Below are 112,458 nucleotides of genomic sequence, written 5' to 3'. Positions count from 1 at the left end.
CGGCGGCGCGCGCGGCGGCGGCACGCGGACGGGCGCCGAGCGAATTGCCATCGAGATAGATCACGCCGGCAGGCAGCGCGAACTGCTCGCGCAGGCCGCGCAGGGGGTCGTCACGGTCGAGCGCGACGCAGTATTCACGGGTCAAATTCATGGGCTGGAAATCAGACGATTCTGAAAAAGGTCAGGCGAGGGCGCGCAGGATGGCGCGTACCGGGCTGGCATCGAGCGTGGCAAGGCGCAGCGGCAGGGCGATCAGTTCGTAATCACCCGCCGGCACGTCGTCGAGCACGATGCCTTCGAGAATGGCAAGCCGGTGGTCGCGCACGGCGTGGTGCGCGTCCATCGTCTTCGAGTCCTGGGGGTCTAGCGAGGGGGTGTCGATGCCGACCAGCTTCACGCCGTGGCGGGCCAGCAGCGCGATCGTCTCGGCGGCCACCGCGCAGAAGCCCGCATCCCACGTGCCCTGCGGCGCCGTGGCGTAGGTGCGCAGCAGCACGCGCGGCGGCGTGCCGGCCAGCGCGGCTTCCACGTGGCGCGGCAACACGTGCGGGCCGGCGCCGATGCAGTCGATCACGCGGCACGGGCCGAGGTAGGCGTCGAGCGGCACCGCCCCAATCGGCGCGCCACCGGCCACGTAGTGGAGCGGGGCATCCGCATGGGCGCCCGTATGGGGCGACATCGTCATCCGGCCGACATTGACCGGGCACTGGCCATCCATGACCCAGGCGGGGTCGTGCTGGAACGGAGTGTCGCCGGGCCACACCGGCGTGGCCGGTGAGACGGGTGGGGTGATGTCCCAAATACGGCGGGCATCGTGAAAATCGGGGGCGTGGGGCATGGGGGCGGCAGGGATCGTGAAGATCGTTGCGTCGATGACCGCATCATAGTCAAAAGCGCCCAGAAGAGGCTTGCGAAATGCCCCGTCCTGATGGGCATGTTTCGCATAGAATTGTGTGGATCGACCAAATATTCGCAGATTCTGCGACAAACACGGATATGACCCTCGACCCCATCGATTTGCGCATTCTCACCTGCCTGCAGGAGAACGGCCGCATCAGCAATCAGGATCTGGCCGACAAAGTGGCGTTATCTCCCTCCGCGTGCCTGCGGCGCGTGCGCTTGCTGGAGGAGCAGGGAGTGATTGGCGGCTATCGCGCGTGGTTCGATGCCGAGCGGCTGGGGCTGGAGATCGAGGCGATCGTGCAGGTGTCGATGCGCCACGACCTCGAAGGCTGGCACGACACCTTCAACGCGGCCGTGCAGGCGTGGCCGGAAGTGCTGACCGCCTATGTGATTACCGGCGACAGCAACTACATCCTGCGCGTGCAGGCGCGCAACCTGAAGCACTACTCGGACTTCATCGTCAACCGGCTCTACCGCACGCCGGGGGTGATGGACATCCGCTCGAACATTGTGCTCCAGCGGATCAAGACGGATGGCTCGCCGCTGGCGGCGTTGCATGCCGACCAGGGCGGGAAAGCGTAGAAACGGGAAGGGGACCGGCTTAGCGGTCCAGTGGCGAGACCGTGGAGAACTGGCCGCCCTGGAACACCAGCGGCTGGCCGCCGCAGTCCTGCAGGCCGCAGCGCTCCACTTCGCCGACGAAGATCACGTGGTCGCCTTCGTCGTAGCGGCTGCGGTTATGGCATTCGAACCAGGCCAGCGCGTTGGCGAGGATCGGCAGGCCGGTTTCGGAGAGGCGGTAGTCCACGCCGGCGAAGCGGTCGCCCTTGAGCGAGGCGAAGCGCTGGCATAGATCCATTTGCGACGCGCAGAGCACATTGATGATGTAGTGCGTGCCATCGCGGAACATCGGCAGGCTGTTGGCGCGGTTGGCCATGCTCCAGAGCACCAGCGGCGGGTCCAGCGAGACCGAGTTGAACGAGCTGGCTGTGATGCCGACGAACGGCGCGCCGTTGGCGTACGGATGCCCCGCCGCGCGCGTGGTGATGACGGTCACGCCGGTGGCGAACTGCGACAGCGTCCGCTTGAAATGCTGCGAATCGAAGTCGGGCGAGGCGGCCTTGCGGCCCGTGATGGGGTCGTCGTCCTCGGCAGGCATGCCCATGTCTCGGGCTCCACACAAATCCATGATTTTCATTGCATCGTCAGCCGGTACGCCTTGTACGGATGTCACCTTGCGCCGCGCGCAGGGGCGCGTCGGTGGGATTTCGTACAAAACGGGCCGGAATCGCGGCGGCCGAAACCCGGCGCCGATCGTCCCCCGATTGTAGCGGAGTCCGGACATTTGCCCGACGGTAGGGTCTTTCGCGCCGGCTGGCCCGATACGCGTTCAGAGCCGGTCCGCGATGGCCTCGGCCAGCCGCGCGATGCTCAGCGGCGCGCAGCCTTCGGCGTTGTTGCTGACGATCACGTAGGCCGGCTGGCCCGTGCGCAGCGTGCGCGCCACCACATCGGCAATGGCGTCGCGCGTCTCCGGGTCAGGTTCGACGATCTTGTCGAATGGACCGTAGGCCTTCTCGGCCATCGCATAGGAGCGGCCTTCGCGCAGCATCCAGCGCAGCACCAGCGGGCCGGGCGCGCCCTCGTCCATCAACGCCTGCGCGGCGGACTGGCGGGCCACGGGCGGCAGGCGGTCGCGCGCGGCGAGGCAGAAGCGCACGCCACGGTCCCGCAGCAGGCGGATGTAGCGCGGCGTGAGCAGGGCCGCGTCGCGGATCTCCACCGCGTAGCAGGCGTGCGGGGTCAGGGTGGGGTCCAGCGGCGGCAGCGCGGCCAGGAAGGCGTCCAGCCGGGCGAGGAAGGCGGGGCCGTCATCGCCCACGCCCGCCAGCGGCGACAGTTGGAACAGCAGCGGCCCGCAATGCTGGCCGAGCCCGCCTGTGGCCGGCACGATGCAGTCCCGGATCGCGATCTCGGGATTGAGGAAGCCCGCGTTCGGCAGCCGCCCGGCGCCATCGGGCCCGCGCAGCCAAGCATCGCAAACGCTGGCCGGCGCCTTGACGAGGAAGCGGAAGCCCTCGGGCACCTGTGCCGCATACTGCATATAGTCGGTCAGCGGGATCGGCCCGTAGAAGCCCCGGTCGATCCCCGCCGCGCGCAGCAGCGGATGCTGGCCGCAGGCGCGCAGCCCCTTGCGCGAGAGCAGGCTCTCGGTGTACTGGCCATCGTAGACCAGCCCGTGCCAGCCCGGATATGACCACGACGAGGTGCCGAAATGGAGGTTGGGCGGCAGCCGCTGGCCGAGCGCGACCAGCGCGGCGTCGGGCGTCCACGGCGCGACGACCTTGCCGGCGGGCTTCTTCTTGGGAAGTTCGCCAGCCGCAGGATCGGCGGCTGGCGAGGGTTCGGAGGAGGCGGGGAGCGGCGATGCGGGTGCATCGCCGAACAGGTCAAGCGTATCGTTCAATCGATTCAGACGGCATTGCCGATCGTGGCGTCATAGATATAGCGTCGCGACCAAGGCAGGGTGTCGGCCGGGCGGCGCGCCTTGTGGCACACCACCTGGTAGATCGACATCTGGTCGGTCGTGAACGCGTGGGCGGTACCGGCCAGGTAGATGCGCCAGATGCGGTATTTCTTCTCGCCGACCATCTTCCGGATCGTCTCGCCGTTGGCCTCGAAGTTGTTGGCCCAGTGGAACAGCGTCTGGGCGTAGTGCCGGCGCAGCAATTCTAGGTCGAAGCCCTCGAGCCCGCCCTGCTGCAGGGTCTGGAGCACCATGCCGATGTGCGGCAGCTCCCCCTGCGGGAACACGTAGCGATCCATGAAGCCCGAGCCGTCCATCGGCACCTCGCCGCTGTGCGGGTCGGTGGAGGTGATGCCGTGGTTCATGGCCACGCCGTCGTCCGCCAGCAAGTCGCGAATGCGGCCGAAATAGGCCGGCAGGTTGGCCTTGCCCACGTGCTCGAACATGCCGACGCTGGTAATGCGGTCGAACTTGCCGGCGGTGTCGCGGTAGTCCTGGAGGCGGATCTCGATGCGGTCAGACAGCCCCGCGGCGCGTACACGCTCGGTGGCGAGGTCGAACTGGTTCTGCGAGAGCGTGATGCCCACGCAGCGCGCGCCGAACTTCTGCGCGGCGCGCAGCACCAGCGCGCCCCAGCCGCAGCCGATATCAAGCAGGGTCTGGTCCGGCTGGAGCCGGATCTTGGTCAGGATGTGGTCGATCTTCTTCAGCTGCGCGGTGGCGAGGTCTTCATTGCCGTGCTCGAAGTACGCGCACGAATAGACCATGTTCGGATCGAGCCAGAGGCGGTAGAAGTCGTTCGAGACGTCGTAGTGATACTGGATCGACGCCTGGTCTTCCTGCTTGGTATGGGTGAAGTGCTCGGCCACACGGGCGAGGGCGCCGCCGGCACTGCGCGCGGCTGCGGCGGAGAAGCCGAAGGCGACGTTGATGATGTCGGCCAGGCGGCCTTCGAGGTCGATCTTCTCCTGGACATACGCCTCGCCGAGGTTGTCCAGGCTGGGTACCAGCAGCAGCGGCAGGGCGGTGGCCTCGCGTACCGTCAGGGTGACGTCGGGCTTCTCGAAATGGCCGAGCGGGTACTCTTTGCCATTCCAGAGCCGGAGCTTCACCGGCAGGTTGGCGTGCTCGCGCACGTCGGCGATCCAGCTGTCGAGCTGCTTGTCCAGGGCTTGTTTGAAAAACATGCGGCTTCCTCCCGAATTGGTTGCGGCACACCTCTCGTACGACCCTAAAACTTTACGCCAAAAGTTTGGATTGTGCAGTGCGCGTCCCCGGACGCCGCTGTCTGCCGCGTACTTGTCTGAACAGGCAGACAAGTACGCGGCGCGGGATTCAGGGCGACAGCCGCACGATATTCCAGCTGCCGTCGTCTTGCTTGCGATAGCCGATGCGGTCGTGCAGGCGCGACGGGCGGCCCTGCCAGAACTCGATCCAGGTGGGCGCCACGCGATAGCCGCCCCAGTGCGCAGGGCGCGGCGGGTTCTCGCCGAACTTGCTGCGGAAGTCGGCCTCGCGGGCTTCGAGCACGTCGCGGCCGGGCACCTCGCGGCTTTGCTCGGACGCCCACGCGCCCAGCCGGGAGCCAAGCGGGCGCGAGGCGTAATACGCGTCGCTCTCGGCCTCATCCACCTTTTCCACGATGCCTTCCACGCGCACCTGCCGCTCGAGCTGTACCCAGTGGAACAGCAGCGCCGCGCGCGGATTGGCCTGCAGGTCGAGCCCCTTGCGGCTCTCGTAGTTGGTGAAGAACGTGAAGCCGTTGGCGTCCATGCCCTTCAACAGCACGATGCGCGCGGACGGCTGGCCGTCGGCGTGAACCGTGGCGAGCGTCATGGCATTCGGCTCGGGCAGCTTGGCCTGGAGCGCCTCGTCGAACCAGGTCTGGAACTGGCGGATCGGGTCGGCGGCCACGTCGGATTCGGAAAGCGCGCTCAGCATGTAGTTGCGGCGCAGGTCGGCTAGTTGGGTCATGTCGCGATCACGAAGGAAGATGCACTTCGAGTATAGCGAATGCGCCGCGCAGCGCATTTGCGGTGTCGCAAATCGCCGCGCTTGTTTTAAGCTTTATTCGATCTCCGCCACCCGCGGCTTGCGGGACTGGTTGCGGGAGTAATAGCCCGCCATGCCCATCGCGCCCGCCATCGAGAGGAAGATCGGCAACATGCCGAGCGCCGTGCCGACCACACCGAAGGTCAGCGGCCACACCACCTGGCTGGTGTTGAGCACGGCCGAGCGCAGCCCAAGGGCCTCCCCGGCGCGGCCCGAGGGCGAGGCGGTATGGAGGATGTTCATCACATTGGGCTGTGCGCTGCCGAGCGCGAGGCCCAGCACGAAGGCCAGCCCGCACATCAGCCAGAATTCGGCGACGAAGGGGTAGACGAGGTAGGCCATGGCGCCCACCATTAGCGCGGTCCGAATGATCTTCCATTCAGACAAATGGCGCGATACCAGCGGCATGGCAATGCGGATGGCCAGCGTGGCGAGGGCGAACGCGCCGAGCACCCAGCCGATGGACGACGGCGACAGGCCGATGCGCGAGCCCTGGATCGGGATCAGGAACGCGTGCAGGTCCCACGCGGCCGAGAGCACCGCGCTGGCGATAAACACCGCGCGCAGTTCGGGATGCTGGAGCAGGTCCAGCGTGGAGCGGCGGCTGCCGTCCTCCACCGCGATCCGCCCGGCGTTGCCGCCCGTGGCCGGCAGGCGCGGCCGCACGTACTGGAGCCCGGCCTGGCCGAGCAGCGCCACCACCACCAGCACGCAGAACGCGGGCCGGAAGCCAGCGTGTTCGATGACATAACCCATCACCACCGGGCCGAGCGTGCCGGACACGGACAGCCCGAGCGCGTGATAGGTGTAGTTGCGCAGCCGCGTGTCGGGCGTGGAGACCTGCCCGATCAACAACTGCATGGCCACCTGGACCAGCATGAAGCCGACGCCGATCAGCGCGCACGCGACGTAGAGCGCGCCGATTTCCGGCCAGATCGCCGGCAGCAGCGTGCCGCCCACCACCATCAGCGAGCCCGCCGTCATCGGCAGGCGTGGGCCGATCTCGTCGATACGGCGCCCGGCGCGGATCGCCAGGAACATCGGCAGCAGCGCATAGAGCGCCATCAGCATGCCGAGCGTGACCGTGGAGGCTTTGAGCGAGATTGCAAACAGGGAAACGACGACGCGACTGGCGTTGAACGCCACGTGATTGCACACCGTCAGGGCGATCAGCCAGCTGATCGGCGGAACGGCGGCGTGAGGCAACGTCATGGGACGGGGCAGGTAGGGGGGAACTGCGTGGATCGCGCCGCCGGCAAGGTCTCCGTCCGGGTCGAAAAGTGCGCGAGAAAAAATAAGTGCGGCCGTGGCCGCACCTCACAAGGGCACCGTCACCGGACTGGAACCGGCAGCGACGACCGATGCATGCCATTCTGTTCAATGCTTTGCTTGTAAATGGCCGTTTAATTATGCGACCGTCCCGGGTCCGGACACAATGGTCATGTGGGGGGAAGTGCAAATCCGCAACACCCGGGGCCGATAGATACGGATCGGATGTTGCGGATTTCGTCGAATGACGAGGTGAGGAGGGCCTTATCCGCCCTGATAAAGCTGCGCGTCGTTGGACGGCTGCATCGGCTTCTGCTGGACCGATGGCGTGGGCTTGCGCGGCTCGGTCGGCGCCGGGCCCGGCTGGCCCTGCGCGGCGGCCGACTTCGACGGCGACTCGGGAATCGCCGGGCCGGCGGCCTGCTTGCCGGCGCCGCCGGTGGCCGGGTCCTGATAGCTCTTGCCCGGCGGTGGGGCGGTCGGGCGCTTCTTCAGCTCGGCCAGCAGGCGGGCGCACTGGCTTTCGTCGCCGCCGGGTGAGAGGTCCAGCAGGGGCACCACCAGCGCCACCGGCGCGGTCAGCGCCAGCGCCAGCGCGCCGCCCGCCCGCAGGGCCAGCACGGCGATGTTCGGGCTCACCGTTGGGTTCTTGAACGTGCCGCCCACATACAGCGGCGACCGCAGCGAGATGATCCGCAAGCCCTTGGAATCGGGATGGATGGTCAACGCCAGCCGCTCCTCGCCGAAGTCGATCGCGCCATCGGTGGTGATCACGGCGTCCTGGGTGTCGAGCACGAAGGTGCGGGCCCGGGCGATGCCGTCCTTGACCGCGAAGTCGCTCACGCCGCAGTTGATCTGCACGGGTTTGTCGCCGAACAGCTTGGAAACCACCACGCTGCCCACGTTCAGGCCGATGGCCTCCAGGATGAACTTGCTGACCGTGCCGTTTTCCACCAGCAGCTTGGCCTCGCCGTTCGACGAACCCATCAGCGCGGCGACCGAGTTGCCGGTGCCGGACAGCTTGGCGCTGCCATTCACCTCACCAACGCTGGCGCGCATCGAGTCCGCCTTCGGGAACAGTTGCTTGAGCTTCAGGTGGCGCGCGGTCATGTCGACCATGGCGCCCATCGGCTCGCGCTTGCCGTCCAGCCGGATCGTGGAGACGAGGTTGCCGCCGGCCACGCCGAAGTTGAGCGGGTCGAGCAGCAGCACGCCATCGGTCAGCCTCAGGTGGGTCTTCAGGTCGGTGATCGGCAGGTCTTCGTCGCGGACGATGCGCTTGCCGGTGAACGTCACGTCGGCGTCGATCTCATCCCAGCGCTCGGTGCGGAACGGCGCCACCGGCAGCGCCTTGTTGGCTGGCTGCTTGACCGGGCTCTCGGAGGCAGCCTGGCCGGGCTTGGCATCGGCGCCGATCAGCGGCGCGAGGTCGGCGAACAGCAGTTGCTTGGACACCAGCTCGCCAGACAGCAGCGGGCGCGGCGAGCGCTGGGCGAAGGTGAGCGTACCGCCCAGGTCGCTGCCGCCGACCTTGCCGGTGAAGTCCCGATACGTATAGGACGACGCCCCTTTCTTGAGCGTGGCCACAAGCCGGCCGCGCGTTTCATACGGTGGGGTGGAGGGCAGCACGATGCCGGTCAGCGCGTAGAGCTTGGCCATGTTGTCGCCGGACAGCATCAGGTTGACGTCGAGCGCGCCCAGGTGGGCCGGGTTGGTCAGCGTGCCTTCGATGACCGCGCGGGTGGCGCCCACGCGCACATCGGCCTGCACGGGATAGGGGGTGTTGACGTCGCGCAGGCTCAGTACCGTGCCGGCCTTGCCGCTGGCGTTGATGGTGGCCTGGTTGTAATGCCCGACTGCCTTCCAGCGGATGCCGTAGCGGCTGTCGGGCGCGGTGTCCTTGGTGTCTTTGGTGTCCTTCGCGTCCTTGCTGTCCTTGGCGATGGGGGCCGAGGCATCGACGGCCGATGCATCGGTCGGCGGCACCAGCGCGCCATCGCGGGCCTTGTCGTAGAGCGCCTGGTCGCCCACGGTGTCCAGCGTGGCCTGCATGTCGATCTTCTCGGCGGCATCGGCCAGTGCCAGATTGCCGCGCTGCAGCACGACCTCGCCAATATCGAGTTCCCAGCTCGACTTGCCGGTCTTGGGCCCGGTGTCGAAGGTCCAGTTGTTGCGCTTGTCGGCCAGCCGCTCGAGCCAGACGGCCGGGCTGTCCACGACGATGGTCGGCACGGCGATCTGGTGCGCCAGCAGCGGCAGCGGGCGCAGTATGAAGATGACCTCCCGCACGGTGGCCATATTGGGCGCTTTGGCCCAGTCGGGGTTGCCCACGGTAATGTCCCGGGCCGACAGACGCGGCCACGGCACCAGCGTGCGCCAGCCGGCCTCGCCCTGCGCGCGCTTCCAGGTGACGACGAGGTCGCCATTGATCGCAAACGGGCGGCCGATAGCCAGCGACACCTTGTCGTTGAGCCAGGGCTTGAGACGATTCCAATCGAAAGTCAGGATGACGATGACCAGGATCGCAATCAGGGCGAGCGGGGTGAACACGCTCCAGAGAATGATTTTTTGTCGGCGCGAGGCGGGCATGAGGTCGGACTCCTGTTGGCGCGCAGGGCCGGGCCGGCGTGGATAAGCCTGGCCTGCCATGCGGCGGATCAACCACTGCACATCCAATTTTAGGGGAGCGCGCCGCGCCGGCTTGTCGGCCTTGCGCTGACATTGCGGTCGCCGGACCGCCGATTTTTGGCGCCAGCCGGGCCGGCCGGGGTGACATAAAATAGCGAAATTCGCGATTTTTCCGCTTTGCGCGCTCCTCCCCCTGTCATGACCATTGCCGAGCTTTCCGGGCTGCCCGAGCCCCTGACCCACGAGACCCCCGAGGACGACGACTACCACCGGCGTTTCGGCGGCGTGGCGCGGCTATACGGGCCGGATGGCATGGCCCGGCTGGAGGCGGCCAGCGTCTGCGTGATCGGCATCGGCGGCGTGGGCAGCTGGGCGGCCGAGGCGCTGGCGCGCAACGCCGTGGGCCGCATCACGCTGATCGACCTCGACCACATCGCCCCGTCGAACACCAACCGCCAGATCCATGCGCTGGGCGATGCCTATGGCCGCGCCAAGGTGGAGGCGATGGGCGAGCGCATCGTGGCGATCAACCCGCGCTGCCGCGTCTCGCAGATCGACGATTTCGTGACTGAGGAGAACGTGGCCGAACTGCTGAGCGGCTTCGACTACGTGATCGACGCCATCGACGCCGTGAAGATCAAGACCGCCATCCTCGGCTGGACGCGGGGGTCGGGGCGTGGCGCGCGCATCCTCACGTGCGGCGGGGCAGGCGGGCAGCTCGATCCCACGCGGGTGCGGCTCGAGGATCTTTCCCGGACCGTGCAGGACCCGCTGCTGGCTAAGGTGCGCGGCAACCTGCGCCGCCAGCACGGCTTCCCGCGCAACCCGAAGCGGAAGTTCGGCATCCTGGCCGTGTATTCGGACGAGCCGGTGCGCTATCCGGAGCCTGAGCAGCAGGCTTGCGAGATCGACGAGGCCCCGCCCGCGCCGCGCGAGGCCCCGCAAGGGCTGGCCTGCGCCGGGTATGGCTCGTCGGTGGCGGTGACGGCGGTGTTCGGCTTCGTGGCGGCGTCGGCCGTGATCGGCGCGATTGTGGCCGGCAACGATGCCCGGCCGGCGACCGACGCAGCGGACGAGGATTGAGGACTGAGGATTGAGCGCTGAGCGCTAGCTCGCCAGGGTGCGCAGCAAGCCGTCCAGTGCGGCGGCGTCCGGGGCCAGGTTGTCGAAGAAGATCAGTTCGGGATACTCGGCGGGGTCCGGCATGAAGCGGCGTGTCCGATACGCCTCCCAGTGGGTGAGCTTGTAAGCATCGTTGGGATTACCGCGCCGGACGATGCGCGCGTGCGCCTCGTCCTCGGGCAGGTGCACCCAGACCACCTCCGTGCGCGTGCCGGCCGGCATGTGCAGCCAATCCGGATCGGTCAACTGGTGGGCGCGCACCTCGCGCGAGAGCGGCCCCACCACCAGCACGCTGATGCCGAGCATCAGGTTCTCGCGCGCGGTGTCGAGCAGGCCCTGGTATTCGGGGTCGCGCAGGTTATCCAGATAGGCTGGGCTGTCGCGGTCGTTCGGGTCGCCGGTGATGGCGCCCATCGCCGCCGCGCTGTAGCGCCCATAGAGCGTGTCCTTGTCGAGGATGCAGAACGGCTCGCCGGTGGCCTGCATCAGCGGGCCGATCAGCTTGTGGGACAGCGAGGTCTTGCCGGTGCCGGCGTGGCCGCAGAAGAAAATCAGTCTTGGCATGGCGGGAAGGGGCGCGTCGGCCACAGCGGGGGTGCGAACGGCAAGGATACCCCGCATCGGTCCGATAACGACTTGTAGATTTGCGGAAAATCAGATCGACGCGGCGGGAAATCGGTATCCTTGCCGCGTTACCGACTTGCTCCTTGCCCGCCACATGTCCGCCGCCGCACTCGACACGCAAGATCCCTATCAAGGACTGTCGTCCGAGGGCCTGCCCGAAGCGCTACGCCTCGGGGAGCCCGTGACCGACGCCACCCACGCCGAATTCCTCCAATTGCTCGATGCGGCCGCCCGCGCCGACGACGCCGGCTTCCTGGAAGCCTATGACGCGTGGATCGACCATACGCGCCATCACTTCGCGCAGGAAGAACAGTGGATGGAGGCGATGGGCTTCGGCCCGCGCCATTGCCATGCGGGCGAGCACCAGCAGGTGCTGGCCGTTGCGCAGGCCGTGCGCGACAAGGTGGCGGAGGAGGGGGTGGTGAGCCTGGGACGCCGGCTCGTGGGTGAGCTGTCCGGCTGGTTCGACCAGCACGTGAAGTCGATGGACGCCATGATGGTCGAACACATGCAGGCCAACGGCTTCACGCTGATCGAAGGCCCCCAGGACTGAAGCCAGGGGGCTCCTAGCTCAATTCAGCGCCGCGCTAAGCTGGCGGCGCCAGCGCGAGACCACGTCGGGCCGGCCGGCAAGCAGGTCGAACACCGACAGCATGGTCTTGCGTCCGATGTCTTCCTCGAAGCCGCGGTCGCGGCGCACGATTTCCAGCAGTTGTTCCAAGGCGGGCTCGTACTCGCGGCGCGCGATCAGCGCGTTCGCCAGGTCGAGCTTCGCGCCCAGATCGGCCGGATTGGCCTGCACGCGGGCGATCAGCGCGGAGGCGTCGGGCAGGTCGTCCACGTGCCGCAGCGCCTCCAACTGAGTCTGCACGGCGGCGTAGCCTTCTTCCTGCGGGGCGCGCGGCGATAGCCGGGAGAACTCGGCCTCGGCGGCGTCGACCTCGTTGTGATCGAGCAGGAAGCTGGTATAGGCCAGCCGTGCATCGTCGGCGCCCGGATCGAAGGCCAGCGCGGCCTGGAAGGCGGCGCGCGCCCCCTCGGCATCGCCAGCGGCCACCAGTTCGCGGGCCTCGTGCAGCGCCTGCTCGCCCGGGTTCGGGGTCAGGCGGTCCAGGAATTCACGCAGGCCCGACTCCGGCAGCACGCCGACGAACTGGTCTACGGCCTGCCCATCGGCAATCGCCACCACATGGGGAATGCTGCGCACGCCGAAGTGCGCGGCCAGCTCCTGGTTCTCGTCCACATTGACCTTGGCGAGCTTCCACTTGCCGCCGGATTCGGCTTCCAACTTCTCCAGCATCGGTCCGAGCGTGCGGCATGGGCCACACCAGGGCGCCCAGAAATCGACCAGCACGGGCACCTGCCGCGACAGTTCGATCACATCGGCCTCGAAATTCTGCAGGGTGACGTCGCTCATGTTCTGCCTTTCGGAATGGTGGAGGCCGGATAGCGGCCGGACCTCCCTATTGTGAGGGCGAAGCCGCGGAAAGCAACCTTTGGCCGACCCCGATCGGGAAAACCTCCGCTTGAAAATAGAACGGTCGTTCAGTTATATTGCCCCTCTGTTGACGAAACCAAAAAGCCGGTCGCAAAGACCCAGGAGACAAGATGACCACCACGCCCGCGCGCCCGCATTTCCAGTTCTGGCCGAAGCGTCTGCCCACGCAGATCGTGCTGCCCGAGACCTCGCTCTGGTACAACCTCGAAGTCTCCGCGCACCGCTACGCCGAGAAGCCGGCGATCCGCTACTTCGGCAATGCCATCACGTTCCGCACGCTGGAGGCGCAGGCCACGGCGCTGGCGGGCTGGCTCCAGCAGAAGGCCGGCGTGAAGAAGGGCGACCGCGTGCTGCTGTATATGCAGAACTGCCCGCAGTTCATCGTCAGCTACTACGCGATCCTGCGTGCCGACGCGGTGGTGGTGCCCGTCAACCCGATGAACCGTGCCGAGGAGTTCAAGCACTACGTGAGCGATGGCCAGGCGCGCGTGGCGATCTGCACGGCAGATCTCGCCGCCGGCGTGGCCCAGGCCAACGCCGAACTGCCGGCCGACCAGCAGCTCCAGCACGTGCTGGCCACGCAGTACGCGGACGCGCTGCCGGCCTCCTACGAACATCCCGAAGACGCGCCGCCCGCGTGGATCACCGCCGAGCATCCGCTGCCGGCAGGTGCCACGCCGTGGGCCGAGGCGCTCGGCGCCGGCCTGCAGCCGGGCCCGCACGCCGCCGGCCCGGACGACATGGCCGTGATGCCCTACACCTCGGGCACCACGGGCTTCCCCAAGGGCTGCATCCACACCCATCGCTCGGTCATGCATAACGTGATTGGCGGCGGCACGTGGTCGGGCAGTGGCGCGGAATCGGTGATCCTGTCGGTCCTGCCGCTGTTCCACGTGACCGGCATGCAGTACGGCATGAACGGGCCGATCTACAGCGGCGCCACCGTGGTCATGCTGCCGCGCTGGGACCGCGAAGTGGCCGGCCGCCTGATCTCGCGCTACCAGGTCACGCACTGGACCAACATCCCGACCATGGTGATCGACTTCCTGGGCAGCCCGAACCTGGCCGCCTTCGACATGACCAGCCTGCGCTACATCGGCGGCGGCGGCGCGGCCATGCCGCAGGCGGTGGCCGAGCGGCTCAAGGAACAGTTCGGCCTCAGCTACCTGGAGGGCTATGGCCTCTCCGAGACCATGGCGCCGACGCACAGCAACCCGGCCGAACGCGCCAAGCTCCAGTGCCTGGGCGTGCCGACCTTCAACACCGAGGCACGCGTGATCGACCCCGTCACGCTGCAGGAACTGCCGCCGAACGAAGTGGGCGAGATCATCGTGCGCGGCCCGCAGGTCTTCAAGGGTTACTGGGGCAAGCCCGATGCCACGCGCGACGCCTTCATCGAGTTCGAAGGCCGGACCTGGTTCCGCACCGGCGACCTGGGCCGCATGGACGATGACGGCTACTTCTTCATCACCGACCGCCTCAAGCGCATGATCAACGCGTCCGGCTTCAAGGTCTGGCCGGCCGAGGTGGAAAACCTGCTCTACAAGCATCCGGCCGTGCAGGAGGCGTGCATCATCGGCACGCGCGACGCCTATCGCGGCGAGACCGTGAAGGCCGTAGTGGTGCTGCGCACCGCCGCCAAGGGAAATACCACGCCGGAAGACATCATCGAATGGGCGAAGGAGAACATGGCCGCGTACAAGTATCCGCGCGTGGTCGAGTTCGTCGATGCATTGCCGAAGTCCGGCACCGGCAAGGTGATGTGGCGCCAGCTGCAGGAGAGCGAGAACGCGCGCACCGGCGCGTAATTCGCCTGCCGATCAGTGCCCGCGGGCGCGCATCAGCATCCTGACCATGGTCTTGTAGCCGCGCTCGCGGGCATGGCGGGTGGGCGTGACGCCTTCACGGTCGGCGAGGTTGGCGTCCGCGCCCGCATCGAGCAGCAGTTGCACCACTTCCTCGTAGCGCGCGCTGCCGTCGCCGAGCACCACGGCCTCGAGCAGCGCAGTCCAGCCGAGCTGGTTCACGTGGTCCACGCTGAGCCCGGCCTTCAGTAGCAATTTCACGATTTCGACATTGCCGTGCTGGCTCGCGGCGATCAGCGCCGTGCCGTCGTAGCGGTCGGTGCTGCGCGGGTCGGCGCCGTGTGACAGCGCCAGCCGCAAAATGTCGATCTGTCCCGTGGCAGCCGCCACCAGGAACGGGCTGTTCGACTCCCCATCCTTGCGATTCACATCGGCGCCGGCCATGATCAGCGTGCGCGCCACCTCGTTGCGCCGCATGTAGACGGCGGCCAGCAGCGCGCTGCGGCCGCGTTCGTCCACGGCCTGCATCGACGCCCCGGCAGCGAGTAGCCGATTGACGAGTTCCGAGTCGCCAATGCTGGCGGCGGTGATCAGGTTGCGGTCCAGCGCGGCCATGCCATCGCTGCGCGGTGGCAGGGCGGGGGAATCGACCGGACGCGGCGAGCGCGGCCCCTGCGCGAGCATGGAGCCGTTGCCGATGCCAGTCAGGGTGCGCGCCAGCGTCTGGCCGCCCTGGCCGGCGAGCAGGCCGCCGCCCATCAACAATCCCAACAACCCGAGCATTTCGGCGATGGCCTGGCGGCGGGGGCGGGTCTGGGAGCGCGTCATGGGGAGGGCGGCGAGGGCGCTGGGTGGCTCAGACGGTTTCGTGCGGCGCGTCGGCGGCGGCGATGCCGTCCGTGCCGTCGGCCTGCATGACGGGCGGCCGGTGGCGGTGCGGGTCGTCCCCGGCCGGGTGCGCGGCATCGGCGACGTCGCTGTCCTGCAGCAGGCGCCAGAGGCGGCCCAGGTAAGGATCGTCCACGCCGTTGGTGGCCAGGCCCAGCAGCGTCTGCTGGAGATATTCGCGCGCCGGGCCGTACAGGCCGCAGGCGTGGCGCAGGCAGTCCACCACGCGGTTATCGGGCAGGCGGCCCGCGTAGGCGGGATGTTCGCGGTTCATCACAAAGGCCAGCGCGCGGGCCTCCGGGGCGTCCGGGTCATTGTCGAGTTTCACGCGCAGCCAGCGCGGATGATAGGCGCCGGTCAGCATCTCGCGGCGCCAGAGCACGCGGAATTCCTGCTCGATCACATGGGCCGGGATGCGGAACACCATGCCGGTGCAGCAGCCGCCCCGGTCCAGGCCGAGCACGAGTCCGGGGTTGTCCCAGGTGCCGCGATTGATCCGGGAATAGAGGTAGAAGCCGCGATGGTAGCCATGCACGGTGGCCAGGCGCCGGTCCGTGTGGACCACCATCGGATTCCAGATCAGCGAGCCGTAGCCGAACAGCCAGACATCGCCGTGCATGGCATCGCCGTCAGGCCGGGCGGCCAGCGTGTCATGGAGCGATTGCTCGATATCGGCCTCAGGCAGCAGCGAGGACGCGACCGGGGTGCTGCACAGCGATGCGCGCAGCCTGTCCGCTTCGAGGTCCTGTCTGGTGATGGCCATGGATGCAAGGATAATCCAAAGCGTATTGATCCGTCGCAAGGAAGCCACAGACGGGGAGTGGGGTGTGTGTCACAGGCAACGGTTTGCCATGCGCCCGCCGGGCCGGCAAGTCTCTACAATGAGGGCCTGACTTCTTGGAGAACCGGTCATGGCGCGTACGCTTACCGTGGTGTTCGGCAGTGGCAAGGAATTCGATTTCACGCTTGGCGATGCCGAGCTGGCGGCCGTGACCGAGGAGGCCGCGTGGCGCTGGTTCGACCGCGAATATGCCGAACTGGACTGCCAGGCCTCGAGCCCGGTGGGCAAGGTGCTCGTCATCGACAAGATCTTGAACGTGGCCAAGTTCTCGGGCGAGAACCGTTTCAGTGGCAATGCCGAGTGGGCACAGGACTTCGCACGGCACGCCGGCCGGCTGCTGGACCGCGACAAGGTCCGCGTGGACGTGGGGAATGCGGCGATCGGGTTCTGAACCCTCGAGTTTCAGACCCCACGATGTAAAAACGGACGCCGAGGCGTCCGTTTTTATTGGGTCAGGTCAGGCCGAGGCTCAGACCGACAGCAGTTCCACTTCGAACAGCAGCGTGGCGTTCGGCGGAATCACGCCACCGGCGCCACGGGCACCGTAGCCCAGGTCGGCCGGGATCACCAGACGGCGCGTGCCGCCCACCTTCATGCCCTGCACGCCTTCGTCCCAGCCACGGATCACGTGGCCGGCGCCCAGCGGGAACACGAAGGGGTCGTTGCGGTCCTTGCTCGAATCGAACTTGCGGCCAGCCTGGTCGTTCTCGTACAGCCAGCCGGTGTAGTGCACGGTCACGTGCTGGCCTGCGCGGGCTTCGTCGCCAGCGCCGACAACGGTGTCTTCGAATTGCAGGCCGGAGGGAGTGGTTTGCATCGCAATCTTCCTGTTTTTGGTTGATGAAGCGTTATCTGGGGCTCGGGCGGCGACCCGCTCAGCCGGCGGCGCGCTGGAGCACGTCGAGCGTCAGCTGCACGTTGTGGTCGTCGTCGCTGACCCAGATCTCGGCGTCCTGGATGGTCACGGACAGGCGCATGGCGCGCTGCGCCATGCCGGCCAGTGCCTCCACGGCTTCCGACGGCACATTGTAAATGGTCACGTTGCGCAGCTTGCTGGCCTTGCCAGCCATGCCCTTCCACCATTCGCGCGCGCTGGCGCTCTGATAGGTATAGACGGTGACGCGGTCCGCGCGGGACGAGGCGCGCCGCAGCCGGGATTCGTCGGGCTGGCCGAGTTCCACCCAGTGGGCGATCTCGCCGGTCAGCGTCTTGTCCCAGAGGTCGGGTTCGTCGGGCTCGTCGAGGCCGCGCGTGAAGGTGAGGGACTCGGACGCCTCGCAGGCGAAGGCCAGCAGGCGCACCATCATCCGCGCGTCGTTCTCGGACGGATGCTGGGCGATGGTCAGCGTATGGCTGCCGTAGTAGGGCCGATCCATGTCCGATACGGACAGTTCGGCCTTGAAGATGGTGGACTTGAGCGCCATGGAATCACGGGAAATGCGGGCTCGCGCCGGCCACGGGATGCCATCCGGCACGGCGCGCGAAGGCCGCATCATACGTGATCCGCGTGGGCAGGCGATGGAAAACCATCGCCCGAAGGTGCGTTGGCGCTCGGAGCCCGGGCGGGCCTTCGCTCAGGACTTGCGCTTGTGGCTGACCCAGAAGCGCAGCACCGCCGACACCAGCACGAGCGCCAGGAACGCGGCGGCCGCCACCAGCGCGAGCCCGGCCTTGCTGTTGATCTGGCCTTCGAGCGCCACGCTGACCAGCAGCGTGCCGACCATGACGGCTAGCAGCGGCAGCAGCAGGGCGCCACGGCCATAGGTCTGGTAGGCCCAGAGCGGGAATTTGCGGACGGTTTGGGCAGGGACGCTGCAGGCCAGGCAGGCGCCGGCTGCGGCCAGGGACGCCGCAACGACGTCTCCGACGTGAATAGTGATCATCTCGACTCGCGAATCGCCGGATACGCTGGGGGCGGAACGCGGCAGGATGGGAACGGGCAAGGCGCTGATTTTACTGAAATTTTTCCCGGCAAAGGTGACGCGGGGTCGTCATCGGGCTCGATATCGGCGATCGATTTCCCCTATTCAGGATGGCGGCGCGCTGCCGTCCGCCCCGGGCTACTGCGCGGGCGTCGCTTCGACGGAAATGTGGAGCGTCACGGTATCGCCGACGTCGGGCAGGAACCGTGTCATGCCGAAGGCACTTCTGGGCAGGCTGGCGTGGAAATCTCCGCCGCAGACGTCCCGGCCCACGCCGAACAGCACCACGCGCCCGCAGCTGAAGCGGTCCGCCTCCAGCCGCAGCGGCCGGGTCACGCCCAGCAGCGACACCTGACCCTCCACGGCTACGAGCTTGCCGCCTTCCACGACGAACCGGTTGCCCTGGAAGCGCGCGACCGGAAAATTCTGGGCATCGAAGAATTGTGGCGAACGCAGCACGCCATCGAGGCTGCGATTGCCGGTGTCGACCGACTCGGTATCCACCGTGAAGTCGATTGACCCCGCCCCGGTGGCCGGGTCATAGACGATGCGGCCATCCAGCTTGTTGAAGCGGCCGCGCACCGTGGTGCGGTCGAAATGGCTCGCGCCGAAGTAGGCCGCGGTGTGGGTGGGATCGACGTTGTAGTTCACGGGCGCCGCCCAGGCCGGGAGGCTGGCACCTGCCAGGGCGCCAACGAGGGCAGCGATCAGCAGGGGCCGCATGTCAGTGGACGAACACCGGCAGCAGGAACAGCCCGATCACCGTCAGCAAGCCGATGGTCCAGCACAGCGTGCGCAGCGTGGCCCGGTCGGTCAGGTAGCAGACCGTATAGAGAATGCGGGCGACGACGAACACCACCGCCAGTTCGTCGATCCGAGCCTGCGGCGCGCTCATGTGCGTGGCAATCAACACGCCGGCCGCGAAGAACGGGAAGGCCTCGAAGTGGTTACGGTGGGCGAGGTCGGCGCGCCGCGCCCGCCCACTCTGCTTCTCCAGCCAGCCTCGCGGGTCGTGGTTATCGAAGCCGCCACGCCCGCCTGCCTTGGCGATGGCCACCGTCAGTACGGGCAGCAATCCCGCCACCAGCACACACCAGAACGCAATCGGCATATCGGTCCTTTGTGTCCCTTCGGTTCTCGGGTTCTATATCAGGCGGCCACCACCTTGATGCGCACGCCGGCCATGGTCACCACCTGCCCGGCGCGGATCTTGGCGGTCTTGCGCGACTCGGCCGCGCCATCCACCGAGACCTCGCCGGCCGCCACCAGCGCCTTGCCGGCGCCGCCGCTGTCACAGACGCCGGCCAGCTTCAGCAGGTCGTTCAGGGCGATGAACTCGCCCTCGAGCGGAAATTTGATCGTTTGTGTCGTCATCGTCACTTGCCCCAGCTATCTTTCAGGCCAACCGTGCGATTGAAGACGGGCTTGCCCGGCTGCGAATCGGTACGGTCTGCCACGAAGTAGCCGTGACGCTCGAACTGGAAGCGGTCTTCCGGCTTGGCGTCGCGCAGGCCCGGCTCCAGGTAGGCCTTGACCACCTTCTTGGAATCCGGGTTCAGCGCCTCGAGGAAGTTCTTGCCGCCGGCGTCGGGGTTCGGGTCGTTGAACAGGCGGTCGTACAGGCGCACTTCGGCTTCGACCGCATGCGGCGCGCTGACCCAGTGGATGTTGCCCTTGACCTTGACGCTGTCCGCGCCCGGCGTGCCGCTCTTGGTTTCCGGCAGGTAGTTCGCGTGCACGGCCACCACATTGCCGTCCGCGTCCTTGTCCACGCCCGTGCACTCGATCACGTAGCCGTAGCGCAGGCGCACCTTGTTACCCGGGAACAGCCGGAAGTAGCCCTTGGGCGGCGTCTCGGTAAAGTCGTCGCGCTCGATCCACAGTTCGCGCGAGATGGGGAACACGCGGCGGCCCAGTTCGGGCTGCTTGGGGTGCACCGGCGCCGAGCATTCCTCGGTCTGGCCTTCCGGGTAGTTGTCCAGGATCAGCTTGACCGGGTCGAGCACGCCCACGCTGCGCGGGGCGCGCGCGTCAAGGTCGTCGCGCACGGCGCCTTCCAGCGTGCTCATGTCGATCCAGCTATCGGCCTTCGACACGCCCACGCGGTCGCAGAACAGCTGGATCGATTCCGGCGTATAGCCCCGGCGGCGGATGCCGACGATGGTGGGCATGCGCGGATCGTCCCAGCCGTCCACGCGGTTTTCGTCCACCAGCTGCTTGAGCTTGCGCTTGCTGGTGATGGCGTAGGTCAGGTTCAGGCGCGCGAACTCGTACTGGTGCGGCAGCGGGTCGCGGAACACGCCGGCTTCGCGCAGGTGCTGGAGCACCCAGTCGTACAGCGGGCGGTTGTTCTCGAACTCCAGCGTGCACAGCGAATGCGTGATGTTCTCGATCGCGTCCGAGATGCAGTGCGTGAAGTCGTACATCGGGTAGATGCACCACGCATCGCCGGTACGGTGGTGATGGGCGTGGCGGATGCGGTAGAGCACCGGGTCGCGCAACACGATGTTCGGTGCGGTCATGTCGATCTTGGCGCGCAGTACGTGCTCGCCATCGCCGTACTTGCCGGCGCGCATGTCGCGGAACAGCGCGAGGTTCTCTTCCACCGTGCGGTCGCGGAACGGCGAGGGCTTGCCCGGCTCGGAGAAGTTGCCACGCGTGGCGGCGATCTGCTCGGCGGTCTGGCTGTCCACATAGGCGGCGCCGCGCTCGATCAGCGTTTCCGCAAAGGCGTACAGTTGCTCGAAGTAGTCGCTGGCGTAGTACAGGTGCGGCTTGCCGCCCGGCGCTTTGGCGTCCCACGAGAAGCCGAGCCAGTGCACGGCGTCGATGATCGAGTCGACGTACTCGGTGTCTTCCTTGACCGGATTGGTGTCATCGAAGCGCAGGTGGCACTGGCCGGCGTAGTCGCGCGCCAGGCCGAAGTTCACACAGATGCTCTTGGCGTGGCCGATGTGCAGGTAGCCGTTCGGCTCCGGCGGGAAGCGCGTGATGACCGGCGGCAGCGCGGCGCCCTGGGTGTCCGTCCGCCCGGCGTAGGTGCCCGCGGCCAGATCCTGGTCGATGATGCTGCGCAGGAAGTTCGAGGAGGCCGGGTTGTCGGTCTTGTCGGTAGGCTTGTTGTCTTGGCTCATGGTGGCGCCGCGTCGCACGCGGCCAATGGCATGGTGTGGGGCCCCGGGACGTGCTCCGGCTCCCCTTGTTCGGTGGAATGGCGGGATTTTACCGTGCCTGCGGGGCAACCCGGCGGTGCGCCGCTATTTTCAGAATCGGCTCACAGCGCGGTGGCCACAAGTGGTGCAGAATCCACGGCAGGTCATCGCATGCCGCCATCGTGGCATGAAAAGGTTGGGCCATGTTGCGGGAACACAACCCATGAACACTGCTTCCTCTCCTGATTCGTCCGTCCCGGCCATTTCGGCCGGTTCGTCAGCCTCGGCCACCTTGCCGGCGGACGCCCTGGCCGGTCTCTGGCACGGCGCCGGCCTGCCGCCCGAGGCGCTTGCGCACCTGGCGCTGACCGGTGCGGACCCCATCCTGCCATCGAGCTTCGCCGTGGGCACGGCGGCGCAGGCCAGCCTCGGGGCGTCCGCGCTGGCTGCGGCGGGGCTCTGGGCGCAGCGCACGGACCGCTGGCAGGACGTGGCGGTGGACATGCGCCACGCGCTGGCGGAATTCCGCAGCGAGCGCTACCTGCGCGTGAACGGCGGGCCGGCGCCCGAACTCTGGGACAAGATCGCCGGCCTGTACCCGTGTGGCGACGGGCGTTGGGTCCGGCTGCACACCAATTTCCCCCATCACCGCGACGGCGTGCTGCGCCTGCTCCAGTGCGCGCACACCAAGGACGCGGTGCGCGCGGCGCTGGGCCGATGGGAGGCCGAGGCGTTCGAGTCCGCCGCGTCGGACGCCGGGCTCGTGGTGGCCGCCATGCGGCCCTATGACACCTGGCGCGCGCACCCGCAGGCGCAGGCCATTGCCGGGCTGCCGCCGGTGACGATCGAGAAGATCGGCGAGGCGCCGCCCCAGCCCCTGCCGCCGCTGGCGGACCATGCCGAGATCAATGTCGATGCCCGCCCGCTGACCGGCGTGCGCGTGCTCGATTTCACGCGGATCATCGCCGGCCCGGTGGCGGGGCGCACGCTGGCCGCGCATGGCGCCGATGTGCTGCTGGTGACGGCCGCGCACCTGCCGGCCATCGCGCCGCTGGTGATCGACACCGGGCGCGGCAAGCGCTCCTGCCAGCTTGATCTGCGCGACCCGGACGACAAGCGCACGCTGCACAAGCTGCTGCATGGCGCCGATGTGGTGGTGCAGGGCTATCGCCCGGGCGGGCTGGCCGAACTGGGCGCCGGCCCGGAGGCCGCGGCGCGGGCGCGGCCCGGCATCGTCTATGTGTCGTTGTCGGCCTACGGGCACGTGGGGCCGTGGGCGGGCAAGCGCGGCTTCGATTCGCTCGTGCAGACGGCCACCGGCTTCAACGACGACGAGGCGCGGGCGGCTGGCAGTGCCGAGCCGAAGCCACTGCCGGCCCAGGTGCTCGACCACGCGGCTGGCTACCTGCTGGCCTTCGGCGCGATGGCCGCGCTGCACCGGCGCGCGGTGGAGGGCGGAAGCTGGCACGTGCGGGTGTCGCTGGCGCAGGTGGGGCAATGGCTGCGTGGGCTGGGCCGCGTGCCGGAGGGCTGGCGCGTGCCGGACCCGCATTTCGACGAGATGTCGGACCAGCTGGAGGTAGAGGAGTCGGGGTTTGGCGAGCTGACCGTGGTGCGCCATGCCGCCCGGCTGTCCGAGACGCCCGCGCACTGGGCGCTGCCCTCGGTGCCGCTCGGCACCCACGCGCCGGAGTGGCTGCGGCGTGGGTGAATTTTCTCCCCTCTCCCTTTGGGAGAGGGGAGCAAGACAACGGACCGTCAGTTCGCGCCGGTCAGCCTTGCCATCCAGTCGGCCATGTCCTGCTCGATGGCGGAGCCGGCGCGCTGGGCTTCCAGGATCCGGGCGCGGTCGGTGGCGGGGCGGTTCTGGCTTAGCTTGAACTTGCCTTCCACGCGCGTCGGCACCAGCCGCAGCCCGACGATGGCGCCTAGCATCTTCTGCTGGAAATCCTCGGGCAGGTCGCGCCACTGCTGGGCGTAGCCCGGCTCGTTGCGGCCGATCAGCCGCTTGAGCAGGGCATCCTTGTCAGTGGCGTCGTGGACCGTGGTGATCTCGCCGTAGACATGCACGGCCACGTAGTTCCAGGTCGGCACGGACAGCTTCTGTTCATAGAGCGACGGCGACACGTAGCCATGCGGTCCCTGGAACACGAGCAGCGCGCGCGGGGTCTGCTCGAGCCACTTCCAGTGCGGATTGGCACGTGCGACGTGCCCCTCGATGCGCCAGCCGCCCTCGGACGCCCGCTCCGCCACCACGGGCAGGTGCGTGGCGAACGGCAGGCCATCCGCATCGGTGCCGACCAGCGTGGCGAAGGCGTAGCGGCGCATGACCTCGTCGATCAGGTCAGGGTTGTCGCTGGCGAAGTGGGACGGCATGTACATGGCAGATTCTCTTTTTGTGGGGGTGGGGCAGGCCGTGAGTACCGGCTAGTACAGCGTCTTGCGCATGCGCTCGGGCAGTTCGCGGTCGTACGTGGCGCCGTCGATGGCGTTCTTGCTCAGTTCGGCGACCATGGTGCCCGTGCTCGGCAGGCGCTCGCGCGGAATCTGGGTCTCGGGCGACCACAGCGCCGAGCGCACGAGGGCGCGGGCGCATTGGAAGAATACCGAGCGGATCGAGATCACCAGCACCGTGGTCGGCGCCTTGCCGTCATGCACGCAGCGCGCGATCAGCGCGGGGTCGGTCGAGATCTTCGCCACGCCGCTTACACGCAGCGTTTCGTTGACGCCCGGCACCAGGAACAGCAGGCCCACGCGCGGGTCGTTGACGATATTGCGCAGGCTGTCGATGCGGTTGTTGCCGCGCCGGTCCGGCAGCAGCAGCGTGCGGTCGTCCAGCACCTGCACGAAGCCGGGCTGGTCCCCGCGTGGCGAGCAGTCGCCGCCGTGCGCGTTCATCGTGGACAGCAGGCAGAACGGCGAGGCATCCACGAAGGCGCGGTAGTGCGGGTGCAGGTAGTCGACTTCCTTGGCCAGCGAGGCGCCGGCCGGCTCCGCGTACAGCGTTTCGAGGTCGGCGAGCGCGGCAATGTCGTGTGAGGTCATGGCGGAGAGGGGGGGAGGCGGGGGATCGAATCTTGTCAGATCGTAATAGTGCCACGTCCGATCTCGACCACGCGGCCGCCCACGCGGATCGCGCCATCGGTGGTCACGGCGAGGTCCAGCCGGCAGCGGCGGTCGACCTGTTCGCCCTGATCCACCTCGTACGTGGCCGGCAGCGCGTGACCCGTGGCCAGCAGCCAGCCGCCGAGGTTGGCGCAGGCCGAGCCGGTGCCCGGGTCTTCGGCCACGCCGCCGCCCTGCTTGGTGAAGAAGTAGCGCACGAGCACCTTGCCGGGCTGCGTCGGGTCGAAGGCGAACACATAGGCGGTCTTGCGGCCCAGGCTGCTCTGCGGCCACTGGTCGAGCCGGCTGCTGTCGGGTGCGGCGCGGCGCACGGCGTCCGGCGTCTTCAGCGGCACCAGCAACTGGTCGGCGCCGGTATCCACCCACATCGGCGAGCCGGCCAGATCGTCGGCGGACAGGCCCAGCAGGGAGGCCATGTCGGCATCGGGCAGGCCAGCCGGTGCGGTGCGCGGGGCGCCCTCGTGCGGCGCGGTCAGGGTCCAGCGGTCGCCGGCGGCGGTCACCGGTACCAGGCCGGCCTTGAATTCGAGGGTGAGCGCATCCCCGGTTTTTGCGAGGTCGCGCACCACATGGGCCGTGCCCAGCGTCGGGTGACCGGCGAAACGCATCTCGTAGCCCGGGGTGAAGATCCGCACGGCCGCCGTCGCGCGCTCGGACGGCAGCACGAAGGTGGTCTCTGAGAGGTTGAATTGCAGCGCCAGCGCCTGCATCGTGGCGTCGTCCAGGCCGCGCGCGTCCTCGAACACACAGAGGGGATTGCCGCCAAGCGTGGTCTCGGCGAAGACGTTGACGATGCGGAAGGCGTAGGAGGCCATGGCGGGAACGGGCAGGAAATTGGACGAATTGCCAGTGTAGTGCGCACGGCGCGGCGCACCATGCACAGTTCCACGCGCCGCGAACAGAACAGTTGGCGCGCCGCCCGGCCGTCGGCCATGGAAAAAGGCGCCAGGGTTGCCCCTTGGCGCCTTGCAGGACGGCTACTGCGGTACGGCGGTACTGCGGTGCTTCTCTATATATATAGTGCGGTCGATCAGAAGCCCACGGCCTGGCCGTCGCGGCGACTGTCGCTGGCGGCCACGTAGCCCTGTTCGGCATCGTCGGACAGGCGCCAGATGAACTGGCCGGAGCCGAAGTCCATGTAGGGGTCGTTCACGGACTTGAGCTGGTGGCCACGATCCTTCAGGCCGGCCACGGTGGTCGGGTCCATCGTGCCTTCCACGTCGAGCGTGAAGTCACGGTTGACCTTCCAGCGCGGCGCGCAGCAGGCGGCCTGCGGTTGCTGGTCGTAGTCGAGCATGCGCACCACGGTCTGCACGTGGCCCTGCGGCTGCATGTCGCCGCCCATCACGCCGAAGCTCATCACCGGCTGGCCGTCCTTGGTCAGGAAGGCCGGGATGATGGTGTGGAACGGGCGCTTGCCGCCAGCCACCACGTTGGCGGACTTCGGATCCATCGAGAAACCCACGCCACGGTTCTGCAGGCTGATGCCGGTGTTCGGCACCACCACGCCCGAGCCGAAGCCCATGTAGTTCGACTGGATGAACGAGATCATCATGCCGTTCTCGTCGGCGGCGGTCAGGTAGATCGTGCCGCCGGTCTTCGGCATGCCAGGCGTGAACGGCGTGGCGCGCTGCATGTTGATCAGCTTGGCGCGGGACTTCAGGTAGGCCGGATCCAGCATCTGCTCGGGCGTGACTTCCATCGTGCGCGGGTCGGCCACGTAGCGGTAGAGGTCGGCGAAGGCCAGCTTCATCGCCTCGATCTGCAGATGCTGCGAGTCCACCGAGTCCACCGGCAGCGAGCCGACGTCGAACTGGTCGAGGATGCCCAGCGCGATCAGCGCGGCAATGCCCTGGCCGTTCGGCGGAATCTCGTGCACGTCGTAGCCGCGATAGGACTGGCTGATCGGCTTGACCCAGTCCGGGCGATAGTTGCGCAGGTCGTCCAGCGTCATCGCCGCGCCGCATTCCTTGCTGAAGGCGGCGATCTTCTCGGCGATCTCGCCTTCATAGTAGGCGCGGCCCTTGGTGGCGCCGATCTTGCGCAGGGTGTCGGCGGCGGCCTTGAAGACGAACTTCTCACCCACGTTCGGCGCGCGGCCATGCGGCATGAAGGTGTCGGCGAAGCCCGGCTGGGTCTTCAGGTCCGGCACGGCGGTGGCCCACTTGTGCGCTACCACGGGCGGCACGGCGTAGCCGCGCTCGGCGATCTCGATCGCCGGCTCCATCAGGTCTTCGAACGGCAGCTTGCCGAACTTCTCGTGCAGCGCGGCCCAGCCGGCCACCATGCCCGGCACGGTGACCGCATCCCAGCCGCGGATCGGGCGATTGGCGAGGCCGTTGCCGTCCACGCCGTACTTGTTCTTGAAGTACTCGGGGTTCCAGGCGGCCGGGGCCACGCCCGACGAGTTCAGGCCGTGGAGTTCCTTGCCGTCCCAGAGAATCGCGAAGGCGTCGCTGCCCAGGCCGCACGAGACCGGCTCCACCAGCGTGATGGCGGCGGCAGCGGCGATGGCCGCATCGACGGCATTGCCGCCCTTGAGCAGCATGCGCAGGCCGGCCTGCGCCGCCAGCGGGTGCGAGGTGGAGACCACGTTGCGCGCGAACAGCGGAATGCGCACGGTGGGGTATGGGTTGGTCCAGTTGAAGTTCTTCATGGTTGTCTCTCTCTTAGTCCACCTGAATCTTGCGATCCTTGATCAGCTTGCCCCAGCGGGCGCTGTCCTTCTTGACCATGGCCGCGAACTGCGCTGGCGTGCCGCCGACCGGTTCGGCGCCGAGCTTGCCCAGGCGGTCGCGCACGTCCTGCGACTGGATCGCCTTGTTGAACTCGGCGTTGAGCCGGGTGACCACGTCAGCCGGCAGCCCCTTGGGGCCGTAGATGCCGAACCACGTGTCCGACTCGAAGCCCGGCAGGCCCGATTCGCTGGCCGTCGGCAGGTCCGGCGCCAGCGGCGAGCGCTTGAGGCTGGTCACGGCCAGCGCCTTGAGCTTGCCGTCCTTCACGTGCGGCATGCCGGAGACGATGCTGTCGAACAGCACCTGCACCTTGTTCGAGATCAGATCCGGCACCGCCAGCGCCGTGCCGCGATACGGGATATGGGTGATGAACACGCCGGCCTGCGCCTTGAACGCCTCGGCGGTCAGGTGCACCACGGTGCCGTTGCCGCTGGAGGCGTAGTTCAGCTCGCCCGGATGCTTCTTGGCGTAGTCGATCAGCTCCTTCACATTCTTCACCGGGAGCTGGTTCGGCACCACCAGCACGTTGGTGGCCACGGCTACCTGGCCGATCGGCGTGAAGTCGGTCTCGGTGTTGTACGGCAGGTGCGTATTGATATAGGGGCCGATCGAGTGCGTGCTGGTCGTGGCGATCAGCAGCGTGTAGCCGTCGGCGGGGGCCTTGGCGGCCATGTCGGAGCCGATGGCGCCACCCGCGCCCGGACGGTTATCCACCACGATCTGCTGGCCCATGTTGGTGCCCACCTTCTGGGCGATCGCGCGCGCCAGCAGGTCGGTGGCGCCGCTGGCCGGGAACGGCACGATCAGCCGGATCGGCTTGGACGGATACGTATCCGCGTGCGACGGCGCGGCAACCAGGGTCAGGCTCGTGGTAAGGCCGATGCCGAGCAGGCGTAGCCAGGAAGTCATTCTTCTTCTCCGATGCGGATAACGGGCAGGCAGGCAGGAAAAACCGAGCCAAATCAAGGCTCGCCCATCATTATTCCGCGCGCCGAGTCACAATGAAAGCTAATATTCCTTTTGTGATCAACAAGAAAACCTTGTGAATCGACTCACATGAGTACCATCCGATTTCTCCGCACCTTCGTCGCCGTGGCCGAGCAGGGCTCGTTTGCCGCCGCCGCCGGCCGCGTGGCGCTGACGCAGGCGGCGGTCAGCCTGCAGATGCGCTCGCTCGAACAGGAACTGCGCCGTGAACTGTTCGACCGCAGCGGGCGGGTGGCCGTGCTGAACGCGGACGGCCGCGAACTGCTGCCGCAGGCGCGCCGGCTGCTGGCGCTGTACGAGGAAATGCGCCTGCCACAGGGGGGCGCCGAGGATATGGCGGGCGCCGTGGCGGTGGGGGCGGTAGTGTCGGTGATGGGCGGGCTGTCGCACGTGGTGGCGCGGCTCAAGCGGGCCTATCCGGCGCTGGACGTGCGGCTGGTCGGCGCCAAGTCCATCGATCTGGCCGAGCAGGTGGAAAGTGGCGAACTGGACGCCGCGTTCCTGGTGGAGGGCGCGGGCCGGCCCGCCGGCACGCTGCGCTGGACGCCGCTCTACCAGGAGCCGCTGGTGGCGATTGCCGCGCGCGGCAGCCCCGGCGAGACCGCGCGCGAGGCGCTGGCCGCCAATCCCTTCCTTCGGTTCGACCGGGGCCAGCGCACCGGCGCGCTGGTGGAGCGGGCGCTGCGGCGCGCGCACCTGCGCACCAACGAGTTCCTCGAACTGAATTCGATCGAGGCGCTGGTGGAACTGGTGCGGCAGGAGGTGGGGGTGACGGTGGTGCCGCTGCTGCGGCTGGCGCGCTGGCACGAGGATCCCGCGCTGCGCCTGCTGCCGCTGCAGGCGGGCGGCGAGCCCGTGGTGCGCACGCTCGGCATGCTTGAGCGGCGCGACCACGGCCGCGCCCATGTCACGGAGGCGATCCGGTCAGCCTGCGAGGCGCTGTTCGCCAGCTAGGCGTAGTGGGCGGCTATGGCCGGTCGGCGCCCGCGCGACGGGATGCCTGATGTGTCGATGGCTGCACATGTGCCGGGGTGGCTGCCATCCCGCGTGGGGATGACCCCGGCCGCCGCGGCGGCGCCGTCGCGGCCAGGATATGCCGTAGCGACAGCAGCATCCCGGCCAGGAACAGCAAGGTCCAGAGCGTGCCCGCCGCCTTGCCGGCCGGGGACAGCTCGACCAGCCGCATCGCGAAGAGGTCCGGGAAGCGCCGCGCGGCATCGGTCATGGCGGTCTTGGGGTCGTTGGTCTTGGGGAACACCAGCGGCTCGCCGGCCAGGCTCATCTGGATGCCGGTCCAGACGCCGATGTGCTGGTAGGGCAGGGCCGAGTTCTGCGGCCGCGCGCCGGGGAACTCGCCCACGATCACATGCCAGTTGATCAGCGTGGGCGCCAGGTTGAGCAGGAACGAGATGACCAGCAGCGGCACCGCCGTGCGCCGGGCGTGCTGCCACATCCATTGCAGCGCCGGGGCCGCCGCGAAGAACAGCACCGGCAGCAGCGGCACCATGTAGCGGGGGCCCCAGCCGAAATGCCCCCAGTTCTTCATGTGCGCGATCATCAGCAGGTAGCAGACCCCGGACGCCAGCGCCGCGTACAGCAGGTGCTTCTGGCGCGCGGGCAGCGTGTGGCGCATCTTGAATACGAACAGGGCCAGCAGCAGCACCGGCGCGAACAGGAACAGGCCCATGTTGGGGCTGGCCAGCAGGCCGAGCAGGCCGGTCAGCGGGTTGCCGTTGAGCGCGAGGCTGTCCGAGAGGTGCAGGTCGGCGGCGATGGCGGGGCGCAGGAACAGGCCGGTGCGGATGTGGTTGTAGTAGAAGGCGGGCAGCATGGTGATGCCGAGCGCCACCAGCAGCACCGCAAAGCCGGTCTTGTGGCGCGCGCGCTCCATCCACAGCAGCCAGAGCACGCCCATGCCGAAGAACGGCAGCAGTGAGTAGCGGAACGAGCAGGCCAGCCCGAGGGCCACGCCGGCGGCCACGAAGACCCACAGCGACGTGGGCGGCCGCAGCGCGCGGGCCATGAAGTACAGCCAGGCGCAGAGGCTGGCCGCAGCCGGGGTCACATCCCAGGCCGTCTTGGCGTAGGGCATGAAGGTCGTGCCGGCGTAGAACACCAGCGCCAGCCCGAAGGCCGCGCGGGCGGAGCAGAACTCGCGCATCAGCAGGAACATGAAGATCACGCCGAGCGTGTTGTACGCCGCGTAGACGAACGAGGTGATCAGCTTGCCATACGTGCGGCCAACGTAGCGGTCGCGTACCAGGTGGTAGGAGTCGATATCGTCGAGCGCCTCGTCGATCAGGGCGCCGGGCATCATCAGCAGCAGCGCGCCCACGTCGTGGGGTTCGTAGTAGAGGCCGTCAGGGCCCTTGTTCCAGTACGTCAGCAGGGGCGGATTGACCGGACTGCCGAGCTGCCCCGTGGCCGCCAGCAACTGCGCTGAACGGTATTGCTCGCCCGCGTCGCCGCTAGCCAGCCGTCCGCTGGACAGCAGCATGGCGAGGCTGAAGAAAAACACAATGACCAAGGCGGTGACCATCCCGGCGGGCGTCGTGGCAGACCCGTGGGACAACCCGTGCGGTCGATGGCTTGCGGTACGCATCATGGCAAGTCCTCTGGGCGCATGTAAGGGAGGGAATACACGCGCATGTTGCCGGGACGCCGGGGCACCTTATGTACGTTCCGACACCAATCGCACCATTGCCATTGCCGCCAACAATGACCATCGCGCATGCCGCATGGCCATTGGCGTTTCAGGAAGAAAGCGCATAAAAAAAGGGCGCCATAAGGCGCCCTGAGCTTGCGTTGTGTGGCCGGTACCCCCGGCCAGGGTAAGCCTTATTCTTCCTGGAACGCTTCTTCGCGCTTGGACTTGATCGACGGCATCGCCACGATCGCCACCAGGATCGCCGCGGCGATCAGCAGGCCCATCGACAGCGGGCGCGTCACGAACACGGTGAAGTCACCACGCGACAGCAGCAGCGAGCGGCGGAAGTTCTCTTCCATCATCGGTCCGAGCACGAAGCCGAGCAGCAGCGGCGCCGGTTCGCACTTGAGCTTGATGAACAGATAGCCGATCACGCCGAAGGCCGCGGTCTGGAACACGTCGAACGTGGTGTTCTGGACCGAGTACACGCCGATGCAGCAGAACGTCAGGATGGCCGGGTACAGGAAGCGGTACGGCACCTTGAGCAGCTTGACCCAGATACCGATCATCGGCAGGTTCAGGATGATCAGGATGAAGTTGCCGATCCACATCGAGGCGATCAGGCCCCAGAACAGCGCCGGGTTGCTGGTCATGACCTGCGGACCGGGCTGGATGTTGTGGATGGTCATCGCGCCTACCATCAGCGCCATCACGGCGTTGGGCGGAATGCCCAGCGTCAGCAGCGGGATGAAGGAGGTCTGTGCCGCGGCGTTGTTGGCCGATTCCGGACCCGCCACGCCTTCGATGGCGCCCTTGCCGAACTCATGCGCGTACTTCGAGGTCTTCTTCTCGAGCGAGTAGGCCGCGAACGAGGCCAGTGCCGCACCGCCGCCCGGGAGGATACCCAGCGCCGAACCCAGGGCCGTGCCACGCAGGATGGCCGGGATCATGCGCTTGAAGTCTTCCTTGGTCGGGAACAGGTTGGTCACATGATCCGTGAACGTCTCGCGGTGTTCCTTCTGCTCCAGGTTCGCGATGATTTCCGCGAAACCGAACACACCCATGGCCACCGACACGAAGTTCAGGCCGTCGGTCAGCTCGGGGACGTCGAACGAGAAGCGCGCCGCGCCCGAGTTCACGTCGGTACCGACCAGGCCCAGCAGCAGGCCCAGCACGATCATCGAGATGGCCTTTACCAGCGAGCCCGAAGCCAGTACCACGGCACCGATCAGGCCGAGCACCATCAGCGAGAAGTATTCGGCGGGACCGAACTTGAACGCCAGTTCCGACAGCGGGGCCGCGAAAGCAGCCAGGATCAGCGTGGCCACGCAACCAGCGAAGAACGAACCGAGACCGGCAGTGGCTAGCGCCACCCCGGCCCTGCCTCGCCTCGCCATCTGATAGCCATCGATGGTGGTCACCACCGACGACGATTCACCCGGCAGGTTCACCAGAATTGCCGTGGTGGAGCCACCGTACTGGGCGCCGTAGTAGATACCGGCCAGCATGATCAGCGCCGCCACCGGGGGCAGCGTGTAGGTCACCGGCAGCAGCATGGCGATCGTGGCCAGGGGCCCGAGGCCCGGCAGCACGCCGATCAGGGTCCCGAGAATACAGCCCGCGAAGGCGTATGCCAGGTTCTGGAAGGTCAGGGCGGTGGAGAAGCCCAGACCAAGGTTGGTCAACAGTTCCATTTCGGCCGTCTCCTCAGTTCGCCAGGAAAGCCGGCCACACCGGCATCTGCAGGTTGATGCCGTACACGAAGGCGCCCAGGCTGATCACCACGAGGATGATCGAGTTGAGGATAGCTCCCTTCCAGCTGAATTCATGGCTGGCCATCGAGGAGACCAGCACCAGTACGAGCACCGACAGCACCATGCCAAGCGGCTTGAGCAGCAGGCCGAACAACACCACGGCACCCAGGATCCACAGCAGGCTCTTGATATCCCAGCGGGCCAGCTGGTCTTCCTCGCCCTTGGACGACAACGATCCCCACAGGACTAGCGCGCCAAGTATGGCGAGCACGATGCCGAGCCAGAACGGGAAGTATCCCGGTCCCATCTTGGCGGCCGTTCCCATGGAATAGCCACGGGCGACGAAGGAAAAGCCGAATCCGACCAGGACAAACATCAGGCCGGAGGCAAAGTCCTTTTGGCTACGTATGCGCAAAATGATTCTCCTCGATATAAAGCTTGAAATCCGCGTGCGGTGATTGGTGTACGCATGTTGCGCACCGTCCCGAAGGGACAGCTCCCCCCAACCCCGTCACGAGCAGGGTGGAAGTTAAAAGCGCATCCTTTCAGCTACCTTTCATATGTCTGCAATCAGGGTCAACTTCAGGGTATCTCCCTACGCAGACGTCTGAAAGTCAGGCGAAAGTTGTCCGAAAGCCGAACGTAAGTCGTTGACAAGGCAAGGGAAATTGCGCGGAAGGGGTGTCGCGGCGAGGTGCCGCCGCCGGTACCGGGCGGGGCGGCGGGAGGGCGGCGGAGGGGCGTGCGCTATCATCGGTCGCACTCCCCCGGCCCAGCGTGGCGCAATGAAAGGAATCGATTGGAAAGTATCGACCATGCCATCCTGATCGGCGCCGTGGTGATGACGCTGGGCATCCTGCTCGGCGTGTTCTCGGCGCGCTTCGGCGTGCCGTTCCTGCTGGTGTTCCTGGCGGTCGGCATGCTGGCCGGCGTGGACGGGCCCGGCGGCATCCGCTTCGCCAATACCTGGCTCAGCTTCCTGGTGGGCAATATCGCGCTGGCCGTGATCCTGCTCGACGGGGGCCTGCGCACGCGCTTCGCCACCTTCCGCGTGGCGTTGCGGCCATCGCTGTCACTGGCGACGGTTGGGGTGGGGATTACGGCGGTGCTGGTCGGGCTGTTCGCGGCGTGGATGCTCGGCATCGACTGGAAGCTCGGCCTGCTGCTCGGCGCCATCGTCGGCTCCACGGACGCCGCGGCGGTGTTCTCGCTGCTCAACGGCAGCGGCATCCGGCTCAAGGAGCGGGTGGCGAGCGTGCTGGAGATCGAGTCGGGCATCAATGACCCCATGGCGATTTTCCTGACCCTGACGCTGATCGAATGGATCACGGCGCCGGACGGCCTGACCGCCAGCGCGCTGGCGTGGCGGCTGGTGGTGCAGTTCGGCGTGGGCGGGGTGCTCGGCGTGGTGCTGGGCCTGGGCGTGGCGCGGGTGATGGAGCGCATCCATGTGGCCGAGGGCCTCCAGGCCATCCTGGTCTGTGCGGCCGGCTGCATGGTCTTCGCGCTGGTCCAGTCGGCGCACGGCAGCGGCTTCCTGGCGGTCTACCTGACCGGGATGATCGTCGGCAATCGCGAACGGGCCGTGACCGACGACACCATGCGCGCCATGGACGGCATGGCGTGGCTGGCGCAATCGGTGATGTTCCTGCTGCTCGGCCTGCTGGTCACGCCGAGCCGGATCTGGGAGGTGGCGCTGCCGGCGGGCGCCGTGGCGCTGTTCCTGATGGTGGTGGCGCGGCCCGTGGCGGTGTGGATCGCGCTGCTGCCGTTCCGCTTCAATGGGCGCGAGAAGGGGTTCCTGGCGTGGATGGGCCTGCGCGGCGCGGTGCCGATCGTACTGTCGCTGTTCCCGCTGCTGAAGGGCATGGAGGACTCGGGGCTGCTATTCCGGGTGGCATTCGCCGTGGTGCTGTTCAGCCTGCTGTGCCAGGGCACGACAGTGGCGCTGGCGGCGCGGCTGGCCCGGGTGCTGCGGCCGGCGTACAACGACCCGGTCTCGCGGGAGCGCCTGCAGGGCACCCGCTCGCCGGCGCTGGAATTGATGCAGTTCTCCGTGGCGGCCAACGCGCCGGTGGTGGACCTCCGCGCCGACCAGCTCGAACTCCCTCCGCGCAGCCGCCTGATGACCGTGGCGCGCGACGGCGCGCTGGTGCCGCTGGAGCAGGTGGTGCTGCGCGCGGGCGATGCCGTCTCGGTACTGGCCCCCGGCGGGTCGGTGCCGCTGCTGTCGCGGCTGTTCCAGAGCGCGGCGCGCGCCCCGGCCTGGGCGCAGCTCTCGCACGATTTCCTGCTGTCCGGCGATGCCCTGCTGCGCGACGTGGCCGCCCTCTACGCCACCCGCCCCCTGACCGCCGACGAGGCGGCCCGGTCCCTGGAAGACGCGATGCTGGCGGTATTCCCCTCGCCCCCCGTGGAAGGCGACGCCCTGGAAATCGCCGGCCTCCGCCTGACCGTGACCCGCATGGAAGGCCCGAAGATCGTCCAGGTCGGCCTGCTCCTGCCACGCGGCCCGGCCACCGAGGACACGATCAAGGACAAGATGTGGCAGTTACGGCGCAAGGCGCCTTGACGGGTCGTCCGCCCCTCAATCCACCTTCGCCCCCGACACCTTCACCACCTGCCCGTACTTCTTCAGTTCGCGCTGGATCAGGGCGCCGAACTGCTCGGGGGTGGTGGGGGCCGGCTGGGCGCCGATGCGGGCCAGGCGGGCTTTCATATCGTCGGTCTTGAGGATGGCCACGATGTCGTGGTTGAGGCGGTCGACGATCTCGCGCGGGGTGCCGGCCGGGGCCAGGACGCCGAACCACGTCGAGATGTCGAACCCTTCCAGCCCGAGGCCCTTGCCGGCTTCGGCGATGGTCGGCAGTTCCGGGAACGCGGCGGCGCGGGCCGGCGTGGTCACGGCGAAGGCCTTGAGCTTGCCGGCCTTGATATTGGCCGATGCCGAGGCGAGGTTGTCGAAGATCAGGTCGGTCTGGCCCGACAGCACCGACAGCTGCGCCGGCGACGCCCCGTTGTACGGGATATGGACCATGCTGACGCGGGCCATGCTCTTGAACAGTTCGCCCGACAGGTGGCCGGCGCTGCCGTTGCCGCCCGAGGCGTAGTCGAGCTTGCCCGGATGCTTGCGCGCGTACTCCACGAGGTCACGCACCGTATTGATATGCAGCTCGGCGGCCTTGCCCGGGTGCATGACCAGCACGTTCGGCACGTCGGCGACCAGCGTGATCGGCGCGAAGTCCTTCACCGGGTCGTACGGCATCTTGGCGAACAGCGTGGGATTGATGGCGTGCGTGGCCACGGCGCCCATGACGATGGTGTAGCCGTCGGCCGGCTGCTTGGCGACGTAGTCCGCGCCGAGGTTGCCGCCCGCGCCGGGTTTGTTCTCGACGACGACCGGCTGGCCCAGGCTTTCGCGGAGCCGTTCGCCGATGGCGCGCGCCACGGTGTCCAGCGGGCCGCCGGCGGGGTAGGGCACCACGAACTTGATCGGCTTGGTCGGCCAGTTTGCCGGGGCCGGGGCAGCGGCATGGGCCGGCGTGGCCAGGGTGGCCGCCGCCAGCGTGGCGGCGGAGGCGGCCATCTTCGTGGCCGTCAGCAGGGTCTTCAGCATCTCAGGAGTCTTCAACGGATCGATGAAAAGGTCAGCGCGCGCCGATGCCGCGCGCCATCATCACGGCGCAGAGCGGCAGCAGGATGAACACATGGGCCTCGATCATGACCCAGCGGCGGGCGCGCTTGATCTCGTCCGGCATCGGCACGAAATCGGGCAGCTTGCGCGCCTGCTTGCGCCAGCGTGCGATGGCGAGCGTCGGCGGCAGCGAGCACAGGGCAATCAGCACGAACACGGTCATCTTGGCGTGGAACCACGGGTTGTGCAGGTAGAAATCCACGCCCTTGGCGCCGTAGAACAGCCGCAGCAGGCCGGTGGCGAGCACCACCATGGCCGACAGGAAGTAGAGCAGGTCGTACAGCGACAGCCGGCGCACGATGGCCGGCGTCATCCCGGGGCGCAGCACCACGGCCTCGGCCGCCAGCAGCGTGACCAGGAGGAAGATCGCCAGAAAATGGAAAAACGCCAGGAAGGCATCAGTCAGCATGCATGCTCCTAATTAGTCAGGGGACGCAAACAGAAAATCTCGCCTTCGGCTGCGGCCGGCGTGGCTCCCGAGTCGGGGTGAATCGGGGTCAGACCACGCCCTTCGCGCGCAGTGCGGCGATGTGCTCCGCACTGTAGCCGAGTGTCTCGCCCAGCACCACCTCCGTGTGCTCTCCGAGCAACGGGGGATGGCGCAGCGCCTCGGGCGGCGTGGCGCTCATCTTCATGGGGCTGCCCACCAGCTTGACCTCGCCGGCCGTCGGGTGCGGCAAATCGACGCGCAGGCCGCGCGCCAGCACCTGCTCGTTCTCGAAGACCTCGTCGAGCGTGTTGATCGGGCCGCAGGGCACGCCGGCGCGCTCCAGATCCAGGATCCACTGTTCGCGGGTGCGCGGCAGGATCATCTCGGCCAGGATCGGCACCAGCACGTCCCGGTGCGCCACGCGCTGCGGGTTGGTGGCGAAGCGCGGGTCGTCGGCCAGTTCCGGCCGGCCGCCGGCCGTCACGAACTTGCGGAACTGCCCGTCGTTGCCTACCGCGACGATGATCCAGCCGTCGGCGGCCTGGAAGGTCTGGTAGGGCACGATGTTCGGGTGGGCGTTGCCCCAGCGGCGCGGCGCCTCGCCGCTGGCGAGGTAGTTGGTATTCATGTTTGCCAGCATCGACACCTGCACGTCCAGCAGCGCCATGTCGATGTACTGGCCCTCGCCGGTCCGGTCGCGGTGGGCCAGGGCAGCCAGCACGGCGATGGTGGCGTACTGGCCGGTCATCAGGTCCGAAATGGCCACGCCGGCCTTCTGCGGGCCGCCGCCGGGCAGGTCGTCCCGCTCGCCGGTCAGGCTCATGAAGCCGCCCATGCCCTGGATGATGAAGTCGTAGCCGGGACGCTGGGCGTACGGGCCGGTCTGGCCGAAGCCGGTGACCGAGCAATAGATGATGTCCGGCTTCACCGCCTTGAGCGATTCGTAGTCGAGGCCATACTTCTTGAGTTGGCCGACCTTGTAGTTCTCGAGCACCACGTCGCTCTGGGCGGCGAGGTCGCGCACCAGCTGCTGGCCCTCGGGCGTGCTGATGTCGCAGGTTACCGAGCGCTTGTTGCGGTTGGCGGCCAGGTAGTAGGCGGCTTCGGCCGTGTCCCGGCCATCCTCGGTCTTGAGCCAGGGCGGACCCCATGTGCGCGTATCGTCACCTGCGCCGGGGCGCTCGATCTTGATCACGTCGGCGCCGAAGTCGGCGAGGTTCTGGGCGCACCATGGCCCGGCGAGGACGCGGGTCAGGTCGAGGACGCGGAGATGGCTCAAGGCTCCCATGGCAGTGGCGGCTCGGTAGATATAGTGGGGGAGCACTCTACCACCGGCCCGCCGCGCCGATGTACCCGCACGGGGCGGCGCCAGGCCAACGGTGGGCGATATTCGGCCATCGCCAGCCCGCCCGGTGCGCGCCGCCGGGCGGCCGCCCGCGAGAATGCCCCGGGAGGGGGCTTGCCCCGTATAATCAACGGTTTGCAAATCCAACCTGACTGACTGCGCCCTGCCACGATGCGGGATGCGCCCGATACAACATGAAAGTCTCCGACATTCGCAGCAAGTTCCTGCAGTACTTCGAGTCGAAGGGCCATTCCGTGGTCCGCTCGTCCAGCCTCGTGCCGGCGAACGACCCGACGCTGCTGTTCACCAATTCGGGCATGGTGCAGTTCAAGGACGTGTTCCTGGGCACCGACAAGCGTCCCTACTCGCGCGCTACATCGTCCCAGCGCTCCGTGCGCGCCGGCGGCAAGCACAACGACCTCGAAAATGTGGGCTATACGGCACGTCACCACACGTTCTTCGAGATGCTGGGCAATTTCTCGTTCGGCGACTACTTCAAGCGCGAAGCCATCCAGTACGCCTGGGAACTGCTGACCAAGACCTACCAGCTGCCGGCCGAGAAGCTCTGGGTCACGGTCTACGCCGAGGACGACGAGGCCTACGACATCTGGGCCAAGGAAGTCGGCGTGCCGGCCGAGCGCATCGTGCGCATCGGCGACAACAAGGGCGCGCGCTACGCCTCGGACAACTTCTGGCAGATGGCCGACACCGGCCCGTGCGGCCCGTGCTCGGAAATCTTCTATGACCACGGCGCCGATGTCTGGGGCGGCCCCCCGGGATCGCCCGAGGAAGACGGCGACCGCTACATCGAGATCTGGAACCTCGTGTTCATGCAGTTCAACCGCGACGAGCAGGGCAACATGACGCCGCTGCCCAAGCCGTGCGTGGACACCGGCATGGGCCTCGAGCGGATTGCCGCCGTGCTCCAGCACGTGCACAGCAACTACGAGATCGACCTGTTCCAGGCGCTGATCAAGGCCGCTGCGCGCGAGACCCATCTGGACGACCTGAACCAGAACTCGCTGAAGGTGATTGCCGACCATATCCGCGCGTGCTCGTTCCTGATCGTCGACGGCGTGATCCCGGGCAACGAAGGCCGCGGCTACGTGCTGCGCCGCATCGTGCGCCGCGCGATCCGCCACGGCTACAAGCTGGGCCAGAAGACGCCGTTCTTCCACAAGCTGGTGCCGGACCTGGTGGCGCAGATGGGCGAGGCCTATCCGGAGCTGGCCGAGGCGCAGTCGCGCGTGGTGGAAGTGCTGAGGGCCGAGGAAGAGCGCTTCTTCGAGACCATCGAGAACGGCATGACCATTCTCGACACCGCCGTGGCCGACCTCAAGGCCAAGGGCGGCAAGGTGCTTGACGGCGAACTGGCGTTCAAGCTGCACGATACCTTCGGCTTCCCGCTCGACCTGACGCAGGACGTGGCGCGCGAGCAGGAGATTGCGGTGGACGAACCCGCGTTCGACGCCGCCATGAACCGCCAGCGCGAGCAGGCCCGTGCGGCCGGCAAGTTCAAGATGGCCGCCGGCCTGGAGTACACGGGCGACAAGACCGTGTTCCACGGCTATGACGAACTGGGCTTCGAACGCGCCCGCGTGACGGCGCTGTACGTCGACGGCGCGTCCGTCGACACCATGCAGCCGGGCCAAACCGGCGTGGTGGTGCTGGACAACACCCCGTTCTACGCGGAGTCCGGCGGCCAGGCGGGCGACCAGGGCACGCTGGTGGCGGGTGCGGCCGTGTTCAACGTGGCCGACACGACCAAGGTGCAGGCCGATGTGTTCGGCCATCAGGGCACGCTGACCAACGGCCCGCTGAAGGTGGGTGACACCGTGGCGGCGCAGGTCGATGCCATCCGCCGTGCACGCACGGTACGTAACCACTCGGCGACCCACCTGATGCACAAGGCGCTGCGCGAGGTGCTGGGCACCCACGTGCAGCAGAAGGGCTCGCTGGTCGATGCCGACAAGACGCGTTTCGACTTCTCGCACAACGCGCCGCTGAGCGACGCCGAGATCCGTCAGGTCGAGGAAATCGTCAACGCCGAGATTTTGGCCAACGCGCCGACGCATGCCGAGATCATGCCGTTCGACGACGCGGTGAAGAGCGGCGCGATGGCGCTGTTCGGCGAGAAGTACGCGGACGATGTGCGCGTGCTGTCGATCGGCACCTCGAAGGAACTCTGCGGCGGCACGCACGTGACGCGCACCGGCGACATCGGCTTGTTCAAGATCGTGGTGGAAGCGGGCGTGGCAGCCGGGATTCGCCGCGTGGAAGCGATTACCGGCGACAACGCGCTGCATTACCTGCAGTCGCTCGACGCCCGCCTGAACGAAGCCGCCGCCGCGCTGCGCGCGCAGCCGTCGGAACTGGTGCCGCGTATCGGCCAGGTGCAGGAGCAGGTGCGGGCGCTCGAGAAGGAACTCGAGAAGCTCAAGAGCAAGCTCGCGGCATCGCAAGGCGACGAACTCGCCGAGCAGGCCATCGACATCAACGGCCTGAAGGTGCTGGCCGCCCAACTCGACGGCGCCGACGTGAAGACGCTGCGCGAGACCATGGACAAGCTCAAGGACAAGCTCAAGAGCGCGGCCATCGTGCTGGGGGCAGTGTCGGATGGGAAGGTTTCGCTGATTGCTGGTGTGACCGCCGATGCGACGGGCAAGGTCAAGGCTGGGGAGCTGGTGAACTTTGTGGCCCAGCAGGTGGGCGGCAAGGGCGGCGGCCGGCCGGATATGGCGCAGGCTGGGGGGACGGAGCCGGCGAATCTGCCGGCGGCGCTGGCAGGGGTGAAGGAGTGGGTGGCTGGTAAGGTTTGAGGGATTTACTAGCTGTTGAGAAGGGCGCTCTGGGGTTTGGGGCGCCCTTTTTGTTTTTGTTGCGCTCAACAGCCAACACCACAGAACCAAACCCAAAACCTACTTCATCAACCCCCTAACCAAATCCATCGGCAACGGAAACACAATAGTAGAACTCTTATCCCCAGCAATCTGCGTCAGCGTCTGGAGATACCGCAGTTGCATGGCCTCAGGCTGCTGCGCCAGCATCTGTGCCGCCTCCAGCAGTTTCACCGAAGCCTGCAATTCCCCTTCCGCGTGGATGATCTTGGCCCGCCGCTCGCGCTCGGCCTCCGCCTGGCGGGCGATGGCCCGGATCATGGTCTCGTTCAAATCCACATGCTTGATCTCGACATTGGACACCTTGATGCCCCACGCGTCGGTCTGGGCGTCGAGCACCTTCTGGATGTCGAGGTTGAGCTTCTCGCGCTCGGCTAGCATTTCGTCCAGTTCATGTTTGCCGAGCACGGACCGCAGCGTGGTCTGGGAGAGCTGGCTGGTGGCCTCGAGGAAGTTGGCCACCTGGATGATGGCCCGCTCGGGGTCCACGACCCGGAAATAGACCACCGCGTTGACCTTGACCGACACATTGTCGTGAGAGATCACGTCCTGTGGTGGCACGTCGAAGACGACCGTGCGCAGGTCCACGCGGACCATCTGCTGTATGCCGGGGATGAGCAGCACCAGCCCGGGCCCCTTGACGCCCCAGAATCGCCCGAGCATGAAGACAACCCCGCGTTCGTATTCGCGCAGCACGCGGATCGCGGCCACCACGAGCAATGCCAGCAGGAAGATCAGCCCACCAAAACTGAATCCGAATGCCATATCACGCTCCGTTGTGTTCCAGGGATGCGGCCATGTCGGCCACGACTTCCAGTACCAGCCCGCGCCGCCCGGTCACGCGTACCCGCTGGCCGCGCGCGAGCGGGCCGTCGCCATGAATTCGCCACTGTTCGCCGTGCACCATCGCCCAGCCGTCGGCGGGCGTATCGTCGATGACCGTGGCCAGGCTGCCGACCAGCGTGTCCGCGCCGCTGACCAGGGGGCGCTTGCGCGAGCGCATCAGCATCGCGGACATGCCGACCAGGAACAGCGCCGACACCCCGGCCAGCGCTGCGATCACCGTGAGCGGCACGCCGAAGCCGGGCACGTCGGTATCGATCAGCATGACCGCGCCAAACGCGAAGGCGACGATGCCGCCCACCCCGAGCGCGCCGAACGTCGGCAGGAAGAATTCGGCCACCATGCAGCCGATGCCCAGCGCGATCAGCGCCAGCCCCGCATAGTTGACGGGCAGCATTTGCAGCGCAAACAGGCCGATCAGCAGGCAGATGGCGCCGACGATGCCCGGCACGACCATGCCCGGCGTGGAGAACTCGAACATCAGCGCGTAGATGCCGATCATCATCAGGATCAGCGCCACGCTGGGTTCGGTGATGACGGCGAGCAGCCGCGCTCGCCAGTCCGGCGTGACCGTGACGATGGGCGCATCGTTGGTGTGCAGCACGCGCGATACGCCGGCCGCCTGCAGGCGCTTGCCATCGACCTGCCGCAGCAGTGCTGGCAGGTCCGGCGCGACGAGGTCGGCCACGTGCTGGGCCACTGCCTCGTCGGCGGAGAGGCTCACGGCCTCGCGCACCGCGCGCTCGGCCCAGTCGGCGTTGCGCTGGCGCAGCTGGGCCAGCCCGCGCAGGTAGGCGGAGGCATCGTGCATCTGCTTGCGTGCCATGGTGTCTTCGGTGCCGGGCGCGCTGGCTGGTGCACTGGCGGGGGAAGATCCGGGCGAGGCACCCGGCTTCGGGCCGCCGACACCGATGGCAACCGGACTCGCCGCGCCCACATTGGTCCCGGGCGCCATGGCGGCGATGTGGCTGGCATAGAGGATGTAGGTGCCGGCGCTCGCGGCCCGCGCGCCGCCCGGGTAGACGAAGGTCGCCACGGGTACGGGGGAGGCGAGGATGGCCTGGATGATGTCGCGCATGGCCACGTCGAGCCCGCCGGGCGTGTCCATCTCCAGCACGATCAACTGCGCGTTCTGCTTCTGCGCCTGCGCCATGCCGCGCGTGGCGAAGCTGGCGCTGGCTGGCCCGATGGCGCCCTTGATCGGGATGACATAGACGGGGGCCACGCCAGCCTTGGCGGCGGGCGTTGAAGCGCCTTGGGCGTAGACCATCGCGGGCAGGGCGAGGAGCATGGCCAGCCCCATCGCCATCCGGCAAACCAAAGATCGTAGCGGCGCGAAGACGAATGTCATGGCGGGGCGCGGCCCGCGAGTATGCCGTGGCAGCGCCACTTTCAGTGTAGGCGACCGGCCACATCTTGCACGCCGCAGCGCGGGCAAGGAATCCGAAGCGGAAGGGGTCAGGCAGCCTTTTGCGTGATGTCCGATACACCCGGCAGCATGTCGGCCAGCGCTGCCAGCGCCGCGCTGCCCATCGCCGGATGCCACGCCAGCACGGTGGTCACGTCCCCTTCGTCGCCGAGCGGGTGGATGCTGATCTGCGGCAGGTCGCGGTATAGCGTCAGCACCGAGCGCGGCATGATCGCCACGCCGATACCGGCCGCCGCGCAGGCGACGATGGCATGGTAGGAGCCCAGTTGGATCACCCGCCCCGCCGCGTGGCCGTCGCGATTGCACCACTGCTCGAAGCGCGTGCGGTAGTTGCAGCCGGCCTCGAACGCGAGCAGCGTGTGGCGCTCCAGGTCGGCGGCGGAGTGGATCGGCGCATGCTGCGCGCTGGCGATGATCACCAGTTCCTCGGTAAAGGCGGGCCGGGTGACCAGTTCGGCATCGCCGAGCGGCTCGGCGACGAAGGCGCAATCGACCTCGAAGCGGCGCAGGGCGTCCAGCGCCTGTCGGGTTGGCAGCGTCACGAGTTCCAGTTCGACGTCCGGCCACGCCTGGTGATAGCGCGCCAGTACCGTCGGCAGCCGGCTGGCCGCCGTGCTTTCCATCGACGCCACCCGCAGCCGCCCGTGCGGCCGCGCCGGCTGCACCGCGTGGCGAGCCTCGTCGGACAGTTGCAGGATGCGCCGCGCGTAGTCGAACAGCGTCTGCCCGGCCGGGGTGAGCACCATGCGCTTGCCGTCGCGCAGGAACAGCTCCACGCCGAGCGACTGCTCCAGTTGCCGGATGCGCGTGGTCACGTTCGACTGCACGCGGTGCAGCCGCGTGGCGGCGCGTGTGATGCCTCCGGCCTCCACCACGGTGCGGAAGATTTCGAGTGCGGCGAGATCCATGATCGGCTTCCTTCTTGAATTGAGATTGATGCTATCTCAATAATTCATTTTATGTGATGGATGAATGCGACTAGGATAGTCAGGAATCCCGCTGGCCGCCAGCCGAACCCGCCCCCCGATCATGTCTCTCGTGAATACCGATGTCTCCGCCGCCCGCGCGGCCCCGCAAACTGCCGGACCCTGGGCGGTGGCCATGGCTGGCTTCGTGTCGCTGGCGCTGGCGATGGGCATCGGTCGGTTCGCCTTCACGCCGCTGCTGCCGATGATGTTGCATGACGGCACCGTCACGCTGGCCGAGGGCGGGGCGCTGGCCACGCTGAACTACATCGGCTACCTGCTGGGGGCGCTGCTGTGCCTGTTCATCCGCCCCGATCCCGTGCGGATGGTGCGCGTGTCGCTGGTGCTCACCGTGGTGCTCACGCTGGCCATGGCGCTGCCGGGCGGCATGCCCGCGTGGCTGGCATGGCGCACGATTGCGGGCATCGCCAGCGCGCTGGTGATGGTCTACGCCACTGCGTGGTGCATGCAGCGACTGGCCGAACTGGGCCATCCCACGCTGGGCGGGCTGATGTTCTGCGGTCCCGGCGTGGGGATCGTCGTGACCGGGCTGTCGGCGTTCGGCATGGTCGGCGCGCACTGGCTGGCGAACTGGGGCTGGATCGCCTTCACGGTGCTCGGCGCGTTGATGCTGGCGCCGGTCTGGCGCGTGTTCGGCGCGCCGCCGCCGGCCCTGCAGGCGCGGGCCGGACAGCCGGGGAGTGCAGGGCATGCGGAGGCAGTCGCCCCGACACCCCGGCTGGACCTCGAAACCTGGGCCCTGACCGTGGCCTACGGCCTCGCCGGCTTCGGCTACATCATCACCGCGACCTTCCTGCCCGTGATCGCCCGCCAGGCCATGCCCGGCGCGGTCTGGGCGGACCTGTTCTGGCCGATCCTGGGCGCTGGCGTGGCCATTGGCGCCTTCCTGGCCACGCGCGTGGGCATGCATCACGACAACCGCCGGCTGGCGATGATCCTGTACGCGGTGCAGGCGGTTGGCGTGGCCGTGGCGGCATTCTGGCCGACCGTGCCGGGCTTCGCGCTGAGCAGCCTGCTCGTCGGCCTGCCGTTCACGGCGCTGGTGTCGTTCCTGATGCGCGAGGCGCGCCGGCTGTGGGGCAGCGCCGCCCCGAAGCTGATCGGGCTGATGACGGCCGCCTACGCGCTCGGGCAGATCGCCGGCCCGCCGCTGGCCACCACGCTGGTGGCGCGCACGGGCGGCTTTGCGGCATCCCTGGCCACCGCCGCCGCCGCGCTGCTGGTGGGGGCGGGCATCCTCGGCTGGATGGTCCGCGCCATGCCGTTGCGGGACGCTGCCGCCCCGCGCTGACTGCGCTACAGTTACGCCTGCGCCGCCTACTCGACCGGGACTGAACCCGCACGTGTCTGGAGCACGCCTCGCAGCAGGGCGGCCGCGGAGCGAATGTCCCCATGTCTTTTGCCTTGCAGCCCGCGCGTGCCGCGGGCCCGGCCGTTCCCGTCAGCGCCGAGGAGGCGCGCGTGCGCACCGACCTCGCCGCCGCCTACCGGCTGGCCGCGCTGGAGCGCTGGGACGACCTGATCTACACCCATATCTCGGCCACCGTGCCCGGTGAGCCGGACCACTTCCTGATCAACCCGTTCGGCTTCGCGTTCGACGAGATTCGCGCGTCGGACCTCGTCAAGATCAATGGCCGGGGCGAGGTGGTCGGCGAGACCGTGCACCCGGTCAACGTGACCGGCTTCGCCCTCCACGCCGCCGTGCACGCCGCGCGGGCCGATGCGCACTGCGTCATGCACCTGCACAACACCGCCGGCATCGCGGTCTCGGCGCAGGCGGACGGACTGCTGCCGCTGTCGCAGCACGCCATGCGCTTCCACGGCCGCATCGGCTATCACGACTACGAGGGCCTGGCGTTCACCCCGGCCGAAGGGGCCCGGCTCACGGTGTCGCTGGGCCAGCACCCGGCCATGCTGCTGCGCAACCACGGTACGCTGACGGTGGGCCGCACCGTGGCCGAGGCCTACGTGCTGATGGCCACCCTGATCAAGGCCTGCGAGATCCAGCTCGGCGCGCAGGCGGGCCGCGCCACAGTGCAGCCGCCGGCTGACGTGGCCGAGCGCACTTCGATGCAGCTGTACGACAACGGCGTCGTCGAGGGCGAGATGGAATGGCCCTCGCTGCTGCGCAAACTCGATAGAATCGATCCCTCTTACCGAGACTGAGTCTCGCAAAATCCCTAAAAACGGAGTCAGCAGCATGCCCACGTTTCACGTCGAGATGTTCGAAGGCCGCACGGTCGAGCAAAAGCGCAAGTTTGTCGAGGAAGTGACGCGCGTCACCTGCGAGACGCTGGGCTGCTCGGTGTCGGCAGTGGACATCATCATCACCGATATCAAGCGCGAGAACTGGGCCACCGGCGGCGCGCTCTGGATCGACAAGAAGTAAAGACCCGCCCATGCAGCACTTCGCCTCCGACAACTACGCCGGCTTCTGCCCGGAATCGCTGAAATACTTCCTCGAGGCCAACGCCAGCGGCCACGAGAAGGCCTATGGCGACGATTCCTGGACCCAGCAGGTCTGCGACCGCATCCGCAACCTGTTCCAGACCGACTGCGAGGTCTTCTTCGTCTTCAACGGGACGGCGGCCAACTCGCTGGCGCTGTCGTCGCTGTGCCAGTCGTACCACTCGGTGATCTGCCATGAACTGGCGCACATCGAGACGGACGAGTGCGGCGGGCCGGAGTTCTTCTCGAACGGCTCCAAGCTGCTCACGGCGCCCGGCGTCAACGGCAAGCTGACCGCCGATGCGGTGGAGGCGCTGGTCACGCGGCGCACCGACATCCACTATCCGAAGCCGCGCGTGGTCTCGCTCACGCAGTCGACGGAAGTCGGCACGGTCTACACGGTGGAGGAGGTGCGCGCCATTGCGGCCATCGCCAAGCGGCGGCAACTGCGCGTGCACATGGACGGCGCGCGCTTCGCCAATGCGGTGGCGGCGCTGGGCGTGCATCCGTCCGAGATCACCTGGCGGGCTGGCGTGGATGTGCTGTGCTTCGGCGGCACCAAGAACGGCCTGCCGGTGGGCGAGGCCGTGGTGTTCTTCGACCGCCGCCTGGCCGAGGACTTCGCCTACCGGGTGAAGCAGGCCGGGCAGTTGGCCTCGAAGATGCGCTTCATTTCCGCGCCGTGGCTGGGCATGCTCGAGAACGATGTCTGGCTGTCCAACGCCCGCCATGCCAACGCGATGGCGCAACTGTTGCACCAGCGCATCGTCGACATTCCCGGCGTGCGCATCATGTTCCCGACCGAATCGAACGCGGTCTTCGCCGAACTGCCGCTGCCGGCCATCGAGGCCTTGCGCGCCAAGGGCTGGCTGTTCTACACCTTCATCGGCGCGGGCGGTTGCCGGCTGATGTGTTCGTGGGACCTGCAACCCGAGACCGTGGAAGCGTTCGCCGCCGATATCCGCGCGGCCTGCGCCCTCTGAACCCCTGGAGCCCCCTCCGATGCAACCGTACCGTTTCTGCCCCCAATGCGGGGCGCCGCTGGAGCACTTGCCGATGTCCGGCCGCTATCGTCATGCCTGCGTGCAGGACGGCTGCGGCTTCGTGCACTGGAACAACCCGCTGCCGGTGCTGGCGGCGGTGGTCGAGTACGAGGACAAGCTGCTGCTGGCGCGCAACGCGGTATGGCCGGAGGGGATGTTCGCGCTGGTCACCGGCTTCATGGAGCGCGACGAGACGCCCGAGCTGGGCGTGGCGCGCGAACTTAAGGAGGAGACCAATCTCGACACGGAATCCGCGTCGCTGATCGGCGTCTACGAGTTCATGCGCAAGAACGAGCTGATCATCGCCTATCACGTGAAGGCGACGGGGCGCATCGAACTGTCCGAGGAACTGGCCGAATACAAGCTCGTGGCGCCCGAGAAGATGCGGATCTGGAACGCCGGCACCGGCTTTGCCGTGGCCGATTTCCTGGAGCGGCGCGGGCTGCCCGTGCGCTTCTTCGACCGCGCCTCGGGCGAGGACATCCCCGACCCGCGCCGGCCGACGGACTTCAGCCTTGTCGCCGCTTCGTTACAATACGGCATCGACCAAAAATAAGTGGGATGAGAGGAATGGACTTCCAGAAAGAAGTGGACGCGCGCGGCCTGAACTGCCCGCTGCCGATCCTGCGGACCAAGAAGGCGCTGGCGGACATGGCCAGCGGCGACGTGCTCAAGGTGCTGGCCACCGACCCGGGCGCCACGCGCGACTTCCAGGCCTTCGCCAAGCAGACCGGCAACGAGCTGCTGTCGCACGCCGAGGTGGACAAGGTGTTCGTGTTCTACATGAAGCGCCGCTAAGACCGCCTGGCCCCCGGCCATAAAAAAAGCCGCCTCGATCGAGGCGGCTTTTTCATGCCGGGGCGGAACGCTTATCCGCGCTGGGCCAGATAGGCGCTGAACTCGTCGCGCACTTCCGGGTGCTTCAGGGCGAACTCGACAGTGGCCTTCAGGTAGCCGAGCTTGCTGCCGCAGTCGTAGCGCACGCCGTTGTAGCGGTAGGCCAGCACCTGTTCCTGGTCGAGCATCGACTGGATGGCATCGGTCAGTTGGTACTCGCCGCCGGCACCCGGCTTCAGTTCACGGATGTGGTCGAAGATGCGCGGCGTGAGGATGTAGCGGCCCACCACGCCAAGGTTCGACGGGGCGTCCTCGGGGGCCGGCTTCTCGACGATGCCGGACATCTTGATCACGCGCTCGTCCCATTCGCGGCCTTCCACCACGCCGTAGGAGCGGCTTTGTTCCGGCGCGATCTCTTCCACGCCCAGGACCGAGCAGTTGTAGTGGTTATAGACGTCGACCATCTGCTTCATGATCGGCACGTCGCCGTCGAGCAAGTCGTCCGCCAGCATGACCGCGAACGGCGTGTCGCCGACCAGCTTGGCCGCGCACAGCACGGCGTGGCCCAGGCCCAGGGCCTCGGGCTGGCGCACGTAGTAGCACTCCACGTGCGCAGGCTTGATCGAACGCACCACATCGAGCAGGGCCTGCTTGTTCTTGGCCTCCAGCTCCATTTCCAGTTCGTACGCCTTGTCGAAATGGTCCTCGATGGCGCGCTTGGAGCGGCCCGTGACAAAGATCATTTCCGTGATGCCGGCGGCCATGGCTTCTTCCACGGCGTACTGGATCAGCGGTTTGTCCACCACTGGCAGCATTTCCTTGGGACTCGCCTTGGTCGCGGGGAGGAATCGGGTACCTAGCCCAGCGACCGGAAAGACGGCCTTGGTGACGCGGTTTTCCATTTCAGCTTTCCTTTTCAATCCGGTGTAACACCGTGCCGTACAGGGAGGGCGCCGTCTGTCCGGCTTCGTCCGACGCTGACGTAACAGTCACATGTCGTTACACATGAACGAGGCCGGATACCAGTCGAGTCGCAACTTTCGTGCCGGTGGCGCAGAAGTGGCGAACCCGTCAGGCGGGCAGACGCTGTAGTTGATCCTGGAGCTTGGCCAGCGTCTGTTCGAAATCCGACAAACGCTGTGTTTCCTGCGCCACAACCGCGGGCGGCGCCTTGGCCACGAAGGCTTCGTTGGTCAGCTTGCCCCGGCATTTGCCGATTTCATTGCTGATCCGGTCGATCTCCTTGCCCAGGCGCACGCGCTCGGCTGCGACGTCGATCTCGATCTTCAGCAGCAGGTGATTGCCGCCGACGATGGCCACCGGCGCCCCGGCGCCTTCCTTCTGGAGGGCGACCTCGTCTTCGAACACCTTCACCTCGGAAAGTTTCGCCAGCGCCTGGATTTGCGCCGCCGCCGCGTTCAGGAAGGTGCTGTCGCCGTGCGTGTAGAGCGGAATGCGCTGGGCCGGCGAGATGTTCATCTCGCCCCGCAGGTTGCGGCAGGCGTCCACCACGGCCTTGAGCTGGGCCACCCAGGCTTCGGCGGCTTCGTCGATCTTGGCGGCGGCCGGCAGCGGGTAGGCCTGCAGCGCGATGGTCTCGCTGCCATCACCCTTGGCGCGGCCGGCCAGCGGGGCCACCTTCTGCCAGAGTTCCTCGGTAATGAACGGGATGATCGGGTGCGCCAGGCGCAGTACCGTCTCCAGCACGCGCAGCAGCGTGCGGCGCGTGGCGCGTTGCTGGGCCTCGGTGCCGGTCTGGATCTGCACCTTGGCGAGTTCCAGGTACCAGTCGCAATACTCGTCCCAGACGAACTTGTAGATTGCGCTGGCGATATTGTCGAAACGGTATTCGTCGAAGCCCTTTTCGACTTCACCTTCCACGCGCTGGAGCAGCGAGACGATCCAGCGGTCTGCCTGCGAGAAGTGCAGGTAGCCGTCCGGGCCGCAGTCGTTGCTGCACGGGCCCATGCCGCAATCATGGCCCTCGGTGTTCATCAGCACGAAGCGGGTGGCGTTCCAGAGCTTGTTGCAGAAGTTGCGATAGCCCTCGCAACGGCCCGTGTCGAAGTTGATATTCCGGCCCAGCGTGGCCAGCGAGGCGAAGGTGAAGCGCAGGGCGTCCGCGCCGAACGCGGGAATGCCGTCCGGGAACTCCTTCTTCGTCTTCGATTCGATGCGCGGCGCGTCCTTCGGGCGGCGCAGGCCCGTGGTGCGCTTCTTGAGCAGCGGGGCCAGCTCGATGCCGTCGATCAGGTCCACCGGGTCGAGGGTGTTGCCCTCGGACTTGCTCATCTTCTTGCCTTCGGAGTCACGCACCAGGCCGTGCACGTACACGGTGTGGAACGGCACCTGGCCGGTGAAGTGCTTGGTCATCATGACCATGCGCGCCACCCAGAAGAAGATGATGTCGTAGCCCGTGACCAGCACCGACGACGGCAGGAAGTGCTCCAGTTCCGGCGTCTGCTCGGGCCAGCCGAGTGACGAGAACGGCACGAGCGCGGACGAGAACCACGTGTCGAGCACGTCTTCCTCGCGGCGCAGCGGGCCGGTGCTGCCGGCCGCCTGCGCCTTGGCGCGGGCGTCTTCCTCGGTGCGGGCGACGAAGCAGTTGCCGGCGTCGTCGTACCAGGCCGGGATCTGATGGCCCCACCAGAGCTGGCGGCTGATACACCAGTCCTGGATGTTGGCCAGCCACTGGTTGTACGTGCTGTTCCAGTTCTCGGGCACCAGCTTGATCTCGCCGCTCTGCACGGCGTCCAGCGCCACTTCGGCGATCGAGCGACCCGGATAGAACGTGCCCTCGGGGGCCGGCTTGCTCATGGCGACGAACCACTGGTCGGTCAGCATCGGCTCGATCACGCTGCTGGTGCGCTCGCTGCGCGGCACCATCAGCTTGTGCTTCTTGACCTCGCCCAGCAGGCCCTGTTCCTTCAGGTCGGCCACCATCTTGTCGCGGGCCTCGAAGCGGTCCATGCCGGCGTAGGCGGCCGGCGCGTCGGCGACGATCTTGGCGTCCAGCGTCAGGATCGAGAGCTGCGGCAGGTTGTGGCGCTGGCCCACCGCGTAGTCGTTGAAGTCATGGCCCGGCGTGACCTTGACCACGCCCGTGCCGAAGGCGCGGTCGACGTATTCATCGGCAATGACGGGGATCTGGCGATCGGTCAGCGGCAGGTGCACGAACTTGCCGATCAGGTGCGCGTAGCGCTCGTCCTCGGGGTGGACCATCACGGCGGTGTCGCCGAGCATGGTTTCCGGGCGCGTGGTGGCCACGGTCAGGTGCGTCAGGCCGTGCACGGCGTCCGGCTCGGCCAGCGGGTAGTGGATATGCCAGAGCGAGCCTTCCTCCTCCACGCTGTCCACTTCGAGGTCGGACACGGCCGTGCCCAGCACCGGGTCCCAGTTGACCAGGCGCTTGCCGCGATAGATCAGGCCCTGTTCGAACAGGCGGACGAATACCTCGGTCACGGCCTGCGACATCTCGGGCGACATCGTGAAGTACTCGCGCGTCCAGTCGATCGACGCCCCCATGCGGCGCACCTGGCGCGTGATGGTGGAGCCCGACTCCTCCTTCCACTCCCAGACCTTCTCGACGAACTTCTCGCGGCCGAGGTCATGGCGCGACACGCCCTGGGCTTCCAACTGGCGCTCCACCACGATCTGCGTGGCGATACCCGCGTGATCGGTACCCGGCACCCACAGCGTATTGGCGCCGCGCATGCGCGCGTGGCGCGTCAGGCCGTCCATGATGGTCTGGTTGAACGCGTGGCCCATGTGCAGCGTGCCGGTCACATTGGGCGGCGGCAGCTGGATGGCGAAATCGGGACGATTGGCGTCCATCGTGGGCTGGGCGATGCCGCGGCGCTCCCATTCGGGGCCCCATTTCTCCTCGATGGCGGCGGGTTCGAAGCTCTTGGCAAGGGACTGGTCTTGGGCGGTCATGCTGGGGATGTCGAGGTATGCGGGTCGGGGCTGGGCGGTGGGCGGACTGATCGAAATCCATCGAAACCAGTCGGCGCGCCACGGCGTCGGGCCGGGAAAACGTCAAATTATAGGGGAGGCGGGGGTGCCGGTGCGCATTTGCCGACGCCGACGGCTGCCGGGTGCCGCTGGCGGCCCCGGTCCCCCCGGTATAATTGCCGCCATTCCCCGGCCCCACGCGGCCAAAAGGCCCCTTCCCCGATGTCCAGCCTGCTTGCCAATCTCAACGCCGAACAACTCGCCGCCGTCACGTTGCCCGATGAACCGGCCCTGATCCTGGCGGGGGCGGGCAGCGGCAAGACCCGCGTGCTGACCACCCGCATCGCCTGGCTGATCCAGAACGGCCGGGTGTCGCCGGCCGGCGTGCTGGCCGTGACATTTACCAATAAGGCGGCCAAGGAGATGCAGACCCGCCTGTCGTCCATGCTGCCCATCAACACGCGCGGCATGTGGATCGGCACCTTCCACGGGCTCTGCAACCGGATGCTGCGCGCGCACTTCAAGGACGCCGGGCTGCCGCAGACCTTCTCGATCCTGGACACCCAGGACCAGCTTTCCGCGCTCAAGCGGCTGCTGAAATCGCTGAATGTCGATGACGAGAAGTATCCGGCCAAGAACGTCCAGTACTTCATCAACAACGCCAAGGAGCAGGGGCTGCGCCCCCGCGACGTGGAGGCGAACGACGATTTCAACCGTCGTTTCGTCGACCTGTACGCCGCCTACGACGAGCAGTGCCAGCGCGAAGGCGTGGTCGATTTCGCCGAGTTGCTACTGCGCTGCTACGAACTGCTGCGCTACAACGACGCCATCCGCCAGCACTACCAGCACCGCTTCCGCCACGTGCTGGTGGACGAGTTCCAGGACACCAACGTGCTCCAGTACCAGTGGCTCAAGCTGCTGGCCGGCTACGGCACGGGTAGCGCGGCAGCCGTGTTCGCCGTGGGCGATGACGACCAGAGCATCTACGCGTTCCGGGGTGCCAACGTCGGCAATATGCGCGACTTCGAGAGCGAATTCCGCGTGCGCCACCTGATCAAGCTGGAGCAGAACTACCGCTCGCATGGCCACATCCTCGATTCGGCCAACCACCTGATCGCCCACAACGCGCGGCGGCTGGGCAAGAACCTGCGCACGGACGCGGGCCACGGCGAGCTGGTGCGGGTGTTCCAGGCCGGCTCGGACGGGCAGGAGGCCTCGTGGATCGTCGAGGAGATCCGCGACCAGATCGCCCAGGGGATGTCGCGCTCCGAGATCGCCATCCTGTATCGCAGCAATGCGCAGTCGCGGGTGATCGAGCACGCGCTGTTCTCGTCCGGCATCGCCTATCGGGTGTATGGCGGCCTGCGCTTCTTCGAACGGGCCGAAGTGAAGCATGCGCTCGCTTATCTGCAGTTGATCGAAAACCCGCGCAACGACGCGGCGTTCGGGCGGGTGGTCAACTTCCCGACGCGCGGCATCGGGGCGCGTTCGCTGGAGCTGCTCCAGGACGCCGCGCGCCAGTACAACGTCTCGCTCTCCGAGGCCGTGGCCTACGTGCCGGGCAAGGCGGGCAGCACGATGGGCGCGTTTATCCGCCTGATCGAGCAGATGCGGGCCGAGACGCGGCGCATGACGCTGCCGGAGACGGTGGAGTATGTGATCAACACCAGCGGCCTGATCCAGCACTTCCAGAACGAGAAGGAAGGGCAGGACCGCATCGAGAACTTGCAGGAACTGGTCACCGCCGCGCAGGCTTTCGTGGTGGAAGAGGGCTATGGGCTCGACGCGCTGGCCAGCGTGCTGCCCGCCAACCGGATCGGCGACGCCGCGCCAGTGCTGGCCGATGGCGACCAGGTGCTCCAGGTGCTCGATCCCGAGCAGTTGCCGGTGGTGATGACGCCGCTCGTGGCCTTCCTGACCCATGCCTCGCTGGAGGCCGGCGACAACCAGGCCCAGGCTGGCCAGGACGCGGTGCAGATGATGACCGTGCACGCGGCCAAGGGCCTCGAATTCAACGTGGTGTTCATTACCGGGCTGGAAGAGGGCCTGTTCCCGCACGAGAACAGCGCGATGGAGGCCGATGGGCTCGAGGAGGAGCGCCGCCTGATGTACGTGGCGATTACCCGGGCGCGCGAGCGGCTCTATATGTCCTTCGCCCAGAGCCGCGTGCTGCACGGCCAGATGCGATATCACATCCGCTCGCGCTTCTTCGAGGAGTTGCCCGAGGCGTCGCTGAAGTGGATCACGCCGCCGGCACAGGCCTACGGTGCATACGGTGGCGGCGGCGGTGGTGGCGGCTATGGCCGCAACCGCCAGGGCGGCGGGGAGCGGGAAAGCGGCTGGGGCCGCGACTGGTTCAAGAAGCCCGAGGACGTGCCCTACAGCGGCACCCGGCCCACGGGCGGCATGGACACCGGCAAGAACTACGCCGAGGAAAAGCGCGCGGCCGACACCGGCTTCCGGGTCGGCCAGAACGTGTTCCACAACAAGTTCGGGGAAGGCAAGATCACGGCGCTGGAAGGCGAGGGCGCCGATGCGCGCGCCAATATCAACTTCAAGCGCCACGGCGCCAAGTGGCTGGCGCTGGCGGTGGCCAAGCTCGACACCATCGACTAAAGCCGGGCCCTGGCCGGGGGTAGCCCCGGCCAAGTGCCTAATACGTCATGGATTGACGTTCTGGGTGTCGGTGGCCTCGGCCGGCACGATGTTGAAGCAGCCGCGATAGGTGGCGTAGAACGAGCAGTACAGGATCGCCAGCATCAGCAGCGAGTACGGCGTGACCAGGAACGACAGCACCGTCTCCGCGCCGATCGCGGCGAAGATTACCTCCAGGAACAGCGGCAGCGCCACGATCAGGACGGCGAACAGGCCGGCGTAGGCGAAGAACGCGCCCCGGTTGCGCCAGCAGGCCGTCCAGCTGAAGAACAGCGCCTTCACCGGCGGCACGCCGTGCCAGGCAGTCAGCATCGGCGCGAACCAGAACAGCATCGCGATCGGCGTGTAGAGCGCTGCCCCGGTCAGCATGGCCAGGTAGAGCTGGCGCATCGCGTCCGGCGTGGGCTCCTCGCCCTTCAGCACCACCTGCGCCAGCGCGCCGATATCAACCAGCGACGTGGCGATCAGGCTCAGCAGGAACACCATCGCCGCGTAGATGCCGCCCAGCACGAACAGATGCCGCATGGCCTGCTTGCCATTGCTGCGGAACCCGGCCAGCAGCACGGTCGGTAGCACGCGCTTGCTCTGGATGACATCGCGGCAGGCCGTCATCACCCCCACGTTGATGCCCGGCGTGACCACCAGCAGCGCGATGATGCCGAACAGCGGCACGAAGATCGCGAGCTGCGCGGCAATCAGGTAGATGAACAGCAGCATCAGGAACGCGAGCGGGTTCTTGCGGAACAGCCAGATACCCTGGCGGAACCAGACGTAGCCTTCCTTGGCGGGAACTTCCAGTAGTTGCATGGCGAATCAGATCCAGGGGAGCGGTGCGGCGTCGTCGAGACGGCGGCGCAGGATGCGTTCGAAGTGGGTCGGATCGTGCGGCTGGAGCATGTCGGCCTCGCGCGGCAGGAAAAAGTCCCACAGACGCGATACCCAGAAGCGCAGCGCGCCCGCACGGAGCATGTCCTGCCAATGCGCGGCCTCGGTCGCCGTGAGCGGCCTCACCGCATGATAAGCCCGCAGCATGGCCTGCGCCCGGTCAACGTCCAGCGCGCCGGTGGGCAGGTCGATACACCAGTCGTTCACGGTCACGGCCAGGTCGAACAGCCACTTGTCGTTGCCGGCGAAGTAGAAATCGAAGAAACCGCCGAGTTGCGGCGCGCCGCTGGCGTCGGTGTCGAACAGGACGTTGTCGCGGAACAGGTCGCAGTGGCACGGGCCGCCGGCCAGCGCGGCGTAGTCGGCGCTGCCGAAGAACGCGGTCTGGTGGGCGATCTCGCCGGCCAGCAACTGGCGCTGGGCCGGGTCGAGGAACGGCAGGATCTCGGGCTCGGTCTGGCGCCACCAGGCCAGGCTGCGCAGGTTGGGCTGCTGGCGCGGATAGTCCTGCCCGGCCAGGTGCATGCGGGCCAGCATGGTGCCCACCTCGGCGCAGTGGCTGGCCTGCGGGGACAGTTGCGACGCCCCGGAGAGCCGCGTGACGATGGTCGCCGGCTTGCCCTTGAGCGCGCGCAGGATTTCCCCGTCGCGCGCGGCCACGGGCGCCGGCACGCTGATGCCGTGTCGGGCCAGATGGTCCATCAGGTGCAGGTAGTACGGCAGCTGCGCGAAGGTCAGCCGCTCGAAGATGGTCAGCACGTACTCGCGCGTGACGCCATCCTGCTCCATGGTCAGAAAGAAATTGCTGTTCTCGATCCCGGAAGCAATGCCGCGCAACGCGCGGACTTCGCCAAGGTCGTAGTCAAGCAGCCAGCGGGCGATCTCGTCCTGCGAGACCGTGGTGAATACGGCCATACTGTTTTATTGGTGCGAATCGGGCGCGGCAGGCCGGTCTGGACAAAAACCGTCCGCCGCCGCGGCATGACTGCCGGAGGGCCGGCGCGATCCGGTCGGGCGTTGCCGTCCGGCCGGGTCGTGGGTGAAAAGGGTCGTTGAGACGCTCAGAACTTCAGGTTGACCGACGGCACGCGGTTCACGTCATGGTCACGAATCTTGGGCGAGCTGTCTTCCGGCTTGCTCATCTCGTACTTCGTGCCCACGCCGGAGCGTACCTGGATATCGGTGGCCTGCCCCTTGTTCCGGTACTCGGTCACCTGGGTCCCATCGCGCTCACGCAGCACGAAACTCGGCTCGCGCGGCTGGTTGAGCTGGCTTTTCGACGCGGGCGCGATCGGCTGATTGTTGATCTGGTTCAGTTCTTGTTGTGTCAGCGCACTGCTTTCCGCGTTGCCCTGTGCGGCGGCCAGGGCCGGCACGAGTGCCAGCACGGTCGCGGCGAGCACGGCAGCCGGGTGCGAGGGGGAGGTCATCTGGGGCTCCTGTGCGTGCGGGCCGGCAGGCCCCGCCACGCGGATTGAGTCTGCGGCCCGGCGGCGCCGGACCTGGCAGACTGACAGGCTTCCATTCTAGCAATTCCTGCCGCCCACGGGCCGCTCTCGTGACCCCCGGGGCACCCCGGCACGTGCTGCCTGCGCCCCCTGGCTGGCCGGGGACGCCGCCAATGCCTTACAGATAGAACATTTCTTCCTTCGGCGGAATCGGGTGATCGCCGCCGCGCTTCTCGTAATAGTCATAGACCGCCTCCAGCACTTCATGGGGCTCGTCCACGATCTTCATCAGGTCGAGGTCGTGCTCGGCGATCAGGCCCATCGGCAGCAGCGTGAAGCGGAACCAGTCCAGCAGGCCCTTCCAGAACCGGCTGCCGTACATCACCACCGGCACCGAGCGCGACTTGCCGGTCTGCACCAGCGTGAGCACCTCGGCCAGCTCGTCCAGCGTGCCGAAGCCGCCGGGCATGACGATGAAGGCGTCCGAATTCTTCACGAAGGTGACCTTGCGCGTGAAGAAGTGGCGGAAGCGCATGGCGATGTCCTGGTACGGATTGCCCTGCTGCTCGTGCGGAAGCTCGATGTTCAGGCCGACGCTGGCGGACTTGCCGGCGTGCGCGCCCTTGTTCGCCGCTTCCATGATGCCGGGGCCGCCGCCGGAGATCACCGCGAAGCCGGCGTCCGAGAACAGCCGGGCAATCTCGATGGTCTTCTGGTAGTACGGCGAGTCCTCGCGCAGGCGCGCGCTGCCGTAGATCGAGACCGCCGGGCGGATCTCCGAGAGGTACTCGGTCGCCTCGATGAACTCTGCCATAATCGTGAACATTTGCCACGAGGCACGCGCCTTCTTCGCGGTGGCGCGGTCTTCATCCGCCAGCGCGCGCAGGCTCGGAATCATCTTGCGTGGGTTGGCACGCGCAGCTGCCGCCGCGGCAGCTGCATCCTGGGCTTCGGGCGATTTGCCCGCCGCCGCGGCATCGGCTTTCGCGGCGATGGCGGCGGCATGCGCCGAGGCCTTCTCGGGCGGCGGGTTCACGGTATCGCCGGAGATGTCGGAAACGTCCGTATCGGCCAGGGGGCCGGTCGCTGCGCCACCAGCAGGGGCGCCAGTCAATTTAGAGTCCATGGGAATGTCGGATAGTCAAAAAACGCTTTTGCTCGTCGATGGATCGAGCTACTTGTATCGCGCGTATCACGCTCTGCCGGACCTGAGGAATGGCGAAGGGCTGCCTACAGGGGCAATCTACGGCATGATCAACATGTTGCGCAAGCTGCGCAACGACTTCCCGGCAGAGTATATCGCTTGCGTGTTCGACGCCAAGGGCAAGACGTTCCGGGATGCGCTATACCCCGCATATAAGGAACATCGCCCGTCCATGCCCGAGGATCTGGCCAGGCAGATCGAGCCGATCCACGAGGCCGTGCGCGCGCTGGGCTGGCCGATCGTGGTGGTGGAAGGCGTGGAGGCCGACGACGTGATCGGCACACTGGCCTGCCAGGCCACGGCACAGGGCGTGCGTACCGTGGTATCCACGGGCGACAAGGACCTCGCGCAACTGGTGAACGACCACGTCACGCTGGTCAACACCATGAGCGGCGAAGTGCTCGATCCGCCCGGTGTGGTGGCCAAGTTCGGCGTGCCGCCGGAGCGGATCGTCGACTATCTCTCGCTGATTGGCGATGCGGTGGACAACGTGCCCGGCGTGCCCAAGGTGGGTCCGAAGACCGCCGTGAAATGGCTTGCCGAATACGGCACGCTCGACACCATCATGGCCGGTGCCGATGGCATCAAGGGCGTGGTGGGCGAGAACCTGCGCAACACGCTCGACTGGCTGCCGCGCGCCCGGGAGCTGGTCACGGTCAAGACCGACTGCGACCTCAGCGACGCCGTGGCGGACTTCCACGCGCTGCGCGAACTGGGCGAGGACAACGAGAAGCTGATCGCCTTCTTCTCGCGCTATGGTTTCAAGACCTGGCTGCGCGAGGCCACGGGCGAATCGCTGCCGAACGCCCGTGCCGCCGCCCGCTCGTCGCGTGCCGGCGCCGCGCCGGCGCCTTCGCCGCAGGGCGGGCTGTTCGATGGCCCGGCCGATGTGTCGACCGACCTGCCGGCACCCGACACCACCCCGGCCGAGATCCGCTACGAGACCGTGACCACCGAGGCTGCACTCGACGCCTGGATCGCCCGGATCGTCGACGCGCCGCTGACCGCCATCGACACGGAAACCACCTCGCTCGACCCGATGCAGGCCCAGTTGGTGGGCCTGTCGCTGTCGGTGGAGCCCGGCGAGGCCGCCTACATCCCGGTCGCCCATCGCGGCCCGGACGTGGCCGGCATGGATAACCACGGCCAGCTCTCGCGCGACTACGTGCTGGAGCGCCTGCGCCCGTGGCTGGAAGACCCGGCGCGGCCGAAGCTAGGCCAGCACCTGAAGTACGACTCGCACGTCTTCGCCAACCACGGCGTCAAGCTGCGCGGCATCGCCCAGGACACGATGCTGGAAAGCTACGTGCTGGCCTCGCACCGCAATCACGGCATGGACAGCCTGGCCGAGCGGTTGCTGAACCTGAAGACGCTGACCTACGAGGAAGTCTGCGGCAAGGGCGCCAGCCAGATCGGCTTCGACCAGATCGACCTCCAGCGCGCCACCGAGTACGCGGCCGAGGATGCCGACGTGACGCTGCGCCTCCATCGCAAGATGCATCCGCAGCTGGACGCGGCAGACGGGCTCAAGTACGTGTACGAGAATATCGAGATCCCGGTCTCGGTGGTGCTTCAGAAGATCGAGCGCAATGGCGTGCTGATCGATGCCGCGCGGCTTGGCGCGCAGAGCGCCGAACTCGGCCAGCGCATGATGGAGCTGGAAAAAGCCGCCTTCGAGGCCGCTGGCCAGCCGTTCAATCTCGGTTCGCCGAAGCAGATCGGCGAAATCCTGTTCACGCAGATGAAGCTGCCGGTGGTCAAGAAGACCGCCAGCGGGGCGCCGTCCACCGACGAAGAGGTGCTGCAGAAGCTGGCGGAGGACTATCCGCTGCCCAAGCTGCTGCTCGACTATCGGGGTCTGTCGAAGCTCAAGTCCACCTACACGGACAAGCTGCCGAAGATGGTCAACCCGCAGACCGGACGCGTGCACACGAGCTACGGCCAGGCCACGGCCGTGACGGGCCGGCTGGCCTCGACCGAGCCGAACCTGCAGAACATCCCGGTGCGGACCGAGGAAGGCCGGCGCATCCGCGAGGCGTTCATCGCCGCGCCGGGCAACGTGATCGTCTCCGCCGACTACTCGCAGATCGAGCTGCGCATCATGGCCCATATCTCGGGCGACGAGAACCTGCTGCGCGCGTTCGCCAACGGCGAGGACATCCACCGCGCCACGGCGGCCGAGATCTTCGGCGTGGAGCGCGAGGCGGTGTCCAGCGAGCAGCGCCGCTACGCCAAGGTCATCAACTTCGGTCTGATCTACGGCATGAGCGCGTTCGGGCTGGCCAGCAACCTCGGCATCGAGCGCGAAGCGGCCAAGCACTACATCGACCGCTACTTCATGCGCTACCCGGGTGTGGCCCACTACATGGAAGAGACGCGCCAGACCGCGCGCGAGCAGGGCTACGTGGAAACGGTGTTTGGCCGCCGCCTCTGGCTGCCCGACATCAACGGCGGCAACGGCCCGCGCCGCCAGGGCGCCGAGCGCGCCGCCATCAACGCGCCGATGCAGGGCACGGCGGCGGACCTGATCAAGCTGTCGATGATCGCCGTGCAGGACTGGCTCGAGCGCGACAACCTCGGCACGCGCCAGATCATGCAGGTGCACGATGAACTGGTCCTCGAAGTGCCGCAGGCCGAACTCGAGCTGGTGAAGACGCGCCTGCCCGAGCTGATGTGCTCCGTGGCGACGCTGCGCGTGCCATTGGTGGCCGAAGTGGGCAGCGGCAGCAACTGGGAAGAGGCGCATTGAAGGTGACGCCTCTCCTGCATGCGGATGCGTACAGGAGAGGCGTTGCGGTGAATGCGCGACATCATCGCGTGGAGGCTTGCCAGTTCTATTGCCGTGCAGCAAACTGGCAGCAACGAACATGATCCGCGCGACGCCACAACGACAACATAATCCTCGCCGACGCGGGTCGACACCGGTTTCCAAATAGAGAAGATCGGGTAGACCATGAGCACCACGGATGGCAGTACAACCGGTAGCGAAGTAGCGGCAGGCACGGCGGCACACATCGGTACGCAAGCCGATACACGGGGCGAGACATCGCCCAATCCATCGCCCACCCCATCGCCCACCCCATCGCACAACGCCCAGCGCGACGCGCTGCGCGCGACGCAGGCATCCACCCATCGGATCATCGTCGTTGGCGGCGGGGCCGGCGGGCTCGAACTCGTGACCCGGCTCGGCGACAAGCTGGGCAAACGCGGCCAGGCCCAGGTGGTGCTGGTGGACCGCTCGCCCACGCACATCTGGAAGCCGCTGCTGCACGAAGTCGCCGCCGGCAGCATGGATCCCAACACCCACCAGCTCGAGTACGTCGCGCAGGCGCGGTGGCACCACTTCGAGTTCCAGCAGGGCGAACTGACGGGCGTCGATCGGGCGCGCAAGGTCATCCAGGTGGCCGCGTGCGTCGATCTGGATGGCACGGAGCTGCTGCCCGCACGCGAACTCCCCTATGACACGCTGGTCCTGGCCATCGGCTGCGTCACGCATTTCTTCAACGTGCCCGGCGCGGCCGAGCATGCGATCGCGCTCGATACCGTCGAGCAGGCGGAGCGCTTCCGCCGCAAGCTGATTGCCGCGTGCGTGCGCGCCCAGAACGGGCGGGGTCGCACCGGCGAGGACGGCCGGCCGCGCGTGGACGTGGCGATCATCGGCGCCGGCGCCACGGGCGTGGAACTGTCCGCCGAGCTGCGCAACACCGCGCACGTGCTCAACGCCTACGGCCTGCACCAGTTGGACCCGCGCCGCGACGTGCGCATCCACGTGATCGAAGCCGGCCCGCGCATCCTGCCGGCGCTGTCCGAGCGCGTTTCCGCCGAGACCACCAAGCTGCTGCGCAAGCTCGACGTGGACGTGCTGACCGCCGAGCGCGTGACGCAGGTCACCGACGACGCCGTGCTCACCGCCAGCGACAAGCGCATCGACGCCGACCTGACGGTCTGGGCGGCCGGCATCACCGCGCCGGGTGTCCTCCGCACGCTCGGGCTGCCGGTCAGCAAGCAGGGCCAGATCGTGGTCGGTCCCACGCTGCAAACCGAGGCCGATCCGGACATCTTCGCGTTCGGCGACTGCGCCAGCTGCCCGTGGCCGGAGAAGCAGACCGCCGTGCCGCCGCGCGCGCAGGCGGCGCACCAGCAGGCCACCTTCCTCTATGACGCGATCCGCGCACGCATGGACGGCAAGCCGCTGCCGAAGTTCGGGTTCAAGGACTTCGGCTCGCTGGTGTCCCTGGGGCACTTCAGCGCGGTCGGCAGCCTGATGGGTGGGCTGATTGGTGGGTCGATGTTTATCGAGGGGCTGATGGCACGCTTCATGTACACCTCGCTGTACCGGATGCACGTGCTGGCGCTCCACGGCGCCATCGGCATGGGGCTCGATACGGTGACGCACTGGCTGCGCAGCAAGACCAGCCCGCGCGTAAAGCTGCACTGAGGCACTGAGGGGAGGAGGCGCACGGGGCGGCAAAGTGCGCTTAGAATCGCTGGCGTTGCGTGAGCATCGTATGCGTCACGCCAGCGAACCCAAGGAGCCCGCCCCATGCTGCAGCCTGAAGTGGAAAGCCTCGTCCCCGGCCAGACGTTCGATCGCCGGCGTTTCGTCAAGACCGCGCTGGGCTCCGCCTTTGCGGCGGCGGCCCTGCCGGTGGCGGCCGAAACCATCAAGACCAACTTCAATGGCCTGACCGCCGGCGAAGTGACCATCCCGTCCGGCGGCTTCAACATGCCCGCCTACCGTGCCCAGCCCGAAGGCAAGACCAACCTGCCCGTGGTGCTCGTGATCAGCGAGATCTTCGGGGTGCATGAACACATTGCAGACATTTGCCGACGCTTCGCCAAGCTCGGCTACCTGGCCATCGCGCCGGAACTGTTCGCGCGGCAGGGCGACCCGGGCAGCTTCGGCACGATCCAGGAATTGCAGACCAACGTCATCGCCAAGGTGCCGGACGCGCAGGTCATGGGCGACCTGGACGCCGCCAGCACCTGGGCCGGGGCCCATGGCGGCGACCTGAACCGGCTCGGCATCACCGGTTTCTGCTGGGGTGGACGCGTCACATGGCTCTACACCGCCCACAGCCCCCGGGTGAAGGCCGGCGTGGCCTGGTACGGCCAACTGGTGGGTGAGCCGACGCCGCTCAAGCCGCGCAGCGCGCTGGAGAGCGTCAACCAGCTCCACGCGCCCGTGCTGGGACTGTACGGCGGCAAGGACACCGGCATCACGCAGGAGCACGTCGCGAAGATGAAGGCCGCGCTGGCAGCATCGCCCGATGCCAATGCGAAGGCCTCGACCTTCGTGGTCTATCCCGAGGCCGGCCATGCCTTCAATGCCGATTACCGATCCAGCTACGTGGAAGCCGCCGCCAAGGATGGCTGGCAGCGCTGCCTCGCCTGGCTGAAGGCGAACAAGGTCGCCTGAGCCGGGGAGGGCGATTGACCCCGCGCTGAGTCGGACCATTGCGGACATTGCAAAGTCGGTGCGGACATACGTACAATGCGGCTTTCCAGTTTTTGCAACCTTGTTGCGTTAATCGGTATGCGGGCGGCCTGACCGTCGCATACCGGGCGCCGGGAGCCCATCATCCATTCCACGCTTCTGTACATCCTGCTGGCGGCGACCATTTCGGGCGTCGGGAGCATTCTCGGGGCGGCGCTGCTGTCGCTGACCGTGGCCTCGCGCGTGGTCGACCGCATGGTGAGCTTCTCGGTAGGGGTGCTGCTGGCCACGGCGCTGCTTCACTCGCTGCCCGAGGCGTTCGAGTCCGGCGCAGACCCGCGTGCGCTGTTCGGCACATTACTGGCTGGCCTGCTGGGCTTCTTCCTGCTGGAGAAGATCTCGCTGCTGCGCCACTCGCACCACCATGAGGGCGATGGGCACCACCATCATCACGGCCACGACCGCGAGGAAGCGGGCCGCAGCGGCCTGACCATCCTCGTCGGCGACACCTTCCACAACTTTGCCGATGGCATCGTGATTGCCGCTGCCTTCCTGGCCGATCCCAAGATCGGCGTGGTGACGGCGCTGGCGATTGCCGCGCATGAGATTCCGCAGGAAGTCGGCGATTTCATCGTGCTGCTCAACGCGGGGTTCTCGAAGGCGCGCGCCTTTGCATTCAACCTGTTGTCGAGCCTGGCGGCCGTGGTCGGCGGCGTGGTGGGATATTTCCTGCTGGACCAGCTGAGCGGCTGGATTCCGTACGTGCTCGTGATTGCATCGAGCAGCTTCGTCTACATCGCCGTGAGCGACCTGATGCCGCAGATGCAGCGCCGGCCGCGCCTCAAGGAATCGGCGGTGCAGGTGGTGCTGGTGGCGGCGGGCATCGCGGCGATCGTGTTCATCACGAACGGCGTGCGCGAGGAACACGACCACCACCGTGGGGCGAAGACGGAGGCGGCGTCGCGCTGACGCCGCTTCGCGCCTGGGGATTCAGGCCCCAGTCGCCACCGGCCGCTTCGGGTCGGCGCACCACTCGCTCCACGACCCCGGATAGAGCGCCGCGCCGGTCAGCCCGGCCACTTCCATCGCCAGCAGGTTGTGGCAGGCGGTCACGCCGGAGCCGCACTGCATCACCGTATCGGCCGGCGCCTTGCCGGCAAACACCTGGCCGAACTCCGCACGCAGCGTCTCCGCCGGCTTGAAATGGCCGTCCGCGGCGAGGTTGTCCTTGAAGAAGCGATTCACCGCACCGGGAATATGGCCGCCGACCGGGTCGAGCGTCTCGTTCTCGCCGCGGAAGCGGTCGGCGGCGCGGGCATCCACGACCAGCCGCGCGGGGCTGGCGAGATTGGCCAGCAGCGCCTCGGCATCGACGGTCGGGACCAGCGACGCCTTGCGCGACAGGTCGCCGCCAGTGCCTTTATCAGTGTCCGTATCGGGCTCCGGGGTTGCCCCGCGCTCGAGCGGCAGCCCAGCCGCCACCCAGGCATTCTTCCCGCCATCGAGCACCGTCACGGCCCCATGGCCAATCCAGCGCATCAGCCACCAGAGCCGGGCCGCGAACATGCCGCCCTGGGCGTCATAGGCCACGACCAGCGAACCATCGTTCACGCCAAGCGCCCGTAGCCGCGCGGCGAACAACTCCGCATCGGGCAGCGGATGCCGGCCGTTGAAGCCGGTCTTGGGCCCGGACAGTTCGTTATCGAGATGGAGGTAGTAGGCCCCCGGCAGGTGCCCCTGGTGATAGGCCTCGCGCCCGGCGGCCGGGTCGGCGAGATCGAACGAGCAGTCGAACAGCACGACATCGTGGGTGCCCTGACTAAGCAGTTGGTTCAGCTCGGTGGCGGTGATCAGTGGAGTCGGCATTGCGGTGAGCATGGGGTTTGGCGATGGCCTCCATGCTACACCGGGGGATCGATCAGTGCGGTTTCGCGCGTCGGCGGAGCTTGCGCCGGAGGAACAGGCCAAGTGCCGTCAGGACGGCCACCGGCGGGAACGAGAGGATCAGGTAGTAGTAGGTCGTCAACGACTCGATGCCCCTTGGCTGATAGTCCCTTGTCAGCCAGTCGATGAAACGGCCCACTGACTCAGGGTATTCAGGGAAATAGTCGGGATAGCGGCTCCATACGAGCCCATGGATATGCGTGGCGACGACCAGCCAGATCACCAGCAGGACTGCATTGCGGAGCCGACTCATCTGACGACCACTTTCCCGTAAGCGAGGAGCGTTGTTCTCGGGATCAAACGTTTTTTCGAGGCCGTCAGCAAATGACGTAGGACGTGAAAGTCATTAGCACGATCGATCGTGATGAAGCCCTTGCTGATGCCACGTCTACCTTTTGGGTGCAATCTGAAGTTGCCTCGACGAACTTCATTGCAGAACGTCCAATCGTCCATGCGGCCATCGTCGGCGTACAGCGCGAACCAATCCGTTTGGCGTTCGTACCATTCGTAAAACCACCCCAGTCGACCGCCAGATTCACGATCAAGGATGTAGTACGTGCCTGGTGGAATGGGGCCATGGTCCGGAATACAGATGCTCGTTCGCTTGTTGATGTGGGGAGCTAGGCCAGAAAAGGCAGGAAACTCGGCACTTCCTGCACGGAAGGCACTCATCGGCTGGTCGTTCAACACAAAACTGCGCTGCTGCATGGCAAGGCTCCGTCGTCGCGTTCAGACGGGAGACTCTATCCATTCATCATCCGACGGATCTGACCCGCATCAAGGCGGGTCGGCCTTTCGGCGTTCTGCTACACCTCAGGATGTACTTCCGCCTCCGCCGATTTCACCGGCGTGGCGGGGGTGGGATGTTTGTCGGTGTCGCGGGCGCGGGTGAGGGTGGTGGCGATGCCGCTGGCGATGATCAGCACCATGCCGAGCCACGAGATCCAGTTGAGCTTGTCGTCCCAGACCAGGATGCCCCAGAGGCTGGAGAACACGATGCCGGCGTATTGGAGGTTGGCGGTCAGCAGGGTGTTGCCGCGCTTGTAGGCGCGTGTCATCGAGGTTTGGCCCAGCGTGGCCAGGATGCCGATGGCGAGCAGCAGGCCGGCGCCGTGCCAGGTGTGGTGGCTGACGCCCGAGTAGAGCATCCAGACCAGCCCGCAGACCATGCCCACGCTCGAGAAGTAGAAGACGATGCGGCCCTCGGGCTCGCCGAGCTGGCCGAGCTGGCGCACCTCCACATAGGCCAGCGCCGTGAACACGCCAGAGATCAGTCCGATGAGGCCGCCGGTCAGCTGGTCCTTGCCGACCGACGGCTGCAGCAGGCACAGCACCCCGGCGAACGACAGCAGGATTGCGCCGATCAGCTTGCGGTCCGCGCCGCCCGCCGTGCCGGCCAGCGCCGCGCTGGCGCCCAGGATCAGGGCGATCCAGACCGGCGACATGTAGTTCAGCGTCATGGCCGTGGCCAGCGGCAGCAGCGTGATCGAGGTGAACCAGAGCAGCAGGGCGGTCACGCCGAACAGGCTGCGCTTGATGTGCGTGGCCATGTGCGGCGTGCGCACGGAGATGCCTTGCGAGCGCAGCATGATCCACATGATCGTCACGCCGATGATGCTGCGGTAGAAGACGATCTCGCCTGTGGTGTAGAACTCGGATGCCAGCTTGACGCCCACCCCCATCAAGGAAAAGGCGAAGGCGGCGAACAGCATCCAGAGCGATTGCATGGCGGGGGGCGAGAGAGGTGGAACGGCGGCCGGCCGGGCTTCGTGGTGGCCGGCGCAGCGCGGGAAAACCCCGATTCTAACAGTGGCCAGATGGCCACTCCAACGCAAAACGGACCGTTTTCACGGTCCGTTTCTGGCTGGCTACAGGGCTTGGGCGAATAGCGGGCGATAACCGACCACGGTGGTGGCCCGCCGGCGCCTCAGCCGGTGTACTGCATGGCTCCCCGATACCATTCGTGGAAGTGCTGCATGCCGTCTTCCATCGGCGACTGGTACGGACCGGTCTCGCTGACGCCGCGCTTCATCAGCGCCTGGCGGCCGGCGTCCATGCGCTCGGCGATCTCGTCGTCCTCGATGCACGTCTCCATATAGGCGGCGCGCTCGGCCTCGACGAACTCGCGCTCGAACAGCGCGATTTCCTCGGGGTAGTAGAACTCCACCACATTGCGGGTCTTGCGCGGACCCACCGGGTGCAGCGTCGAGATGACCAGCACGTTGGGGTACCACTCCACCATCACGTTGGGGTAGTAAGTCAGCCAGATCGCGCCGTGCTTGGGCAGCTTGCCGTTGTTGAAGCGCAACACCGCGTCGTGCCACTTTTGGTACGTCGGGCTACCCGGCCGCTTCAGGCCCTGGTGCAGGCCCACGGTCTGCACGCTGTGCCATTCGCCGAACTCCCAGGTCAGGTCGTCGCACGAGACAAAGCTGCCCAGTCCCGGGTGGAACGGCACGACGTGGTAGTCCTCCAGATAGACCTCGATGAAGGTCTTCCAGTTGTAGTCGCACTCGTGCACTTCCACGTGGTCGAGCATGTAGCCGTCGAAGTTCAGGTCCTCGGCCACCCCCATGCGCGCGAGGTCCGCGCGCACGTCGCGGGCGCCCTCGAACAGCAGGCCGTTCCAGTTCTGGAGCGGCGACCGGTTCAGGTGGACGCACGGCTGCTGCGCGAAATGCGGCGCGCCGAGCAGGTCACCCTTGAGGTCGTAGGTCCAGCGATGGAGCGGGCAGACGATGTTCTTGGCGTTGCCGCGGCCGTTCAGCATGATGGCCTGGCGGTGGCGGCAGACATTCGACAGCAGCTCGATACCTTCCGGATTGCGGACCAGCATGCGGCCCTCGTCCTCGGCGGCGAGCGTGTGGAAATCGCCCGTCTCCGGGACCATCAGCGTATGGCCGACGTATCCCGGGCCCTTCTTGAACAGCAGTTCCAGTTCTTGTTGATGCAGCGCCTCGTCAAAGTAGACATCCACGGGCAACTGCGAATCAGCCGGCGCCAGCTTGAGCGCGGTGCTGAGATTGGACATTATCCCCACTCCCTAGTAACAGGCGAAAGCAGTGAACAACCCAACCATCGAAATATGAGAAATCGATTTGGGAAACCCTGTCAGACGAGCCGGGCGCGGTCCGGTTCCCCGGCGGGACTGGCCGAAACTGAGTTCGGTGCAGGCGGGCACAGGGCGGGAGCGGCGTTACCACAAAGACACGCAAAAGCTGGCAACGGGCGGCCCTTGGCACGGCGTCGCCGATCTCGCTGACGAGGGCGGAATTGTACCCGAGCCGAAAAGTTAAGGGTCTGATTATTTTGCCTTTTTAGCGAAAAAGTCGACCCGGGTCGTCATGGAGGTGCCCTTTGGATCGCATTCGGAATGACGACCATAGCGCACAAGTCACTTCCATGAAATGGGGTGATCGATAGATAACATTTCGTGCGTGTACGCCACGTTGACGATACGTATCTGCGGCCAAGTCCGGGATTGGCGTAAAATCCCTAATTCCCCTGAACAAGGCCCGACATGCCAAAACCCACGACCACACCGGTCCAGCCTGACGACGCGCCCGCAGCCGGCGCGCAGCCAGCCTCTTACGAGGCCGCCATGGCGGAGCTGGAAACCCTAGTGGCCAGCATGGAAAGCGGCGAACTGCCCCTCGAGGCCTCTTTCACCGCGTACCGTCGCGGTGCCGAACTGGTGCGCTACTGCCAGCAGAGCCTGGAGCGGGTGGCGCAGCAGGTCAAAGTACTGGAGGGCGACGCGCTGAAGCCGCTGGCTGGCGAGTCCCGTCCCGATAACAACAGCAACGGCACAGATTTCGAATGAGCGATTTCGCTACCTGGATGCGGGCGCAGGGCGCCCGGACCGAGGCCGCCCTGGACTCGGCACTGCCGTCCACGGACACAATTCCACACACCTTGCACGAGGCCATGCGCTATGCTGTCCTCGGCGGTGGCAAGCGGGTACGCCCGCTGCTGGTACACGCGGCCGGTGAAGTGGCCGGTGCCACACCCGAGGCATGTGACGCGGCGGCCTGCGCGGTGGAGATGATCCACGCTTACTCGCTGGTCCACGACGACATGCCCTGCATGGACGATGACGACCTGCGGCGCGGGCGCCCCACAGTGCACAAGGCCTATGACGAGGCCACCGCGCTGCTCGTGGGTGACGCATTGCAGACCCAGGCGTTCATCCTGCTGGCCCGCACCCCGGCGCTGGCGCCCGAAGCGCGCCTGAAGCTGGTGGACGAGCTGGCCGTGGCCTCGGGCTCGGTCGGCATGGCCGGCGGGCAGGCCATCGACCTGCAGAACGTGGGCTTGGCGATGTCGCGCGACGCGCTGGAAGCCATGCACCGGATGAAGACCGGCGCCCTGCTGCGCGCGAGTGTGCGCATGGGAGCGTTGTGCGGAAGTATCGATCCCGCCGGCCTGGCCGCGCTGGACCGCTACGCGGCTGCCGTGGGATTGGCGTTCCAGGTGGTTGACGATATTCTGGACGTCACGGCCGATACGGCAACCCTCGGCAAGACCGCCGGCAAGGACGCCGCCAATGACAAGCCGACCTATGTGTCGCTGATGGGCCTCGATGCCGCGCGCGCGCTGGCTGCCCAGTTGCGCACCGATGCCCACGAGGCATTGGCGGGATTCGGCACCCGGGCAGGCCGGCTGGCCGAACTGGCCGACCTGATCGTGCTGCGCTCCAATTGAACTGACAAGCCGGACATAGAGAATCCGGCGGCCGAACGGACATCATGACCTACACGCTGCTCAACAAAATCGACGAACCCGCAGACCTGCGCAAGCTGGATCGACGCCAGCTCGACACGCTGGCTGACGAACTGCGCGCCTATGTGCTGGAATCGGTCTCCCAGACCGGCGGGCACCTGTCGTCCAACCTCGGCACGGTGGAGCTGACCATTGCGCTCCACTATGTGTTCGATACCCCGTCCGACCGCGTGGTCTGGGACGTGGGCCATCAGAGCTACCCTCACAAGATCCTGACCGGCCGCCGCGACCGCATGTCCACGCTGCGCCAGTACGGTGGCATCTCGGGCTTCCCGCGCCGCGCGGAGAGCGAGTTCGACACCTTTGGCACCGCCCACTCGTCCACCTCGATCTCGGCCGCGCTGGGCATGGCCCTGGGCGCCCGCACCAAGGGCGAGAAGCGCGTCGGCATCGCCGTGATCGGCGACGGCGCGATGACCGCCGGCATGGCCTTCGAAGCGATGAACAACGCCGGCGTCTACAAGGACCTGCCGCTGCTGGTGGTGCTGAACGACAACGACATGTCGATCTCGCCGCCGGTGGGCATGCTGAACCGCCACCTCGCGCGCCTGCTCTCCGGCCAGTTCTACGCGGCCACCAAGAAGGGCATCGAGCGCGTGCTGTCGGTGGCCCCGCCGGTGCTGGAATTCGCAAAACGGCTGGAAGAACATGCCAAGGGCATGGTCGTGCCGGCCACGCTGTTCGAGGAATTCGGCTTCGACTACATCGGCCCGATCGATGGTCACGACCTGAACTCGCTGGTGCCGACGCTGCAGAACATTCGCCAGCGCGCGCTGGAAGGCCACGGCCCGCAGTTCCTGCACGTGGTGACCAAGAAGGGCCAGGGCTACAAGCTGGCCGAGGCCGACCCGATCCTGTATCACGGCCCCGGCAAGTTCAATCCGGCCGAGGGCATCCGCCCGTCTGCCAAGCCGTCGCGCAAGACCTACACGCAGGTTTTCGGCGAATGGCTGTGCGACATGGCCGCCGCCGACAAGCGTGTGATCGGCGTGACGCCGGCCATGCGCGAGGGCTCGGGCATGGTCGAGTTCGAGAAGCGCTTCCCGGACCGCTACTACGACGTGGGCATCGCCGAGCAGCACGCGGTGACCTTTGCCGGTGGCCTGGCCTGCGAGGGACTGAAGCCGGTCGTGGCGATCTACTCGACCTTCCTGCAACGCGGCTATGACCAGCTGATCCACGACGTGGCGCTGCAGAACCTGCCCGTGGTGTTCGCGCTGGACCGCGCCGGCCTGGTGGGCGCCGATGGCGCCACGCACGCCGGTGCCTACGACATCGCCTACCTGCGCTGCATCCCCAACATGATGGTGATGACGCCGGCCGATGAGAACGAGTGCCGCCAGTTGCTGACCACGGCGTTCCAGCAGGATTGCCCGACCGCCGTGCGCTATCCGCGCGGCGCCGGCGCCGGCGTGGCTACCGAGGCCGCGCTGACCGCGCTGCCGGTAGGCAAGGGCGAGATGCGCCGCGAGGGCCATGCCCGCGCGGGCCAGCGCGTGGCGTTCCTGGCGTTCGGCTCGATGCTGCACCCGGCACTGGGCGCGGCCGAGGCACTGGACGCCTCCGTGGCCAACATGCGCTTCGTCAAGCCGCTGGACGTGGAGCTGGTGAAGTCGCTGGCCGCGAACCACGACTACCTCGTGACTGTGGAGGAGGGCAGCACGATGGGCGGCGCTGGCAGCGCGGTCCTGGAGGCGCTGGCCGAGGCTGGCATCGACATTCCGGTGCTGGTGCTGGGCCTGCCCGACAAGTTCATCGATCATGGCGATCCGGCGTTCCTGCTGTCGCAGTGCGGCCTCGACGCCGCCGGCATCGAGCGTTCGGTGCGCGAGCGTTTCGCCATCGCCGAGGCGCCCGTCAAGGTCGCCACGCCGCGCGTGGCCTGATCCGCACGGCAGTTCCAGGCAGTAAAAGCCGGCGCGGCCCATCCCGCGCCGGCTTCTTTTTTCACACTCGTTGCGCGGGGGATGACCGCCGCGACCGTAAAGGAAACCGTAGATGAACGACATCAATCCCGCCTTCGTCATGCCCGACGTGCAGTCGAGCGTGGACACCCGCCAGATCGTGATCCAGCGCGTGGGCGTCAAGGGCGTGCGCTATCCGCTCTCGCTGAAGACCCCGGCCGGCGTAGTGGCCACCGTGGGCACCTTCGATCTCGATGTACGCCTGCCGGCGGACCAGAAGGGCACGCATATGTCGCGCTTCGTGGCGCTGCTGGAGGACCACCGCGCCCCGCTCGACCTGGCCGCGTTCCGCACGCTGCTGGACGACATGCTGGTGCGCCTGGAAGCCGACGCCGGCCGCATCGAGGTCACGTTCCCGTATTTCATCTCGAAGACCGCGCCGGTGTCCGGCGTGGAATCGCTGATGGACTACGCGGTCACGCTGACGGGTGAGGTCCGCGACGGCCAATCGCGCCTGTGGTTGACCGCGCTGGTGCCGGTGACCAGCCTGTGCCCGTGCTCGAAGAAGATCTCGCAGTACGGCGCGCACAACCAGCGCTCGCATATCACGATGCGCGTGGAACTGGTCGGCGACCTGCCCGTGGAAGCGCTGGTGCGCATGGCCGAGGAAGAGGCGTCGTGCGAACTGTGGGGTCTGCTCAAGCGCCCGGACGAGAAGTTCGTGACCGAGCGCGCCTACGAGAACCCGAAGTTCGTCGAAGACCTCGTGCGAGACATCGCGATGCGGCTCAACGCCGATGCGCGGATCGTCGCGTACACGCTGGAAGCGGAGAATTTCGAGTCCATCCACAATCACAGCGCCTACGCCGTGATCGAGCACGACAAGCGGCAGCCCGCCTGAGCGCGTCGTCGCCAAGAAAAAAGCCACCCTCGGGTGGCTTTTTTACTCGTTGCACGGCGGATCAGAGGAGGTTCACCGCCGGCGTGCCTGCCAGCACCTCCGCCACCTTCATGCTGGCCGTAGCCGGCTGCCGATCGGACCTGGAGGATTCCCTCGACCTTAGGCCTCAGGCGGGCAGGCGGATGTCGGCCAGATCCCAGCGCGGCGTGACGCCGTAGTCGTAGCCGTGACGGGCCACCTGCGGCGCCGCCTGGAGCCGCATGGCGCCGGCAAACGCGATCATCGCACCGTTATCGGTGCAGAAGGCGAGGTCGGGGTAGTAGACGTCCACCTTGCGGCGGCGGCCCATCTCGTTCAGGCGCTCGCGCAGTTGCTGGTTGGCGCCCACGCCGCCGGCCACCACCAGGCGCTTGTGCCCGGTCTGCTTGAGCGCGGCGAACGACTTGGCCGAAAGCACGTCGACGATGGCATCGACAAAGGCGCGCGCGAGGTTGGCACGATCCTGCTCGCACGGATTCGAAAGCTTGCGGGTTTGTGTCAATACGGCGGTCTTGAGCCCCGCGAACGAGAAATCGAGATTGCCCGAATGGAGCATCGGCCGGGGCAGGTCGAACGCGCCCGGCGAGCCGAACGCGGCCATCCGCGACACTTCCGGGCCACCCGGATAGCCGAGGCCGAGCAGCTTGGCGGTCTTGTCAAAGGCTTCGCCGGCGGCATCGTCGAGGGTCTCGCCCAGCAGCGTGTAGTCGCCCACGCCCTTGACCTCCATCAACTGCGTATGGCCGCCCGAGACCAGCAGCGCGATGAACGGGAAGGGCGGCGGTGCGTCGGTCAGCAGCGGCGAGAGCAGGTGGCCTTCCAGATGATGGACGCCCACCATGGGCACGTTCAGCGCGAATCCGAGTGCGTTGGCGACGGAAGCCCCCACCAGCAGCGCGCCGGCGAGCCCCGGCCCCTGGGTGTAGGCGATGGCGTCGATGTCCTGGCGCGTGCGGCCGGCGTCGTCCAGCACCTGGCGCAGCAGGGGCAGCACGCGGCGGATATGGTCGCGCGAGGCCAGTTCGGGCACCACGCCGCCGTATTCGCGGTGCATGGCGATCTGCGAATGCAGCGCGTGCGCGAGCAGGCCGGCCTCGGTGTCATAGAGGGCCAGCCCGGTTTCATCGCAGGAGGATTCGATACCGAGGACGAGCATGGAAAACAGGAACGGCCAGTGCGATAAACGCTGAATTGGCGTCGATCGTGCCGGCAAGTGCGCATAAATAGGGAAGGACAGCAGGGTAGCACAGCGGCAGGCGGTGCGCCGGCGCGGCTTTTCGCTACAATCCACGCTTCTTGAAAGGCAGGTATGACAACAGGGGCGATGAAGGGCAAGGCCGAGCGGTTCGACGTGGCAGTGCTGGGCGCGGGTGCGGCCGGCATGATGTGTGCCGCCGTGGCCGGGCAGCGCGGGGCGCGTGTGGTGCTGATCGACCACGCGACGCGGCTCGCTGAGAAAATTCGCATCTCGGGCGGTGGCCGCTGCAATTTCACCAATCTCCAGGCCGGCCCGGCCAACTACCTGTCATCGAACCCGCATTTCTGCCGGTCGGCGCTGGCGCGCTACACCCCGCAGGACTTCCTGGCGCTGATGCGCCGGTATGACATCGGCTGGCATGAGAAACATCGCGGCCAGCTGTTCTGTAATGACAGCGCCGAGGACGTGATCCAGATGCTGCGCGCCGAATGTGACGCGGGCAGCGTGCACTGGCGCACCGGCTGCACCATCGAGGAGATTCGCCGCGAAGGCGATGACTATCTGCTGCTGACCACGCAGGGCACGGTCCGCGCCGGTGCGGTGGTCGTGGCGACGGGTGGTTTGTCGATCCCGAAGATCGGCGCCACGGATTTTGGCTATCGCATCGCCCGCCAGTTCGGGCTCAAGATGATCGATACGCGGCCCGCCCTGGTGCCGCTGACGTTCGATGGTCAGGCGTGGCAGCCCTTCGTGCCGCTTGCGGGAGTGTCGATGGAAGTCGACATCAGCACCGGCAGCGGCAAGGCGGCCGGCGCGTTCAAGGAAGATCTGCTGTGGACGCACCGCGGGCTGTCCGGCCCGGCCGTGCTGCAGATTTCCAGCTTCTGGCGCCCCGGCACGCCGATCGAGATCGATCTGTTCGATGGCGAGGATGCCGCCGACTGGCTGATCGGACATAAAAAGGGCAGCCGCAAGCATCTGGCGAACCTGCTCGGCGAACGCCTGCCGTCGCGGCTGGCCGACGCATGGTGCGCGGCGGCCGGCCTGCCAGGCGCCCAGCCGGTGGCGGACCTGCCGGACAAGGCGCTGCGCCAGCTTGGCGACGCGCTGAACCGCTGGCAACTGGTGCCCTCGGGCACCGAGGGCTACAAGAAGGCCGAAGTGACGATCGGCGGCGTGGACACGCGCGGGCTGTCCTCCGCCACGATGATGGCGCGCGAGGTGGACGGGCTCTACTTCATCGGCGAGGTGGTCGACGTGACCGGCTGGCTGGGCGGCTACAACTTCCAGTGGGCCTGGGCATCGGCCGTCGCGGCCGGCGAAGCAGTGGCGGAAGCATCACGTGGCGCGAGCGCTGTGGCGTAGCCGGCACGGTCCGTCCAGGCGGGGCCGATGCGCGTGCAGCGTCACAGGCCTTGCGCTACAATCGGCGCTCTCATCACGCTGGCAAGGGCTGGCAGCCGGCAGTCTCTTCTTTCCTTTTTGGCCAAATGACGACGATTCGCCTCAAAGAAAATGAACCGTTCGAAGTCGCGATGCGCCGCTTCAAGCGCACCATCGAGAAGAACGGGCTGATTACCGAACTGCGCGCGCGAGAGTTTTACGAGAAGCCGACCGCCGAGCGCAAGCGTAAGCGGGACGCCGCGGTGAAGCGCCATTACAAGCGCATCCGCAGCCAGACGCTGCCCAAGAAGCTCTACTGATCGCGCCTTGCGTCAGCTCCGAACCCGCTGCGGGCATGGCTCCGGCGGGTTTTTGCGTTAAGGTCCAATTATCGGTCCGGGCGACGCCGCGCTGGCGCGCGCCTGGTTGCTGTCCATCCATTCTTTCGGAAATCTGCCATGTCCCTCAAAGCCCGCATCAACGACGACATGAAGGCCGCCATGCGCGCCCGTGAATCCGAGCGGCTCGGCACCATCCGCCTGCTCATGGCCGCTATCAAGCAGCGCGAGGTAGATGATCGTGTGGAGCTGGATGACGCCGGCATCACCGCCGTCGTGGACAAGATGCTCAAGCAGCGCAAGGACTCCATCTCGCAGTTCGAGCAGGCCGGCCGTACCGACCTCGCTGACAAGGAGAAGGCCGAGGTGGAAGTGCTGACCGCCTATATGCCGGCCCAGCTGTCCGAGGCCGAAGTGGCTGCCGAAGTCCAGAAGGCCGTGACCGAGTCCGGCGCGGCCGGTCCGCAGGACATGGGCAAGGTCATGGGCTTGGTCAAGGCGCGCCTGGCAGGCCGCGCCGACATGACGGCCGTCTCGGCGCTGGTCAAGGCGGCGCTGACGGGCAAGTGATCGACTGGCAATCGGCAAATTCTGGATGTTGGCGTGGCGTTGGGCGAAGAAGCCGTCAGGTTGACGGGGCTTGGCGATGAAAGCCCGGTTTTTCGGGCGCCACGTTGCATCTGCACTACAATGATTCGATAGCCACCGGGCGACGTTCCGGTCACGCATTCACAGAAAAGCGGTCGCCAACGCGGCAGGCCGCCCTCCATCAGGACGGTCAGTCGGGTGATTCCGCAATCCTTTATTCAGGACCTGCTCAACCGTGTCGACATTGTCGATGTGGTGGGCAAGTATGTGCAGCTGAAGAAGGGCGGCGCCAATTTCATGGGCCTCTGCCCGTTCCATAACGAGAAATCCCCGTCGTTCACGGTGTCGCCGACGAAGCAGTTCTATCACTGCTTTGGCTGCGGCGCACATGGCTCGGCCATCGGCTTCCTGATGGAGTATTCGGGCCAGTCCTATCCCGATGCGGTGCGCGAGCTGGCGCAGTCCGTGGGGGTGACGGTGCCCGAGGAGCGCGACCGCCTGCCGCCGGCCCAGCGTGCCGAGCAGCAGGCCAAGACCGTGGCGTTGTCCGATGCCATGACGCGCGCCACCGAGTTCTATCGCAAGCAACTGCGCGGGGCGCCGCAGGCCATCCAGTACCTCAAGGGGCGGGGCCTGACCGGCGAGATCGCGGCGAATTTTGGCCTGGGCTACGCGCCGGACGACTGGCAGGGCCTGGAAGCCGTCTTCGGCAGCTACCGGGACGACAATGTGGCTGCCCCGTTGGTCGAGGGCGGGTTGCTGATCGAGTCGAGCGAGAAGCGCGATGCCGACGGCAAGCCGCGCCGCTATGACCGCTTCCGCGACCGCATCATGTTCCCCATCCGCAACACCAAGGGGAATGTGATCGGCTTTGGGGGCCGGGTGATGGGTCAGGGTGAGCCAAAATACCTGAACTCCCCGGAAACGCCGCTCTTCAGCAAGGGAACGGAGCTGTACGGCTTGTTCGAGGCCCGGCACGCCATCCGCGAAAATGGCTACGTGTTGGTGGTGGAAGGCTATATGGATGTGGTGGCGTTGGCCCAGTTGGGCTTCGCCAATGCCGTGGCCACGCTTGGCACCGCGTGCACGACCGTGCACGTGCAGAAGCTGTTGCGCCAGACCGACGCAGTGGTGTTCTCGTTCGATGGCGACTCTGCGGGCCGGCGCGCGGCGAGGCGGGCGTTGGAAGCGTGTTTGCCGCACGTTGCCGACAACAAGACGATCCGTTTCCTGTTTTTACCGTCAGAACACGATCCTGACAGCTATGTACGGGAAGAGGGCACCGATGCCTTCGCCCGGCAAGTGCAGACCGCGATGCCGCTGTCGCGCTTCCTGCTCCAGGTGGTCACCGAGGAACAGGACCTGCGCCAGCCCGAGGGCCGCGCCCGTGCCCAGTACGAGGCCAAGCCGCTGCTCCAGTCGATGCCGGCCGGCGGATTGCGCCTACAGATCGTGCGCGAACTTGCCGATGCTACCGGTACGACACCTGCCGAGATCGAGGCCGTGTGCGGATTGGGCAGCGATTCGTCGCGGGTGGGGCGTTTCGCCCAGCCCAGGCCGCGCGCGCGCCGTCAGGCGCCGACCGGGCTGGAGCAGCGCGTGATTCAGTTGCTGATGAGCTATCCGTCGCTCGCTGGGCGTCTCGATGCCGATACGCGGGCGCTGCTGCTAGACAGTACAAGGCCGGAGGCCGAAGTACTCGCTCACTTGGTGGATGCCTGTGATGGCCTCCAGGGGGCGGTGAACTTCGCGGCATTCAGCGAGCATCTGGCGCAAACGCCCTATGCCGAGGTCTACGCGGGAGCCCGGACGGCGGTGCTCAAGGAAGAAATCGAGGAAGAGCCGGCGACGATGGAATTCGACGGCGCCATCCACAAATTACTGGCGGAACCCCTGCAGCGCGAGTTGGAAGCGCTCCAAAAGGCAGTTTCGGCCGGTGGGGCCAGCGACGCGGAAAAAACCCGCATGGTCTGGCTGGTGGCCGAGGTGCAGCGGCGCCGCCAGCTTGGCTTGCGGCCCGCCACGGCCGATGGAGCCTGATCTGGCAGGGTGTTGAACAGGATGCAGTGGAAAGGTGAAATGGGGGCTTGAGTGCACAACGGTAGGTGTCCAGACGGGGATATCTGGCGCTTGTCCGGTGCTTAAGCCTTGATTTTTCAGGTGAAAACCTTACCTGAGTGGAAGCCGGGTGTTGGTGACGTGCTACAATGCCCGGTTTGGATTGCGAAATCTCTCTCCAGTACTGGCGAAAGTGAGCGTGCCAATGGCAAAGGCCAAAGCAACCGAAAGGGTAGCCGATAAGGCGCCCTCCAAAGCTCCCCAATCAGGGAGCGGCAAGGCGTCCGTGAATACAACGGCGGCGAAGACTTCGACCGCGACAGTCAGGACGACAACAGCCCGGTCTGCGCCAGCAAAGCCCGCGCACGGTGCAACTGCACCGGCAGGGACCACTTCCGCCAGGAATCGCATATCCGAAAAGACAAAGCCCTCGACTTCGGCACGCGAGAGCGGCGATAGCGCCAATACGAGCGGCATGCATGCCGCTTCTGCACCCGTGAAAGGCAAGAGTATCACCGTGGCGAAACAGCAGAATACCGAAGTCGAGAGCAAGCGTGCGGCAACGACGGCCAGCACCCGGAACGGAGCCGCCAAGACTGGCGCTGCCGCCGTGGCGCCAAAGGCCCGTGCCGCGACTCCCGCACCCGTTGCATCCGAGCCTCCCGCTGCCCCGGCCGTCAAGCCGGAGCCCAAGAAGCGTGGCCGCAAGCCCAAGGCCGAGATGCAGCAAGACGACAGCACCCCTGAAGACGTGACTGAAGAGTTTTACGAAAACGACGCGCCAGCGGCCGCCGCACCCGCCGCCACCGCTGCGCCCAAGACCGAGAAGCAGAAGGCCAAGGACCGCAAGGCCAAGGAAAAGGCGCTGCTCAAGGAGTTCGCCTCGACCCAGCAGGGCACCGAGGAGGAACTCGAGGTCCGCCGCCAGAAGCTCAAGGCGCTGATCAAGCTCGGTAAGTCGCGCGGCTACCTGACCTACGCGGAAATCAACGATCACCTGCCGGACGACATGGTCGATTCGGAAACGATCGACACGCTGGTCGCCACGCTGAACGACATCGGCATCGCCGTCTACGAGCAGGCGCCGGACGCCGAAACGCTGCTGCTCAACGACAACGCGCCGTCCGCCACGAGCGAGGAAGAGGCTGAGGAAGAGGCGGAAGCCGCACTTTCGACCGTCGATTCCGAATTCGGCCGCACCACCGACCCGGTCCGCATGTACATGCGCGAAATGGGCACGGTGGAGCTGCTGACGCGCGAGGGCGAAATCGAGATCGCCAAGCGGATCGAAGCGGGCCTGAAGGACATGGTCATGGCCATCTCGGCCTGCCCGGTCACGATTTCCGAGATCCTGGCGCACGCCGAGCGCGTGGCGAACGACGAGATCAAGATCGACGAGTTCGTCGATGGCCTGATCGACCCGAACGCCGACGACGTGGCGGTAGCAGCCCCGGCTGCGGCCGCAGCGGCAGCCGAGGAGGAAGATGTCGAGTCCGACGAGGAAAGCGACGGCGACGAGGAAGACGAGGACGACAGCGCTGCTGGCGGCGCGGCTTCCGCACGTCAACTGGAAGAACTGAAGCAGAACGCGCTGGAGAAATTCCGCGTGATCGCCGAGCAGTTCGACAAGATGCGCCGTGCCTTCGAGAAGGAAGGCTACAAGTCCAAACCGTACGTGAAGGCGCAGGAAGCGATCCAGGCCGAACTGATGGGCATCCGCTTCACCGCGCGTAACGTGGAGCGCCTGTGCGACACGCTGCGTGGCCAGGTGGATGAGGTGCGCAAGCTCGAACGCGCGATCCTGAACATCGTCGTGGACAAGTGCGGCATGCCGCGCTCGGACTTCGTCGCCCGCTTCCCGGGCAACGAGACGAACCTGGACTGGATCGAGACCGTGGTGGCCGACCACAAGGGCTACAGCACGATCGTCGAGCGTAACGTGCCGGCCGTGCACGAACTGCAGCAGAAGCTGATCGACCTGCAGGCGCGCGTGGTGCTGCCGCTGAAGGAGCTGAAGGACGTCAACCGCAAGATGTCCGAGGGCGAGAAGCGCGCCCGCGAGGCCAAGCGCGAGATGACCGAGGCCAACCTGCGTCTGGTGATCTCGATCGCCAAGAAGTACACGAACCGTGGCCTGCAGTTCCTGGATCTGATCCAGGAAGGCAACATCGGCCTGATGAAGGCGGTGGACAAGTTCGAATACCGTCGCGGCTACAAGTTCTCCACGTACGCCACGTGGTGGATCCGCCAGGCCATTACGCGTTCGATCGCGGATCAGGCACGCACGATCCGGATTCCGGTGCACATGATCGAAACGATCAACAAGATGAACCGGATTTCGCGTCAGATCCTGCAGGAAACGGGCAACGAGCCCGATCCGGCAACGCTGGCCGAAAAGATGGAGATGCCGGAGGACAAGATCCGCAAGATCATGAAGATCGCGAAGGAGCCGATCTCCATGGAAACGCCGATCGGTGACGACGACGACTCGCATCTGGGCGACTTCATCGAAGACACGAACACGCTGGCGCCGGCCGAGGCCGCGCTGCATGGTTCGATGCGCGACGTGGTGAAGGACGTGCTGGACAGCCTGACGCCGCGCGAGGCCAAGGTGCTGCGGATGCGTTTCGGCATCGAAATGAGCACGGACCACACGCTGGAAGAAGTGGGCAAGCAGTTCGACGTGACGCGTGAACGGATTCGCCAGATCGAGGCCAAGGCACTGCGCAAGCTGCGCCACCCGAGCCGCTCCGACAAGCTGAAGAGCTTCCTGGAAGGCAACTAAGCCCTCCAAGGGCCTCTAGCTCATGCCTGGTTAGAGCAGCGGACTCATAATCCGTTGGTGCCGTGTTCGACTCACGGGAGGCCCACCAACTTACGTGGTAGTAAAAAAGGGGTTACGGTTGATGCCGTAACCCCTTTTTTATTGCGGATGCAGCGCGCTATGGGTTCGAGGGCACCGGCGTCTCGTCAAATGTTGGCCCGCTGCGGAGCGTATCCAGCGTCCATTTTTTGCCGATTTTCAGCTTTTGCCAGGTTTCCTTCGGCTTTTGGGATTCCCCATCGCTGCGGATTGCGCGCTGCATGCCTGTCAGCAGATTCGTGCTAACGATGTCTTCCGCCCCCGAGGCGCGGTGGCGGTGATAGTACTCATAGCCGATCAGGCGCATGGCCGCGTCTTCGTAGCGGAACTTGTATTGGGTGGTGCTCATGCTCCAGCTGCCCGCACTCATCCACATCCTGAACTGGACATTGAGCAGGCCGCGCTGAATATCGATGCTGTCGAACGGATCGTCCGCCATTGGATTATCGTGGACGGGAATGAAGTTGTTGTTCTGCGTGAGTTTTCGGAAACCGCCAGCGGGGTTCGCCAAGGCGATGACCAGCATGCGCGGATTTTGGTCTACCTCTGGCTCGCCCAGTCCCTCGTTCTTCCATTGGTAAGCCTTGTCGGTACCTTGGAGGACGATGGCCAAATCAGGCTTCCCGTCGTGATTGAGGTCACCTTCGGCAGTGCCGAGCACCTTCCATCCGTTCGGTACAAAATCGGCCGCCGTTTTCCCGCCCGGCACAACCGACGGATAAACATACGGCGGAAACTCCTGCTCCCCGCAGCCAAAACTCACGGCTGGCGCTATGGCGGCGGCAATCAGGAGAAGCGTCTTCACATTGCTAAACGGCCTGGAGAGTGTCATCGCGCTCTGGGTGTGAATGGAAAGAACGCGGACGCTATCACGCCGCAAATGCGGCGCCTATCGCACAACTACGAAAGCGCGCCGCCGAGCCGCCAAACCACCCTTAACCCGCCACGGCCGGCAGCCGGAACGATGCCACCGTCGTGCGCAGCACCCCGGCCTGTTCCTCCAGCGCCTGCGCCGCCGAGGCGGCTTCTTCCACCAGTGCGGCGTTTTGCTGCGTGACCTGGTCCATCTGGGTCACGGCCAGACTGACTTGCTCGATGCCGGCGCTCTGTTCGGTCGATGCCGCGCTGATCTCGCCCATGATGTCCGTCACGCGGCGCACGGCCTGGACCACGTCGCTCATCGTCGCGCCGGCCTGGTCGACCTGGCGTGTGCCGGCTTCGACCTCGCTCACCGTTTCATTAATCAGCTGCACGATTTCCTTGGCGGCGGTAGCCGAGCGCTGCGCCAGCGCGCGCACCTCGCCCGCCACGACGGCGAAGCCGCGGCCCTGTTCACCGGCGCGCGCCGCTTCCACGGCGGCGTTGAGCGCCAGGATGTTGGTCTGGAAGGCGATGCCTTCGATCACTCCCGTAATATCGCCAATTTTGCGCGAGGCGAGCTGGATATCGCGCATGGTGTCCACCACCCGGCGCACGTCCTCGCCGCCGCGCGAGGCGGTGTCGGACGCCCGCGTGGCCAGCGCATTGGCCTGTCGCGCGTTGTCCGCGTTCTGCTTCACGATGGACGTCAGTTCTTCCATGCTGGCGGCGGTCTGCTCGAGCGCGCTCGCCTGTTCCTCGGTCCGTTGCGAGAGGTCGAGGTTGCCGGCGGCAATCTGCTGCGTGGCGCTGGCGATGGCATCGCTGCCGCCACGCATGGTCTGGATGGCGCTTACCAGGCCGCGCTGCATCTCCTGCAGGCCGCGCGTCAGGGCGCCCATCTCGTCCTCGCTGGTTACGCGGATGGTCTGGGTCAGGTTGCCCCGAGAAATTTCGCTGAAGTTCTCAAGCATGCGGCCCAGCGGCGCCGAGATCGCGCGTTGCAGGCCGACCGCACAACCCAGTGCGGCGATGATGCCCAGGCCGATGGCACCGGCCACCATCCATTGGAAGCGCTGCGCGCGGGCCGTGGCGTGCTCGTACATCGCCTTGGCCTGGTCGCTCTGGTTGCGCTCGAGGGCGTCCACGGCGGCGGTCAGTGCGACGAACAGCGGCGGAATCGTCACCATCACCGCCTTGTCGGCGCCGGCGGCGTCGTTGGCGCGCAGCGCGGCGATCAGCGGCTCCACGCCATCGCGCAGGAAGGTCGCCCGCTTGCCTTCCACCTCGGCGGTCAGGCGCCTTTCCTCTTCCGTTTTCGGAAGTGCCTGATATTTGCTCCACGCGGCCTCGGACTTCTGCCGATAGGTCAGCGCCTTCTCGATGGTGACCGGCACGTCGGCGGCATCCGGGTGGAACACGGCGCGATCCAGTGTGGTGCGGATCACGGCGGCGTTGAGCTGGGACTTGGCCACCAGCGCCGTGGAGGCCAGCTGGTTGGTGTAGATCTCGTGGATATCGGCGCGGGAATCGCGCATGCCCACCGCGCCGATGATGCCGATGACTGTGAGCAGGGTCCCAAGCAGGGCAAGCGCGGCGTTGAGACGTAGGCGGATGGAGAGCTTGTTGAACATGGCACGGCCAGGTTGATGACGATGACGCCTTTAACGGTCGCCAACCTGATCCGCTGAAGCCCCGATTGACAATGTCGACAAAGGTCGACAGGAATTCAGCAGCGCCCCACAAAACCGTTGGCATCCGTACGTGCCCAACGCATCATATGGGGATCGGAATTTCCCTATGACTGTCCTTCCACGGAGCGCAGAAACATGAGACTGATCGGTATGCTCGATTCCCCGTACGTGCGGCGCGCGGCCATCTCGCTGGCCTTGCTCGACGTGCCGTTCCGGCATGAATCGGTATCGGTGTTCAGCACCTTCGAGCAGTTCCGGGCGATCAATCCGGTGGTCAAGGCGCCTTCGCTGGTCTGCGACGACGGCACCGTGCTGATGGATTCCACGCTGATCATCGACTACGCGGAAGCGGTGGCACGGCGCAGTCTCATGCCGTCTGAGCTGGGCGCGCGCCAGCGGGCGCTGCGCAACATCGGCCTGGCGCTGGCCGCGTGCGAAAAGGCCGTGCAGGATGTCTACGAGCACAACCTGCGCCCGGCCGAGAAGCAGCACCAGCCCTGGCTGGACCGCGTGGACGGGCAGCTCGCTCGCGCCTATGCGCTGCTGGAACAGGAAATTTCAACCTGCGCCGTGCCGGCCGATGCCAGCACGCTGACCCAGGCGGACGTGACCACCGCTGTGGTCTGGACCTTCACCCAGGCGCTGCTGCCGGGAAAGGTGACGCCGGCGCAACATCCGTCGCTCGCGGCATTCACCGCCGCCTTAGAGCAATTCGACGTTTTCCGCAATTGGCCACACGCCTGAAGGTGCGCCCGTTCGGAGGTGCGATACCCCACCAATTTCCCCACAAATGGGTGATGTCGGCGGAGGGACCTTCGCGCAAGATAGTCCGGGGGCAACAGGATCCTTGCCCCGCTACCACTTCAGCCCCGCGACCTCCCCGGCCTGCGGGGCTCTTTCATTCCGGGGACCGGTTTCGGATGCTTCCTATCGGGCGCGCAGGATCGTCTCGATCTTCTCCGCCGCCGCGCGCAGTGGGGGCAAGTAGTGCGATTCCAGATAGGCCTGGTTGCGGCTGCCCAGCACCATGCTGAGCCCCAGGCCGGCCACGGTCTTGCCGGTCTGGTCGCGTAGCGGCACGGAGATCCCGGCGAAGCCATCGACCAGTTCACTGATCAGCGTGCAGAAGCCATCCGCTCGAACTTGTTCGAGCTTGCGCGCCAGCGCCGCCCGCGAGTCGATCGTGAACGGCGTCAGCTTGCGCAGTTCGGCGGATTCCAGATAGGTCACCAGCGCCGCGTCGTCCAGCCCCGCCAGCAGCACGCGGCCCAGCGAGTGGGCGTAGGCGGGCATGCGGCGGCCGATGGCCATGTCCACGCGCAGCATCTGGCTCGGCTCCTCGCGCGCCACCAGCACCACCGAGTCGCGGTCGAACATGCCGATCGAGCAGCTTTCGCCCGCCTCGGCACAGAGCGCCTGCAAATAGGGCCGGGCCAGTTGCGGCAGGTTCATCGAGGCAAAATAGGCATAGCCGAGGTCCATCACCTTGGGCGTCAGCGCAAAGTAACGGCCGTCCTGCGCCAGGTAGCCGTTGTGCTCGAGCGTCAGCAGCAGCCGGCGCGCGGCGGCGCGGGTCACGTCAAGTTGCTCGGCCACTTCCTGCATGGTCAGCCGTTCCACGCCGCTCGCGTACAGGCGCAGCAGCGCCAGCCCCTTGGTGAGCGAATCGAGCAGCTCGTCCTTTTTCGGGGCGTCGTGGGGAACGTCGTTGGCAGCGGTGGCGTCGGAGCGCGTCATGCGAGGGTCGGGAAGGGCCGATAAAGGGCCAGACGAAGGGGAAAGTCAGGGTTTGTCGGGATGCGGCGCACACTTGCGTCCGGGCGTCCGATCCGTATGATAGGCGTTTTGCGAACATTTGTTCGGGAATCGTGGGTCAGTAGAAACCACGACACAAGAAGAACCAGGAGACAGCAATGAAGGTGATCACCACCCGGCAGGCGGCCGAGCTTGTCCAGAGCGGCTGGACCGTGGCCAGCGCAGGCTTCGTGGGCGCTGGGCATGCCGAGGGCGTGACCGAGGCGCTGGAGTCGCGCTTCCTGCAGGACGGCCTGCCGCGAGACCTGACGCTGGTCTATTCGGCCGGCCAGGGCGACCGCGGCGCGCGCGGGGTGAATCACTTCGGCAATGCCGGCATGACCCGGACCATCGTCGGCGGTCACTGGCGCTCGGCCACGCGGCTGGCCACGCTTGCCATGAACGAGGACTGCGAGGGCTTCAACCTGCCGCAGGGCGTGCTGACCCACTTGTATCGGGCCATCGCCGGCGGCAAGCCGGGCGTGATGACGAAGGTCGGCCTCCATACCTTCGTCGATCCGCGCACCGCGCAGGATGCGCGCTACCACGGCGGCGCCATCAACCAGCGCGCGCACGACGCCATCGCGGCAGGCCGCGCCAACTGGGTCGAAGCGGTCGATTTCCGGGGCGACGAATACCTGTTCTATCCGAGCTTTCCGATTCATTGCGCGCTGATCCGCTGCACCGCCTCGGACACGCGCGGCAACCTGAGCACGCATCGCGAGGCGTTCCACCACGAGCTGCTGGCGATGGCGCAGGCCGCGCACAACTCGGGCGGCATCGTGATCGCGCAGGTGGAGTCGATCGTCGATTACCACGAGAACCTCCAGGCCATTCACGTGCCGGGCATCCTCGTCGATTACGTGGTGGTCAGCGAGGAGCCGGCGCACCATCAGATGACGTTCGCCGAGACCTATAACGCCGCCTATGTCACGCCGTGGCGCGGGGAGGCCGCTGCGGCGGCCGAAGCGGCCCGCGAGGCCGAGGCGCTGCCGGCCACCGCCGCGCCGCTCGACGCCCGCACCATCGTCCAGCGCCGCGCCGCGATGGAGATCGCGCGCCGCCAGCCGCGCGTGGTCAACCTCGGCGTGGGCATGCCCGCCGCCGTGGGCGCGCTCGCGCACCAGGCCGGGCTCGGCGGCTTCACGCTGACCGTGGAGGCGGGCCCCATCGGCGGCACGCCGGCGGATGGCCTGAGCTTCGGCGCCTCCGCCTACCCCGAGGCCGTGGTGGACCAGCCAGCCCAGTTCGATTTCTACGAGGGCGGCGGCATCGACCTGGCCATCCTCGGCCTGGCCGAACTCGACGGCCACGGCAACGTCAACGTGAGCAAGTTTGGCGAAGGCGAGGGCGCGCTGATCGCGGGCGTGGGCGGCTTTATCAACATCACCCAGAGCGCCCGCGCGCTGGTCTTCATGGGCACGCTGACGGCGGGCGGACTCGAGATCCGCGTCGAGGACGACCAGCTGCGCATCGTGCGCGAAGGCCGCGTCAAGAAGATCGTGCCCGAGGTGTCTCACCTGAGCTTCAACGGCCCGTACGTGGCCTCGCTCGGCGTGCCGGTGCTGTACGTGACCGAGCGCGCGGTGTTCGAGATGCGCGCCGACGCAAATGGCGAAGCGCGCCTGACGCTGGTGGAAATCGCCCCGGGCATGGACCTGCAGCGCGATGTGCTCGACCAATGCGCCACCCCCGTGGCCGTGGCCGATGACCTGCGCCAGATGGACCCGCGCCTGTTCCGCCCGGGCGTGATGACGCTCTGAATCTCGCGCGGTATCTATTAGTTAGTCAGTCGAAGAAGCAAGCCGGCCACGACCGGCCCATTGGAGGAAACACCGTGCATTACCAACGTCGTCGTTTTACGATTTCCGCGCTCGCGCTGTCCGTCGCCGCCACGCTGCCGCTGCTCGCCGCGCCCGCGCTGGCCCAGCAGGGCTACCCGGACAAGCCGATCCGCCTGATCGTGCCGTTCCCGGCCGGCGGCCCGACCGACACCGCCGCGCGCATCATCGGCCAGAAGATGGGCGAGAGCCTGAAGCAGACCGTGGTGATCGACAACCGCCCGGGCGCCTCGGGCACCATCGGCGCCGAGGCCGTGGCCAAGGCCGCGCCTGATGGCTACACGCTGCTGATGCTGGCCACGCCGACGCTGCTGGCCCCGCACCTGATTCCGCGCAAGAGCTACGACCTGTTCAAGGACCTCACGCCGGTGGGCGCGGCCTATGAGCTGCCGATCGTAATGGTGGTCAATCCGCAGTCGATGCCCGATGTGACCGACCTGCAGCAGTACATCGCCAAGGTCAAGGCCAAGCCCGGCGAGTTCAACTACACCAGCGCCGGTAATGGCAGCTTCGGCCATCTGTCGACGGAACTGCTGAAGAACCTCGGCCATTTCGACGTCCAGCACGTGCCGTACAAGGGCAGCGCGCCGGCGATTTCCGACCTGCTGGCCGGCCAGGTGCCGATGATGTTCGCGGACATGATCGCGGCGCTGCCGCACATCAAGGCCGGCAAGCTGCGGCCGATCGCGGTGGGCTCGGCCAAGCGCGTCAGCTTCACGCCCGATGTGAAGACGGTGGCGGAGCAGGGCTTCCCGGGCTTCGATGCGTCGTCGTGGGGCGGGCTGCTGGTGCCGGCCGGCACGCCGAAGGAGATCGTCGCCAAGCTCTCCGCTGAACTGAAGGCTGCGCTGGCCGATCCGACCGTCCAGCAGAAGATGCTGGGCGCCGGCACGGTGGCGTCCTACATGCCGCCCGATCAGCTCGCCACGCGCATGCGCAACGACTATGCGAAATGGGGCAAGGTGATCAAGGACAACAATATCAAGAGCGACTGAGGCTGGCCGTCGATTCAGACGGCCGTTTGGCGGTTCCTCGCCTATACCGGAGCGGAGCGGGGCGGGGGATGGGGCGGACCTTTGCCGATCAACATGTCGAACTTCGTTGATATTCCGGCCCTATCCTCCAACCCCTCTCCCTCCGGGAGCGGGGCGCCGCCAGTTGTTCAGCCCTGTGCCTGCAAGGTCTGCGCGTACTGCGACACGCCGTTCAGGTCGCGCAGATCCACGGTCAGCGCGCGCGAGGCCGGATCGATATTGATCTCGCCGAAAAACTGGAAACCGGCCAGCGGCGACAGGTTCTGCGCGGTCGGCGCCTTCTGAAACACCACGCGCGGCCCGAAGGTGTTGTCGAGCGGATTGGGACCGAAGCTGCCCGCGTTGAGCGGCCCCGCCACGAATTCCCAGAACGGATCGAAATCCCGGTAGACGGCCCGCTCGGGCGCGTAGTGGTGCGCGGCGCAGTAGTGCACGTCGGCGGTGATCCACACCACGTTCTTCAGGCCGGCCTGGCGCATCCGCGTCAGCAGCCGCGCGGTTTCCAGTTCGCGGCCCAGCGCCGGGCCGTCGCCATTGGCGATGGCCTCCCAGCGCGCGCGGCCCTGTGCATCCTTGCCATCGGGCACGCCGAGGCCGATCGGCATATCTGCTGCAATCACCTTCCACGTGGCGCGCGATGCCACCAGTTCCGCCATCAGCCATTCCAGCTGCGCGTTGCCGAGGAAAGGCGTGTCCTTGCCTTCCACGGTTTCGCGGTTGTAGCCGTTCGGGCCCCGGAAGCTGCGCATGTCGAGCACAAACACATCGAGCAGGGGGCCCTGGGCGATGCGGCGATGCACGCGCTCGTCCAGCCCCCGGCGGTGCCAGCGCATCGGCGCGTTCTCGAGGAAGGCACGCCGGCCGCGCGCCACCAGCACGCTGACGTCCTTCTCGGTGTAGCGCGCATCGCCGGACAGATCCTTCGACGCGGACCAGTTGTTGGTCACCTCGTGGTCATCCCACTGCCAGATCTGCGGCACCTGCCGGGCGAAGCGGCGCACGTTCTCGTCGAGCATGTTGTAGCGATGGCGGCCCCGGAATTCCTTCAGGGTCTCGGCCACCTTGCTGACTTCCTCGGTGACGACGTTCTTCCAGATCCGGCCGCCCTCGGCCTTCTGCTCGGCCTGGATGGGGCTGTCGGCGTAGATCGTGTCGCCGCTGTGAATAAAGAAGTCAGGGTTGCGCTGGCGCATGGCGTCGTAGATGCGCATGCCGCCCAGTTCCGGATTGATGCCCCAGCCCTGGCCGACCGTATCGCCGGACCAGACGAAGCGCACGGGGCGGTCGGCGGCCAGCGAGGGGGTGCGGAAGCTGCCGTCCAGCCACGGACCCAGTCCGCGCCGCTCGCGCGGGGTCTCGAACGCCACGCGCACGAAATACGGCTGGCCCGGCGCCAGGCCGGTCAGCAGCGTGCGGGCGGTGAGGTCGGTCTCGGCGCTGGCCAGCGGCCCGGAGAGGCGGGCGGCGTTGCGGAACGACGGGTCGGTGCTGTATTCGACGACCATCCGCGCCGGGCGGTCGGCGCGGGCCCAGACTACGAGGCCGTCATCCGAGGGATCGCCCAGCTGAATGCCTGCCGGCGCACTGGGCCGGGCCGAGGACACCACGGCCGGTGCGGCGATCAATGTGCCGCTTAGTGCACTCAAGCCGACACCCAGACCCAGAAAGCGGCTCGATGTGCGCAGGAAGCGCCGACGGGCCAGATCGGTCGGGGAGGGCGCAAGTTGTGGCGTATTCGGCATGAATGGGTCTGGAATCGGGGTCAGGTGGGCCGCTGTCGGCACATCGTCGGGCCAGTATCGTCGCCGCACCATGTGACACGGCGTTGACATGACATCTGGCGATACTCACGATGCACCGGGCACTGATGGTAGAATCCAAGTCTTTGATTTTCTGGGCAATTGCCGATCGTGACCCAACGCCCCGCGTTGGCGCAGCCCGGCATGCCTTTCTCGAGACGCGTGTCAGTTGGCGCGGGCCTCGCCCGCCAGACACCGAAACCATGACGATGACGACCACCCCAGACCAGACCCCAGCCGCAGAGCAAACGTTCGAAAGCTTCGGGCTGGATTCGCGCATCCTGCGCGCCTTGACCGAACAGGGCTACACCACGCCGACGCCGATCCAGGCGCAGGCCATTCCGGTGGTCCTCCTCGGCAAGGACGTGATGGGCGCCGCGCAGACCGGCACCGGCAAGACGGCAGGCTTCGCGCTGCCGATCATCCAGAGCCTGCTGCCGATGTCGAACGCGAGTGCCTCGCCCGCGCGCCACCCGGTGCGTGCGCTGATGCTGACGCCGACGCGCGAACTGGCCGATCAGGTCTACGACAACGTGGCGCGCTACGCCAAGCATACCGACCTGCGCAGCACCGTGGTCTTCGGCGGCGTAGACATGAACCCGCAGACCGATGCGCTGCGCCGTGGCGTGGAAATCCTCGTCGCCACGCCGGGCCGCCTGCTGGACCACGTGCAGCAGAAGTCGGTGAACCTGTCGCAGGTGCAGATGCTGGTGCTGGACGAAGCCGACCGCATGCTCGACATGGGCTTCCTGCCGGACCTGCAGCGCATCATCAACCTGCTGCCGGCCCAGCGCCAGACGCTGCTGTTCTCGGCCACGTTCTCGCCGGAAATCAAGCGGCTGGCCTCGAGCTACCTGAAGCAGCCGGTGACGATCGAAGTGGCGCGCAGCAACTCGACCAACGAGAACGTGCGCCAGATGGTCTACCGCGTGGAAGACGGCCACAAGCAGGCCGCCGTGGTGCACCTGCTCAAGCAGCGCGCGTCGGAAACCGATTCGCGCCAGTGCATCGTGTTCGTCAACAGCAAGATCGGCTGCTCGCGCCTGGCGCGTCACCTGGAGCGCGAGGGCATCAACGCCGCCGCCATCCACGGCGACAAGACCCAGACCGAACGCATGCAGACGCTGGAAGGCTTCAAGACCGGCACGATCGACGCCCTGGTGGCTACCGACGTGGCCGCCCGTGGCCTGGACATCCCGGCCATGCCGTGCGTGATCAACTTCGACCTGCCGTACAGCGCGGAAGACTATGTGCACCGCATCGGCCGTACGGGCCGGGCTGGCGCCAGCGGCGATGCGCTCTCGATCTACGTGCAGGGCGGCGATGACCGCCTGCTGGCCGATATCGAGAAACTGATCAAGCGCAGCATTCCGCGCGGCGAGCTGAATGGCTTCGACCCGACCGGCGAGCGTGCGCGCACAGAGGAAACGGACCGTCGTCGCCAGCGTGCCGATGTGCGCCGCACCCGTGACAACGGCGGTGAAGCGGCGGCGGAGGCGGAAGCCGTGCCGGGCCGTCGTCGCCGCACCGAAAGCGGTGGCCGTCAGGCGTTCCGTCCGTCGGACGATCCGTTCTTCTCGCGCCCGTACGAGCCGTCGAACCATCACGCCAACGCGCAGCCGGCCGACGAGCAACTGGCTGCCGCGCTGAGCCGTGGCCGCCCGGCGCCGAAGCGTCCCGTGGCCGCGCTGCTGGGCGGCGCGCCGCGCAAGTCGTAACAGACTGCCCGGGCAACAAAAAATGGCACCTTCGGGTGCCATTTTTGTTTGGTGCGCGAGGTTCTGAAGAGCGCCCGGTCAGCGCTGCATCACCGCCCACTGCCCGGTTGCCGCCGCCAGCCAGCCCGGCACGCTAGTCTCGCCATTGGCGATGCCGAGATGCGTCCCGGCCATGCGCAGCGCTTCCAGCGGCGCGGCCGTGTCGATGGCCTGCGCGCCGCTCTGCTTACTGAGTTTCTCGCCATCGGCATTCACCACCACGGGCACGTGCAGGTAGGACGGCGTGGGCAGGCCCAGCAGATGTTGCAGATGGATCTGGCGCGGCGTGGAGTCGAGGAGGTCGGACCCGCGCACGATATGGGTGATGCCTTGCGCGGCGTCGTCGACCACGACGGCGAGCTGGTAGGCCCACAGGCCGTCCGCGCGGCGCAGGACGAAATCGCCGAGTTCCGTTTCCAGGTCCTGGCACTGGCGACCCTGCCAGCGGTCGTCGAAACAGATCATGGCGGCCGGGCCGTCCGGCACGCGCACCCGCCACGCGCGTGGCAGCTTGCCGTGCAGGCCGTTGCGGCAGGTGCCGGGGTAGCCGAGCGTCTGGTGGCGCTCGCGCACATGGATCAGCGAGTCGGCGATCTCCTTGCGCGAGCAGCCGCAGGGGTAGAGCTGGCCGCTGGCGTCGAGGCGGCGCAGCGCGTCGCCGTACAGCGACTCGCGGCGGCTCTGCCATTCGGGCGCCTCGTCGGCGTGCAGCCCGAGCCGTTCCAGGGTCTGCAGGATGTCGAAATCGGCGCCCTTCACGCAGCGCGGATAGTCGATGTCCTCGATGCGGACCAGCCAGTCGCCACCATGGGCGCGGGCGTCGAGCCAGCTGGCCAGCGCCGTGACCAGCGAGCCCAGGTGCAACGGGCCGGTGGGCGAGGGCGCAAAGCGCCCGCGATAGCGGGGCATCGGCAACTCCCTCAGGCCGGCTGGCTGGCTGGCGGCGGCTGCATCAGCGCCTGCGCAAGGCGGGGGTCTTCGAGCTTGCTGGTCCACCATTGCAGCGCCTTGCCGCGCGAGCTGGTGCGCCACGCCACCTTGAAATTGCCGGGCGCGCGCACTTCCACGGTCTCACGGGCCAGCAGCACGCCGCTTTCGATATGGGGCGCGGCCATCGGGGCCGGCAGCCAGCCGCAGCCGAGGCCACGGATCTGCGCCTCGAGCTTGTCACGCATGGTCGGCACCACCAGGACATCCTGCCCGGCCAGCACGCCGTGCGTACGCGCCGGCAGGTTGCGCGAGGTATCGCCCACGGCCACGATGCGGTGCTTGGCGATCTGCATCGTCGTCAGCGGTCCTTCCTCGGTGGCCAGCGGATGGTGCGAGGCCACCGCGAACACGAACGGCACCGACCCGAGCGGCCGCACCTGGAAGCCCTGCGTGCTGGGCGCCTCGTAGGCCCCGCCGATGACCAGATCGACCCGGTTGCTGACCAGCGCATCCCAGGCGCCGCCTAGCACTTCCTTCGAAAAGCGCAGCCGCGTGGCGGTGTTCTCGGCATAGAAATCCTGGATCACCGGCAGCAGCGCGCGAAAGTTGACGAGGTCGTCCAGGGCGATGCTGAGGTTGGCCTCCCAGCCCGTGGCGAGGCGCTTGACGCGCCGCGCGAGGTCGTCGGCCGCGTGGAGCAGGTGGCGGCCTTCGTCCAGCAGGGCGCGGCCCGCCGGGGTCAGTTCGGCGCGGTGACGGCGGCGGTCGAACAGCAGGACGTCCAGATCCTCTTCCAGCTTTCGGACCACATAGGTCAGCGCCGAGGGCACCTTGCCCATTTCGTGGGCGGCGGCGGCAAAGCTGCCCTTGCGCTCGATGGCGTCCAGGACTTCGAGGGATTCGAGGGAGAGTGGCATGTTCAGAAAATCTGAATGAATTCTTCTAACTGGGTGCCCGCCAATATACGCCGACTCCCCTAAACTGCCTAGCATCGAAACGCCGCTGACCCAAGCCAGTCCAATTGTGACAGGCAATTTTGGGAACCTCGGAGGCCACAAGGAGGGCCATCAAAATGATTGAAATCCGTAAGTCAGACGAACGCGGTTATGCGGACCATGGCTGGCTCAAGTCGTATCACAGCTTTTCCTTCGCAGATTACTACGACCCGCGTCATGTTCAGTTCGGGCCGCTGCGTGTGATCAATGAGGATCGCGTGGCGCCGGGCATGGGCTTTGGCACGCACGGCCACCGGGACATGGAAATCATCAGTTATGTGCTCGATGGCGAACTTGCGCACAAGGACAGCATCGGCAATGGCAGCGTGATCCGCCCGGGCGATGTGCAGCGAATGAGCGCCGGTACCGGCGTGCGGCACTCGGAATACAACCACGCCGCGCACGACACCACGCACTTCCTGCAGATCTGGGTGATTCCTGCCGAGAACGGCATTGAGCCGGGCTACGAGGAGCGCAATTTCCCGGTCGAGGAAAAGCGCGGCAAGCTGCGCCTCGTCGTCAGCCCGGATGGTGCTGAGGGCTCGGTGGTGATCCATCAGGACGCGCGGCTCTACGCCGGGTTGTTCGATGGGGACGAGGCCGCCACGCTGGCCATCGCCCCGGGCCGCCGTGCCTATGTGCACGTGGCGCGCGGTGCGATCACGGTCAACGGCCAGGCGCTCGGGGCCGGCGATGCTGCGAAGCTCGAAGCGGTCGAGGCCATCACCCTGACCCAAGGCAGCAAGGCCGAAGTGCTGGTCTTCGACCTGCCCTGAACGCGACGTTAGCCTGTCGTCGTCCGCCCGCCGGTGCCCCCGGCGGGCTTTTTCATGGATGCGTTTAACACCTGCTTACAGGTCTTTCCCATTGACGGTGCGGCGTGACGCTATGCTATCGTCTGGCTATACCGCAATGCGACCGGACCGGCACTTCGCCGTCGCGCCAACGTCCGTCGCCACCGTCACGCGATGACCTTTGTTTCCATTCTTCTGGCGCTGATCGCCGAACAGTTCCGAGCCTTGGGCCGGAATAACCCTATTTACGACATCGTGCGCGTACTGGGGGAGCGGGCCGAACACGCCTTCGACACGGGCCGCCCGCGCGATGCCGCGCTGGCCTGGCTGACCGCGGTGCTGCCGCTCACGCTGGCTGCCGTGCTGGTCCACTACCTGCTGGCGTCGATCAGCGTGGCGCTGACCTTGGCCTGGAACGTCCTGCTGCTCTATCTGACCCTCGGCTTCCGCCAGTTCAGCCACTTCTTCACCGATATCCACGAGGCGCTGAATCGCGACGACCCGCATACCGCGCGCACGCTGCTGCACGAGTGGACCGGGTTGGACACGGTCGACATGCCGGTCAGCGAGATCGTGCGTCACACGCTTGAGGCGGCCATCATCGCCGTCCATCGCCATGTATTTGGGGTGTTTTTCTGGTTTCTGGTGCCGATTGGCCCGGGTGGTGTCGTGCTGTACCGCACCGCCGAGTTCCTGAGCCGGCAGTGGAACCAGCCGTCGAACGAGCGCAGCCCGGCGCTGGGGCGTTTTGCCTCGCAGGCGTTCTATGTGCTGGACTGGGTACCTTCGCGGCTGACGGCGATCGGGTTTGCCATCGTCGGCAATTTCGAGGATGCCGTGTACGCGTGGCGCAACCACGCGCGCAAGTGGAATGATGCGATCAACGGCATCCTGCTCGCCAGCGGCGGCGGGGCGCTCGGCGTGCGGCTTGGCGCGCCGCTGGCCGAGGACGACTCCAGCGTGATGCTGCGCACGAGTCTGGCCGGTGTGGACTACGCGCCGGGCATGGAAGACACCGCCGAGCCGGTGCCGCCCGAGTACGGCGCCGACCCCGGCGTGCGCACGCTGCAATCGGCGGTGGGGCTGGTCTGGCGCGCGGTCATCCTGTGGATGCTGTTGCTGGCGATGGTGTCGCTAGCGCTCTGGGTGGGCTGACCGCAGCCTTCGACCAAGATCCACCAAGAAGAAACGCCACGATCGTGGCGTTTTTTTATTCCCTTGGTTTTCCCGATTACTCCCGATGCGCCCCGCAGCGCCAGAACGACGCAAACTGCGCCTCGTGCCATTCCGCGCAGCCCGTGCATTGCCAGCGTGGCCCTGGCGGCGGGTTGGCGGCGGCGTTGAGCACGGCCCAGGCGTCGGCTTCTGCCGCATCGTCGAGAATCCAGACCTGCGGCGCGCTCTCCTGGAACGGGATGTCCCCGGCCGCACCGCCCAGCCACGTGTTGCGGACCTCGGCGCGAATGCCCGCCGCCCGCAGCACGTTCTCGCAGTGCGCGGCATGAACCAGCGATGTGGACCGCAATAGCAGCTTCATCGGGCTACTCCACGGTTACCACGGCTTCTGCTGCCGGGACTCGTGCAGCAGCTGCGTGTACAGCTGATGGCGGCGCTCGGAGATCTCGCCGCCGTCGATGGCCGCCAGCACGCCGCAGCCGGGCTCGTTGATGTGATGGCAGTTATAGAACCGGCATTCGGTGAGCCTGGGCCGGAACTCGGGGAACGCGCGCTCCAGCATGCCTTCGCTGAGGTGGTGGAGGCCGAATTCCTGGAAGCCCGGCGAGTCGATCAGGTAGCCGGGCCGGCCTTCGACCGTGCCCCAGTCGGCCGGCAGGTGATAGAGCCGGGTGAACGTAGTGGTGTGCTTGCCGGAATCGAGCTTGGCCGAAATTTCACGCGTCTGCGCTTCCACGCCGGGAATCAGCAGGTTCAGCAGCGACGACTTGCCCATGCCCGACTGGCCGATCAGGATGCTCGACACCCCGGCCGTGCGCGGCTGGAGTGTCGCCAACGCCTCTTCCGGGCGGCCATGGACGGACAGCTCGACGGTGTCGTAGCCCAGGTCCTGGTAGAGCTTCAGGCGCCGCCGGGCGTCGTCCAGCCGTGCGGTCAGGTCGGTCTTGTTCAGGATGACGAGGGGACGAATCGCCAGCGCCTCCGCCGACACCAGCGCGCGGCCCAGCAGATCCTCGGAAAAACTCGGCTCCGTGGCCAGCACGATGACCACCTGGTCGATATTGGCGGCCAGCATCTTGGACTTGAACTGGTCCGAGCGATGCAGCAGGTTCTTGCGTGGCGAGACGGCGGTGATCACGCACTGGTCCGCCGCGGCCATCTCCACGGCCACGTGGTCGCCCACGGCGCAGTCGCTCTTCTTGCCGCGCGGGAACGCGTGGATCCGCGATCCGTCGCCCAACTCCACCACATAGTGGCGGCCATGGGCGGCGATGATCAGTGCGGTCTCGGAAGCTTGGCCGGTGCCCTTGCCGGCGTTGTGATGGCGCGCGTGACGGTTCATGCGTGCGCCAGCAGGCGGTCGATCCGCTGCGCCGCCGGCGGGTGCGAATAGTAGAACGCGCTATAGATGGGGTCGGGCGTCAGCGTGGACGCGTTGTCCTTGTACAGCTTGACCAGCGCGGACACGAGGTGACCGGCATTGGTCTGATGGGCCGCGAACTCGTCGGCCTCGAACTCGTGCTTGCGCGACGACTGGCTGGCCAGCGGCCCGAGCACGAAGGTGAACACCGGCAGCGCCAGGAAGAACAGCACCAGCGCCAGCGCGTGGTTGCTGGTGCCGAAGTTCGGCAGCACCCCCAGCCCCGTGTAGAACCACGCCCGCGTGGACAGCCAGCCCAGCAGCGCCAGGAACACCAGCGAGAGCGCGAAGGTCACAGCAATCATCTTGGCCACGTGGCGGCGCTTGAAGTGACCCAGCTCGTGCGCCAGCACGGCTTCCACTTCCTCGCCGTCCAGGCGGGAGAGCAGGGTGTCGAAGAAGACGATGCGCTTGGCCGCGCCGAAGCCGGTGAAGTAGGCGTTGCCGTGCGCGCTGCGCTTGCTGCCATCCATGACGAACAGGCCCTTGCTGGCAAAGCCGCACTTGCGCAGCAGCGCCTCGATGCGCTGGCGCAGGCCCTCGTCGGCCAGCGGCTCGAACTTGTTGAAGAGCGGGGCGATGAAGGTCGGCACGATCACCTGCAGCAGCAGGCTGAAGGCCATCCACAGCAGCCAGGTCCAGACCCACCAGTAGGTGCCGGCGCGCTCCATCAGCCACAACACGGCCAGCAGCAGCGGCAGGCCCAGCACGCAGGCGACCAGCGTCATCTTGGCGAGGTCGAGCAGCCACAGGCCGAACGTCATCTTGTTGAAGCCGAAGCGCTGCTCGATGCCGAACTGGCCATATAGCGAAAACGGCAGGTCGACCAGGCCGCCGATCAGCGCCACGCTGGCAATCAGCGCCACGCCGTACAGGTAGCCGCCGCCGTCGAACACACCGAGCCAGAAGTGGTTCAGCGCGTGCAGCCCGCCCAGCATGGTGAAGCCGATCAGCACGGCGGCGCCGGCCAGCACCTCCAGCATCGACAGCCGCGTGCGGGCGATGGTGTAGTCGGCGGCCTTCTGGTGGGCGGAGAGCGTGATGGTGTCGGCGAAGCGGGCCGGCACGGCGCCGCGATGGCGGCCGACATGGCGCACCTGGCGCGCGGCCAGCCAGAGCTTGGTCAGCACCATGACGACCAGCGCGGCCAGGAAAATCAACGTGAACATCGGCAAGGCCATAGTAGTTTCGCGAAAGTCGCTCGGTGAGACTGCCGACCGGCGGCGAGGGTACGCAGCCGGGCAATTGTGGCGGATATGCGAGAATTATAAATTGTTCGCGCCGGACGCCTGTCCGGCCGGTTTTCTTCCTGTCCCCAATATCGAGCCGTACCCAGATGACTAGCCCAGCCGCCACCTCCGTCAAAAGTGAAAACAACCTCATCTGGTTGGATATGGAAATGACCGGCCTGCAGCCGGATTCCGACCGGATTATCGAGGTTGCCGTGGTGGTGACCGACTCCGAACTCAATATCCTGGCCGAAGGGCCGGTGCTGGTGATCCATCAGGCCGACGCCGTGCTCGACGGCATGGACAACTGGAACAAGGGCACGCACGGCCGCTCGGGCCTGATCGACAAGGTCAAGGCGTCCACGCTCACCGAGGCGCAGGCCGAAGCCGAACTGCTGGCGTTCCTGAAGCGCTGGGTGCCGGCCGGCAAGTCGCCGATGTGCGGCAATTCGATCTGCCAGGACCGCCGCTTCATGGCGCGTTACATGCCGAAGCTGGAATCGTTCTTCCACTACCGGAACCTCGATGTTTCCACGCTGAAGGAACTCTGCAAGCGCTGGGAGCCGGCCATCCACAAGGGTTTCGCCAAGCGCCAGCTGCACACGGCGCTGGCCGATATCCTGGAGTCGGTGGAGGAACTGCGCTACTACCGCACGCACTTTATCAAGGCGTCCACGCCGGCCGCCACGGAAACCCCGGCGGCGCCCGCTGCGCCCACCGCCCCGGCAGCCTAAGACAGAACAAGAACCCCGCGGGCCGGCCAGTCCTTCCGCTTGACGGGGAGGGGCCCCGGCTACGCCGCCCCTTCCGCCATGTTCACCCGTATCGTTTCGATCATTACGCCGGTCATCCTGATCATCCTGGTCGGATGGCTCTACGGCCGGCGCGCCCACCCAGACATGACCGGCATCAACCGCGCCACGCTCGACGTGATCGCGCCGCTGCTGGTGGTCTCGGCCTTCGTCAGCAAGGATTTCGTGCTGGCGGACCAGTTGGCGCTGCTTGGCTGCGCGGTGGCGGTGGTGATCGGCTCCGGCATCCTTGCGTGGATCGTCGCCCGGCTGATCAAGGCCGATCCGCGCACCTTCGTGCCGCCGATGATGTTCAACAACAGCGGCAACATGGGCCTGCCGCTGTCGGTCTTCGCGTTCGGCCCGGCCGGGCTGGCGCCGGCGGTGGCGCTGTTCGCGGCGTCGAATCTGATGCACTTTACGCTGGGGCTCAAGATCGTCAACCGGCATGCCTCGCTGACGCAGATCGCCCGCAACCCGATGGTGCTGGCCACCGTGGCCGGCGTGGCGCTGTCGCTGGCGCGGCCGTGGTTCACGCTGCCCGAGCCGGTTTTCGAGTCGATCAAGCTGCTGGGCGATGCCACGGTGCCGCTGATGCTGTTCGCGCTCGGCGTGCGGATGAAGGACGTCAGCCTGCGGAACTGGGGGATGGGGTTGCTGGGCGCGGCGGTGTGCCCGCTGGTGGGCATTGCGGTGGCGTTGCCGCTGGCGCTGTGGGTCCCGCTGACCGATCTCCAGCGCGGGCTGCTGTTCGTCTTCGCGGCCCTGCCGCCGGCGGTGCTCAACTTCCTGGTGGCCGACCATTTCCGGCAAGAGCCGGATCAGGTGGCCTCCATCGTGCTGCTCGGCAACATCGGGGCCGTGGTGTTCGTGCCCATCGGGCTCTACCTCGGCCTGAAGTAGCCGTTCTCTCTAAATATCTAGTCAGGACTTCGCGCGGATGGCGTGCTTCGGGCGCCACGCCTTGACCACGGCCTCGTCGGTTTCCACGTAGGGGCCGCCGATCAGGTCGATGCAATATGGCACCGCCGCGAACACGCCCTGGACCACGGACTTGCCGTCGGCATCGCGCAGACCTTCCAGCGTCTCGCGGATGGCGCGCGGCTGGCCGGGCAGGTTGATGATCAGCGCAGCACGGCCCGGCGTCTCGCGGATCACGGCCACTTGGCGCGACAGGATCGCGGTCGGCACGAAATGCAGGCTGACCTGCCGCATCTGCTCGCCAAATCCCGGCATTTCCTTGGTACCGACCGCCAGAGTTGCCTCCGGCGTCACATCGCGCCGGGCCGGGCCGGTGCCGCCCGTGGTCAGCACGAGGTCGCAGCCCACCACATCCACCAGGTCGATCAGCGTGCGCGAGATCAGCGCCTGCTCGTCCGGAATCAGCCGTTCCACGCCTTGCCACGGCGAGGTCAGGGTGCGGCCGAACCAGTCCCGCAGGGCGGGGATGCCCTCGTCCTGGTAGGTGCCGGACGACGCCCGGTCAGAAATCGACACGAAACCGACGATCAGCTCGTCGGGATGCTTACGCACGGCGGGGGAACTGGGCTGGGTGGTCAGGGGAGAGGTCATGCCTCGGGCTCCTGTGCGGGCGGGGTGGCGGCGTCGGCTGCGGCGCCAGTGGCGGCATCCTTCTCTTCCAGCGCGGTCTTCACGGCCTGGAACAGCTCGCGGAAGTACTTGGGCGGCTTGCTCATTTCGCGCTCCTTGCGGGCATTGCGGATGATATTGCGCACGGCCTGCACGTCCACGGTGGGGTGCTCGCCGAGGAACTTGGTCAGCATCGCGTCGTCGGCCAGCAGCAGTTCGCGCCAGCGTTCGATCAGGTGCAGCCGGGCCGTCTCGGCCTTGCTTGTGCCCTTGAAGCCTTCCAGCGCGGCGCGGATGGCGTCGAGTTCGTCGTCGTCCAGCCCGCGCATGACCTTGCCGACGAACTGCATCTGGCGGCGCTTGCCTTCGTGGCTGTTGATCTTGCGGGCGGCGTGGATGGCGTCCGCCAGCGACTCAGGCATCGGCACGCGCGCCAGGCGGTCCTTGGCCAGGGCTTCGAGCTCGACGCCCAGGTCTTGCAGCGCGGTCATGTCGCGCTTGCGCTGCGACTTGCTCTTGGGCAGGTCGTCGTCCGGCTCGGGGGCAAAGCCACCGGGGAAACGGGAATTGGAGGGGCTACGGGTATTTCGCGTCATAGCCGGCATTTTATCTTGCTATGATTCCCGTTTGGACTTTTGATCACGCTTGCCCACATGGACCACCGCATGGACCAGATTGCCGACAAAACCTCGCATTTCACCTATTCCCAGGACCAGCTCAAGGCCATGGCGGCCGATGTGCTGCGCGTGGCACGCGAGCTTGGGGCGACCGACGCCGCTACCGAGATCTCGGAGGGCAGCGGCCTGTCGGTGACGGTGCGCAAGGGCCAGGTGGAGACGATCGAGCAGAACCGCGACAAGGTGGTTGGCGTTACGGTGATGATCGGCCAGCGGCGCGGCAACGCCAGCACGTCCGATTTCTCGCCGGCGGCGCTGCGCGCCACGGCCGAGGCCGCCTACAACATCGCCCGCTTCACCGCCGAGGACGATTGCGCCGGGCTGGCCGAGGAAGACCTGCTCGAGAAGAATCCGCAGAACCTGGACCTGTTCCACCCGTGGACGGTGGACGCCGAGGGCGCCATCGACATCGCCCGTCGCGCCGAAGCGGCCGCGTTCGCGGTCTCGCCGAAAATCCGCAACAGCGACGGCGCGAGCGTTTCCGCGCAGCATTCGCAATTCGTGCTGGCCACCTCGCGCGGTTTCTCCGGCGGCTACCCGTATTCCCGCCATTTCATCTCGTGCGCGCCCATCGCCGGCTCGGGTGGCGGCATGCAGCGCGACGACTGGTATTCGTCCAAGCGCTCCCCGCTGACGCTGGCCGCGCCCGAGGACATCGGCCGCTACGCCGCCGAGCGTGCGCTGGCTCGCCTGAATGCCCGCAAGCTGACCACGCGCAAGTGCCCGGTGCTGTTCGAAGCGCCGCTGGCCGCTGGCCTGCTCGGCGCGTTCGTCCAGGCGGTGTCCGGTGGCGCGCTGTATCGTAAATCGACGTTTTTGTACGACACGCTGGGCAAGGCCGTGTTCGGTCCGGACATCCAGATCCATGAAACGCCGCACGTGCCGGGCGCGATGGGCAGCGCCCCGTTCGACGAGGAAGGCGTGCGCACGCGCGAGCGCGACGTGGTGCGCGACGGTGTGGTGGAAGGCTATTTCCTCTCCACCTACTCGGCGCGCAAGCTGGGCATGAAGACCACCGGCAACGCCGGCGGCTCGCACAACCTGAAGCTGACCAGCACCCTGACCCAGCCGGGCGACGACTTCGCCGGCATGCTGAAGAAGATGGGCACCGGCCTGCTGGTGACGGAGTTGATGGGGCAGGGCGTGAACTACGTGACGGGCGACTACTCGCGCGGCGCGTCGGGCTACTGGGTGGAAAACGGCGTGATCCAGTATCCGGTGGAAGAAATCACGATTGCCGGCAGCATGGTCGAGATGTTCAAGCAAATCGTGGCCATCGGCGCGGACTCGCTGGTGCGTGGCACCAAGGAAACCGGCTCGATCCTGATCGAACAGATGACGATCGCCGGGAACTGACCGGCTGGGGCCTGGGGCTGGATCGCCCAACGAAAAACGGCAGGGTTTGAACCCTGCCGTTTTTTTTTGCAGCCTCGGCTTACTCTTCGCCGGAAGGCGGCCGTTCGTACGTCACGAACGCGTAGTCGAACTGGTTGGCCTCGGAGTGATGCGTCTCGCGGGTCAGTTCGATCCAGCGGGTCCGGTCCACGGCCGGGAAGAACGCGTCGCCGGGTACGTCGGCGTCGATCTCGGTAACGATCAGCCGGTCCGCGCTGGGCAGCGCCTCGGCGTAGAGCTGCGCGCCGCCGATCAGGAAGACCTGCTCCACGCCCACGCAGAGCCGCTGGGCGTCTTCGAGCGATGCCACCACCTCGGCGCCTTCCAGCTTCAGGTCCCGGTTCCGGCTCACCACGATATTGCGGCGCCCCGGCAGCGGTCGGCCGATGGAATCCCACGTCTTGCGGCCCATGACGACCGGCGCGCCCATCGTCGTACGCTTGAAATGCTGGAGGTCTTCCGGCAGGCGCCACGGCAGCGTGTTGTCGCGGCCGATGGTGCCGTTGCGTGCCCGGGCGACGATCAGGGTCAGCAGCGTCATACGGCCACCGGCGCCTTGATCGCGGGGTGCGATTCATAGCCCACCAGCGCGAAATCCTCGTACTTGTAGTCGAAGATGCTGTCCGGCTTGCGCTGGATCTGGAGCGTCGGCAGCTTCATCGGCGCGCGCGCGAGCTGGGTTTCCACCTGCTCGAAATGATTGTTGTAGATGTGGCAGTCGCCGCCGGTCCAGACGAAGTCGCCCACGGCCAGGCCGGCCTGCTGCGCGATCATGTGCGTCAGCAGCGCGTAGCTGGCGATGTTGAACGGCACGCCGAGGAAGATGTCGGCGCTGCGCTGGTAGAGCTGGCAGGACAGCTTGCCGTCGGCCACGTAGAACTGGAAGAACGCGTGGCAGGGCGGTAGCTTCATCTGCGGGATCTCGCCGACGTTCCAGGCCGAGACGATCAGGCGGCGCGAGTCCGGGTTGTTGCGGATCTGCTGCATCAGGTCGGCGATCTGGTCCACGTGGCGGCCGTCCGGCGTCGGCCAGGCGCGCCACTGGTAGCCGTAGATCGGGCCGAGTTCGCCGTTCTGGTCGGCCCACTCGTCCCAGATCGTCACGCCGTGTTCCTTCAGGTAGGCGATGTTGGTCGAGCCCTGGAGGAACCACAGCAGTTCGTGGATGATGGACTTCAGGTGCAGCTTCTTGGTGGTGACCACCGGGAAGCCCTCGTTCAGGTCGAAGCGCATCTGGTAGCCGAACACCGAGCGGGTGCCCGTGCCGGTGCGGTCGGCCTTGTCGGTGCCATGCTCGTAAACATGGCGCATGAAGTCGAGATACTGTTTCATCGGCTTGGAAGCGAGGGCGGGGAGAAAGTGATGTCGGCGCCCGGGGGCGCCCGAGCGGGGATTTTACCCGCAAAGCAAAAGACCGCCCGGAGGCGGTCTTTTGCTGCGCCGCGGCAGGGGGCTGCCGCGCGCCGGGGTCTGACTGGTGTCAGTGGCTTTCGGCCGGGGTAGTGCGCACGCGACGCTTCTGCGTCAGGTAGCCCGCGCCCAGCACGCCGCCGATGATCAGCACATAGAGGCCAAGCTGCACGATCGAATGCGTCTCGAAGTACGTCTTGATCAGCGGCTCCTTGACGATCATGTGCACAGCCGTGAAGGCCAGCACGCCGGCGCCCAGGTAGATGATGATCGGGAAGCGCGACATCAGCTTCAGCACCAGCGTCGAGCCCCAGACCACGATCGGGATGCTGATCAGCAGGCCCAGCACCACCAGCAGGAAGCTGCCGTGCGCGGCGCCGGCTACGGCCAGCACGTTGTCCACGCCCATCACCGCGTCGGCGATGATGATGGTCTTCATCGCGCCCACCAGCGTGGTCGCGCCGCCGCCGTGCTCGTCGCCATCTTCCTCGGCGGCCAGCAGCTTGTAGGCAATCCAGACCAGCGCCAGGCCACCCACCAGCATCAGGCCAGGGATCTTGAGCAGCCAGACCACGCCGATGGTCATGGCCGAACGGACCACTACGGCGCCGACGGTACCCCAGACAATGGCCTTCTTCTGCAGATGCGGCGGCAGGTTGCGCGCCGCCAGGGCGATCACGATGGCATTGTCCCCGGCCAGCACCAGGTCAATGACGACGATGGACAGCAGCGCCGTCAGAAACTGCATCGTGAACAAATCGGTGAACCACTCCATGAACTCTCCTCGGGTACGAACGAATAGCTGCAAGCCAATTTGGCCCGCAAGGGTTTTTGTTCACCTGAGATCACGAAGCACGGGAGTTGGAAACGCCTTTGCAACGTGAAACCAGGTTGCAAAGGTCTTGCTCGACACACAGACGCGGAATGCGCGGCAGGGTCAGCACAACCGGAGACGGGTCGCGTCTCGGAATGACGATTGTGCTAAGGGCAATGGCCCCCAAGCTACTCCCCTTTGAAGGGACGCGTCCGCAGATACTGCATGAGCGGTCGCGCTGGGCGGGATTATAAGCGAAATGCGAGGAAAAATGTTGTGCAGCCTACATGCCATTTGAATGTATCTAACATGAGGCTTTTGGGTGGAGATTTCGACATTGTCAGCGGATGTAAGTCGATGCAAGGCATCCTGCACGCATATCGATATGCACCTATCCTATTGGGACTGGCTTCGGCCGGTGCGCGTCAGACTGCACAGGCGCGGACTCCGATGACGGTCGCCTGGCGCTAGCCATGGCGGTTTTGAGGGATTCACGTAGTGCCCCATCGACAACAAGGAAGCGTCATGCCGGCTGTTACGACACCACTGAACCCAACTCGACCTCTCTCCAAAGCCAATCACAACCACCACGCCCCCGCCCCCACACTCGCGCCCGAGCCATCCCCGGTCATCGTCAATGGCAATGGCCATGCCCCGGCGGCGCTCCAGCCCGAATTCGTCCAGCAGTACCACGAGGACAGCGGCGCCCTGCGCGCCGAGATCGTCGCTGGCCTGACCCGGCATCCGGCCAGCATCAGTCCGAAGTTTTTCTACGATGTGCTCGGTTCCCGGCTGTTCGAGGCGATTACCGACCTGCCCGAGTACTACCCCACGCGCACCGAAGCATCGATCTTCGCCACCTCGGCGCCCGCCATTGCGGCGCGCGCCGGCAGCGGCTGCGTGCTGATCGACCTCGGTGCGGGCAACTGCGAGAAGGCCGCGCGGCTGTTCCCCAGCCTCCAGCCAGCGCAGTACGTGGCGCTCGATATTTCCGTGGAGTTCCTGCGCGGCACGCTGACCGGCCTGCAACAGCAGAATCCGCATATTCCGATGCTGGGCCTGGGCGCGGACCTCTGCGGCCCGCTCGACCTGCCCAGCGGCGTCCGGCGCGGGCGGCGGCTGTTCTTCTATCCCGGCTCCAGCATCGGCAACTTCGCCCCGATCGAGGCGCTCGCGCTGCTCCAGCGCCTGCGCGCGGCGGCCGGGCGCGGCGACGGCGTGCTGATCGGCGTGGATCTTTTCAAGGATTCTGCGACGCTGGTGTCGGCCTATGACGACGCCCTCGGCGTGACCGCCGCGTTCAATCGCAACGTGCTGCGCAACCTGAACCGCATCGTTGGCAGCGACTTCGCGCTCGACGACTGGCGCCATGCGGCCAGCTTCGACGCCCGGTCCTCGCGCGTGCAGATGCATCTGGAGGCCACGCGCGACGTAACCGTGCGCTGGGCCGACGGCGAGCGGCGCTTCGCGGCCGGGGAGCAGATCCATACGGAGGATTCCTATAAGTATCGTCCGGAGGACTTCTCGATCCTGCTCGAGTCGGCCGGCTTCACCGATCCGGTGTGCTGGACCGACCCGAACGGCTGGTTCGCGGTGTTCCACGCGCGCGGCTGACCGTCGCGGCCGGGTCCGCGACAGAAGCCGCAGCCCAAGCAGGGGATTGAATGCCCGGGAAGGGCCATCGTCGCGCCAGTGTCATAATGCGCGCAGCCGGTGGCCCCGGCATCCCTTTTACCTTCTGTCACGGATCTGTCGATGAGCGGCTTCTCCATGCTTCCCGATCTTCACTTCACTGGCGGCAAGGCGACATGGGCTGACGCGCGCCGGCTGCCGCGCGAAGGGCTGGCGCAGGCGCTGGTGGAGTCGCGCAATCGCACGCTGGCGTGGCTGGCGGCCTTCGGCCAGACCCGCAAGGGCTGGATGGTCACGCGCCAGTACGACTGCAATCCGCCGCTGTGGACCCTCGGTCACATCGCCTGGCATGCCGAATGGTGGTGCCTGCGCGGCGTGCGCCACCTCGAGCGGGGTGGGGTGCGGCTGCCGGTGGCCAGTGAGCCGTCGCTGCTCGACGGCGCCGATGAATGGTTCGACCCGGACCGCATCGGCCCGGACGAGCGCTGGGAAATCGTGCTGCCCGATGTCGCACGCGTGAAGCAGTACGCCACGCAGGTGCTGGACGGCCTGCTGCGCCGCATCGCGCTGTTGCCCGACGACGAAGATGTCACGCTCTATCCGTTTCGCCGGGCGCTGTTCCATGAGGATGCCCAGGGCGAGACCATCGCCGCGCTGCTTCAGGCGCTGGGCATGGCGCCGGCCGAGCCGGCTGCCGTGGGCCCGTCGATCTCCGTCTCGCACAACGGCACGCTGCACTTCCCGGGCGGCCGCTTCACGCAGGGCTGGCATGACCCGGACGGCCTCGCGCTGCCGGACGAGCTGCCGGCCCAGCAGACCTATGTGCCCGCGTTCGATATGGACGGCGCGCTGGTCACCAATGCGCAATTCCTGGAATTTGTCGAAGACCACGGCTACGAGCACCCGTCGTGGTGGTCGGCGGCGGGGCGGCAATGGCTGATGACGCAGGAGCGCTCGGCGCCGCGTTACTGGTCGCGCCACTTGGTCACCCGGGCGTGGATGGTGTCGCGCTTCGGCGCGGAGCGCACGCTCAATCCCGACGAGCCGGTGCGCCACGTCACGCTGTTCGAGGCGCAGGCATGGTGCGTCTGGGCCGGCCGGCGGCTGCCGCAGGAAGTGGAGTGGGAGCTGGCAGCCACGCAGAATCGTGGCCTGCAATGGGGCGCGCTGCGCGAGTGGACGGCCACACCCTACGAGCCCTACGCGGGCTTTGTGGCGCAGCCGGCTGACCTGGAGCTGGTGGGACGCTTCGGCACGCACCAGGCCGTGCGCGGCGTCTCGTTCGCGAGCCCGGCGCGCCAGCGCCATACCCGGGCGCGCACGGCGCTGCTGCCCGAGGACGATGTCTCCTTCGTCGGCTTCAGGTCCTGCGCGGTGTAGGCCCCGACGTCGATTCCATCGCACGCAGGCAATAAAAAACGGCACCCGAGGGTGCCGTTCTTCATGGATCGTAGCGACCGGTCACCCGGTCACCCGATCAACGCTCGTAGCGCGAGCGGGTGTTGCCGTTGCGCTGGCCGCCGAAGCCGCCGCGATCGCCGAAGCCGCGGTTGCCGTCGCGCGGAGCGCCGCCTTCACGGTTGCCGCCGAAGCCGCCACGGTTCGCGCCTTCGCGGTTACCGAAACCTTCGCGGTTGCCGAAGCTGCGGTCGCCGAACGAGCGCTCGCCGCCGAAGCTGCGTTGCTGCTCGCCGCCGAACGGACGCTGTTGCGGCTGGCCACGGTCGCCGAAGCCACGGTTGCCGTCGCGCGGTGCCGCCGCAGCGCCTTCACGGTTGCCGAAGCCTTCGCGATTACCAAAGCCTTCACGGTTGCCGAAGCCGCCGCGGTCGCCGAAGCCACGGCTTTCGCCGCCGCCGAACTTGCGGTCGCCGAAGCTGCGCTCGCCGCCGGTGCCGCCATTGCCGCGGTAGCCACCGCCGCTACCGCTGTTGCCGCCGCGATAACCGCCGCCGGTGCCACTGTTACCACGGTAGCCGCCGCCGCTGCCGCCCGGCTTGCCGCCGAAGTTCGAACGCGGCTTGGGCTGGCGACGCGGCTCGAGGCCTTCGATCACCGACGCGTCGATGCGGTGGTTGGTGAAGCGCTCGATGCGCTTCCACTGGAACATGTCGCCATGGTTCACGAGGTTGATCGCGATACCCGAGCGGCCGGCACGGCCGGTACGGCCGATACGGTGAACGTAGTCTTCCGCCTGCTTGGGCAGGTCGAAGTTCACCACGTGGGTGATGTCGGGCACGTCGATACCGCGTGCGGCCACATCGGTCGCCACCAGCACGCGGATGTTGCCGCGGCGCAGGGCGGTCAGCGTGCGGTTACGCGCACCCTGGGTCATGTCGCCATGCAGGGCGCCGGCCGAGAAACCGGTGTCCGAAAGACGTTCGGCCAGCGAATCGGCATCGCGCTTGGTCGCCGTGAAGACGATGGCTTGCTTGAGCGAGGCGTCGCGCAGCAGGTGATCCAGCAGGCGCTCCTTGTGCGACATGTCGTCGGTGAAGTGCAGGCGCTGCTCGATGTTGCTCTGGTCGGCGCGGACGGCGGCGATCTCGATACGCTGCGGGTCGCGCAGCTGGCGCGAGGCCAGTTGGGCGATGCGGGCGTCGAGCGTGGCCGAGAACATCAGCGTCTGGCGCGTGGACGGCGTGGCCGCGACGATGGCGTCGATGTCATCGGCAAAGCCCATGTCCAGCATGCGGTCGGCTTCGTCGAAGACGAGCATGTCGAGTGCGGACAGGTCGATACGGCCGGCTTCGATGTGATCGAGCAGGCGGCCCGGCGTGGCCACGAGGATGTCAGGCATCTTCGACAGCATGGCCAGCTGCTTCGGGTAGGGCATGCCGCCCAGGATGCTGGCGCAGACGATGCGGCGCAGATGGCGGCCGTACTTGGCGGCAGCCTCGGTCACCTGCAGGGCCAGTTCACGCGTCGGCGTGAGCACCAGCAGCGACGGCTGGGCCGGCGACGGACGGGGGCGCTTGCCCTTCATGCGCTTGACGGGTTCGTCGCTGCGCGGACGATTCGGGGCCGCCTTCTCGCTGATGCGCTGGATGGCGGGCAGCATGAACGCGGCGGTCTTGCCCGAGCCGGTCTGGCTCGAGACCAGCAGGTCACGGCCGGCCAGGAACTGGGGAATGGCCTGGGCCTGCACCGGCGTCGGCGTGAGGTAGTTCAGTTCGGAGAGGGCGCGCAGGATGGCTTCGTCCAGACCGAGCTTGGCAAAGCCGTTTTCGGCGATGTCGACGGGTTGGGCTGCCTGGGCGGGTGCTGCGGACGCTTCGGGCGCGTCACCGGCGGTCAGCATGGCGTCGAGCTTGTCGAGCGGGCTGATGTCGGCGGGCGTGGCGGATGCGTCGGTGGCGGAGGCAAAAGATTGCTCCGCACGGAAATCGTGCTGGGTCATGTCGTGCTTATTAAATATGCATGGCACCCCCGCGGTCATGCGCAAAGGGGTGGGCGCAGTGCAAAGTCTTAAAAAAGGCTTCGGCGCCAATCGGTAGGCCGTTCGACAGACTCAGCTGGCAACACGGCGGCAGGCAGGGTGGGCGGCTGGTTTTTTAAATAAACCGGCTACTAATCCCTGGCAGGCAAACAGCGCAGGCAAACAGGCTGTTCATCAGGATCGGAGACGAGGCGACGTCTGGTGAGCGGTGCGTTCTGGCCAACACCTGTCACGGAACATCTGGAGGACAGAGGCGGGGTGCAGAGCTTGGGAGGTAGCGGGTGCGCCATGGCAGGATTGCCGGGCGCTTTGCGGAACTCACAGTGCGAAACTCACGGCGCGCAGTATAGCAGAACAATTAAATTTTTGTTGCAGTGCGAAACGTAACGAGATGTGTCGCGCACATCTGGATCACGGCAATCATCCGGCGCCACTTGCGAATGCGTCTCGCTTGAAAGCGGGGGCGTCCTGCCTATACTCAGAGCGCGAGCAATCCATGCCCGCATGGGGCGGACACCCATCGTTCCCGATGATTCGCCTTCGGCAAGGTTAGCTTGCCGCTCGCCCCCGGCATTGCGGTCATTGATGCCACTGCCAGGTTTTCTTCGACTATCCGGGTGGTCCGGATGGACGTCCGCGTCATGGGCGGAACCATGGGAAAACATGCTTGGCACAGGAATGACCGGAATTCGCCGGCGACGTTGACCCAGGTGGTCCGGGCCCGTCCGCAACCAAAGCCCGCCAGTTGTCTGGCGGGCTTTTCTTTGCAGCGACTGCCTTGCTTTGTCTGCCGGGGCGTATCGCGCCTATTTGCGCGACAGCTTCCCGGTCACCCGTTCCTGCCCTGCATGCTGTCCGGACGCTTCGGGCTGGCCCGGGAAGCCTTCCGGATACTGGATCAGGCGCGCCTGCGCACGTCGGTGGGCCTGCCAGTGGCGGCCGCCTCCGGTGCGGGCACCGCCCGTGATGGCGGTCATGGCCTCGCGGTCGAGGTCCATGTTCTCCGTCAAATCCTTGATGACGATTACTGCCATGGCGTTCTCCAGCTTTTGGGCCTGGCCATGGCCGGTCTGTTTGGGGCCGGCCGGGCGGCGCCGGGGCAGGCGCGGGCCCGATTCAGTATAGGCCAGCGGTGCCGCCGTGGCGGCACCGCCACTGGAGGGTGGCCGGTCAGGCCGCCGCCCAGTTGCCGCCCCACTGCGACGGGTTGACGCCGAGCTTGATGTTGCCCAGGTCCACGCCGACCAGCGTGTTGTTGTTGAACGCAGCCACGTTCACCTGCTGCAGCTGCTGCACGCTTTGGTTGATGTTGATGTTCACGTTGGCCAGCGGGCCCATGTTGCCGGCCTTGGCGAGCCAGCTATTGCCGC

At 66.7% G+C, this 112,458-nt stretch carries 103 protein-coding genes and 1 tRNA gene (2 of these 104 cut by a window edge); 41 read left to right on the top strand and 63 right to left on the bottom strand.

The genetic code is table 11. The features are described from left to right. Both kynU and kynB read right to left on the bottom strand, forming a co-directional pair. A protein-coding gene (gene kynU / locus BM115_RS03155) for a kynureninase (RefSeq protein WP_092290482.1) crosses the window boundary here: on the bottom strand, window positions 1–151 show its 5' portion. The gene continues 1,103 nt to the left of window position 1, outside the view; 151 of the gene's 1,254 nt are visible here — the first part of the coding sequence; it begins with the start codon at window positions 149–151; its stop codon lies beyond the left edge, outside the window. A gap of 30 nt (window positions 152–181) precedes the next feature. Continuing rightward, window positions 182–838, bottom strand: coding sequence for an arylformamidase (kynB, locus tag BM115_RS03150; protein WP_092290480.1), 657 nt, complete (start codon window positions 836–838; stop codon window positions 182–184). A 158-nt stretch (window positions 839–996) separates the two neighbouring features. Between kynB and BM115_RS03145 the strand changes: the two genes are divergently transcribed. After that, window positions 997–1,485, top strand: a complete 489-nt coding sequence (locus tag BM115_RS03145; protein WP_092290478.1) for an Lrp/AsnC family transcriptional regulator — start codon at window positions 997–999, stop codon at window positions 1,483–1,485. Window positions 1,486–1,504: 19 nt separating this feature from the next. On the opposite strand, the gene BM115_RS03140 is transcribed toward BM115_RS03145, so the two are convergent. The 6 genes from BM115_RS03140 to BM115_RS03115 all read right to left on the bottom strand — a co-directional run bounded on the left by BM115_RS03140 (window position 1,505) and on the right by BM115_RS03115 (window position 9,340). Next, window positions 1,505–2,068, bottom strand: a complete 564-nt coding sequence (locus BM115_RS03140; RefSeq protein WP_092290476.1) for a flavin reductase family protein — start codon at window positions 2,066–2,068, stop codon at window positions 1,505–1,507. A 225-nt stretch (window positions 2,069–2,293) separates the two neighbouring features. Continuing rightward, a complete protein-coding gene (locus BM115_RS03135; protein WP_092290474.1) occupies window positions 2,294–3,370 on the bottom strand; it encodes a DUF72 domain-containing protein in 1,077 nt (358 codons plus the stop codon). Between the two features lie 5 nt (window positions 3,371–3,375). Beyond that, window positions 3,376–4,617: an SAM-dependent methyltransferase gene (locus tag BM115_RS03130; RefSeq protein WP_092290472.1), complete on the bottom strand. Its 1,242-nt coding sequence runs from the start codon at window positions 4,615–4,617 to the stop codon at window positions 3,376–3,378. A 148-nt stretch (window positions 4,618–4,765) separates the two neighbouring features. After that, the gene (pdxH, locus tag BM115_RS03125) at window positions 4,766–5,404 is read right to left on the bottom strand and encodes a pyridoxamine 5'-phosphate oxidase (protein WP_092290875.1); all 639 of its coding nucleotides are present in this window, start codon (window positions 5,402–5,404) and stop codon (window positions 4,766–4,768) included. A gap of 93 nt (window positions 5,405–5,497) precedes the next feature. After that, complete coding sequence (locus BM115_RS03120; protein ID WP_092290470.1) at window positions 5,498–6,694, bottom strand: MFS transporter; 1,197 nt, start codon at window positions 6,692–6,694, stop codon at window positions 5,498–5,500. 321 nt (window positions 6,695–7,015) lie between these two features. Continuing rightward, entirely contained in the window at window positions 7,016–9,340 is a 2,325-nt protein-coding gene (locus BM115_RS03115; RefSeq protein WP_092290467.1) for an AsmA family protein, read from the bottom strand. 237 nt (window positions 9,341–9,577) lie between these two features. Between BM115_RS03115 and BM115_RS03110 the strand changes: the two genes are divergently transcribed. Then, window positions 9,578–10,462: a tRNA threonylcarbamoyladenosine dehydratase gene (locus BM115_RS03110; protein ID WP_092290465.1), complete on the top strand. Its 885-nt coding sequence runs from the start codon at window positions 9,578–9,580 to the stop codon at window positions 10,460–10,462. Window positions 10,463–10,486: 24 nt separating this feature from the next. Here the strand turns inward: BM115_RS03110 and BM115_RS03105 are convergent, their stop codons facing one another. Next, entirely contained in the window at window positions 10,487–11,065 is a 579-nt protein-coding gene (locus tag BM115_RS03105) for a P-loop nucleotide/nucleoside kinase family protein (RefSeq protein WP_092290463.1), read from the bottom strand. Between the two features lie 154 nt (window positions 11,066–11,219). Here BM115_RS03105 and BM115_RS03100 point away from each other — a divergent pair, with 154 nt between their 5' ends. After that, the gene (locus tag BM115_RS03100; RefSeq protein WP_092290461.1) at window positions 11,220–11,678 is read left to right on the top strand and encodes a bacteriohemerythrin; all 459 of its coding nucleotides are present in this window, start codon (window positions 11,220–11,222) and stop codon (window positions 11,676–11,678) included. A gap of 18 nt (window positions 11,679–11,696) precedes the next feature. On the opposite strand, the gene trxA is transcribed toward BM115_RS03100, so the two are convergent. Next, on the bottom strand, window positions 11,697–12,542 hold the full coding sequence (gene trxA, locus BM115_RS03095) for a thioredoxin (RefSeq protein ID WP_092290459.1): 846 nt from the start codon (window positions 12,540–12,542) through the stop codon (window positions 11,697–11,699). Between the two features lie 191 nt (window positions 12,543–12,733). On the opposite strand from trxA, the gene BM115_RS03090 reads away from it, so the two are divergent. Beyond that, window positions 12,734–14,431 carry a long-chain fatty acid--CoA ligase gene (locus BM115_RS03090; protein WP_092290457.1) on the top strand — a complete coding sequence of 566 codons (1,698 nt, stop codon included), beginning with the start codon at window positions 12,734–12,736 and terminating at the stop codon, window positions 14,429–14,431. A 12-nt stretch (window positions 14,432–14,443) separates the two neighbouring features. Here BM115_RS03090 and BM115_RS03085 read toward each other — a convergent pair whose 3' ends face one another. Together BM115_RS03085 and BM115_RS03080 are read right to left on the bottom strand one after the other, a co-directional pair. Continuing rightward, on the bottom strand, window positions 14,444–15,256 hold the full coding sequence (locus BM115_RS03085) for an ankyrin repeat domain-containing protein (protein WP_092290455.1): 813 nt from the start codon (window positions 15,254–15,256) through the stop codon (window positions 14,444–14,446). Between the two features lie 28 nt (window positions 15,257–15,284). Next, window positions 15,285–16,079, bottom strand: a complete 795-nt coding sequence (locus BM115_RS03080; protein ID WP_092290452.1) for a gamma-glutamylcyclotransferase — start codon at window positions 16,077–16,079, stop codon at window positions 15,285–15,287. Window positions 16,080–16,227: 148 nt separating this feature from the next. Here BM115_RS03080 and BM115_RS03075 point away from each other — a divergent pair, with 148 nt between their 5' ends. Then, window positions 16,228–16,548 carry a hypothetical protein gene (locus tag BM115_RS03075; RefSeq protein WP_092290450.1) on the top strand — a complete coding sequence of 107 codons (321 nt, stop codon included), beginning with the start codon at window positions 16,228–16,230 and terminating at the stop codon, window positions 16,546–16,548. A 78-nt stretch (window positions 16,549–16,626) separates the two neighbouring features. Here the strand turns inward: BM115_RS03075 and BM115_RS03070 are convergent, their stop codons facing one another. The 7 genes from BM115_RS03070 to BM115_RS03040 form a co-directional block, all read right to left on the bottom strand. Continuing rightward, complete coding sequence (locus tag BM115_RS03070; protein ID WP_092290448.1) at window positions 16,627–16,974, bottom strand: FKBP-type peptidyl-prolyl cis-trans isomerase; 348 nt, start codon at window positions 16,972–16,974, stop codon at window positions 16,627–16,629. Between the two features lie 58 nt (window positions 16,975–17,032). Beyond that, window positions 17,033–17,581 carry a YaeQ family protein gene (locus BM115_RS03065; protein WP_092290873.1) on the bottom strand — a complete coding sequence of 183 codons (549 nt, stop codon included), beginning with the start codon at window positions 17,579–17,581 and terminating at the stop codon, window positions 17,033–17,035. Between the two features lie 150 nt (window positions 17,582–17,731). Continuing rightward, window positions 17,732–18,040, bottom strand: a complete 309-nt coding sequence (locus BM115_RS03060; RefSeq protein ID WP_092290446.1) for a hypothetical protein — start codon at window positions 18,038–18,040, stop codon at window positions 17,732–17,734. A 177-nt stretch (window positions 18,041–18,217) separates the two neighbouring features. Next, window positions 18,218–18,802, bottom strand: coding sequence for a YceI family protein (locus tag BM115_RS03055; protein ID WP_092290444.1), 585 nt, complete (start codon window positions 18,800–18,802; stop codon window positions 18,218–18,220). Window position 18,803: 1 nt separating this feature from the next. Beyond that, window positions 18,804–19,190 carry an MAPEG family protein gene (locus BM115_RS03050; protein ID WP_092290442.1) on the bottom strand — a complete coding sequence of 129 codons (387 nt, stop codon included), beginning with the start codon at window positions 19,188–19,190 and terminating at the stop codon, window positions 18,804–18,806. Window positions 19,191–19,228: 38 nt separating this feature from the next. Continuing rightward, on the bottom strand, window positions 19,229–19,453 hold the full coding sequence (locus BM115_RS03045; protein WP_092290440.1) for an RNA-binding S4 domain-containing protein: 225 nt from the start codon (window positions 19,451–19,453) through the stop codon (window positions 19,229–19,231). 2 nt (window positions 19,454–19,455) lie between these two features. After that, on the bottom strand, window positions 19,456–21,213 hold the full coding sequence (locus BM115_RS03040; RefSeq protein WP_092290438.1) for a glutamine--tRNA ligase/YqeY domain fusion protein: 1,758 nt from the start codon (window positions 21,211–21,213) through the stop codon (window positions 19,456–19,458). Between the two features lie 241 nt (window positions 21,214–21,454). On the opposite strand from BM115_RS03040, the gene BM115_RS03035 reads away from it, so the two are divergent. Beyond that, entirely contained in the window at window positions 21,455–22,942 is a 1,488-nt protein-coding gene (locus BM115_RS03035; protein ID WP_092290436.1) for a CoA transferase, read from the top strand. Between the two features lie 47 nt (window positions 22,943–22,989). On the opposite strand, the gene BM115_RS03030 is transcribed toward BM115_RS03035, so the two are convergent. From BM115_RS03030 to BM115_RS03010, 5 genes are all read right to left on the bottom strand, one after another. Next, the gene (locus BM115_RS03030; protein WP_092290434.1) at window positions 22,990–23,613 is read right to left on the bottom strand and encodes an FMN-binding negative transcriptional regulator; all 624 of its coding nucleotides are present in this window, start codon (window positions 23,611–23,613) and stop codon (window positions 22,990–22,992) included. 45 nt (window positions 23,614–23,658) lie between these two features. Next, complete coding sequence (locus BM115_RS03025; protein WP_092290432.1) at window positions 23,659–24,276, bottom strand: pyridoxamine 5'-phosphate oxidase family protein; 618 nt, start codon at window positions 24,274–24,276, stop codon at window positions 23,659–23,661. 35 nt (window positions 24,277–24,311) lie between these two features. Then, a complete protein-coding gene (locus tag BM115_RS03020; RefSeq protein WP_092290430.1) occupies window positions 24,312–25,172 on the bottom strand; it encodes a PhzF family phenazine biosynthesis protein in 861 nt (286 codons plus the stop codon). Window positions 25,173–25,387: 215 nt separating this feature from the next. Further along, window positions 25,388–27,013: a gamma-glutamyltransferase gene (ggt, locus tag BM115_RS03015; RefSeq protein ID WP_092290428.1), complete on the bottom strand. Its 1,626-nt coding sequence runs from the start codon at window positions 27,011–27,013 to the stop codon at window positions 25,388–25,390. A 13-nt stretch (window positions 27,014–27,026) separates the two neighbouring features. Then, window positions 27,027–28,004, bottom strand: coding sequence for a Bug family tripartite tricarboxylate transporter substrate binding protein (locus BM115_RS03010; protein WP_092290426.1), 978 nt, complete (start codon window positions 28,002–28,004; stop codon window positions 27,027–27,029). Window positions 28,005–28,151: 147 nt separating this feature from the next. On the opposite strand from BM115_RS03010, the gene BM115_RS03005 reads away from it, so the two are divergent. Next, window positions 28,152–29,036, top strand: coding sequence for a LysR substrate-binding domain-containing protein (locus tag BM115_RS03005; protein WP_092290424.1), 885 nt, complete (start codon window positions 28,152–28,154; stop codon window positions 29,034–29,036). Window positions 29,037–29,049: 13 nt separating this feature from the next. Here BM115_RS03005 and BM115_RS03000 read toward each other — a convergent pair whose 3' ends face one another. The 3 genes from BM115_RS03000 to BM115_RS02990 form a co-directional block, all read right to left on the bottom strand. Then, window positions 29,050–30,609, bottom strand: a complete 1,560-nt coding sequence (locus BM115_RS03000) for a hypothetical protein (protein ID WP_143093845.1) — start codon at window positions 30,607–30,609, stop codon at window positions 29,050–29,052. Between the two features lie 311 nt (window positions 30,610–30,920). Further along, the gene (locus tag BM115_RS02995) at window positions 30,921–32,423 is read right to left on the bottom strand and encodes a tripartite tricarboxylate transporter permease (RefSeq protein ID WP_092290420.1); all 1,503 of its coding nucleotides are present in this window, start codon (window positions 32,421–32,423) and stop codon (window positions 30,921–30,923) included. 13 nt (window positions 32,424–32,436) lie between these two features. Beyond that, entirely contained in the window at window positions 32,437–32,898 is a 462-nt protein-coding gene (locus BM115_RS02990; protein ID WP_092290418.1) for a tripartite tricarboxylate transporter TctB family protein, read from the bottom strand. Window positions 32,899–33,282: 384 nt separating this feature from the next. On the opposite strand from BM115_RS02990, the gene BM115_RS02985 reads away from it, so the two are divergent. Continuing rightward, window positions 33,283–35,055, top strand: a complete 1,773-nt coding sequence (locus tag BM115_RS02985; RefSeq protein ID WP_092290416.1) for a potassium/proton antiporter — start codon at window positions 33,283–33,285, stop codon at window positions 35,053–35,055. A 15-nt stretch (window positions 35,056–35,070) separates the two neighbouring features. Here BM115_RS02985 and BM115_RS02980 read toward each other — a convergent pair whose 3' ends face one another. From BM115_RS02980 to BM115_RS02970, 3 genes are all read right to left on the bottom strand, one after another. Next, window positions 35,071–36,099 (bottom strand): tripartite tricarboxylate transporter substrate binding protein, encoded by a 1,029-nt coding sequence (locus BM115_RS02980; RefSeq protein ID WP_092290414.1) that lies wholly within the window; start codon window positions 36,097–36,099, stop codon window positions 35,071–35,073. Between the two features lie 31 nt (window positions 36,100–36,130). Further along, the gene (locus tag BM115_RS02975) at window positions 36,131–36,586 is read right to left on the bottom strand and encodes a DUF2214 family protein (protein ID WP_092290412.1); all 456 of its coding nucleotides are present in this window, start codon (window positions 36,584–36,586) and stop codon (window positions 36,131–36,133) included. 88 nt (window positions 36,587–36,674) lie between these two features. Further along, window positions 36,675–37,895 carry a CaiB/BaiF CoA transferase family protein gene (locus tag BM115_RS02970; RefSeq protein ID WP_092290410.1) on the bottom strand — a complete coding sequence of 407 codons (1,221 nt, stop codon included), beginning with the start codon at window positions 37,893–37,895 and terminating at the stop codon, window positions 36,675–36,677. Window positions 37,896–38,146: 251 nt separating this feature from the next. Here BM115_RS02970 and alaS point away from each other — a divergent pair, with 251 nt between their 5' ends. Then, entirely contained in the window at window positions 38,147–40,771 is a 2,625-nt protein-coding gene (gene alaS, locus BM115_RS02965) for an alanine--tRNA ligase (protein WP_092290408.1), read from the top strand. Between the two features lie 99 nt (window positions 40,772–40,870). Here the strand turns inward: alaS and BM115_RS02960 are convergent, their stop codons facing one another. The 3 genes from BM115_RS02960 to BM115_RS02950 all read right to left on the bottom strand — a co-directional run bounded on the left by BM115_RS02960 (window position 40,871) and on the right by BM115_RS02950 (window position 44,029). Beyond that, window positions 40,871–41,614, bottom strand: a complete 744-nt coding sequence (locus BM115_RS02960; RefSeq protein ID WP_092290406.1) for a slipin family protein — start codon at window positions 41,612–41,614, stop codon at window positions 40,871–40,873. Window position 41,615: 1 nt separating this feature from the next. Next, on the bottom strand, window positions 41,616–43,043 hold the full coding sequence (locus tag BM115_RS02955) for an NfeD family protein (protein WP_092290404.1): 1,428 nt from the start codon (window positions 43,041–43,043) through the stop codon (window positions 41,616–41,618). Between the two features lie 107 nt (window positions 43,044–43,150). Continuing rightward, a complete protein-coding gene (locus BM115_RS02950) occupies window positions 43,151–44,029 on the bottom strand; it encodes a LysR family transcriptional regulator (protein ID WP_092290402.1) in 879 nt (292 codons plus the stop codon). Between the two features lie 121 nt (window positions 44,030–44,150). Here BM115_RS02950 and BM115_RS02945 point away from each other — a divergent pair, with 121 nt between their 5' ends. From BM115_RS02945 to BM115_RS02920, 6 genes are all read left to right on the top strand, one after another. Continuing rightward, entirely contained in the window at window positions 44,151–45,398 is a 1,248-nt protein-coding gene (locus BM115_RS02945) for a YbfB/YjiJ family MFS transporter (RefSeq protein ID WP_092290400.1), read from the top strand. 101 nt (window positions 45,399–45,499) lie between these two features. Then, the gene (locus tag BM115_RS02940) at window positions 45,500–46,273 is read left to right on the top strand and encodes a class II aldolase/adducin family protein (protein ID WP_092290398.1); all 774 of its coding nucleotides are present in this window, start codon (window positions 45,500–45,502) and stop codon (window positions 46,271–46,273) included. A 34-nt stretch (window positions 46,274–46,307) separates the two neighbouring features. Beyond that, on the top strand, window positions 46,308–46,496 hold the full coding sequence (locus BM115_RS02935; protein WP_092290396.1) for a 4-oxalocrotonate tautomerase: 189 nt from the start codon (window positions 46,308–46,310) through the stop codon (window positions 46,494–46,496). Between the two features lie 10 nt (window positions 46,497–46,506). Further along, window positions 46,507–47,538 carry a threonine aldolase family protein gene (locus BM115_RS02930; protein WP_092290394.1) on the top strand — a complete coding sequence of 344 codons (1,032 nt, stop codon included), beginning with the start codon at window positions 46,507–46,509 and terminating at the stop codon, window positions 47,536–47,538. Window positions 47,539–47,557: 19 nt separating this feature from the next. Next, window positions 47,558–48,154 carry an NUDIX domain-containing protein gene (locus tag BM115_RS02925; protein ID WP_092290392.1) on the top strand — a complete coding sequence of 199 codons (597 nt, stop codon included), beginning with the start codon at window positions 47,558–47,560 and terminating at the stop codon, window positions 48,152–48,154. Window positions 48,155–48,168: 14 nt separating this feature from the next. Beyond that, complete coding sequence (locus tag BM115_RS02920; protein WP_092134760.1) at window positions 48,169–48,396, top strand: sulfurtransferase TusA family protein; 228 nt, start codon at window positions 48,169–48,171, stop codon at window positions 48,394–48,396. Window positions 48,397–48,467: 71 nt separating this feature from the next. Here the strand turns inward: BM115_RS02920 and galU are convergent, their stop codons facing one another. Together galU and BM115_RS02910 are read right to left on the bottom strand one after the other, a co-directional pair. After that, window positions 48,468–49,337: a UTP--glucose-1-phosphate uridylyltransferase GalU gene (gene galU, locus BM115_RS02915; RefSeq protein ID WP_092290390.1), complete on the bottom strand. Its 870-nt coding sequence runs from the start codon at window positions 49,335–49,337 to the stop codon at window positions 48,468–48,470. Between the two features lie 169 nt (window positions 49,338–49,506). After that, the gene (locus BM115_RS02910) at window positions 49,507–52,374 is read right to left on the bottom strand and encodes a valine--tRNA ligase (protein WP_092290388.1); all 2,868 of its coding nucleotides are present in this window, start codon (window positions 52,372–52,374) and stop codon (window positions 49,507–49,509) included. A 240-nt stretch (window positions 52,375–52,614) separates the two neighbouring features. Between BM115_RS02910 and BM115_RS02905 the strand changes: the two genes are divergently transcribed. Then, the gene (locus tag BM115_RS02905) at window positions 52,615–55,008 is read left to right on the top strand and encodes a UvrD-helicase domain-containing protein (RefSeq protein ID WP_092290386.1); all 2,394 of its coding nucleotides are present in this window, start codon (window positions 52,615–52,617) and stop codon (window positions 55,006–55,008) included. A 45-nt stretch (window positions 55,009–55,053) separates the two neighbouring features. Here the strand turns inward: BM115_RS02905 and BM115_RS02900 are convergent, their stop codons facing one another. The 4 genes from BM115_RS02900 to BM115_RS02885 form a co-directional block, all read right to left on the bottom strand. Further along, window positions 55,054–55,854: a BPSS1780 family membrane protein gene (locus BM115_RS02900; protein WP_092290384.1), complete on the bottom strand. Its 801-nt coding sequence runs from the start codon at window positions 55,852–55,854 to the stop codon at window positions 55,054–55,056. A gap of 6 nt (window positions 55,855–55,860) precedes the next feature. After that, window positions 55,861–56,847 (bottom strand): homoserine kinase, encoded by a 987-nt coding sequence (locus tag BM115_RS02895; protein WP_092290382.1) that lies wholly within the window; start codon window positions 56,845–56,847, stop codon window positions 55,861–55,863. Window positions 56,848–56,993: 146 nt separating this feature from the next. Next, complete coding sequence (locus BM115_RS02890) at window positions 56,994–57,362, bottom strand: DUF2782 domain-containing protein (protein ID WP_092290380.1); 369 nt, start codon at window positions 57,360–57,362, stop codon at window positions 56,994–56,996. Window positions 57,363–57,558: 196 nt separating this feature from the next. Further along, window positions 57,559–58,506, bottom strand: coding sequence for an LOG family protein (locus BM115_RS02885; RefSeq protein ID WP_255370674.1), 948 nt, complete (start codon window positions 58,504–58,506; stop codon window positions 57,559–57,561). 4 nt (window positions 58,507–58,510) lie between these two features. On the opposite strand from BM115_RS02885, the gene polA reads away from it, so the two are divergent. The 4 genes from polA (at window position 58,511) to BM115_RS02865 (ending at window position 64,990) form a co-directional block, all read left to right on the top strand. Next, window positions 58,511–61,333, top strand: a complete 2,823-nt coding sequence (gene polA / locus BM115_RS02880; protein WP_092290378.1) for a DNA polymerase I — start codon at window positions 58,511–58,513, stop codon at window positions 61,331–61,333. 204 nt (window positions 61,334–61,537) lie between these two features. Beyond that, entirely contained in the window at window positions 61,538–63,022 is a 1,485-nt protein-coding gene (locus BM115_RS02875; protein WP_255370673.1) for an NAD(P)/FAD-dependent oxidoreductase, read from the top strand. Window positions 63,023–63,127: 105 nt separating this feature from the next. Continuing rightward, complete coding sequence (locus BM115_RS02870; RefSeq protein WP_092290376.1) at window positions 63,128–64,003, top strand: dienelactone hydrolase family protein; 876 nt, start codon at window positions 63,128–63,130, stop codon at window positions 64,001–64,003. 177 nt (window positions 64,004–64,180) lie between these two features. Next, entirely contained in the window at window positions 64,181–64,990 is an 810-nt protein-coding gene (locus tag BM115_RS02865) for a ZIP family metal transporter (RefSeq protein ID WP_255370686.1), read from the top strand. Between the two features lie 21 nt (window positions 64,991–65,011). On the opposite strand, the gene BM115_RS02860 is transcribed toward BM115_RS02865, so the two are convergent. The 5 genes from BM115_RS02860 to BM115_RS02840 all read right to left on the bottom strand — a co-directional run bounded on the left by BM115_RS02860 (window position 65,012) and on the right by BM115_RS02840 (window position 68,996). Beyond that, window positions 65,012–65,887: a sulfurtransferase gene (locus BM115_RS02860; RefSeq protein ID WP_092290371.1), complete on the bottom strand. Its 876-nt coding sequence runs from the start codon at window positions 65,885–65,887 to the stop codon at window positions 65,012–65,014. Between the two features lie 52 nt (window positions 65,888–65,939). Beyond that, window positions 65,940–66,218: a hypothetical protein gene (locus BM115_RS02855; protein WP_092290369.1), complete on the bottom strand. Its 279-nt coding sequence runs from the start codon at window positions 66,216–66,218 to the stop codon at window positions 65,940–65,942. Beyond that, entirely contained in the window at window positions 66,215–66,673 is a 459-nt protein-coding gene (locus BM115_RS02850) for a DUF2778 domain-containing protein (protein WP_092290367.1), read from the bottom strand. Before BM115_RS02850 ends, BM115_RS02855 begins: the two co-directional genes overlap by 4 nt. Window positions 66,674–66,771: 98 nt before the next feature. Further along, window positions 66,772–67,692, bottom strand: a complete 921-nt coding sequence (locus tag BM115_RS02845) for a DMT family transporter (RefSeq protein ID WP_092290365.1) — start codon at window positions 67,690–67,692, stop codon at window positions 66,772–66,774. A 200-nt stretch (window positions 67,693–67,892) separates the two neighbouring features. Next, window positions 67,893–68,996 carry an aromatic ring-hydroxylating oxygenase subunit alpha gene (locus tag BM115_RS02840; RefSeq protein WP_092290362.1) on the bottom strand — a complete coding sequence of 368 codons (1,104 nt, stop codon included), beginning with the start codon at window positions 68,994–68,996 and terminating at the stop codon, window positions 67,893–67,895. A 489-nt stretch (window positions 68,997–69,485) separates the two neighbouring features. On the opposite strand from BM115_RS02840, the gene BM115_RS02835 reads away from it, so the two are divergent. The 4 genes from BM115_RS02835 to folE2 all read left to right on the top strand — a co-directional run bounded on the left by BM115_RS02835 (window position 69,486) and on the right by folE2 (window position 73,552). Beyond that, the gene (locus tag BM115_RS02835; protein WP_092290360.1) at window positions 69,486–69,788 is read left to right on the top strand and encodes an exodeoxyribonuclease VII small subunit; all 303 of its coding nucleotides are present in this window, start codon (window positions 69,486–69,488) and stop codon (window positions 69,786–69,788) included. Then, window positions 69,785–70,669, top strand: coding sequence for a polyprenyl synthetase family protein (locus BM115_RS02830; RefSeq protein WP_092290358.1), 885 nt, complete (start codon window positions 69,785–69,787; stop codon window positions 70,667–70,669). Before BM115_RS02835 ends, BM115_RS02830 begins: the two co-directional genes overlap by 4 nt. Window positions 70,670–70,713: 44 nt before the next feature. Next, window positions 70,714–72,633 carry a 1-deoxy-D-xylulose-5-phosphate synthase gene (gene dxs / locus BM115_RS02825; RefSeq protein WP_092290356.1) on the top strand — a complete coding sequence of 640 codons (1,920 nt, stop codon included), beginning with the start codon at window positions 70,714–70,716 and terminating at the stop codon, window positions 72,631–72,633. Window positions 72,634–72,745: 112 nt separating this feature from the next. After that, window positions 72,746–73,552 carry a GTP cyclohydrolase FolE2 gene (gene folE2 / locus BM115_RS02820; protein WP_092290354.1) on the top strand — a complete coding sequence of 269 codons (807 nt, stop codon included), beginning with the start codon at window positions 72,746–72,748 and terminating at the stop codon, window positions 73,550–73,552. 166 nt (window positions 73,553–73,718) lie between these two features. Here folE2 and tsaD read toward each other — a convergent pair whose 3' ends face one another. Beyond that, complete coding sequence (tsaD, locus tag BM115_RS02815; RefSeq protein ID WP_092290352.1) at window positions 73,719–74,747, bottom strand: tRNA (adenosine(37)-N6)-threonylcarbamoyltransferase complex transferase subunit TsaD; 1,029 nt, start codon at window positions 74,745–74,747, stop codon at window positions 73,719–73,721. Between the two features lie 153 nt (window positions 74,748–74,900). On the opposite strand from tsaD, the gene BM115_RS02810 reads away from it, so the two are divergent. The 4 genes from BM115_RS02810 to dnaG all read left to right on the top strand — a co-directional run bounded on the left by BM115_RS02810 (window position 74,901) and on the right by dnaG (window position 79,138). Continuing rightward, a complete protein-coding gene (locus tag BM115_RS02810) occupies window positions 74,901–76,154 on the top strand; it encodes a BaiN/RdsA family NAD(P)/FAD-dependent oxidoreductase (protein ID WP_255370672.1) in 1,254 nt (417 codons plus the stop codon). Between the two features lie 125 nt (window positions 76,155–76,279). Beyond that, window positions 76,280–76,492, top strand: a complete 213-nt coding sequence (gene rpsU, locus BM115_RS02805) for a 30S ribosomal protein S21 (protein ID WP_092290348.1) — start codon at window positions 76,280–76,282, stop codon at window positions 76,490–76,492. A gap of 138 nt (window positions 76,493–76,630) precedes the next feature. Next, entirely contained in the window at window positions 76,631–77,080 is a 450-nt protein-coding gene (locus tag BM115_RS02800; RefSeq protein ID WP_092290346.1) for a GatB/YqeY domain-containing protein, read from the top strand. A 216-nt stretch (window positions 77,081–77,296) separates the two neighbouring features. Continuing rightward, window positions 77,297–79,138 (top strand): DNA primase, encoded by a 1,842-nt coding sequence (gene dnaG, locus BM115_RS02795; protein WP_092290344.1) that lies wholly within the window; start codon window positions 77,297–77,299, stop codon window positions 79,136–79,138. 162 nt (window positions 79,139–79,300) lie between these two features. Here the strand turns inward: dnaG and BM115_RS02790 are convergent, their stop codons facing one another. Next, complete coding sequence (locus BM115_RS02790; protein ID WP_255370671.1) at window positions 79,301–79,633, bottom strand: hypothetical protein; 333 nt, start codon at window positions 79,631–79,633, stop codon at window positions 79,301–79,303. Here BM115_RS02790 and rpoD point away from each other — a divergent pair. Further along, complete coding sequence (rpoD, locus tag BM115_RS02785) at window positions 79,632–81,941, top strand: RNA polymerase sigma factor RpoD (RefSeq protein ID WP_255370670.1); 2,310 nt, start codon at window positions 79,632–79,634, stop codon at window positions 81,939–81,941. The two genes, BM115_RS02790 and rpoD, sit on opposite strands and share 2 nt — an antisense overlap. Window positions 81,942–81,950: 9 nt before the next feature. Next, window positions 81,951–82,029 (top strand) — tRNA-Ile (locus BM115_RS02780). Window positions 82,030–82,098: 69 nt separating this feature from the next. Here BM115_RS02780 and BM115_RS02775 read toward each other — a convergent pair. Both BM115_RS02775 and BM115_RS02770 read right to left on the bottom strand, forming a co-directional pair. Further along, window positions 82,099–82,851 carry a hypothetical protein gene (locus BM115_RS02775; RefSeq protein ID WP_143093844.1) on the bottom strand — a complete coding sequence of 251 codons (753 nt, stop codon included), beginning with the start codon at window positions 82,849–82,851 and terminating at the stop codon, window positions 82,099–82,101. Between the two features lie 103 nt (window positions 82,852–82,954). Next, the gene (locus BM115_RS02770; RefSeq protein ID WP_092290340.1) at window positions 82,955–84,511 is read right to left on the bottom strand and encodes a methyl-accepting chemotaxis protein; all 1,557 of its coding nucleotides are present in this window, start codon (window positions 84,509–84,511) and stop codon (window positions 82,955–82,957) included. 195 nt (window positions 84,512–84,706) lie between these two features. On the opposite strand from BM115_RS02770, the gene BM115_RS02765 reads away from it, so the two are divergent. Beyond that, a complete protein-coding gene (locus BM115_RS02765) occupies window positions 84,707–85,315 on the top strand; it encodes a glutathione S-transferase (RefSeq protein WP_092290338.1) in 609 nt (202 codons plus the stop codon). A 183-nt stretch (window positions 85,316–85,498) separates the two neighbouring features. Here the strand turns inward: BM115_RS02765 and BM115_RS02760 are convergent, their stop codons facing one another. Further along, the gene (locus BM115_RS02760) at window positions 85,499–86,308 is read right to left on the bottom strand and encodes an IclR family transcriptional regulator domain-containing protein (protein ID WP_092290336.1); all 810 of its coding nucleotides are present in this window, start codon (window positions 86,306–86,308) and stop codon (window positions 85,499–85,501) included. A 176-nt stretch (window positions 86,309–86,484) separates the two neighbouring features. Here BM115_RS02760 and BM115_RS02755 point away from each other — a divergent pair, with 176 nt between their 5' ends. After that, window positions 86,485–88,128, top strand: a complete 1,644-nt coding sequence (locus BM115_RS02755) for an acyl CoA:acetate/3-ketoacid CoA transferase (RefSeq protein ID WP_092290334.1) — start codon at window positions 86,485–86,487, stop codon at window positions 88,126–88,128. A 74-nt stretch (window positions 88,129–88,202) separates the two neighbouring features. Continuing rightward, complete coding sequence (locus BM115_RS02750) at window positions 88,203–89,201, top strand: Bug family tripartite tricarboxylate transporter substrate binding protein (RefSeq protein WP_092290332.1); 999 nt, start codon at window positions 88,203–88,205, stop codon at window positions 89,199–89,201. Between the two features lie 167 nt (window positions 89,202–89,368). Here the strand turns inward: BM115_RS02750 and BM115_RS02745 are convergent, their stop codons facing one another. Beyond that, the gene (locus BM115_RS02745; RefSeq protein ID WP_092290330.1) at window positions 89,369–90,982 is read right to left on the bottom strand and encodes an alkaline phosphatase D family protein; all 1,614 of its coding nucleotides are present in this window, start codon (window positions 90,980–90,982) and stop codon (window positions 89,369–89,371) included. 260 nt (window positions 90,983–91,242) lie between these two features. Between BM115_RS02745 and BM115_RS02740 the strand changes: the two genes are divergently transcribed. After that, window positions 91,243–92,757 carry a DEAD/DEAH box helicase gene (locus BM115_RS02740; protein WP_092290328.1) on the top strand — a complete coding sequence of 505 codons (1,515 nt, stop codon included), beginning with the start codon at window positions 91,243–91,245 and terminating at the stop codon, window positions 92,755–92,757. Between the two features lie 78 nt (window positions 92,758–92,835). Here BM115_RS02740 and gluQRS read toward each other — a convergent pair whose 3' ends face one another. Both gluQRS and BM115_RS02730 read right to left on the bottom strand, forming a co-directional pair. Beyond that, entirely contained in the window at window positions 92,836–93,705 is an 870-nt protein-coding gene (gluQRS, locus tag BM115_RS02735; protein ID WP_092290326.1) for a tRNA glutamyl-Q(34) synthetase GluQRS, read from the bottom strand. 11 nt (window positions 93,706–93,716) lie between these two features. Further along, window positions 93,717–94,643, bottom strand: coding sequence for a LysR family transcriptional regulator (locus BM115_RS02730; protein WP_092290324.1), 927 nt, complete (start codon window positions 94,641–94,643; stop codon window positions 93,717–93,719). A gap of 155 nt (window positions 94,644–94,798) precedes the next feature. Between BM115_RS02730 and BM115_RS02725 the strand changes: the two genes are divergently transcribed. Both BM115_RS02725 and BM115_RS02720 read left to right on the top strand, forming a co-directional pair. After that, window positions 94,799–95,497, top strand: coding sequence for a pirin family protein (locus tag BM115_RS02725; protein WP_092290322.1), 699 nt, complete (start codon window positions 94,799–94,801; stop codon window positions 95,495–95,497). Between the two features lie 192 nt (window positions 95,498–95,689). Further along, complete coding sequence (locus BM115_RS02720) at window positions 95,690–96,670, top strand: CobD/CbiB family protein (protein WP_092290320.1); 981 nt, start codon at window positions 95,690–95,692, stop codon at window positions 96,668–96,670. Between the two features lie 76 nt (window positions 96,671–96,746). Here BM115_RS02720 and BM115_RS02715 read toward each other — a convergent pair whose 3' ends face one another. The 3 genes from BM115_RS02715 to BM115_RS02705 are packed head-to-tail and all read right to left on the bottom strand — an operon-like array spanning window position 96,747 to window position 99,280. After that, entirely contained in the window at window positions 96,747–97,052 is a 306-nt protein-coding gene (locus BM115_RS02715; RefSeq protein ID WP_092290318.1) for a putative signal transducing protein, read from the bottom strand. 15 nt (window positions 97,053–97,067) lie between these two features. Next, a complete protein-coding gene (gene rsgA / locus BM115_RS02710; protein WP_092290316.1) occupies window positions 97,068–98,033 on the bottom strand; it encodes a ribosome small subunit-dependent GTPase A in 966 nt (321 codons plus the stop codon). Then, window positions 98,030–99,280, bottom strand: coding sequence for a M48 family metallopeptidase (locus tag BM115_RS02705; protein WP_092290865.1), 1,251 nt, complete (start codon window positions 99,278–99,280; stop codon window positions 98,030–98,032). Before BM115_RS02705 ends, rsgA begins: the two co-directional genes overlap by 4 nt. 167 nt (window positions 99,281–99,447) lie before the next feature. On the opposite strand from BM115_RS02705, the gene orn reads away from it, so the two are divergent. Further along, window positions 99,448–100,074, top strand: coding sequence for an oligoribonuclease (gene orn, locus BM115_RS02700; protein WP_092290314.1), 627 nt, complete (start codon window positions 99,448–99,450; stop codon window positions 100,072–100,074). Window positions 100,075–100,152: 78 nt separating this feature from the next. Beyond that, window positions 100,153–101,034 carry an AEC family transporter gene (locus BM115_RS02695; protein ID WP_092290312.1) on the top strand — a complete coding sequence of 294 codons (882 nt, stop codon included), beginning with the start codon at window positions 100,153–100,155 and terminating at the stop codon, window positions 101,032–101,034. A 21-nt stretch (window positions 101,035–101,055) separates the two neighbouring features. Here BM115_RS02695 and mog read toward each other — a convergent pair whose 3' ends face one another. Together mog and yjgA are read right to left on the bottom strand one after the other, a co-directional pair. After that, complete coding sequence (mog, locus tag BM115_RS02690) at window positions 101,056–101,703, bottom strand: molybdopterin adenylyltransferase (RefSeq protein ID WP_092290310.1); 648 nt, start codon at window positions 101,701–101,703, stop codon at window positions 101,056–101,058. After that, window positions 101,700–102,317 carry a ribosome biogenesis factor YjgA gene (gene yjgA, locus BM115_RS02685; RefSeq protein ID WP_304441446.1) on the bottom strand — a complete coding sequence of 206 codons (618 nt, stop codon included), beginning with the start codon at window positions 102,315–102,317 and terminating at the stop codon, window positions 101,700–101,702. The genes mog and yjgA overlap by 4 nt, the downstream gene beginning before the upstream one ends. A 69-nt stretch (window positions 102,318–102,386) precedes the next feature. Here yjgA and pmbA point away from each other — a divergent pair, with 69 nt between their 5' ends. After that, on the top strand, window positions 102,387–103,754 hold the full coding sequence (pmbA, locus tag BM115_RS02680; RefSeq protein ID WP_092290863.1) for a metalloprotease PmbA: 1,368 nt from the start codon (window positions 102,387–102,389) through the stop codon (window positions 103,752–103,754). 79 nt (window positions 103,755–103,833) lie between these two features. Here the strand turns inward: pmbA and BM115_RS02675 are convergent, their stop codons facing one another. From BM115_RS02675 to BM115_RS02665, 3 genes are all read right to left on the bottom strand, one after another. Further along, window positions 103,834–104,334, bottom strand: a complete 501-nt coding sequence (locus BM115_RS02675; RefSeq protein ID WP_092290306.1) for a dihydrofolate reductase — start codon at window positions 104,332–104,334, stop codon at window positions 103,834–103,836. Beyond that, complete coding sequence (locus BM115_RS02670; RefSeq protein ID WP_092290304.1) at window positions 104,331–105,125, bottom strand: thymidylate synthase; 795 nt, start codon at window positions 105,123–105,125, stop codon at window positions 104,331–104,333. Before BM115_RS02670 ends, BM115_RS02675 begins: the two co-directional genes overlap by 4 nt. A gap of 148 nt (window positions 105,126–105,273) precedes the next feature. After that, the gene (locus BM115_RS02665; protein ID WP_092290303.1) at window positions 105,274–105,978 is read right to left on the bottom strand and encodes a TerC family protein; all 705 of its coding nucleotides are present in this window, start codon (window positions 105,976–105,978) and stop codon (window positions 105,274–105,276) included. A 564-nt stretch (window positions 105,979–106,542) separates the two neighbouring features. Here BM115_RS02665 and egtD point away from each other — a divergent pair. After that, on the top strand, window positions 106,543–107,631 hold the full coding sequence (gene egtD, locus BM115_RS02660) for an L-histidine N(alpha)-methyltransferase (protein WP_092290302.1): 1,089 nt from the start codon (window positions 106,543–106,545) through the stop codon (window positions 107,629–107,631). A 141-nt stretch (window positions 107,632–107,772) separates the two neighbouring features. After that, on the top strand, window positions 107,773–109,029 hold the full coding sequence (locus BM115_RS02655) for an SUMF1/EgtB/PvdO family nonheme iron enzyme (protein ID WP_092290301.1): 1,257 nt from the start codon (window positions 107,773–107,775) through the stop codon (window positions 109,027–109,029). A gap of 97 nt (window positions 109,030–109,126) precedes the next feature. Here the strand turns inward: BM115_RS02655 and BM115_RS02650 are convergent, their stop codons facing one another. The 3 genes from BM115_RS02650 to BM115_RS02635 all read right to left on the bottom strand — a co-directional run. Then, entirely contained in the window at window positions 109,127–111,049 is a 1,923-nt protein-coding gene (locus tag BM115_RS02650; RefSeq protein ID WP_092290300.1) for a DEAD/DEAH box helicase, read from the bottom strand. A gap of 845 nt (window positions 111,050–111,894) precedes the next feature. Continuing rightward, entirely contained in the window at window positions 111,895–112,122 is a 228-nt protein-coding gene (locus BM115_RS02640) for a hypothetical protein (protein WP_255370669.1), read from the bottom strand. 136 nt (window positions 112,123–112,258) lie between these two features. Beyond that, window positions 112,259–112,458, bottom strand: the 3' portion of a protein-coding gene (locus tag BM115_RS02635) for a hypothetical protein (protein ID WP_092290299.1). Its footprint extends 73 nt past the window's final position; the window shows 200 of its 273 coding nt (coding positions 74–273); the start codon falls outside the window, past its right edge; its stop codon occupies window positions 112,259–112,261.

The sequence above is a fragment of the Cupriavidus sp. OV096 genome, from assembly GCF_900115455.1.
Taxonomy (GTDB): domain Bacteria; phylum Pseudomonadota; class Gammaproteobacteria; order Burkholderiales; family Burkholderiaceae; genus Cupriavidus.
The sequence above is the reverse complement of the archived record's forward strand: the minus strand, read 5'-3'. Positions and strand labels throughout refer to the sequence as shown.

What these genes read in the sequence shown, in the direction of transcription:
- BM115_RS02695 (WP_092290312.1), top strand. Translation starts at nt 100,153, where the DNA reads ATGTTCACCCGTATCGTTTCGATCATTACGCCGGTCATCCTGATCATC.
- BM115_RS02770 (WP_092290340.1), bottom strand. Translation starts at nt 84,511, where the DNA reads ATGTTCAACAAGCTCTCCATCCGCCTACGTCTCAACGCCGCGCTTGCC.
- BM115_RS03005 (WP_092290424.1), top strand. Translation starts at nt 28,152, where the DNA reads ATGAGTACCATCCGATTTCTCCGCACCTTCGTCGCCGTGGCCGAGCAG.
- BM115_RS02845 (WP_092290365.1), bottom strand. Translation starts at nt 67,692, where the DNA reads ATGCAATCGCTCTGGATGCTGTTCGCCGCCTTCGCCTTTTCCTTGATG.
- BM115_RS02875 (WP_255370673.1), top strand. Translation starts at nt 61,538, where the DNA reads ATGAGCACCACGGATGGCAGTACAACCGGTAGCGAAGTAGCGGCAGGC.
- BM115_RS03020 (WP_092290430.1), bottom strand. Translation starts at nt 25,172, where the DNA reads ATGGCCTCCTACGCCTTCCGCATCGTCAACGTCTTCGCCGAGACCACG.
- BM115_RS02765 (WP_092290338.1), top strand. Translation starts at nt 84,707, where the DNA reads ATGAGACTGATCGGTATGCTCGATTCCCCGTACGTGCGGCGCGCGGCC.
- BM115_RS03055 (WP_092290444.1), bottom strand. Translation starts at nt 18,802, where the DNA reads ATGCGGCCCCTGCTGATCGCTGCCCTCGTTGGCGCCCTGGCAGGTGCC.
- BM115_RS03075 (WP_092290450.1), top strand. Translation starts at nt 16,228, where the DNA reads ATGGCGCGTACGCTTACCGTGGTGTTCGGCAGTGGCAAGGAATTCGAT.
- BM115_RS02725 (WP_092290322.1), top strand. Translation starts at nt 94,799, where the DNA reads ATGATTGAAATCCGTAAGTCAGACGAACGCGGTTATGCGGACCATGGC.
- BM115_RS02830 (WP_092290358.1), top strand. Translation starts at nt 69,785, where the DNA reads ATGAGCGATTTCGCTACCTGGATGCGGGCGCAGGGCGCCCGGACCGAG.
- ggt (WP_092290428.1), bottom strand. Translation starts at nt 27,013, where the DNA reads ATGAAGAACTTCAACTGGACCAACCCATACCCCACCGTGCGCATTCCG.
- tsaD (WP_092290352.1), bottom strand. Translation starts at nt 74,747, where the DNA reads ATGCTCGTCCTCGGTATCGAATCCTCCTGCGATGAAACCGGGCTGGCC.
- BM115_RS03050 (WP_092290442.1), bottom strand. Translation starts at nt 19,190, where the DNA reads ATGCCGATTGCGTTCTGGTGTGTGCTGGTGGCGGGATTGCTGCCCGTA.
- BM115_RS02860 (WP_092290371.1), bottom strand. Translation starts at nt 65,887, where the DNA reads ATGCCGACTCCACTGATCACCGCCACCGAGCTGAACCAACTGCTTAGT.
- BM115_RS02775 (WP_143093844.1), bottom strand. Translation starts at nt 82,851, where the DNA reads ATGACACTCTCCAGGCCGTTTAGCAATGTGAAGACGCTTCTCCTGATT.
- BM115_RS03110 (WP_092290465.1), top strand. Translation starts at nt 9,578, where the DNA reads ATGACCATTGCCGAGCTTTCCGGGCTGCCCGAGCCCCTGACCCACGAG.
- BM115_RS02650 (WP_092290300.1), bottom strand. Translation starts at nt 111,049, where the DNA reads ATGACCCAGCACGATTTCCGTGCGGAGCAATCTTTTGCCTCCGCCACC.
- BM115_RS02980 (WP_092290414.1), bottom strand. Translation starts at nt 36,099, where the DNA reads ATGCTGAAGACCCTGCTGACGGCCACGAAGATGGCCGCCTCCGCCGCC.
- BM115_RS03085 (WP_092290455.1), bottom strand. Translation starts at nt 15,256, where the DNA reads ATGACGCGCTCCCAGACCCGCCCCCGCCGCCAGGCCATCGCCGAAATG.
- rsgA (WP_092290316.1), bottom strand. Translation starts at nt 98,033, where the DNA reads ATGAACCGTCACGCGCGCCATCACAACGCCGGCAAGGGCACCGGCCAA.
- BM115_RS02930 (WP_092290394.1), top strand. Translation starts at nt 46,507, where the DNA reads ATGCAGCACTTCGCCTCCGACAACTACGCCGGCTTCTGCCCGGAATCG.
- dxs (WP_092290356.1), top strand. Translation starts at nt 70,714, where the DNA reads ATGACCTACACGCTGCTCAACAAAATCGACGAACCCGCAGACCTGCGC.
- BM115_RS02950 (WP_092290402.1), bottom strand. Translation starts at nt 44,029, where the DNA reads ATGGATCTCGCCGCACTCGAAATCTTCCGCACCGTGGTGGAGGCCGGA.
- kynB (WP_092290480.1), bottom strand. Translation starts at nt 838, where the DNA reads ATGCCCCACGCCCCCGATTTTCACGATGCCCGCCGTATTTGGGACATC.
- polA (WP_092290378.1), top strand. Translation starts at nt 58,511, where the DNA reads ATGTCGGATAGTCAAAAAACGCTTTTGCTCGTCGATGGATCGAGCTAC.
- BM115_RS02910 (WP_092290388.1), bottom strand. Translation starts at nt 52,374, where the DNA reads ATGACCGCCCAAGACCAGTCCCTTGCCAAGAGCTTCGAACCCGCCGCC.
- BM115_RS02850 (WP_092290367.1), bottom strand. Translation starts at nt 66,673, where the DNA reads ATGCAGCAGCGCAGTTTTGTGTTGAACGACCAGCCGATGAGTGCCTTC.
- BM115_RS03120 (WP_092290470.1), bottom strand. Translation starts at nt 6,694, where the DNA reads ATGACGTTGCCTCACGCCGCCGTTCCGCCGATCAGCTGGCTGATCGCC.
- BM115_RS02745 (WP_092290330.1), bottom strand. Translation starts at nt 90,982, where the DNA reads ATGCCGAATACGCCACAACTTGCGCCCTCCCCGACCGATCTGGCCCGT.
- BM115_RS03070 (WP_092290448.1), bottom strand. Translation starts at nt 16,974, where the DNA reads ATGCAAACCACTCCCTCCGGCCTGCAATTCGAAGACACCGTTGTCGGC.
- BM115_RS02790 (WP_255370671.1), bottom strand. Translation starts at nt 79,633, where the DNA reads ATGCCGCTCGTATTGGCGCTATCGCCGCTCTCGCGTGCCGAAGTCGAG.
- pdxH (WP_092290875.1), bottom strand. Translation starts at nt 5,404, where the DNA reads ATGACCCAACTAGCCGACCTGCGCCGCAACTACATGCTGAGCGCGCTT.
- BM115_RS02855 (WP_092290369.1), bottom strand. Translation starts at nt 66,218, where the DNA reads ATGAGTCGGCTCCGCAATGCAGTCCTGCTGGTGATCTGGCTGGTCGTC.
- BM115_RS02675 (WP_092290306.1), bottom strand. Translation starts at nt 104,334, where the DNA reads ATGACGCTGCTGACCCTGATCGTCGCCCGGGCACGCAACGGCACCATC.
- BM115_RS02760 (WP_092290336.1), bottom strand. Translation starts at nt 86,308, where the DNA reads ATGACGCGCTCCGACGCCACCGCTGCCAACGACGTTCCCCACGACGCC.
- BM115_RS02895 (WP_092290382.1), bottom strand. Translation starts at nt 56,847, where the DNA reads ATGGCCGTATTCACCACGGTCTCGCAGGACGAGATCGCCCGCTGGCTG.
- yjgA (WP_304441446.1), bottom strand. Translation starts at nt 102,317, where the DNA reads ATGACGCGAAATACCCGTAGCCCCTCCAATTCCCGTTTCCCCGGTGGC.
- rpsU (WP_092290348.1), top strand. Translation starts at nt 76,280, where the DNA reads ATGACGACGATTCGCCTCAAAGAAAATGAACCGTTCGAAGTCGCGATG.
- BM115_RS02970 (WP_092290410.1), bottom strand. Translation starts at nt 37,895, where the DNA reads ATGGGAGCCTTGAGCCATCTCCGCGTCCTCGACCTGACCCGCGTCCTC.
- BM115_RS03100 (WP_092290461.1), top strand. Translation starts at nt 11,220, where the DNA reads ATGTCCGCCGCCGCACTCGACACGCAAGATCCCTATCAAGGACTGTCG.
- BM115_RS03060 (WP_092290446.1), bottom strand. Translation starts at nt 18,040, where the DNA reads ATGATCACTATTCACGTCGGAGACGTCGTTGCGGCGTCCCTGGCCGCA.
- BM115_RS02920 (WP_092134760.1), top strand. Translation starts at nt 48,169, where the DNA reads ATGGACTTCCAGAAAGAAGTGGACGCGCGCGGCCTGAACTGCCCGCTG.
- BM115_RS02640 (WP_255370669.1), bottom strand. Translation starts at nt 112,122, where the DNA reads ATGGCAGTAATCGTCATCAAGGATTTGACGGAGAACATGGACCTCGAC.
- BM115_RS03145 (WP_092290478.1), top strand. Translation starts at nt 997, where the DNA reads ATGACCCTCGACCCCATCGATTTGCGCATTCTCACCTGCCTGCAGGAG.
- BM115_RS03025 (WP_092290432.1), bottom strand. Translation starts at nt 24,276, where the DNA reads ATGACCTCACACGACATTGCCGCGCTCGCCGACCTCGAAACGCTGTAC.
- BM115_RS02890 (WP_092290380.1), bottom strand. Translation starts at nt 57,362, where the DNA reads ATGACCTCCCCCTCGCACCCGGCTGCCGTGCTCGCCGCGACCGTGCTG.
- BM115_RS03115 (WP_092290467.1), bottom strand. Translation starts at nt 9,340, where the DNA reads ATGCCCGCCTCGCGCCGACAAAAAATCATTCTCTGGAGCGTGTTCACC.
- BM115_RS02900 (WP_092290384.1), bottom strand. Translation starts at nt 55,854, where the DNA reads ATGCAACTACTGGAAGTTCCCGCCAAGGAAGGCTACGTCTGGTTCCGC.
- BM115_RS03065 (WP_092290873.1), bottom strand. Translation starts at nt 17,581, where the DNA reads ATGGCGCTCAAGTCCACCATCTTCAAGGCCGAACTGTCCGTATCGGAC.
- BM115_RS02835 (WP_092290360.1), top strand. Translation starts at nt 69,486, where the DNA reads ATGCCAAAACCCACGACCACACCGGTCCAGCCTGACGACGCGCCCGCA.
- BM115_RS02665 (WP_092290303.1), bottom strand. Translation starts at nt 105,978, where the DNA reads ATGGAGTGGTTCACCGATTTGTTCACGATGCAGTTTCTGACGGCGCTG.
- BM115_RS02800 (WP_092290346.1), top strand. Translation starts at nt 76,631, where the DNA reads ATGTCCCTCAAAGCCCGCATCAACGACGACATGAAGGCCGCCATGCGC.
- BM115_RS02995 (WP_092290420.1), bottom strand. Translation starts at nt 32,423, where the DNA reads ATGGAACTGTTGACCAACCTTGGTCTGGGCTTCTCCACCGCCCTGACC.
- BM115_RS02655 (WP_092290301.1), top strand. Translation starts at nt 107,773, where the DNA reads ATGAGCGGCTTCTCCATGCTTCCCGATCTTCACTTCACTGGCGGCAAG.
- BM115_RS02755 (WP_092290334.1), top strand. Translation starts at nt 86,485, where the DNA reads ATGAAGGTGATCACCACCCGGCAGGCGGCCGAGCTTGTCCAGAGCGGC.
- BM115_RS02870 (WP_092290376.1), top strand. Translation starts at nt 63,128, where the DNA reads ATGCTGCAGCCTGAAGTGGAAAGCCTCGTCCCCGGCCAGACGTTCGAT.
- BM115_RS03140 (WP_092290476.1), bottom strand. Translation starts at nt 2,068, where the DNA reads ATGGGCATGCCTGCCGAGGACGACGACCCCATCACGGGCCGCAAGGCC.
- trxA (WP_092290459.1), bottom strand. Translation starts at nt 12,542, where the DNA reads ATGAGCGACGTCACCCTGCAGAATTTCGAGGCCGATGTGATCGAACTG.
- BM115_RS03130 (WP_092290472.1), bottom strand. Translation starts at nt 4,617, where the DNA reads ATGTTTTTCAAACAAGCCCTGGACAAGCAGCTCGACAGCTGGATCGCC.
- galU (WP_092290390.1), bottom strand. Translation starts at nt 49,337, where the DNA reads ATGGAAAACCGCGTCACCAAGGCCGTCTTTCCGGTCGCTGGGCTAGGT.
- BM115_RS03090 (WP_092290457.1), top strand. Translation starts at nt 12,734, where the DNA reads ATGACCACCACGCCCGCGCGCCCGCATTTCCAGTTCTGGCCGAAGCGT.
- BM115_RS02925 (WP_092290392.1), top strand. Translation starts at nt 47,558, where the DNA reads ATGCAACCGTACCGTTTCTGCCCCCAATGCGGGGCGCCGCTGGAGCAC.
- BM115_RS02705 (WP_092290865.1), bottom strand. Translation starts at nt 99,280, where the DNA reads ATGTTCACGTTGATTTTCCTGGCCGCGCTGGTCGTCATGGTGCTGACC.
- BM115_RS03040 (WP_092290438.1), bottom strand. Translation starts at nt 21,213, where the DNA reads ATGAGCCAAGACAACAAGCCTACCGACAAGACCGACAACCCGGCCTCC.
- gluQRS (WP_092290326.1), bottom strand. Translation starts at nt 93,705, where the DNA reads ATGCCCCGCTATCGCGGGCGCTTTGCGCCCTCGCCCACCGGCCCGTTG.
- egtD (WP_092290302.1), top strand. Translation starts at nt 106,543, where the DNA reads ATGCCGGCTGTTACGACACCACTGAACCCAACTCGACCTCTCTCCAAA.
- BM115_RS03035 (WP_092290436.1), top strand. Translation starts at nt 21,455, where the DNA reads ATGAACACTGCTTCCTCTCCTGATTCGTCCGTCCCGGCCATTTCGGCC.
- BM115_RS02960 (WP_092290406.1), bottom strand. Translation starts at nt 41,614, where the DNA reads ATGGCATTCGGATTCAGTTTTGGTGGGCTGATCTTCCTGCTGGCATTG.
- BM115_RS03105 (WP_092290463.1), bottom strand. Translation starts at nt 11,065, where the DNA reads ATGCCAAGACTGATTTTCTTCTGCGGCCACGCCGGCACCGGCAAGACC.
- BM115_RS02885 (WP_255370674.1), bottom strand. Translation starts at nt 58,506, where the DNA reads ATGGACTCTAAATTGACTGGCGCCCCTGCTGGTGGCGCAGCGACCGGC.
- BM115_RS02840 (WP_092290362.1), bottom strand. Translation starts at nt 68,996, where the DNA reads ATGTCCAATCTCAGCACCGCGCTCAAGCTGGCGCCGGCTGATTCGCAG.
- BM115_RS02715 (WP_092290318.1), bottom strand. Translation starts at nt 97,052, where the DNA reads ATGAAGCTGCTATTGCGGTCCACATCGCTGGTTCATGCCGCGCACTGC.
- rpoD (WP_255370670.1), top strand. Translation starts at nt 79,632, where the DNA reads ATGCATGCCGCTTCTGCACCCGTGAAAGGCAAGAGTATCACCGTGGCG.
- BM115_RS02975 (WP_092290412.1), bottom strand. Translation starts at nt 36,586, where the DNA reads ATGCTGACTGATGCCTTCCTGGCGTTTTTCCATTTTCTGGCGATCTTC.
- mog (WP_092290310.1), bottom strand. Translation starts at nt 101,703, where the DNA reads ATGACCTCTCCCCTGACCACCCAGCCCAGTTCCCCCGCCGTGCGTAAG.
- BM115_RS02740 (WP_092290328.1), top strand. Translation starts at nt 91,243, where the DNA reads ATGACGATGACGACCACCCCAGACCAGACCCCAGCCGCAGAGCAAACG.
- BM115_RS02730 (WP_092290324.1), bottom strand. Translation starts at nt 94,643, where the DNA reads ATGCCACTCTCCCTCGAATCCCTCGAAGTCCTGGACGCCATCGAGCGC.
- BM115_RS02720 (WP_092290320.1), top strand. Translation starts at nt 95,690, where the DNA reads ATGACCTTTGTTTCCATTCTTCTGGCGCTGATCGCCGAACAGTTCCGA.
- BM115_RS02945 (WP_092290400.1), top strand. Translation starts at nt 44,151, where the DNA reads ATGTCTCTCGTGAATACCGATGTCTCCGCCGCCCGCGCGGCCCCGCAA.
- BM115_RS02955 (WP_092290404.1), bottom strand. Translation starts at nt 43,043, where the DNA reads ATGACATTCGTCTTCGCGCCGCTACGATCTTTGGTTTGCCGGATGGCG.
- alaS (WP_092290408.1), top strand. Translation starts at nt 38,147, where the DNA reads ATGAAAGTCTCCGACATTCGCAGCAAGTTCCTGCAGTACTTCGAGTCG.
- folE2 (WP_092290354.1), top strand. Translation starts at nt 72,746, where the DNA reads ATGAACGACATCAATCCCGCCTTCGTCATGCCCGACGTGCAGTCGAGC.
- BM115_RS02670 (WP_092290304.1), bottom strand. Translation starts at nt 105,125, where the DNA reads ATGAAACAGTATCTCGACTTCATGCGCCATGTTTACGAGCATGGCACC.
- BM115_RS02935 (WP_092290396.1), top strand. Translation starts at nt 46,308, where the DNA reads ATGCCCACGTTTCACGTCGAGATGTTCGAAGGCCGCACGGTCGAGCAA.
- BM115_RS03080 (WP_092290452.1), bottom strand. Translation starts at nt 16,079, where the DNA reads ATGGCCATCACCAGACAGGACCTCGAAGCGGACAGGCTGCGCGCATCG.
- orn (WP_092290314.1), top strand. Translation starts at nt 99,448, where the DNA reads ATGACTAGCCCAGCCGCCACCTCCGTCAAAAGTGAAAACAACCTCATC.
- BM115_RS02940 (WP_092290398.1), top strand. Translation starts at nt 45,500, where the DNA reads ATGTCTTTTGCCTTGCAGCCCGCGCGTGCCGCGGGCCCGGCCGTTCCC.
- pmbA (WP_092290863.1), top strand. Translation starts at nt 102,387, where the DNA reads ATGGACCAGATTGCCGACAAAACCTCGCATTTCACCTATTCCCAGGAC.
- BM115_RS03010 (WP_092290426.1), bottom strand. Translation starts at nt 28,004, where the DNA reads ATGACTTCCTGGCTACGCCTGCTCGGCATCGGCCTTACCACGAGCCTG.
- BM115_RS02905 (WP_092290386.1), top strand. Translation starts at nt 52,615, where the DNA reads ATGTCCAGCCTGCTTGCCAATCTCAACGCCGAACAACTCGCCGCCGTC.
- BM115_RS03030 (WP_092290434.1), bottom strand. Translation starts at nt 23,613, where the DNA reads ATGTACATGCCGTCCCACTTCGCCAGCGACAACCCTGACCTGATCGAC.
- BM115_RS02810 (WP_255370672.1), top strand. Translation starts at nt 74,901, where the DNA reads ATGACAACAGGGGCGATGAAGGGCAAGGCCGAGCGGTTCGACGTGGCA.
- BM115_RS03045 (WP_092290440.1), bottom strand. Translation starts at nt 19,453, where the DNA reads ATGACGACACAAACGATCAAATTTCCGCTCGAGGGCGAGTTCATCGCC.